The organism is Streptomyces sp. NPDC053432 (assembly GCF_055585365.1).
The window spans coordinates 1-113,742 of record NZ_JBVJKF010000013.1 but is presented as its reverse complement, the minus strand read 5'-3'; the positions used below and the strand labels follow the sequence as shown (position 1 = coordinate 113,742).

Sequence of the window (113,742 nt, the reverse complement as noted above, 5' to 3'; positions counted from 1 at the left end):
GACGAGCGGCTGGCACGGGCGCGCGAGCGGGCCCGCAGCGGCGGCGGGGAGCGCGTGAAGAACGCCGCCATGGCCACCTTCGAGGCCTCCCGGCCGGCCGTCGGCGCGATGGCGGTCGGCACGGCGCGCGCGGCGTACGAGGTGGCCCTCGACTACGCGAAGACCCGCACCCAGTTCGGCCGCCCGATCATCGACAACCAGGGCGTGGCCTTCCAGCTCGCCGACATGCGGACGCAGATCGACGCCGCCCGGCTGCTGGTGTGGCGGGCCTCGTGGATGGCGGTCGCGGGCCGGCCGTTCACCTCGGCGGAGGGCTCGATGTCGAAGCTCTTCGCGAGCGAGGTGGCCAAGAAGGTCACCGCCCAGGCGGTCCAGATCCTCGGCGGCAACGGGTTCACCCGGGAGTACCCGGTGGAGCGCATGCACCGGGACAGCGCGATCTACACGATCTTCGAGGGGACGAGCGAGATCCAGCGGCTGGTCATCGCCCGCACCCTCTCCGGCATGCCGATCCGCTAGCGCCCGCCCGCCGTGGCGTCCCGGACACCCCGCGGTGTCCGGGCGTCGGCGCCGAGCCAGCGGCTGCGGTCCGGTGCGCGCGGGGCCGTACGGGCGGCCCGGCCGCGCCATGGAGGGCCTGGGGGCGTGAGTAAGTCCTGCACGGCGCCCACGGCGCCCGGCACGGGACTTTCGCAACACTCCCTAGGCGCGCAGCAGCCGGGAGAGGGCCCGCCCGAAGAGGAGCCGGCCCGCCGTGGCCACCAGGGGGTCCAGCGTGCGGGGGAGGCCGCGCAGGCGCAGGTCCTCGCGCCAGTGGATCTCGCTGCCCCCGGCGGGGGAGCGGCGGATCTCGATCTCCGCCCAGCCCGTCACGGCGCGGCCGAGCTTCTCCAGGCGGACGAGGCCGGGCTCCGTGCCCTCCGGAGGGTTCCAGACGACGACTTCCATCGGGTCGTCGAATGTGACCCTGCCCACTCCCGTTCGAGCCGTGAAGATCGTCCCGACGCGCGTGGGCCCGGGCGTCTCGATGATCGTCCGCGTCAGAGGGACCTGTGCGCCGTGCCCTGCCCAGTCCGTCAGCCTCTTCCATGATTCGGAAGGGGGCAGTGGGCTCTGGTGAACGATCCGGATAACGGGCATGAGCGCATCGTAATCGGGCATACACACCTTGAACTGGACCCCGAATATGGGTTCCGCCGGGGGGTGGCGATCAGTAATACTCACCGCCACCGTGGATCGCGGATTCGACCGGGTGACCACCGGCCCTCCCGCCCCACACTTGCGAGGAGGTGCGCCATGTGCTCCCACCAGCCCCCCTGCCCGTCCGCCGACAGCGCCGATCACGACGCCGCCCGCACCGTGGCTTCCCATCCCGAACAGGGTTGGAGTCTGCTCTGCAACGGCGTGGTCGTCTTCGACGACACCGGTGAACTGCTCCCCGCAGGCCAGACGGTGGAGCCCCGCCGCCCGGCCCTGGTCTGAGCCAGGAGGCAGCATGCGCCAGCAGCTGATCCGCAAGCCCGTCCCCAAGCCCGCTCCCCGAGACCTGGATCTGCGCACACCGTCGGGCAGACCCCTCCCGTACTGACGGGAGCCCACGCCGGCGGCAATCCGGTACGACACCGCCCCCCGGCTGCCGGTCAGCCGGTGGGTGCGGCAGTGCCGCCCAGGAAGGCCGTCTCGTACGCGGCGTCGCCGATCGCCGCCCGGGCCTGCCGCTCGCCCTGGTCCCGCAGGGCCGTCAGCGAGGGGGAGCCCATCTGCGGCCGTCCCACGGTGCGCCACCAGGCGTGACCCGTGCCCAGCAGCCGGGCCGCCAGTTCGCCGTCGCCCAGCGCCGCCACCGCCGCGGCCAGCAGGTCGAGGCCCAGCGCGATCCCGAAGCGGTCGCCGAGCAGCCGCTTCCCCGACAGCATCGCCCGTACGTGCCGGGCGGCCTCACCGTGTTCGCCCAGGCCCAGCGCCGCCACCGCCAGGATGTAGTCCGCGTAGGCGCGCAGCCAGCGCTCACCCAGCTCCGCGCAGGACTCCCGCAAGGACCGTGCCTCCTCGGCGGCCTCCTCGAACCGCCGCAGGTCGCACAGGGCGTAGCCGGTGGCCAGCTTGCACAGCAGCCAGCCCGCGCCGTCGGTGCGTCCGCCGTGGCCCGCCCGCGCCCGCGGGCCGGCCAGCGCCAGCGCCCGTACGGGATCGCCCGGCATCATGACCGCCACCGCGAGCAGATAGGCCGCGCGCAGCTCCCGCTCCGGGTCCGACAGGAGGGCGGCCTCCCGTGCGCACTCCTCCCCGGCGGTGACGGCCGTGTCCATGTCGCCCTGGAGCAGTGCGGTGAGCCCGAGCGCCCACAGGGCCTGGTTGTGCGCCGGGCCCGGGTGCGGGGCTGCCCGCAGGGCCCGTTCCAGGAAGCCCCGGCCCTCGTGCACGTGCCCGCAGGAGAACCAGTAGAACCACAGGGCCCCACCCATCCCCAGGGCGGCCTCCGGGTCGGTGCCCAGCAGGTGTTCCAGGGCGGTACGCAGCTGTGCGTGCTCGGCGGTCATCCTGCGGTACCAGTCGACCTGGCCCGGGCCCAGCCAACCGTGGCCGGCGGCCTCGGAGAGCGCCGCGTACCAGTGGGCGTGCCGGTCGGAGACGATCTGGACCTCCCCGAGTTCGACCAGCCAGTCGTGCCCGTACTCGCGGATCGTGTCCAGCATCCGGTAGCGGGCGCCCGCACCCCGCTCCTCGCTGCGCAACACCACCGACTTGGCGACCAGGCCCGCCAGTACGCGCTCCACGCGCGAGGCGGCCAGCGGACCGCCCGCGCACACGGCGCGGGCTGCGCCGATCTCGAAGTCCCCCGAGAACACGGACAACCGGGCCCAGAGCAGCCGCTCCAGCGGCTCGCACAGCTCGTGGCTCCAGCCGATCGTGGTCCGCATCGTCTGGTGTCGGGGCGGGCGGGGCGCACGGCCGTCGGACGAGGGGTACGTCGACAGCAGGCCGAAGCGCTCCCCGAGCAGCTCGGCCATCTGCTCCAGCGTCCACAACCGCATCCGGGCGCCCGCGAGTTCGAGGGCGAGCGGGATGCCGTCGAGGCGCTTGCACACCTCGGCTGCGACCGCCGTGCGGGCGGGGTCGGCGAAGACAGCGGCCGCCTGCGGGGTCGCCGCGAGGGCGCGTGCGCGGAACAGCGTGAGGGCGTCGCTGTCGGGCCCCTCGCAGGGCAGCGGGCGGACCTCGACGACCTCCTCGCCGGGGGAGCCGAGCGGCTCGCGGGAGGTGACCACCACCGTCAACCCAGGCGCGGACTGCAGGAGTTCACCCACCAGATGGCGGCAGTCGGTCACCAGGTGCTCGCAGGTGTCCAGGACGAGCAGGAGCCGCTTGTCCGCCATCCAGGCGCACAACTCCTCGTCCAGGGAACGCGAGGAGTGGTCGGCGAGGCCGACGGCGTGGGAGATGGTCGTGGCGAGGAGGCCGGGGTCGCGCAACGGCGACAGCTCCACCCACCACACGCCGTCGGGCCGCGGCCCGGCGGCTTCGCGGACGGCCCGCAGGGCGAGCCGGGACTTCCCCACACCGCCCACGCCGGTGAGGGTGATCAGCCTCCGGTCCTCCAACAGGCTGCGTAGGAGCGCCAGTTCCCGCTCCCGGCCGACGAAGCCGGAAGGCTGCGGGGGCAGGTTCCCCGTCACGGCCGCAGGGGTGTGCCCGGGATCGCCGCCGGCGGATCCTGCCTGATTGTCGTTGACCGAGTACTCACCGAACACGGTTGTATTGTGCGTGATCTTCTCATCCGACAGAGTCGGTTCCGGCCAGATCGTTGCCGAAACTCACCTCGTGAGAGTGACGCTCCGCTCAGCGGAGAAGGCGCCCCAGTTCCCGTCCGGCAGTCTGGCCCGAAGCTTGACCGTCCATACCGTTCCGGCCGGCTCGGTCACCGTCAGCCGGTACTCCGCCCGGCCGTCGGGAACGGCGCCCGCGCCGAACTGGATCACGGTGGTGGGCCGCCCGTTGACGTACAGCTCGTACTCGCCGGTCGCGCGGCCGGTGTCCGGCGCGGTCCAGCCGAGCATGACCGTGCCGGGGGACGCGGTCGCGGTGAACCCGGCGGGCGCGGTGTCCGGGCCGGTGCCCGCGGCGGGCGGGGTCGTCACGTCCGCGGCCGGGCCGTCGGGCGAGGAGTTGTCGGCGCCATCCCGGGCGCGGACCGTGAAGGTGTAGGCGGTGTCGGGCTGGAGGCCGGTCAGCGCGGTCTCGCTCGCGGCCGGGCCCGCCGTGTGGATGCGCACGCCGCCCTGGTAGACGTCGTACGCGGTCACGCCCGTGTCGTCGCTCGCCGGGGTCCAGGACACCAGGGCCGCCCGGGGGCCCGTCGCCCGGGCCGAGACCGCCGCCGGGGCGGTGGGGGGCCGCCGGTCCTCGGCCTTGGCCGCCGGGGTGGTCACGCGTACGGGCGGACCCGGCTCGGAGTGGTTGCCGGCGGCGTCCCGGGCCCGGACGGTGAAGGTGTAGCCGGTCCCCGGGCTGAGGCCGGTGACGTCCACCATCGTCCTGTCGGCCGGGAGTTCCCGCACCAGGCGGCCGTCCTCGAAGACCTGGTAGCCGCTCACCCCCTCGCGCCCGGCCGCTGCCTCCCACATGACGTGCACGCTGGTGGCGCTGCCGGCCTGGGCCGTGAGCCCGGCGGGGGCGGAGGGGGGTGTGGTGTCGGTCGCGGTGCAGGCCGGCGCGCCCGCGAGGGCCGCGCACAGGGCGAGGGTGGGGGCGGTGCGTCGCACGGGTGCCGTCCTCCGCTTCCTTCGGCCGGAAAGGTCTAGACATATATGGCACGCGGATCGAGGGCCGGGCAAGATGCCGGAGCGGCCCTTCTCCGGCTCCGTGCCGGCTCGGCGTCAAGGACCGTCCGACGTCACGGACGGTCAACACCCGTTCGGCCGACACCTCGTTCGCCCGGAGAGACCCCTCGCTGCGCCAGCATGGCGCCGAGCAAGGAGGTTTCGATGGTGATTTCCCTCTCGGTGGTCGTCCTGCTGATCGTCCTCGCGTGGATCTTCCTGCGCAGCGGCGGCCTCAAGTTCTCGCACGCACTCGTCTGCGTGCTCCTCGGCTTCTATCTGGCCGGCAGCAGCATGGCCGCGACCATCCACGACGGCCTGTCCGCCACCGCGAACGTGGTCGGCAGCCTCAAGCCGTAGCCCGGTGAGGCCGATCGACTGTTGCGTGTTCGTGAATCACGCGGCACGTCCATGGACTCCTCGGGCACGGCGATCTAGCGTCTGGCGGCGGCGCGATGTCAGACACGTTGTCAACAACTGAGCAGAAGGGGAGGAAGACCGAATGTTCCGAAGAGCGCTGAACTGCGCGGTGATACCGGTGGTCGCCGTATTCGCGACGGTCAACGGCATCACCTCGGCCGGCGCGGACGAGATACCCAGGACCCCCGGCCACCGCCTGGTCGGCAACTACGAGGGCGCCCCGGCCACCGCGGCCCCGCTGCCCGGGGACGCGCCCCCGCAGCACCCCTTCCTCGCGCCCAACGGCCGGTCCGGCATGCACTCCGACGCCGGCGGCAGCGCCACCTCGCCCTGGTCGGGCCCGCTCGGCAAGAACCTCCAGGTCAAGAGCGAGGCCATCGCTGCCCTCGGCGGCGAATGCGCCACCGCCACCTTCGACTCCGCGGGCCGGCTCGTCACCGTGTGCGGGACCTTCTCGGGCTTCAAGGTCAAGCTCCTGGAGCCGCGTACGCTGGCCACGCTCGCGGAGTACCGCCTCCCGCAGCGTTCCTCGACGGTCGAGGCGATCACCCAGCTCGACTTCTCGAAGATCTTCAAGGACACCTCCGGCGGGGCGTACTTCTACCTGGACGATCAGGACCGGGCCGTGCTGGCCGACTCCCGTCAGCACATCCTGCGCCTGTCCCACTCCCAGAACCCGGACGGGAGCTGGAAGTTCGCGGTCGACGACGACTGGGACCTCACCGCCCAGGTACCGCACGACTGCGTCAGCTGGACCAACCTGTGGCCCAGCGGCACCTGCGACCCCGTCACCTCCGTGATGCCCGACTGGGACGGGCGCATCTGGTGGGTCACCCGCCAGGGCCGCGTCGGCACCGTGGACCCGGCGACCTCGCGGATCCGCTCCGTCCGGCTGGCGGGTGAGGAGATCCAGAACTCCTTCTCCGTGGCCGAGGACGGCGTCTCCATCGTCTCCGATCACGCGCTCTACAGCTTCCGCGCCGCCGCCGACGGCACCCCGGAGGTGCAGTGGCGCCAGACGTACGACCGCGGCACAGGCACCAAGCCCGGTTCCGTGAACCAGGGTTCGGGCACCACCCCGGACCTCTTCGGCAACGGCTACGTCGCCATCACCGACAACGCCGACGACCGGATGAACGTCCTCGTGTACAAGCGGGGCGTGGACGTCCCCGCGGACCGCAGGCTGGTCTGCAAGGTGCCGGTCTTCGGCTCCGGCGCCTCGACCACCGACAACTCCCTGATCACCTGGGGCAACAGCATCGTCGTCGAGAACAACTACGGCTACGAGAACGTGACGACGCTGCTCATGGGCAAGTCCGTCGTCGGCGGCGTCAGCCGCATCGACGTCCGCCCCGACGGCAGCGGCTGCGACACGGTCTGGGAGAGCGCGATCCGCGCTCCCTCCGTCGTCCCCAAGCTCTCCACCGCCAACGGACTGCTCTACTTCTACGAGAAGCAGCCCAACTTCTGGGGTGTCGACGCCTGGTACCTCACCGCGGTCGACTTCCGCACCGGCGAGCGCCGCTGGAGCCGGCTGACCGGGACCGGCCCGCTGTACGACAACAACTGGGCCCCGATCACCCTCGGGCCCGACGGCACCGCCTACGTCGGCGTCTTCAACGGCATCGTCGCCGTCCGCGACGGCGGCTGACCCCGTCCCGCACGGCGGAGCCGGCCGGCCGCGCGACCCGCGCCGGCCGGTCCGCTCCGCTTCCGGGCGGGGCGGGGCGGAGCGTCAGCGGCGCGCCCACTCCTCGGCCAGCAGCCGGTACGAGCGGACCCGGTCCGCGTGGTCGTGCGTGATGGTGGTGATCAGCAGCTCGTCGGCACCGGTGGCCTCCTGGAGCCGCTCCAGGTGATCGGCCACCGTCCGCGCGGAACCCACGAACTGCGTCTCCACCCGGTCGGCCACCAGCGCCCGGTCCGCGTCGGTCCACGGCAGGGCGCGCGCCTGCGCCGGGGTGGGGAACGGGATGGCGCCCTCGCCGCTGCGGATGCTGCGCACCCAGGGCGCGTACCCGGTGGCCAGCTCCCGGGCGGTCGCGTCGTCCTCGGCGACGACCACGTCGGCGGAGACCGTCAGGTACGGCCGGTCCAGCCCGGCCGACGGCTTGAACGCCGCCCGGTAGCCGTCGGCGGCCTCCAGCACCGAGGCGGGACTGACGTGGTAGTTCGCCGCGAACCGCAAGCCGTTGCTCCCCGCCGTCTCCGCACTCACCCCGCCGCTGCTGCCCAGGATCCAGACCTGCACGTCGGCGCCCTCGCCGGGGACGGCGTGCGCCTCCACGCCCTCCGGCGAGCGGTACTCGCCGCGCAGCAGTGCCAGCACGTCGCCGACCTGCTCGGCGTACTCCTGCGGCTGGGCGCCGGGCAGGTTCAGCAGCTTCTGCTGGAGCAGGAAGCGCGGATGGCCGAGCAGGTGCGCGAAGGAGAACCGGTCCGGGATGCGCAGCCCGTTGTCCGTGTACCCGTCCACGACCCGGGTGGCGGGCACCGGTGAGGGCCCGCCGGCGGCCGCCCGGGCCCTGCCCGCCGACCGGCCCAGCCCCAGGTCGAGCCGGCCCGGGTGCAGCGCGTCGATCAGGCCGAACTCCTCGACCGTCGACAGCGCGGTGCGGTGCCCCAGCTGCACGGCTCCGGAGCCGATCCGGATGGTGCTCGTCGCCGAGGCGGTCAGCGCGAGGACCACCGCCGGAGAGGTCCCCGCGACTCCCGGGTTGAGGTGGTGCTCGGCGAACCAGTAGCGGGCGTAGCCGAGGCGCTCCGCCTGCCGCGCCAGGTCGATGCTGCGGTGGAGGGCCTCGGCCGCGGTGGAACCGGACGCGACCGGGATGAGGTCGAGGACCCCGAGGGGGATGCCGGACATGGCGGATCCTTAAAGGTCGGAGAAGGGCGGGTCGGGGATCTCGCGGCGGAGCACCGGCGCGATCCGCGACTGGAAGAGCTCGAGCGAGGCACGGTGCTCCGCGTGGCCGAGGCCACCGGGCTCGGCCTGCAGGTGCAGAACGGTGTGCCCGAACTCCTCGTGGTAGCGGTGGACCTTCTCGATCACCTGCTGCGGGCTGCCGATCAGCGCGGAGCTGCGCTCGACGAAGTCCTCCAGGGTCGGGAACACGGGCGCCGCGCCCAGCCGTTCGTGGAAGGCCAGGTACCGGGCGAAGGCCGGCCGGTAGGCCGCCACCGCCCGCTGCGAGGTGGGCGCCGCGTGGTAGCCGGCCGTGCCCGCGCCCACGACCGCGCGCGCCGGATCGTGGCCGTAGTGCTCCCAGCGCTCCCGGTAGTGCCGGATCAGCTCGGCGTACGGGCCGATCGGGTGGGTGACGTTCGCCGAGAACAGCGGATCGCCGTAGCGCGCCGCCAGGTCGACGGACTCCCGGCTCGTCGCGCTGCCGTGCCAGACGCGCAACTCCCGCTGGAACGGCCGCGGCAGCACCTCCGCCGCCGTCAGCTCCGGACGGAAGCGCGGCCGGGCCGTCACCTCGTCCTCGCGCCACAGCCGCCGGAACAGCTCGTAGCTCTCGGAGTTGCGCTCCCACTGGTCCTCGGGGGTCACCTGGAACAGCTCGCGCTGGGCCGTTCCGTTGCCCTTGCCGATCATCAGCTCCAGGCGCCCGTCGCTGAGGTGGTCGAGCGTCGCGTAGTCCTCGTACGCCCGGACCGGATCGAGCAGACTCAGTGTGGTGACGGCGGTGAACAGCCGGATCCGGCGGGTCAGCGCCGCGATGTGCGCCAGGACCACGGGCGGCGAGGACGACAGGAACGGCCGCTCGTGACGCTCGCCCACACCGAACCCGTCGAACCCGAGCTGCTCCGCGAACACGGCGGCGTCGACGACCTCGCGGAACCGTTCGCGGGTCGGGGTGGGGGAGCCGGTCACCGGATCGGCGGAATCCGTGATCAGGGTGATGGCGAGGAACTTCACGAGTCGGTGGCCCGGCCCGCGGCCCGGCCGGCGACCGGCTCCGGCACGGCGAGGCCGAGGTGGTCGCGCAACGTGGTCCCCTCGTAGTCGGTGCGGAAGACACCGCGCTCCTGGAGCAGCGGGACCACGGTGTCGGCGAACACGTCCAGTCCGCCCGGGGTGATGTGCGGGACCAGGATGAAGCCGTCGGCCGCGTCCGCCTGCACCAGGGTGTCGATCCGGTCGGCGACCGTGGCGGCCGAGCCGACGAAGGTCTGCCGGGAGGTGGTCGCGATGACGAGCTCACGGATGGACAGGTTCTTGGCCGCGGCGAGCTCGCGCCACTGCCGCGCCGTCGCGAGCGGGTCGGAGAACTGGCGTACGCTCGCCCGCCCCAGGGCCACGGTGTTCTCCCCGGGCTCTGGATCGACCTCGGGCAGCGGGCCGTCGGGGTCGTAGGCCGACAGGTCCCGGTTCCAGACGTGTTCCAGGTACTTGATCGCGGTCTGTCCGCTGACCTGGAGCCGGCGCACTTCGTGGGCGAGTTCCTGCGCCTCGGCGTCGGTGTCGCCCAGGACGAAGGTGGCCGCGGGCAGGATCTTCAACTGGTCGTGCGTGCGTCCGTACTTGGCCAGGCGTCCCTTGACGTCCGCGTAGAACGCCCGGCCCTCGTCGAGGGTCCCGTACCGGCCGAAGATCGCGTCGGCACCGGAGGCGGCGAACTCACGGCCCTCGTCGGAATCGCCCGCCTGGAAGATCACAGGACGCCCCTGCGGGCTGCGCGGGACGTTGAACCGGCCCTCGATGTCGAAGTGCCGCCCCTGGTGGCGGAAGGCCCCGGCCCGGGCGTCGCGCAGGAAGGTGCCCGACCCGGCATCGGCGACGATCTCGGTGCCGTCCCAGGAATCGAAGAGCTCGGTGGCCGTGGCCAGGAACTCCCGGGCGCGCGAGTAGCGGTCCTCGCGGGGCAGGAAGCCGCCGCGGCGGAAGTTCTCCCCGGTGAAGGCGTCCCAGGAGGTGACGACGTTCCAGGCGGACCGGCCCTCGGAGAGGTGGTCGAGCGAGGCGAACTGGCGGGCCACCTCGTACGGTTCGTTGAAGGTGGAGTTGATGGTGCCGGTCAGGCCGAGCCGCTCGGTGACCGCCGCCAGCGCGGCGAGCACCGTGAAGGTGTCGGGCCGGCCGACGACGTCCAGGTCGTAGATCTCGCCGCCCTGTTCGCGCAGGCGCAGCCCTTCGGCGAGGAAGAGGAAGTCGAACTTGGCGCGCTCGGCGGTCCGCGCGAAATGGACGAACGAGTCGAAGTCGATGTGGCTGCCGGCCGCCGGGTCGCTCCACACGGTGGTGTTGTTGACGCCCGGGAAGTGGGCGGCGAGATGGATCCGCTTGAGCGGCTTGGTGCTCATGGATCGTCCTTTCCGGTCGGTCGGTCGGTCGCGGAGGTCAGGCGGCGGGCGGGCGGGCGTAGCGGCTGGCGGGGCGCTCCAGCCCCAGCAGGCCCCGCAGGGTGTCCGCCTCGTACGCACGGCGGAAGACCCCCCGCCGCTGGAGCTCGGGCACCAGGGACCGGGTGATGGCGGGCAGGTCGTGGGCGATCACGCCGGGCCGCAGCCGGAACCCGGTCAGGCCCGCCGACCGCCACTCCTGGAGCAGGTCCGCGAGCTGCGCAGGGGTGCCGGTGAAGGCCGCCGTGCCGTCGGCGTACGGGGTGGGGTCGAGCGCGTCCAGGCGGGCCCGGCGGCCCGCGGCGGCCGGGCCGTCCGCGTCCAGGAACACCGTGAGGTCGCCGAAGACGTGCGGCGGGGCGCCAGCGATCCGGGACACGCCGGTGCGGGCCCCGTCGGCGTCGCCCGCACTGACGTACACGAGGTCGGCCGAGCCGTCGAGGACCCCGGACGCCGCGGCGACCACGGGCTGTCCCTGCGGCGGGCGCGGGGTGATCGAGGGGCCCCGCACGGTGAAGTGCGGGCCCTCGAAGTCGATGTAGTGCAGCTTGCGGCGGTCCACGAAGCGGCCCGTGGCCACGTCACGGATCTCCGCGTCGTCCTCCCAGCTGTCCCACAGCCGCCGGACCACCTCGACGTGGTCCGCGGCTTCCCCGTACAGCTCGGCCTCGGCCACCGGGAAGGCCCGGCGCCCGAAGTGGTGTCCCTCGTGCGCCAGTCCGCTCACCTGGACGCCGAGACCGGCGCGGCCGCGGCTGACGTGGTCGAGCGTCGCGACGGCCTTGGAGATGTGGAACGGCTCGGTGTGGGTGGCCGTCACTCCCGGGACCAGGCCGATGTGCCGGGTCAGGGGGGCGATCCGGGCGGCGGTGAGCACCGCGTCGAGACGCCCCCGCACCTGGTCGGTACGCCCGTCGGGCTCCGACGGGGACGCGGACTGGAGGGCGAGGCCGTCGTCGAAGGTGACGAAGTCCAGCAGTCCGGCCTCGGCCTCGGCGGTGACGTCGGCCCAGTACCGGGCGGTGAACAGCTCCCCGGGCCGGGCGCCCGGTTCCCGCCAGGCGGCGGGGTGCCGGCCCGCGCCGTCGAGGGCGACGGCGAGATGCAGTGTGGACACGTCGGATCGAGCCTTTCTGATCGGCATGGGGAACGGAAACGGACCGGCCGTGAAAGGAGGCCTCGGGAGATCCTTTCGAAAACGCTAGAGCGCGTTCCCCGGCCCGTTCAATGGCCCCGGTATGAAAAGAATTTGACGGCGTTAAGAGGATGTGGCGGCGGTGTTTCCCGGCGCCCGGACCGCCATGAAGAAGGGCCGGTGGCGCAGGGTGAACCCGATCGACTCGTAGAGCCGGACGGCGTCGGTGTTACTCGCTGCGGTGTGCAGGAAGGGGACCTCTCCGCGCTCGCGGATGCCGGCCGCCACCGCGCGCACCAGCCGTGTCGCCAGCCCCCGGCCCCGGTGGTCGGGATGGGTGCACACCGCGCTGATCTCGGTCCACCCGGGCGGCCGCAGCCGCTCCCCGGCCATCGCGACGAGCCTGCCCCGGTCGCGGATGCCGAGGTACGTGCCCAGCTCGACGGTACGGGCTCGGAACGGACCGGGCTGCGTCAGCTCGATCAGCGCGAGGGCCTCCGGTACGTCGGCGGGGCCCAGCCGGACCGCCTCGGGGGCGGGTTCGGCGCGCAGCGAGGTGTCGACCAGCTGGACGCCCGGGACCGCGGCGACCGTCTCCCAGCCTTCGGGCGGTGTCAGGACCCCGGACAGCCCGGCGGTCCCGCCGTCGCCGACCAGGGCGTGCAGGGCGGCCCAGGAACGCGGGTCGTCCGGGTCCGCGAGGGCGGCGAAGGGCGCCACGTCGGCGGGGTACCGGGCGGCACGGCCGCCGCCCGGCGGGTGCTCGGCGAGGGCGGCGTGCGCACCGGAGAGCGATGCCCAGGCCGGGTTGTCGAGCACGTGCGGGGAGACCGGCGTCCGCGTGCCCGTGCTCATGAGTTGGTCAGCGGCAGGCCGGGCGGGTTGACCTCGGCGGCCGTGACGGCCTCGTCGGAGAGGTTCCAGGCGGCCAGCAGCTTGCTGTACTGGCCGTTTTCGATCAGGTGGTTGACCGCCGCCGCGACCGGTTCGGCCAGCCCGCTGTCCTTCTTGGCGGTCGCCGCGATCAGGCCCTGGAGCGACTCGCCGGCGCCGGAGTAGGAGCCGGCGTTGCGCGTGGGAGTGCTGGTGCCCGCCGCCTGGGTGATGTGGTAGGCGATGGCCGGGTTCGGGGCGAAGTTGATGTCGATCTTCTTGCCGCTGAGGGCCAGGAAGGTGCTGTTGACGTCCGGGAAGTACTTGACGTTGAAGTCCTTGCCCTCGGCCTGGAGCTTCGTCTGCCACTCCAGCAGGATCTTCTCCTGGTTGGTGCCCTTGGCGACCGCGACGTTCCGGCCGGCCAGGTTGCGGAAGTCCCCGCCGAAGTTCCAGGTGCTGTCCTTCAGCGCCTCGAAGCCCAGGTTGTCCTTGCGGTACGAGGCGAACTCGTACTTCTTCTTGCGTTCCTCGGTCACCGTGACGTTGCTGAAGGCGACGTCGACCTTGTTGCTGTCGATGCCGACGAAGAGGTTCTCCCAAGTGGAGTTCTTCAGCACCGGCTTGAGCCCGAGCGTGGCCGCCACCAGCCGGCCGAGGTCGGGCTCCGCCCCGGTCAGTGTCTGCTGGTCGGTGCCGACGTACGCCAGCGGCGGGAAGCCCGCGGGCAGCGCGCCGACCCCGATCACCAGCTCGCCGCGTTCGCGGACGGAGGCCGGAAGCCGGGCGCGCAGCGACTCGACGACCGGGACGGACAGTTCGGCCTGCTGGGCGGCGCCGTTGGAAACCCCGCCGACGGTGACCACGTCGGAGGCCGGTCCGCGGGCCTCGGCCTCGCCGCCGCAGGCGGTGAGCCCGGAGGCGAGGGCGACGGTGGCGGTCGCGGCGCCGAGACCGCGTACGAGTCGGGTGGGCAGGGAGGACTGGCGGTGCATCGCGTTCCTTCAGGGGAGTGGGCGGGGCGGAAATGCGGAATCAGAGGACCTTGCCGAGGAACTCGCGGGTACGGGGATGGGCCGGGCGTCCGAGCACCTGCTCGGCCGGACCCTGTTCGACGATGCGGCCCTCGTCGAGGAAGACCACCTCGTCGGCGACCTCGCGGGCGAAGCCGATCTCGTGCGTGACGATCAGCAGCGTGGTGCCGCCGGTGGCCAGGTCCCTGATGACGGAGAGCACCTCGCCGACGAGCTCGGGGTCGAGCGCCGAGGTGGGTTCGTCGAAGAGGATGACCCCGGGCCGCAGGGCGAGGGCGCGGGCGATGGCCACCCGCTGCTGCTGGCCGCCGGAGAGCTGCCGGGGGTAGGCGCCGGTCCGGTCCCCGAGCCCGACCCGCTCCAACAGCTCGCGCCCCAGCGACTCGGCCTCGGCCCGGGGGAGTCTGCCGGTGGCCACAGGGGCCGCGGCGACGTTGTCCAGGACGGTCAGGTGCGGAAAGAGGTTGAAGTTCTGGAAGACGAAGCCGATCCGGCCGCGCTGGGCGAGGATCTCCCGCTCGGCGAGCTCCTTCAGCCGCTCACCGTGGCGCTGTACGCCGATGAGCTCGCCGCCCACGCTGACGTACCCGGCCTCGGGCTTCTCCAGGTGGTTGACGACCCGCAGGAGCGTGGACTTGCCGGACCCGGAGCGCCCCAGGACCGCGGTGACCGTGCCCGGCCGGACGGTCAGGTTCACCCCGTTCAGGACGCGGCGGCCGCCGAACCACTTGTGCACGTCGTGCACCTCGATCGCGGCGGGCCGCGCGGCGGTGACCTCGGTCATCGTGCCGTCTCCTTCCGGAACCGGACCCGCAGACCGCGCAGGGCCGCCCGGGCCCGCTGCACGGGGGTGGGCGGCAGGGCGCGCAGGGCGCCGCGCGCGTAGTACCGCTCCACGTAGAACTGGACGACTGAGATGAGGCTGGTGAGGAGCACGTACCAGGCGGTGGCCACCAGCAGGAGCGGCACCACGTCGCCGGAGTAGGTGCTGCCCAGGCTCTGCACGGTGCCGAAGAGGTCGAGCAGGGACACGTAGAAGACCAGCGAGGTGGCCTTGACCAGGCCCAGCAGCAGGTTCACGTACGCGGGGACGATCGCGCGCAGTGCCTGCGGGAAGACGATCCGCGCGAACTGGTACCGCTTGGGCAGACCCAGCGCGGCCGCCGCCTCGTGCTGGCCGTGGTCGACGGAGAGCAGGCCGGCCCGTACCACCTCGGCCGCGTAGGCCGCTTCGGCCAGGCTCAGCCCCACCACTGCCAGGACCATGTCGGTGGCGAGACGGGACTCGTCGAAGGTGAGGAAGGCGGGGCCGAAGGGCACCCCGATGCTCAGCTTCGGGTAGAGCGCACTGAAGTTGTAGAGGAAGAGCAGCACCACGATCAGCGGCACGGACCGGAACAGCCAGACGTACGTCCAGCTCACGGAACGCAGCACCGGATTGGGCGAGAGCCTGGCCAGGGCGAGGAGTATCCCGCCGATCAGTCCCAGGACCGCGCTGTACGCGGTCACCTGGAGGGTGATGAGCAGCCCGTCGAGGACGACGGGCCGCGCGAACCAGTAGGCGAACCGGTCCCACTGGTAGAAGGGGTTGGTGAGCAGCCCGTGTACGGCCTGGGCGACGAGCACCAGTACCACGGCGGTGGCGATCCACCGCCCGGGGCGGCGGATCGGGAGGACCCGCTCGGCCGGCCCGGGGGGATCCCCGGACCGGCCGGTGGGTGCTGCGAGGGCGAGCGATTCGGTCACGGACGCTCCAGCGTTTTCGGCTTCTGCAAGGCGAATTCTCGAAAAGCAGCCGTCGTGCCGGACTGAAACGGGCCGCTGATGTCCTTGTCTGCGGCGTAAGCTAGGCAGCCCGCTGAAAGGCTGTCAACGTCCTCGATATCGATGCCCTGTTGAACGCACGGCCATTTCATCCGCCGTACACAGAACGCCCTTCGGTGAAATAAAACAGGGCTTCCGTTCACAGCCAGGGAAGCTGCTCCGCGCTGTACCGGTAGGCGCGGAAGACGGAGTTCTGGGCGCCCGCCGAGGACTCCAGGCCCACGCCGTCGCCGAAGGACCGGAACTGCGGGACCACGAACTCCCAGACCACCTCCCGGTCCGGGGTCACCTCGAAGAGCCGGCCGAAGGAGCCCTCGGCGATGAAGGTGTTGCCGTTCGGCAGGCGCTGCGCGCTGGACATGTACGGGCTGTAGAAGTTCTGCGGCGGGTTGTCCTCGTACGACCACACCTCCTTGCCCGTGCGCGGGTCGAGCTCCAGCACCCGCGAGTACGGCACGGAGGTGGTGTCGCGGTAGCTGCCGTTGTCGAAGACCAGGATGTTGCCGCCGGGCAGCTCGTGCGGGTGGTGCTGCTGGGCGAGCACGTCGGGGCCGAACCGCCACTGGACGGACCCGTCGGCACGGTCGATCGACACGGCGGTGGAGGCGCTGCGGAAGCCCACCACGATGGAACCGTCCGCGCTCTCGTTGACGGTGTTGGCCATCGGCCAGTGGTTGCGGTCGAAGTGCCGGTCGAGCGGCACCTCCGCGGGGTCGAGGTGTTCGATGGCGGCCCAGCGCCACACGATCTCGCCGTCCCAGGTCAGTTCGTACACCACGTCCCCGTAGATCACCCCGCCCGGCGCCTCGGAGCCCGGGATGCCGCCCCGGATCCGGGCCGCGTCGGCGGGGTCGAGGGGTTCCACGGCGCCGATGAGGAGGTTGCCGTTGCGCAGGACCGAGGCGTCGTGGTGGTGGAAGGGGTGGCGGACCTCGCGCACGACGGTGGAGTCCGGGGCCAGTTCCTGGAAGATGCCGCCGTGGTAGACCTCCCAGATGGGGAAGAGGACCGGGCCGCTGGTGTCCTTGGCCGCGTAGAAGAGGTTCCCGTTGGGGAGGAGCTGTGCCTGGCGGCCGGGCGGGTGCGGGGAGTTCCAGGTGTGGGCGGTGCGGCCCTCGATGTCGACGAGGTGGATCTCGCCGGCGCTGGTGATCGGGGTGTAGAGGGTGTAGCCGCCGTAGCTGCGCTCGGGGTCGTGGGCGATGAGGCCGACGCCGCGGCGGCGCAGGGTGTTCTGGTCGACGGTCATGGAGAACTCCTCGAAGGGTTTGGGGACGGGGATCGGGACAGGGATGCCGGGACGGGTTCGCCGGGACGGGGATGCCGGCCCGGAGACGCCGGCCCGGGGGACGTCAGTGGACGGTGACGGCCGACGCGTCGGCGGCCGTCAGGGCGGCGGGGTCCAGGTACCGCTGCAGTGACGCGCGGTCTGCGGCGCCCGGCAGGCCCTGGGCGGCCTTCGCCCAGCCGGCCTCCTCCTCCAGCTGCGCGAGCAGCTCGGGCGAGAGGGCGGCGCCGTAGGTGTAGCGGGGCTGGAAGGCATCGACGTATCCGGCCTGGAGGGTGCCCTTGGACTGGGTGACCACGGCCTTGCGGGCGCCCGCGGGGTCCGCGGCGATGTCACGCTGCGCGGCCAGCACCACCCGAAGCACCGCGGCGGTGGCCTCCTTGTCGGCCTTGGGTCCGGCGACCAGGAGGGTCCGGGCGGTGTACCCGGTGAAGGGGAGTTCGGCGTAGCCGGCACCCAGGGCGGTGCGGGTGGCGTCGTAGAAGCCGGGGAAGGTGACCCCGGCGTCGATGTCACCGCGGGCCAGCGCGGAAGGGACCTGGTTCGGGGCGAGGTTGACCACCGTCACGTCGGCGGCCGTCAGCTGCGCCGAGCCCAGCATCCGCGACAGCGCGTACTCGACGTTCGTGCCCTGCGGGACGCCGACCTTGCGGCCCTTCAGGGCGGCGAAACCGGTGATCCCCCGGTCGGCCCGGGTCAGCAGCCGCCAGTCGGAGAACCGGGACAGGTCGGCGACGATCCGCAGTTCGCGCCCGCCCAGCGCGGCGGTCACGGCGGGCAGGTCGCCGACGACGCCGAGCTGCGCCTGGCCGCCGAGCACGGCGTTGAGCGCGTCGCGGCCGGTCGGGTGGGTGCTGACGGTGGCGTCGACGCCCTCGGCGGACCAGAGCGCACGCTCCTGGGCCACGTAGACGGGGGCGCCGCCGAGGTGGTCGCTCGCCGCGATGGAGACGGCCGGGCGGCCGCCGTCGCCCGCCTCGGCGGACGGGGAGCCGGAGCAGGCGGTGGCGAAGGTGCTGAGCAGGGCCGTCAGGAGTACTGCGGCCACCGCGCGGGGTCTGAGCACGAGGGGTGTCCTTCCGTGGACGAGAGGGTCATTCGGAGCCGAGATGGCGGGCGATCAGGGAGCGCAGGTCGGGGTCGGGCGGCCCGGCAGGCACGGGGTGGTCGGCGAGCACGCGGCCGGGGGAGCCGCCGAGGACGATCACCCGCTGCGCGAGGGCGAGCGCCTCGTCGATGTCGTGGGTGACGAAGAGGACGGTGGTGCCGGTCCGCTGCCACAGCTCCCGCAGCAGCTCCTGCATCCGCGTCCGGGTCAGGGCGTCGAGCGCCCCGAACGGCTCGTCCATCAGCAGGACTTCCGGCTCGGCCGCCAGCGCGCGGGCCAGCGCCACGCGCTGGCGCATCCCGCCCGACAGCTCGGCCGGGTACTTCTCCGCGCCGTCCGCGAGCCCCACCCCGGCCAGCGCCTCCAGCGCCCGCCGCCGGCGCTCCGCGCGGGGCAGGCCGAGCCGCTTGAGGGCGAACTCGACGTTGCCGCGGGCCGTGCGCCAGGGGAAGAGCGCGTAGTGCTGGAAGACCACGCCCCGCTCCGGGCCCGGCCCGAGCACCGGCGCCGAGCCGGCCGTCACCCGCCCGGCGGCGGGCCGTACGAACCCGGCCACCGTGTTCAGCACGGTGGACTTGCCGCAGCCGCTGGGGCCCAGCAGGGCCGTGAACGAGCCCGCGGGGAACTCCAGGTCGGTCCGCTCCAGGACCGGGGCCGCGCCGTAGCCGACCGACAGCCCCTCGAGGCGTACACCGAGGCTCATGACTCGCTCCAGTGCGCGAACCGGCGGCCCGCCGCCGCCAGGACGAGGTCGACGGCCACCCCGAGCAGTCCGAGGACGAGCAGGCCCGCGAACATCCGGTCCACCCGCAGGAACTGGCCGTCCACCTGGAGCCGGTACGCCAGTCCGCTGTCCGCGCCGCCCAGTTCGGCGGCCACCAGCGCGAGGAGCGCCACCGACGCCCCGTAGCGCAGCGCCGCGAGCAGGGCCGGGGCCGCGGCGGGCAGCAGGACCTCGGTGATCCGCCGGTGCAGCGGCGCCCCGAGCGACCGGGCCGCCCGCAGGTGGGAGACGGGCACCCGGGACACCCCGTCGTGCACGTACAGCCACACCGCCAGCAGGACGGCGTACGCGATGAGCAGGCGCTTGGCGCTCTCGCCGATGCCGAACCAGGCGGTGGCCAGCGGTACCAGCGCGATCGCCGGGATCGGGCGGAGGAAGGAGACCACCGGGGACACGGCGGCGGACAGCCAGGGCAGGCTGCCGGTGGCGAAACCGAGCGCGCTGCCGACGGCCGCGCCCAGGGCGAAGCCCTGTCCCGCCCGGGTCAGGCTGGCACCGAGATCCGTGGCCAGGGTGCCGCTGGACGCGCTGTCCGCCAGTGCGGCGAGGGTCTGCCCGGGCGTGGGCAGCAGCCCGGGAGCCACCGCCCCGGATCCGGCGAGCAGGTACCAGAGGGCGAGTACGGCACCGGCCGCGCCCAGGGCCGGGCCGAGCCGGCCGAGGGCCCGGCCGGGCGGTGAGGTGGTGGCGGACACGGGGCGGCTCCTGGGTCGTTCGGTCGCCCGAGGCGGGGGTGCTCGAAGCGGGGATAAGTGAGGTCAATAATTGACGAGAGTTATGAAGGGCGTGTTGCGGCAGTGCGAAACCTTCCGGGGCCGCCCGGCCCGGGATCCGCCATGAGGTACGTTCACCAGCGTGTCTCGCCCCGAACCCACGCCCGAAGCCATCGAGGTCGGACAGGTGATCCGCGGCTGTCGCAAGCAACGCGGCGTCTCCATGGCCGTGCTCGCCACCCGGTCGGGTCTCTCGCAGCCCTTCCTCAGCCAGCTGGAACGCGGGCTCGCCACGCCCAGCCTCAGCTCCATCTACCGGATCGCCGAGGCCCTCGACGTCACCCCCGGCACCTTCCTGCGGCCCCCCGGCCGCCCCGGCGCGGTCAGCCACGAGGCGGACCCGCAGGTGATCCGGGTCAACGAGGCCGCGGGACAGATCGCCCAGGTGCTCATCCCCGGCGGGCGCAGCGCCCTGATGGAGGCGTACGAGCACCACTTCGAGCCCGGCCAGGGCGAGCGCGGCTGGTTCGAGCACCCCGGCGAGGACTTCCTCTACGTCCTGGCGGGGGAGATCGTCCTGGAGGTCGAGGGCGAGGAGCCGCTCACCCTGCGCGCCGGCCAGAGCGCCCACCACCGCGGCGAAGTCCCGCACCGCTGCCGCCTGTCGGGCCCGGAGGCCGCCCGCACCCTGCTGGTCATCGCCAACGCGTAGGCCCGGCACGCCCCTTCACCGCCGGCCCGGTCCGCCCCGTACGGCCGCCGCGCTCAGTCCCCGGCACGGAGGATCCGGGCGACGGCCGCCAGCCGCGCCCCGACGTCCGGGTCCCACAGCCGGACCGTGCCGTCGGTACTGCTGGAGGCCACCGTCCGCCCGTCCGGGGAGAACACCACGCCCCAGACCGCGTTCGTGTGCCCCGACAGCGCGGCCACCGGCCGGCGCCCGGCCACGTCCCACAACCGCACCGTACGGTCGTTGCCGCTGCTGGCGAGGGTGCGGCCGTCGGGGGAGAACGCGATCCCGCGGGCCGAGCCGGTGTGGCCGGTCAGCGCGGCCTCGAAGCGGTGGCGCCGGGCGTCCCAGAGCCGGACGGTCCCGTCGTTGCCGCTGCTGGCCAGAGTGGCCCCGTCAGGGCTGAAGGCCACCCCGCGCACCGCACCCGTATGACCGGCGAGCGTGGCGAGCGCACGGTGCCCGGCCACGTCCCACAGGCGCACCGTCAGATCGTCGCCGGCGCTCGCCAGAACGCGTCCGTCGGGGCTGAACGCCAGGTCGTTGGCGAAGTCCGTATGACCGGTGAGGACGGCCGACTCGGTGCGCCCCACGACGTCCCACAGTCGGACGGCACCGTCGGAGCCGGCGGAGGCCAGGGTGCGTCCGTCGGGGGAGAAGGCCACCGAGAACACCGTCCCCGCCCGGCCCGGGAGCACGGCCGAGGAGCGGCGCGCGGCCACGTCCCACAGCCGGATCGTGCCGTCGGACCCGGCCGAGGCGAGCGTGCGGCCGTCGGGGGAGAAGGCCACAGAGAACACCGTCTCGCCGTGCCCCTCGAAGGCCGCCAGCACGGTGCGGCCCGGTACGTCCCAGAGCCGGACCGCGTGGTCCCCCTCCGCCGTGGCCAGCAGCTTCCCGTCGGGGCTGTAGGCCGCGTGCCAGACCTCCGAGAAGGGGCGCGACGCCAGCACCGCGCCGCGCAGGTCCCACAGCACCACCGACTGGTCGAACCCGGCGGTGGCCAGCACCGCACCGGCCCGGTCCACGGCCACCCCGAGGACGTAGTCGGTGTGCCCGGAGAAGGTCGCCGCCAGCCGGCCGCTGTCCACGTCCCAGAGCCGGGTCGCCCCGTCGCCGCCCGCGCTGACCACCGTCGTCCCGTCCGGGGTGTACGCGACCCCGTTGACGTCGTCGCTGTTGCCGGTCAGCGTCGCGGTGGTGCGGCGGCCCGCCACGTCCCACAGCCGTACGGTCCGGTCGACGCCCCCGCTGGCGACCGTACGTCCGTCCGGGGCGAAGGCCACTCCCAGCACCTCGTCGGTGTGCCCGGCGAGGACGGCGAGCGGGCGGGCCTCCACCGGATCCCACAGCCGTACGGTCCGGTCCGCGCCGGCCGAGACGAGCGTCCGGCCGTCCGGGGCGAAGGCGAGGGCGTTGACCCGGCCGGTGTGCCCCTCCAGCGAGGCGACGGCGCGGCGTTCCCCGGCCGGGCCCGCGGCCGTGCCGCCCGCCGCACCGCGGTCGGCGCCCTCCGCCGAGTCGTACGTCGCGTCCCACAGCCGGATCGTCCCGTCCTGGCCCGCGACCGCCAGGCTCCGGCCGTCCGGGGCGAAGGCGACGGTCCGGGCGCCTGAGGTGTCCGCCGGGAACACCGCCGCGGTACGGCGCCCGGCGATGTCCCACAACCGGGCCGGGCCGTCCGTGGAAGTGGCCGCGAGGGTGCGGCCGTCGGGGCTGAACGCCACCGCGCGGACCCGCCCCGCAAGGGCGAAGGAGGCCAGGGTCCGGTGCCCGGCCGTCTCCCGCAGCCGTACCGTGCCGTCGGCCCCGGCCGAGGCCAGGGTCTTGCCGTCCGGCGCGAACGCCACCGCGTTGACCGGCCCGGCGTGCCCGCCGAGCCGGGCGATGAACGGCTGCGACTGGGTGCTCAGCAGGGCGCCCCGGGCCTCGCTGGTCGGCGCTGCGCGGTAGGCCTCCCCGGCGAGCCGCATCGAGGCCTCGGGCTGCCCGGCCGCGAGCGCCGCGGACTGCAGGGCCAGCGCCCGCGACCGGGCCACGCGCTCCTGGCCGAGGGCGCCCGCCCGTTGCTGGTAGGCCAGCCCGCCCGCGCCCACGGCGAGGACCAGCAGGACCACCAGCGTCGCCAGCATCCGCTGCCGCAGCCGCACCTGACGTCCGGCCTGCCGCTGCCGGGCCTCCTCGGCGTCCTGACTGGCCCGCAGGAAGGCCTCCTCCAGCGGGCCGAGGCGGCCGCTGCCGTCGAGCTCGTCTGCCCAGGCGCGGGCGTTCTCCAGCCGGGCACCGCGGTGCAGGGCCGACGGATCGCGACCCTCCCGTTCCCACTCGGTGGCGGCGAGGGCCAGCTGCTGGTGGATCAGCAGCCCCGCCCGGTCGGCCCGGATCCAGCCCCGCAGCCGGGGCCAGGCCTCCAGCAGGGCCTCGTGCGTGATCTCCACGGTGTCGCTGTCCATGGTGATCAGGCGGGCGCGCACGAAACTGTCCAGCGCGGCCGCCGCGCGGTCGGGACCGGCCGGCTGCGCCGCCATGAGCTCGCTCCGGCTCACCCGGCGCCGCGTCACCCCCGCCCCGTCGGCGCCGTCGACCACGTGCACGAGCCGCACCAGCATCCGCCGTACGGTCCGCTGCTCGGCCGGGTAGAGCCGGGCGAAGACGTCCTCGGCGGTCCGCGCGACCGCGCCGCGGATCCCGCCGGTCCGCTCGTACCCGGCGACGGTCAGCGTGTCCCCCTCCCGCTGGCGCCAGGTGGCCATCAGCGCGTGGGAGACCAGCGGCAGCGCACCCGAGGGGATCCGGTCCGGCGGATCGCCCCGCAGCCCGGCGTCGCGCAGCAGCAGCGGGACGAGACCCGGTTCGAGGGAGAGCCCGGCACGCTCGGCCGGGCGCGCGACCGACTCCCGCAGCTCCGCCACGGACATGGGCGGCAGCACGAACAGGCCCTCCGCGAAGACCGGTGCCAGCTCCGGGAGGTCCAGGCACTTCCCCGAGAAGTCGGCCCGTACGCCGAGCACCACGACGGCCGGGTCGGGCCCGCCCTCCGCCGGACGGGCCGCGGCCAGGGCCCGCAGCACCCGGACGAACGCGCGCCGCTCCGCTTCCTCGGAGCAGAGGGTGAACAGCTCCTCGAACTGATCGACGATCAGCACCGGCCGCGGCGGCGGAACCGGCCGGTCCCGCCGGTCCGCGGGGGAGCCGCCGTGCAGCCGGCTGACGGCTTCGAGCAGGGCCGCCGGCTCGGCCGCCAGCCGCTCCGCGGTGAGGCCCGGATCGCTGCCGAGCACCTTGGCGGTACGGTCCAGCAGCTCGTCCAGGGGGTGCGCCGTGGGGGTGAGCCGCACCACCGGCCATGAGTCGGCGCCCGCCATCGGGAAGCCGCCCGGGCGCCGCAGGGCCGGCACGAGACCGGCGTTCAGCAGGGACGACTTGCCGGCGCCGGACGGGGCGACCAGCAGCAGGGGACCGCTGCCGGTCCGTTCGAAGAGCCGCTCGACCAGCTCGGCGGTGGCCCGCTCCCGGCCGAAGAACCAGCCCGCCTCCCGTGCGGTGAACGCCGGCAGGCCGCGGTAGGGGCACTCGCCGGTCTCGGCGGGATGGTCCGCCGCCGTCGGTGGTTCGCCGTCCCGCACCATCCGCAGGAGTTCCCCCTCCGCTCGCAGTACCTCGTCGCAGCGGCGCGCGACGTCGGGGGTCGGGCGCTTCGCGCCGGTCTCGATCTTGCTCAGGTAGCCCTTGCTGTAGTGCGTCTGCCGGGCCAGATCGGCCAGCGACAGCCCGCGTTGCACCCGCAGACGCCGCAATCGGACAGGAAAGGGCGGACCGGTCTCTTCGGCGGGCTCGGAATCGAGCTGGTGACCGGTCTTCCGGCGGTGGTCCGGATCCCCCACAACATCCCCCATGGCGGTGCGTACCGAGGCGGCGAGACGGCACTGCCCAGGCTACAGCGGGGGTCTGACGGTGAGCCGGGTCTTCGCACGTGCGTGACCGGATCAGGAGCGTCCGGAGCCGCTTCGGGTACGGCTCCGGACGCTCCCGCGGCGGTGCGGTGCTACGGGTTGAGGCGGATCGAGTTGATGGGTGTCAGGTCGGCGTACACACCCGTCTTGGCCGCGATGGGGTTGCCGCAGCCCGCGCCGTTGTAGCCCGTGCACAGGTTTGCGGTCGCACCGCCGTACTGGTTGTTGAGGACCCAGTGGTTCCCGTACTGGCCGTTCAGGTTGTGGGCTCCGTAGCTGTAGAAGACGTGCGTGGGCTTGACGGCCGGGTTCTGGTTCTGCGGATAGATGCAGACCGCTCCGTCGGGGCACCCGGCCCACGCGTCGGCGGGCTTGGCCTGAACCGTGCCGCTGAGCGCGATGACGGCGACGGTGGCGGTCGCGAGCGCGGCGGCGCCGCGGAACAGCTTGTACATGTTTTCCCCTCGGGTCGTGCTGCGTGTCGGTGCGGTCCTGCTACGGGTCCCGCCTCGTGCGGACCCCTTCAGCGTGTGCCCGCCGCCGGCCCGGGGTCGACGGGTTTCCCGTTGCCCGTCCCCGGCGGGAGCGGGGAAACCCCCGCCGACCTGCCCGGTTCCCGAGGCGTGGTCAACAGGGGAAGGCCGCCACGCCGGTGGACCCCGAAATGAAGCCGTTTGCCGACGGGATGTATCCATCCGCTCACCCGGTGTGGCGGGCCGCCGTGATCGCCCCTAGCTTCGGCAACGTGACGAACCGACAACTCACATGCCTCGCATGCATCACAGTCGTCGTGGCCGCAGGTCTGGGCGTCGCCGCGCCACCCGCCGCCGCGGCCGGACACATGGTGCATCCGGGAGAATCGATCCAGGCGGCCGTGGACGCCGCGAAGCCGGGGGACAGCATCACCGTGCTGCCCGGCACCTACCGGGAGAACGTACTGATCACCAAGCGGCTCACCCTGCGCGGGTGGGGGCGCCAGACCGTGATCAAGCCACCGGCGGCCACCGCCGCGGCGCCGCCCGCCCGCGCGGCCGGCGCCGCCTGCTCACAGGCCGACACCGGCATCTGCGTCATGGGAACGGCGGAGAAGGACGTCGACCGGGTGAACATCCGCTCCCTGACCGTCTCCGGCTTCAAGCGGAACGGCATCTGGGCCTCCCGCACCGACCGGCTCGCCGTCGAGCAGGTGATCTCCGAGAAGAACGGCACCTGGGGCATCGCCCAGGAGCGTTCCACACGCGGGCTGTTCCGCGGCAACACCGCCCGGGACAACGCGGAGTCCGGCATCTTCATCGCCAACACCGTCGACCGGGAGGGCGGGGCCACCGACACGCTCGGAGCCGTCGTCCGGGACAACACCCTGACCGGCAACCGGATCGGAGTGACGGTCAGGCGGGTACGCAACCTCACCGTCAACGACAACAACGCCACCGGGAACTGCGGCGGCGTGTTCGTCGTCGGCGACGAGGGCATCCCCGGCGCGGGGGACATGACCATCCGCGGCAACCGCATCCACGCGAACAACAAGTTCTGCAAGGGCAACACCCGCCTCCCCGACATCCAGGGCGTCGGCATCGTCCTCACCGGCGCCGAGGACACCGTCATCCGCTCGAACTCCGTCCGCGACAACGTCGGCTCCTCGCCGCTGTCGGGCGGGATCCTGCTCTTCAAGAGCTTCGTGGGCGCCAAGAACAACGACAACGTCATCAAGGACAACGTGGTACGCGGCAACATGCCCGCCGACCTCGCCAACCAGGGCACCGGAACCGGCAACAAGTTCACCGGCAACCGCTGCCGGACGTCCCAGCCCGCCGGGATGTGCTGACCGTGCCGACCGCCACCACGAGAGACGAGGCCCCATGACCACGGTGAGCCCGAAGCCGACCCCTCTCTCGCCCCCCGCCCAGCCCCACACCCCCCAGCCCGGCATGCGGCTGCGCGAGCTCGTCTTCGGCGCGGCCTGCGCCGCGGCCGTCCGGGCGGCGGCCCGTCTCGGAGTCGCCGACGCCCTCGGCGACGCGCCCGCCACCGCCGAGGAACTCGCGACGGCCGTCGGGTGCGAGCCCCGCCCGCTGCGCAGGCTGCTGCGGGCCCTGTCCTGCTACGGGATCTTCGCGGAGACCGAGCAGGGCACCTACGTCCACACCGACATGTCCCGGCTGCTGCGCGAGGACGATCCCCACAGCCTGCGCTCCATCTCCCTGTGGTGCACCGAGCCCTGGACCTGGCAGGCCTGGCCGCGCCTCGACGACGCCGTGCGCACCGGCGGCAGCGTCTTCCAGGACCTTTTCGGCAAGGGGTTCTTCGACTACCTCCACGAGGACGCCCACGAGTCGGCCCACGTCTTCAACCGGGCCATGACCACCTCCAGCAGGCAGTCGGCGCTGGACGTCGCGGAACTCCTCGACCTCACCGGGGTCCGGACGGTCGCCGACATCGGCGGCGGTCAGGGCCACGTGCTGGCGAGCCTGCTGGAGAAGCACCCGGACGTACGGGGAGCCCTGCTCGACCTGCCCGGCGTGGCGGCCAAGGCCGATCCCCGGCTCCGGGACGGCGGCCCGCTGGCGGCGCGCGCCGAGATCGTCGCCGGGGACTGCCGCGAGGCCGTCCCGGTCGAGGCCGACCTCTACATCATCAAGAACATCCTGGAGTGGGACGACGAGAGCACCCGCAGGACCCTGCGGAACGTGATCGCGGCGGCCCGCCCGGGAGCCCGGGTCGTCGTCATCGAGAACCTCGTCGACGACACCCCGTCGATGAAGTTCACCACGGCCATGGACCTGCTCCTGCTGCTCAACGTCGGCGGGGCGAAGCACACCGAGGAGAGCATGCGCACCCGGATGGCGGACGCCGGCCTGGTGGTCACCTCGGTCCGCCCGGTCAACGCCTACCTGCACGCGTTCGAGTCCACCGTGCCCGGATGACCCCGGCCGTACGGCGGCACCGCACGGCACGCGTGCGGAACGCCCCCGGGACCGGCCCTGCGCCGGTCCCGGGGGCGTTCCGCAGGCACGTCCTGCCCGCAACCCGCTCAGGTGCCCGTCATCAGGGCACCGTTGACGAGGTCCAGGAACTCCTGCGGCGACTTGCACCGTTCCGCCTCGGGCGGCAGCGGCTGGCCGTGCCGGTTCTCCAGTTCGCCGACGATGCCCAGCAGGCCCAGGGAGTCCAGGCCCCACTCGTCGAACCCCGAGTCGGGGCGGCTCGCCATCTCGCGGGCGTCGACCGTGACGCCGGCACCCTTCTTCATCAGGGCGGCCAGTTCTTCGATGGTCAGTCGATCGGTCATGACGGACAACTCCTCAGGCTCGCGCCGGCGAACGCCGGTCGGTGATCAGGCGCATTTCGGAGCGCGCGAGGAAGCGCGAGATCTCCTGGTCGGTGATGGGAACCCCGTCCTTGGCACTGTCGAGCAGCCGGGCGAGGACGGCCGCCTTGTGGTCGCCCTCCACGCCGAGCGCCAGGGCGGGCCGGGCGTCGAGCGGCCCGCGCACGTCCACGAGCCGGACGACGACGTCGTCCCGCTGGAAGACGGTGCTGGCCTCGACGGGGCTCGTCGGATCGTCCACGGCCAGCTCGTCCTGGCGGGCGAGCAGCCGGGCGAGGGCGGTGCCGCACCCGTCCTTAGCGGGATAGAAGAGCGCGTGCCGCCCGAGGCCCTCGCTCTCGGGCCGCGCCGCCGCCACGTGGTGCACGGCCGGCAGGGCCGCCCGGGTGAAGAACGTCCGGGCCGATCCCGGGTCGGCGAGGTCGCGGTCCAGCTCCAGGTGGGGATTGATGGCCTCCTCCAGTGCCCGCACCTCGGGCTGCCGGGCCACATGGCTCAGCGCCGCCTGGAGGTCGCCCTCCACCTCGATCGCCCGCACGACCCGGTTGCCGTGCATGAAGAGGGAGGTGCGGCGCAGCCGGGTGCTCTCGTCGACCCGGGCCTGCGGGGAGACGTACGAGGACAGGAGCTCGGCGACCACGGCCTCGCTGCCCGGTTTCACGGTGAAGGTGAGCGCGTGGCGCACCACCCCGTCCCCGCGCCGAGGCGCGGGGGAGACCAGCGGCGCGGACTCCTCGCCGGCCCCGTGCATGACGCTGAACCGCAGCGAGCGGGTGTCCCGTACGCAGGCGTGGAGCGGCTGCACGGACGCGACGTGGTCCTCGCTGTTGACCCAGGCGAGGAAGCGCGGTGCGCTCTCCCATTCGCTGGTGATCAGCCACTGCGAAGGGTTCTCGATCGACTGGCACAGTTCGTCGCTGATGTGGCCGGGCACGGAGGACACCTGCTTGCGCAGATGCTCGTACACCTCCAGGAAGCGGTTCTGAGCGCCGTCGTACAGATCCAGCAGCAGCACGACCCGAAGTCTCGAGCCGTCGAAGGCGGACTGGGATATCCGTTCCGACAAGGTTGTCATCTTTCACACTCCTTCGGGACGTCGCGGTCGCCACGGGCGGCGGCGCCACCCGCAACCGATCGTTGTCCCGTGGACCCCCCGGCGCGAGAGGGGAGAACCAAGCGGGTGAACGGGCGAGGGAACGCCCCTCGCACAGGGCATGGAAGAGCCATGAAGGAAAACGTCGACCACCGCGTCCCGGTCCTCATCGTGGGCGGCTCCCTCGTGGGCCTGTGCACCTCGCTGTTCCTCGGGCGGCACGGCATCGGGCACATGCTCGTCGAGAAGCACGCGGGCACCTCGCTGCACCCGCGCGGACGCGGGATCAACGTGCGGACCATGGAGCTGTTCCGGGTCGCGGGGGTCGAGGACCGGATCCGCGCGGCCGCGAGCGTCCTGGCGGACAACCACGGCATCCTCCAGGGCGGCTCGCTCACCGGCGACGACCAGGAGTGGCTGTTCGAGGAGATCGACCCCGGCGGCGGCCTGGCCCGCTTCAGTCCGGCGTCGTGGTGCCTGTGCAGCCAGAACGACATCGAGCCGGTGCTGATGTCGGTGACCCCCGGGCTCGGCGCCGACCTGCGGTTCTCCACCGAGCTGCTCTCCTTCGACCAGGACGCCACGGGGGTGACCGCCGTCCTGAAGAGCCTGGAGACCGGGGAGCACACCAAGGTGCGCGCGGACTACCTCGTCGCCGCCGACGGGCCGCGCAGCCCCGTACGGGAAGAGCTCCGCATCGGGCAGACCGGCCCCGGCGACCTCTTCCACAACGTCAGCATCACCTTCCGCTCCCGCGGCCTCGCGGACGTGGTCGGCGAGCGACGCTTCATCGTCTGCTACCTGACCAGACCTGACGCGGACGGCGCCCTGCTGCCCGTCGACAACGCCGAGCGGTGGGTCTTCCACGCGCCCTGGCACCCCGACCGGGGCGAGACCATGGAGGACTTCACCGACGAGCGCTGCGCCGAGCACATCCGGCGGGCCGTCGGCGCGCCCCACCTGGACGTGGAGATCACCGGCAAGGCCCCGTGGCACGCCGCCGAGCGGGTCGCCGAGCGGTACGGCGCCGGGCGGGTCTTCCTCGCCGGCGACTCCGCCCACGAGATGTCCCCCACCGGCGCGTTCGGCTCCAACACCGGCATCCAGGACGCCCACAACCTGGCCTGGAAGCTCGCCGCGGTCCTCAAGGGCTGGGCGGGCCCGCGACTGCTGGAGAGCTACGAGGCCGAACGGCTCCCGGTGGCACGGGCGACGAGCGCGCGCGCCTCGGCCCGCTCGGCCGAGCACAGCCACCCGGGATACGAACCCGACCCCGGCACCGCCGCACCCGGCGGCGGACGGCAGGGCGGCGTCCTGTCCGTGGCCATGGGCTACCGCTACCACCAGGGCGCCGTCCTGGGCGCCGACCACGAGCAGCCCGTCGTACCGGAGCGGATGCGGCCGGCCGGCGACCCGGGCACGCGGGCCCCGCACCTGTGGCTGCACACCCGAACCGAACCGGGCCCCGGGGAGCGGGTGTCGACGGTGGACCTGTACGAGCGGTCCTTCGTGCTGCTCAGCTCCGAGGGCACGCCGTGGCGGGAGGCGGCCCGGTCCGTCGCCGGCGAGCTGGGCGTGGATCTGGCCGCCTACGCGATCGGCACCGGGCCCGACGCCGACCTCATTCCGGAGGAGGGCGCCGACTGGGCGCAGGCGCACGGCACGACCCCGGCCGGAGCGGTGCTCGTACGGCCCGACGGATTCGTGGCCTGGCGCTGGCCGCAGGACGCGGAGGACCCGGAGGCCGTCCTCCACGAGGTGCTGACCACCCTGCTCCAGCGGGCCTGAGCCGGGCGGCCCGGGCGGGTGGTCAGCCGTCGTGGGTGACGAGGGTGGCCACGTGCTCGGTCATCGTGTCGAGGATCTCCGCCGCGGCCTTGTCGTCGCCGAGCACGAGCAGGTTCAGGGTCAGCCCGTCGGTCATGGCCACCAGATAGCGGGCCAGCGCGGGCAGCGGGATGCGCAGTTCGAACTCCACGCTGCCCCGGAGCTCTTCGAGGAGCTCGGTGTAGGTCTCGGAGTACACCTCGTACTGCCGGCGTGCCAGGTGCTCGAAGCCGGGCTGGCGCATCGCGTACTGGGTGAGCTCGTAGGTGAGCAGGTGCGTGCCGGGGTGCGCGGCCACGTGGTCCCAGTACGCGCGGAAGCCCGCCCGTACGGTCTCCCGGAGGGTGGCCCTCGGCCGGATCGCCTCCCGCACCACGGTGATGTACTCGTCGGTGATCGCCGAGATGACCGACTCCAGCAGGGCCTGCTTGGAGTCGAAGCAGTAGTGGAAGACGCTCAGCGACACGCCCGCCTCGGCGGCGATGGACCGCGTCGTCGTCCTGGCGACCCCGTCGCGGGTCATGGCGCGGATCGCGGCCTCGGTCAGCTGCCGGCGGCGCTCTGCGGACGGCATCCGTGCCATCGGGTCCCTCCCGTTCTCGTGCGGGGGCCGGCCGGACCAGGAGAGGTCCTGGTCCGGCCGGCCCGGGGTGTTCCGTGCTCCCGTGCGGGGTCAGCTGCTGTACACGCCGACCTCGTAGAGGGAGTAGCCCCACTGGGTGCCGCGCTGCACCCCGTGGACGCGTACGTAGCGCGCCGAGACGCCGTCGAACAGCGCCGTGTCCAGGCCGCCGTCACCGGTCGTCGTGGACCATACGGACTGCCAGTCCGTCCCGTCGGACGAGACCTCGATGCGGTAGCCCCTACCGTACGCGCGCTCCCAGTTGAGCGTGACGCGCTTGACGAGGTTCGTGCTGCCGAGATCGATCCGGAGCCACTGGTCGTCGCTCCAGTCGCTCGCCCAGCGGGAGCCCGTGTCGCCGTCCACGGCCCGGCCGGACGCGTAGCTGACGAACGGGTTCCACTCCGTCGAACTGGCCGAGGTGGGAGCGCCCGCGGCGAGGTTCACGCCGGCCTTGTGCCGCTCGGAGGCGCCCCAGGTGCCGAGGTAGGACTCGGCGCCCTTGAAGAGGTCGTCCACCACGTCCTGGCCGCCGACGAGCCGGATGTCCTCGATCCAGTCCGGGACCAGGCCGTAGTGCGAGGCGCCGTCGGTGTTCAGGTCCCACGTGCGCTGCCCGGTCGTCTGCCGGTCGATGACGGAGCCGCCGTCGGTGCTGCGGAAGGGGTACTTCACCAGGTTGGGGGTGTTCGCTCCCCGGGGGCCCGGCCAGCCGCCGACGCCGTTCATGTCGGTGCCGTACCCGAGGCCGACGTTGTACTTGTCGCGCAGGGCGTCCTTGCTCCTGGCCTCCCCGCTGAAGCCCTCGGAGCCGCTCATGTACTGGGCGATGAAGCCCCCGAGCTTGTAGACCCGCTCGCTCCACTCCGAGTCCATCCAGCTGTGCGAGGAGATCACGCCGGGGTAGGACTCGGTCTCCAGGATGTCGAAGGCCCGGCCGGCGGCCTTGACGCTCATGTGGTCGACCTCGAGCATCATCTTGCGCTTCATCATCCCGCGCACCGCGTACTCACCCAGATCGGTCAGGCCGCGGCTGTTGCACTGCGCGTTGGAGGCGTACGAGGGCACGGCCACGCCCGCCGGGAGCTGCTTCTGCGCCTCGGGGGCCGCCGCGAGCCCGATGGGGTTGTCGTGCTGCGGGCCGGCGCACTGCTCCGTCTTCCAGAAGGTGCCGGTCGACAGGAACTGGCCCACGTTGATCGCGGTGCCCAGGGCGCCCTCGTCGAAGCGGACCCCGCAGAGGGCGTTGTCGAACTTGTGGCAGAGGAACATGCTGCGCACGCCGAGCTTGTGCAGCTCGTCGAGGCCGCGGTCGATGTCCTCCCTGGAGCACTGGGCGATGTCCAGGATCTGCTTGCAGCCGAAGGGTTCGGAGGTCTCGACCCCCAGGACGACGGCGAGCTTGCCCTGCTTGATCACCTCGCGGGCCTGCGCGGAGTCGGTGACGATGCGGAACCAGCCCTTGCCCGGGCCGCCGTACATCTTGTCGATGTACGCCTGCATGTCGTACGTCTTCTGCGCCTCCAGGCGGATGGCGGTCATCTCGTCGCAGCCGCGGTCCTTGAAGAAGTAGACCGAGCAGATGACCCCGTTGGTGACGAGGTCGTTGACGAGCACCCGCTGGCCGCCGCGCCAGGCACGTTCCACCCAGGCGTAGTAGTTCTGCTGGTGGGTGAGCGAGTCGTGCGCGGGCCAGTCCTTGAAGGTGGGCCAGCCGTTCGGGTCGTGCTTCCCGTCACCGCCCTTGGTGATGAAGTCGAAGATCGCGAGCGTGCCGTCGGGGTAGTGCTCGGGGCAGTCCTTGAGCGCGTCGGCGACGCCCTGCTCGGAGAAGGGCTTGCCGCAGATGAGACGGCCGCCGAAGCCCTCGTTGGACATGAGGTGGTCGTGGGCGTCGACGAAGCCGCGGACCCGGCCCTGGGCGTCGGTGCCCTTGAAGGGCTCGCCGGTGACGTTGATCTCGGAGTCCGGCGCAGGCCGGGCGACCGGGTTCCACCAGCCGGGGTCGGCGGCGGAGGACGTGGACGCGGGGCCGATCACCATGGCGACCACGGTGAGGAGTATCGAGAGGACCGCGAGTGGTCTGCGCCTGAAGCGCGGGATGGAGGTCATGTACATGTCATCATCACGTTTTCGCTCGGCAGATGGCACGGTGGGGGATCCGACCGAGAATCTCGGCTGCTGACAGCAGAGTCAATAGTCCGGGACAGATGACCTGATGATTTGTCAGAACGGTGGGAACGGCGGGCCGTCACGGGACGGCACGCCGGGCGGCACCGCCGGCATCAAGGCGGCCGCGGAGGTGCGCGACACGGGAAGGGCCGGCCGGCGCGGCTCAGCGCTGCGCGCGCTCCCGCCAGTACGCGAACTGCTGCATCGGGTCGCCGCTGAGCCGCCACGGCCACTCGGTCACCGTGCCGTCGATCAGCGCGAAGACCTCACCGGCGTCCCGGAGGCGATTGGCCTGCACCAGGGCGAAGGCCAGCAGGTTCAGATCGGCCTTGGCCGTCGCGTGGTTCAGGAAGCCGGGGCTCCGCCAGTTGGCGTACGCCCGGTCCAGGACGGGTGCGGCGGGGGCGCTCGCCCAGTGCCGGCGCGCCATGAGCGTGCTCAGGTCGTCCTCGGCGGCGGCGCCGGTGTGGTGGCGCCGGACGGTCGCCGTGAGCTCGATGCCGGCGGTGGGCGCGTTCGCCGGCATCCGGGAGCGCGAGGCGTCGATGAACTCGAGCACCTGCATGTGCGAGCCGCACTCGTCCGGCGAGAGGTAACCGAGCATCTGCAGGTGCGCCTCGCGGTTCCAGGTGTCGCGGGAGAGCACCTCCTGCCATATCCGGAACACCTCCTGCGAGGGGCGTCGCAGCAGGCGCAGGATCCCCAGCAGCACCACCCACGGGGCGGGATCGGCGGGCTGCAGGTCCGCCGCGTCGTAGCAGGCGTCCACCGTCTGCTGGGCGTCGTCCATGTCGCCCTTGCGGATGCCGCGTACGAGGTCCGCCCAGGCCTGCAGCAGCAGCGCGTCGCCGCTGCCGGGGCGCCGGGCGGGCCAGGTCCGCACGAAGTTGGAGTCGGCCGCGGCGTGGGCCAGGACGCCGAGCCGGTGCGAACGCCGGTCCCAGTCCGTGGCGGCCTCCGCGAGCAGCTGCTCCACCTGCGCGATCTGAAGGTCCGCCAGGCCCGGGGAGGGGGTGCCCTCCAATGCCTTCAGGACCCGGCCCAGTTGGACGTCGTCGAGCTCGGGGGCGAGGCGCGGCTTGCGGCGGCGGGTTCCGAAGATCGGCATGCCGGGAGGATAAGAGATCGTCCGGAGTTCAAACCTCATTCACAGGAAATTGTTATCTGTGAAGGGAATTCGAAATCCTACTGTCTCGTACCGCGAGACGGCGGGGTCAGGAAGGTCCTCACGGCGGTCGTGAACCGCTCGGCGTCGTCGGTCCACGGATGGTGCCCCGCCCCCGGCTGCACCGTGAACGCGGCGTCCGGGAACAGCCCGGCGTACTCGCGGACCATCGGGGGCGGGCTGTTCAGGTCGAACTCCCCGGTGAGCAGCAGTACGGGCTGGGCGAAGGCGGCGAGCGCCGCGCGCGTGCCCTCCGGGTCGAAGGCCCCCTCGGCCCCGAAGCGGGCCACGGCCTCCTCGTTGTCCGGCCGGGAGGCCTCGTGGTGCGCCCGCGCGGCGGCGTCCCAGCGGCCGTGGAAGAAGGGGGCGACGGCCTCCGCGTCACCGCCCCGGCCCTCGGTGAGTGCCACCAGGGCGGCGTACGCCGCCGGGAACCACGGCTCGCCCTCGCGCAGCCGCGCGTGCGCCCGGCGGGTCTCCCCGGTGACCTCCAGGCCGACGCCCCGGCTGCTGGGGCCGATCAGGGCGAGCCTGTGGACGCGCTCCGGGTGCCGGGCCGCGTACCGGACGGCGATGTTCGTGCCGGCGGAGTGGGCCAGCAGGTCCATCCGGGCCAGGCCCAGGTGGGCGCGCAGGGCTTCGAGGTCCCCGGCGAGCCGGTCGCAGCGGTAGGAGGACGGGTCCTCGGGGACCGCGGACCGGCCGGTGCCGCGCAGGTCGGGGACGATCAGCCGACGGTGTGCGGACAGGCCGCCGAGGTCGCCGAGGTAGGCCGAGTCGGCGGGGCCTCCGGGGACGCAGACGAGGGGGGCGCCGTCGCCGGTGACGCGGTAGGCGAGGAGGGTGCCGTCGGGAGCGGAGAAGGTGGGCATGGCAGGATGCTCGCACGCCATAACCAGGTTATACAACCCGGTTATGGCGGAGGGCGGGCCCGGTGTATAAGAGAGCCATGACGGGCGGAGAAGACAGGGGCCGGGACCTCGGGGCGCTGACCGAGGAGCAGGCGGGGCGGATGTTCGCCGAGTTGAACGAGGTCATCCGCGCGGGCGAGGAGGCGCGGACGCTGCGCGCCGAGATGATCAAGGTGTTGGCCGGCCGGGGCTGGACCCAGGACAGGATCGCCCGGCTCACCGGCATGAGCCAGCCCGCGGTGTCGAAGCAGGTGACGAAGTACAGGGCCGACGGCCCGCCGCCCCCCATGGGGCTCGCCCTCGACCAGGGCGACGCGCCGTGGCTCGAAGGGCGCCTGTGGGGCCTCGCCGAGCAGATCGCCGAGACCTTCGGGGACGCCGCCCGTTGCGCGGGCCACGTCCGTGCCGTGGCCCGGGGGAAGAAGCGCTTCACGCCCGGTGAGGTCGACGAGCTGCGGCGACTGGTCGAAGAGGACCTGCGGGCGCACCGGGGGGAGCTGCCCGGCGGGTACCGGGCCGCGTACGACGCGATCGGCCGCGGCCTCGACGTCCCGTCCAAGGCGGCGGCCGCCACGCCGGGCGCGACGCCCGGCGTGCGCCGAGCCCTCGCCCGCCGCATCCAGCGCGACCGTCTCGGGGCCGACACCTGAGCGACGGGCCGAGCATCCGCCCACGGCAGCGGCGGCCCCGCGCCCGCGAGCCTCTGGCACCCCGCCCGCCTGTCGGCACGGCCCCCGCTTCGCTTGCCGGGTAAGGCGCCCGCGCCGCCCCTCGGGCACGGCGCCCCGCCTGCCGGGCACGGCGCCCGCGCGGTCCGTCGGGCACGGCGTCCCGTGCGGTCCGTCGGGCACGGCGTCCCGCGCCGTCCCTCGGGCACGGCGCCCGGCGCGGTCCCTCGGGTACGACACCCGCTTCGCCTGCCGGGCGCGGCGGCTGCCTTGCCCGCCGGGTACGGCGTCCGCGTCGCCCCGAGGTGTGGCCCGCGCCGTCTGGCAGGCATGAGGCCCGCGTCGCCCCGAGGCGTGGCGAACCGCCTCGGGTGTCGGGTGCGGCGGGCGTCCGGGTCTCAGGCGTCGGCGGGTTCCAGTCCTTCCAGGCTGTCCATGAACGAGCTCACCGAGAACACCGCGCGCCCCGGACCGGCCGGACCGTAGCCGGGCGGGGAGCTCAGGCCGAACTCCTCCAGCGTCGCCCGGTAGGCCTCCAGCAGCCGGATGTGGTACTCCAGCGGCGCGCCGAGCGGGTTCGCCTTGCCCAGCGGGGTCGTCGGCTCCGGGCACCAGGTGGTGAAGCGCGGCACGACGCCGTTCGACATGAAGAACCGCAGGCCCTCGGTGGTCGACTCGATGGCCTCGCTCACCTTGGTGAAACCGAAGGGCTCGGCCATCTCGATGCCCGCCACGAAGTTCGGGATCACGTTGCGCGGGCCGAAGATCTCGGCGGAGTCCAAAATCCGGCGGTGCCACTCGTCGCGGCCGACGTAGCGCTCCTTGCCCGGGCAGTGCAGCTCGAACAGCCGGCGGTCCCACACCTCGAAGTTCGGGTGGTAGATCTTGACGCCGTAGTCGTGGAAGCGCTGCACGGCGTCGCGGGGGAGGGCCTGGGCGACGACCTTGCCGGTCCAGCGGCCGGGGAAGCGCTCCTCGATGGCCTTCGCGTAGTGGCCGTAGAAGTCGGCCTCGTCACGGCCGCCGACCTGCGAGGTGATCGAACCACCGGTCAGCGTGTACGCCCGCGAGGTGCCCGCCGTGTCGTACCGGTCGATGATCTCCAGGGCCTCCAGCACCTCCTCGACCGGCTTCACGCCGGTGTAGGGGCGGCCGGCCGCCTTGTGCTGGCGCCAGTTGTGGTTGATGTCGCAGAACTGGCACTCCTCCTTGGCGCCGAAGTACTGGCACACCCGGAAGACCGTCAGGTAGATGAGGTAGCCCCACTGGATGGTCGGCGCGACCTCCATGACCGACTTCCCGTTCGACAGCTTGTGCCGGTAGTACTCCGGCATCGGAGGGAGGCCGACGTCCGAGATCCGCACCCCGTCCAGGTACAGGCCCAGCGTGCCGTCCTCGCCGCCGCGCACCACGTACGGGGAGTCCGGGTTGACCCGCACCGACACCACCGTGCGGCGCAGCCCGTAGGGGCCGCCGGTGAGGACGATCTCCTCCGGCGGCCGGTTCAGGGCGGCGGCACCGAGCTCGGGCAGGGTCCGGTGGTCGAAGGAGAAGATGAAGTACGACTTCGGCTTGACGTCCCCCGAAGCCCCGTCGGCCGTGCCGCTCAGCGCGGACTCGTCGAAGGCCATGCCTCCACGGAGCAGGTCCTCCTTGATCACGGCCTCCCTGGGCACGTGCGGGAAGCGCTCCATCAGGCCTTCCACCAGCGCGGTGCGGCTCTGCGTCTCCATGTGCTGCTCCATCCCTGACTCCTAGAGGATCACGCGCAGCGTAGCCCGAGGGGGGCGGGTGAAAGGGCAGGGGATAAGGTGGTTAGCATATGAGCACCGCCTAGCTCGAAAGATAAACCTGTGACTGTCATTGAGGACTCGTTCAGCAGCTGGAAAAACCGCGAAGAGATCGCGGAGTCGATGATTCCGATCATCGGGAAGCTGCACCGGGAGCGGGACGTCACGGTCCTGCTTCACAGCCGCTCGCTGGTGAACAAGTCGGTGGTCAGCATCCTCAAGACCCACCGATTCGCCCGGCAGATCGACGGTGAGGAGCTCTCGGTCACCGAGACCCTGCCGTTCCTGCAGGTGCTCACCACGCTCGATCTCGGCCCTTCGCAGATCGACATCGGCATGCTCGCCGCCGACTACAAGAGCGACAGCCGCGGTCTCTCCGTGGCGGAGTTCACCGCCGAGGCCGTCGCCGGTGCCACCGGCGAGAACAAGCTGGAGCGCTCCACCGGCCGTGACGTCGTCCTCTACGGCTTCGGCCGTATCGGCCGCCTCGTCGCCCGCCTGCTCATCGAGAAGGCCGGCTCCGGCAACGGTCTGCGCCTGCGTGCCATCGTCGTCCGCGGTGGCGGTGACCAGGACCTCGTCAAGCGCGCCTCGCTGCTGCGCCGCGACTCGATCCACGGCCAGTTCAACGGCACGATCACGGTCGACGAGGCGAACAGCACGATCATCGCCAACGGCAACGCGATCAAGGTGATCTACGCCAACGACCCGTCCGAGGTCGACTACACGGCGTACGGCATCAAGGACGCCATCCTCATCGACAACACGGGCAAGTGGCGCGACCGCGAGGGTCTGTCGAAGCACCTGCGCCCCGGCATCGACAAGGTCGTCCTGACGGCCCCGGGCAAGGGCGACGTCCCGAACATCGTCCACGGCGTCAACCACGACACGATCAAGCCGGACGAGCAGATCCTGTCCTGCGCCTCGTGCACCACCAACGCCATCGTCCCGCCGCTCAAGGCCATGGACGACGAGTACGGCGTGCTGCGCGGTCACGTGGAGACCGTCCACTCGTTCACGAACGACCAGAACCTCCTGGACAACTACCACAAGGCCGACCGCCGCGGCCGCTCCGCGCCGCTCAACATGGTGATCACCGAGACCGGTGCCGCCTCGGCCGTCGCCAAGGCGCTGCCCGACCTCAAGGCCCCGATCACCGGCAGCTCGATCCGCGTCCCCGTCCCGGACGTCTCGATCGCCATCCTGAGCCTGCGCCTGGGCCGTGAGACCACGCGCGAGGAGGTCCTGGACTACCTCCGCGACGTCTCGCTGCACTCGCCGCTGAAGCGCCAGATCGACTTCACCACGGCCCCCGACGCCGTCTCCATGGACTTCGTCGGCTCCCGCCACTCCTCGATCGTCGACGCGGGCGCCACCAAGGTCGACGGCGACAACGCGATCCTCTACCTCTGGTACGACAACGAGTTCGGCTACTCGTGCCAGGTCATCCGGGTCGTCCAGTACGTCTCCGGGGTCGAGTACCCCACCTACCCGGTCCCGGGCGTCTGATCCGGACCTCCTGAGCGGCAGCACGACGGCCCCGGCCGGGGAAACCCGGCCGGGGCCGTCGTCGTACCCCCGCGGTCCCGGCGTCCCTTCCAGGGCCCCACGGGGCGACGCGAGGCCCCCGGCCGGGTTTCCCCGGCCGGGGGCCTCGCGTCCTGCTTCACACCTCGCGCCGAGGACGGCGTCGGCGCGCTGTCACCACAGCACGGACAGGCGCTCCGGGATGCGCTTCATGAAGCGGGTGCGCCACACGAGCTGGTCCACGGGCACGGCCAGCGCCAGGTTGGGCATCTTCTCCAGGAGGACCTCGATGGCGATCTCGGTGTGCCGCTTGCCGAGGGCCGTGGCGGGGCAGTAGTGGCCGCCGCCGCCGAAGGAGAGGTGCTGGTGGGCGTTCTCCCGGTCGATGTCGAACGTGTGCGGGTCCGGGAACACCGACGGGTCGGTGTTCGCGCCCTCGACCAGGACGAGGCACAGCTCGCCCTTCTTCACCAGGACGTCACCGAGCTGGATGTCCTCGGTGGCCAGGCGGGGCAGGCCGTCGGCGATGGAGAGGTTGACGCGCAGCAGCTCGTCGACCGCCGCCGGGATCTTCTCAGGGTTCTCGCGCAGCTGCTCCCACACGTCGGGGTTCTGCAGGAGCGAGAAGATCGCCATGGTCAGGAAGCCCATGGTGGAGATGACGCCGGCGCCGAAGAACGTGACGCCGACCGTGGCCAGCATCTCGTCCGTCAGGTGCGCGTAGTCCGGGTCGTCGCGCAGGGCGGCGAGCTCGGCCATCAGACCGGTCGTGGCCGGGTCGTCCAGCCGCTCGACCATGTACGCCATGTCGCGGTCCCAGTTGAGCTTGGCACCGGTGACGGGGCAGGCCGAGTTCATGAACGCGATGTCGAGGCTGTTCGCCAGCTTCGGCGCGTCCGCCTGCGGGATGCCGAGGATGCGGCAGTGCAGGTTCTCGGAGTACGGGTTGGTGAACTGGCCGCGCAGGTCGACCGGCGCACCGTAGGCCAGCATGGCGTCGACGAGCGCGTTGGCCTCGGCCCGCATCCAGTCGTTCAGACCGGGGGCCTTGGGGTTGATCGCCTTCAGCACGGCCTTGCGCAGGCCGGCGCCGGTGATGTTGCCCATGTTGTTGACGACCTCGGGCGGGATCGTCAGCGCGTACTGGCGGGGCACGCCCGGGGCCGAGGTGTCCTTGAGGCTGAACCGCGGGTCTTCGAGGACCTGCTTGCACAGCTGATAGGAGGACACGAGCCAGGCCTCGTCCCCGGCTATCGTCCGGACCTTCTTGACCGGCTCGGAGCGCAGCTGCTCGACCTCGGCGGGGATCTGGTCGCCGCGGGCGGAGAACGGGAAGTCGAGAATGGTGTCAGTGCTCATCGAACGTTCCTTCGGCGGGGGTGATGACGGCGTGGCCCTGGTTGCGGGAGGCGCGCAGGCCGGAGCCGCGCGAGTAGAGCAATTCCGCCATCGGCAGGAGCTGGTGGTAGCAGTTGAGCGAGGACGGCACGCCCATGATCGCGGGCGTGTCGAGGAAGAGCGGCGCCTCGGCGCAGACGTACTGGAGGCAGACCTCGCGCTGCCGGGTGGTGGCGCTCTCCCCGTTCAGGACCTTCGAGGAGAGGAACGAGTCCACGAGCTCACCGCACGTGGCCCGGAACTCGGGGTCGTTGTCCAGGCGGCTGGTCAGGTCCGCGTGGAGCGCCTTGTAGGCGGGGATGTCGGTCAGCGCCGACATGGGGCGGGCGCGCAGGCGCTCGCCGGAGGGGTCGGCCTCGGCGGCGGCGTTGTTGACCTTGGCGCGGACTCCGCGCAGGTTCTTCACCGCCTTGCGCCGGGCCTCGATCTCGTCGTAGCCGAGGGCTTCGTACATCTCGGCGACGTACAGGTCGGTGTAGATGATGTCGACCTGATCGAAGTTGCGCATGCCCCACTGCGCGAGATCGAGAACGCGCTGGGCCGAGAAATAACTATTACCGGGAGAGATGCCGATGACCGCATGATCGCCCTCGTTGTTAATGACTTCGCAATGAGGGGTGTACGGCCGGACAGTGAAGACTTCGGTCGCTGTCGTCAACGGGTGTCTGGTCCTTCGCGCCGCGAGTCCCAGTAGGGCCTTGTGCCCGAGGTGTAGCGGCGACGTGACAGAAGGTACCCGAATTTGAGTGCGACGTTCCACGGCTTCTGGTCGGTAACTCCGTTGCCGGTCCGCGTGGTTGCATCTTCCTATTTCTATCGGTCGCCCGATCGTCAAAGATTGGAATTCAGGGAATTCGGAGACGTGACCGTTCTTTTTTCGTCACTCCTGGTGATTTATCGGACGCGTCATGCGCCTGTCGTGAGCCATCGCCGCCAGGAGGTGCTACAACTGGGCGTGTGACCATTCCTCGCCACCCGTGCCGGGTACGTCGGTGCGGTCACCTCTAGGCAACCGGTTCAGGAGCGTCGCCGGCCAGGTATTCGTCCTCCAGGTGACGATCGTGGTGTTGCTCGCTGCCGGAGCCCTGCTGGCCCTCCTGCTCCAGTCGCGCCACGACATCGACCGCGAGGCACGCAACCGGTCGGTCTCCGTCGCCGAGACGTTCTCGCACTCCCTCGGCCTCCAGGACGCCCTGAAGACGAGCAATCCCTCCGCGATCCTGCAGCCCCTCGCCGAGGACACCCGCAAGGCCGCCAAGGTGGACTTCATCGTCGTGATGGACACCAACGGCATCCGCTACAGCCATCCCAAGCCCGACCGCATCGGAAAGCGGTTCGTCGGCACGATCGAGCCCTCCCTCGCGGGCAAGGTCCACACCGAGAGCGTGAAGGGCCCGCTCGGCAAGGAGATCCAGGCGGTGGTGCCCGTCACCGACGCCGACGGCAAGGTCGTCGCCCTGGTCTCGGCCGGCATGACCGTGAAGAACGTCAGCGGCGTCGTCGACCGCCAGCTGCCGGTGATCCTCCTGGCCATCGCCGGCGGCCTGGCCCTGGCCACCGTCGGCACGGCGCTGATCAGCCGCAGGCTGCGCCGCCAGACCCACGGGCTGGGCACGCAGGAGATGACCCGCATGTACGAGCACCACGACGCGGTGCTCCACGCCGTCCGCGAAGGGGTGGTGATCACGGACGGCGAAGGGCGGCTCCTGCTGGCCAACGACGAGGCCAAGCGCCTGTTGGGCCTGCCCGACGACGCCGAGGGCAGCCGGATCGCGGACGTGGCGGGACTCGACCGCCGGATGGCGGACCTGCTGCTCTCCGGCCGGGTCGCCACCGACGAGGTGCTGGAGAGCGGCGAGCGGCTGCTCGTCGTCAACCAGCGGCGCACCCACCCCGGCGGCAAGCCGGAGGGCGCCGTGGCCACCATCCGCGACTCCACCGAGATGCGCGTGCTGACCGGCCGCGCGGAGACGGCCCGCAGGCGGCTGAAACTCCTCTACGACGCCGGCGGCGACGTCGGCACCTCCCTCGACGTCGTGCGGACCTCCGAGGAACTCGCCTTCGTCGCCGTCCCCCGCTTCGCCGACTACGTCACCGTCGACCTGGCCGCCGCCGTGCTCGACGGGGACGAGCCCGGCCCCAACGCCGACATGCGGCGCACCGCAGTCCACGGCATCCGCACGGACCACCCCCTGTACCCCAAGGGCCGTCTGATCGACTTCCTGCCCTCCACCCCGCAGGCCATCGGCTACGGCACCGGCGAAGCCGAGCTGGTGCCCGACCTGAGCGACGCGCCGGGCTGGCAGGCCCAGGATCCGCCGCGGGCCCGGGCCATCGTCGACTACGGGATCCACTCGCTGATCGCGGCCCCGCTCAAGGCCCGGGGCGTCGTACTGGGCGTGGTCAACTTCTGGAGGTCGAGCAAGCCCGAACCCTTCGACGAGGACGACCTGTCCCTGGCCGAGGAACTCGTGGCCCGGGCGGCGGTCAGCATGGACAACGCCCGCCGCTACACCCGCGAGCACGCCCTCGCCGTGACGCTCCAGCGCAGCCTGTTGCCCCGGGCCCTGCCCGAGCAGAGCGCCGTCGACGTGGCCCACTTCTACCTGCCCGCGCAGTCCGGGGTGGGAGGCGACTGGTTCGACGTGATCCCGCTGCCGGGCAGCCGGGTCGCCCTGGTCGTCGGCGACGTCGTCGGGCACGGCCTGCACGCCGCCGCCACCATGGGACGGCTGCGCACGGCCGTGCACAACTTCGCCTCCCTGGACCTGCCGCCCGACGAGATCCTCGCCCGCCTGGACGACCTCGTACAGCGCATCGACCACGACGGGGAGGCCGGTGACGGGGACGGCGGAGTCATCGGCGCCACCTGCCTCTACGCCGTCTACGACCCCGTCTCGCGCAGCTGCACGGCGGCGCGGGCCGGGCACCTGCCGCCCATGCTCGTCGCCCCCGACGGGACGACGACCGTCGTCGACCTGCCGGCCGGGCCCCCGCTGGGCCTGGGCGGCATGCCCTTCGAGACCGCCGAACTGGAACTGGAGGAGGGCAGCCAGCTCGTCCTGTACACGGACGGTCTCGTCGAGGAACGCAACCGGGACATCGGCGAAGGCCTGGAACTGCTCCGGGCCGCCCTCAGCCGGGCCGGCCGGACCCCCGACGAGAGCTGCCGCGCCGTGCTCGACATGCTGCTGCCGGCCCGGCCCACCGACGACGTGGCGCTGCTCATCGCCCGCACCCGGACCCTGGGCCCGGACCGGGTCGCGCAGTGGGACGTGGCCTACCAGGCCAGCGCCGTCAGCGCCGTACGCAACGCCGCGGCGAGGAAACTCGACGACTGGGGCCTGCCGGAGCTCGCCTTCGCCACGGAGCTGATCCTCAGCGAGCTGATCACCAACGCGGTACGCCACGGCCGGGCGCCGGTACGCGTACGTCTGCTGTACGACCACACGCTGACCTGCGAGGTCTGGGACGGCAGCAGCACCGCCCCGCACCTGCGGTACGCCGCCACCACGGACGAGGGCGGCCGGGGCCTGTTCCTCGTCGCGCAGCTCAGCGAGCACTGGGGCACCCGTTACACCGCCGAGGGGAAGGTCATCTGGGCGCAGCAGGCCCTGCCGGGCGCCGCCCCGGGCCGCGCGGAGCGGGCCGACCTGTGGGACTTCATGGACATCGAGCCCCTCTGACGGCCCGCGGGCCCGCCACCGTCAACCGCCGGTGGGTCCTCGGCCTCGCGGGGCCGCCGCCGGACGGCGGCCCCGCACGCGGCCGGGTCAGGACAGGGAGACCTTGTACTTGGCGAGGGCCTCGGGGACCGGCTGGTAGAAGGTCGTGCCGCCGACGGAGCAGTTGCCGCTCCCGCCGGAGGTGATGCCGAGGGCCTTCGTGCCGTCGTAGAGCGCGCCGCCCGAGTCGCCGGGCTCCGCGCACACGTTGGTCTGGATCATGCCGCGGACCGTTCCGCCGCCGCTGTAGTGGACGGTCGCGTCGAGGGCGGTGACCGTACCGCTCTTGGTGCCCGTGGTCGAGCCACTGCGCTTGACCGGCTCTCCCACGTAGGCGTCGGCGGCGGTGAAGCCGCCGGGGGAGCTGATCGAGGCGTTGTCGTAGCGGACGAGCGCGTAGTCGTTGCCGGGGAAGCTGGAGCCCACGGTGGGGCCGATCAGCGTGCTCTGCGCGGAGTTGGTGTACCAGGTCTTGACGACGTTGCCGCAGTGCCCGGCGGTCAGGAAGTAGCGGGTGGATCCGCTGACGGCGTTGAAGGCGACCGAGCAGCGGTAGCCGCCGCCGTAGATGGCGTCACCCGGGCCGAGCAGGCGGGTGAACGTTCCGGGGGTGCGCTCGATCCGCAGCGCGGCGGCGTTCGCGCCCGCCGCCATCCTGATCCTCGCGAGGCCGACCTCGGAGACGGTGCTGTCGGCCGTGACCACGACCCGCCCGCTCGCCGGGTCCTTGTACCACGCGGTACCGCCGACGTCCGCGCCGAGCACCGCCTGGTCGACCGCGGCGAGTTCGGCCGCTCCGAAGGACCTGGGGGCGGCCGCCTGCGCGGTCGGCACGGTGAGCACGGTGGCTGCCAGCAGGCCGGCCGCGGCGGCCGCGAGCGCGGTGCGCCGGCCGGTGCGGGCGATGGGGGGCGAGGTGCGCGTGTTCCTCACTGGTCTCCTCCTCGGAGCGTGGGGGCCCGGTGGGTGGTGGGCCCTGTGAGGCCCGTCAGGAATGGCGTGTTCCTGACAAGCGCTTCGGGGAGTATGCGGAAGCCGTTCGTGCCCGCACAAGACCGCGGACACCGCGCCCCACGAGCACGTCGGGGCCGGCCCGTGCGGGCCGGCCCCGACGCGGGCGATCAGACCAGGTCGAAGCGGTCGAGCTCCATGACCTTGACCCACGCCGCGACGAAGTCCTTCACGAACTTCTCCTTCGCGTCGTCGCTCGCGTAGACCTCCGCGAGCGCGCGCAGCTCGGAGTTCGAGCCGAAGACGAGGTCGGCACGGGTACCGGTCCACTTGACCGCGCCCGAGGCGTCCCGGCCCTCGTACTCGTCCTGCGCCGAGGACGTCGACTTCCACGTCGTGCCCATGTCGAGCAGGTTGGCGAAGTAGTCGTTGGTCAGGGTGCCCGGACGGTCCGTGAAGACGCCGTGCTTCGACCCCGCGTGGTTGGCGCCCAGGACGCGCAGACCACCGACGAGGACCGTCATCTCGGGAGCGGAGAGGGTCAGCAGGTTCGCCTTGTCGACCAGCAGGTACTCGGCCGGGAGGCGGTTGCCCTTGCCGAGGTAGTTGCGGAACCCGTCGGAGGACGGCTCCAGAGCGGCGAAGGACTCGACGTCCGTCTGCTCCTGCGTCGCGTCGACACGGCCCGGCGTGAACGGGACCTCGACCGCGAAGCCACCGTCCTGGGCGGCCTTCTCGACGGCCGCGGAGCCCGCGAGCACGACGAGGTCGGCCAGCGAGACCTTCTTGGCGCCGGAGTTGAAGGACGCCTGGATGCCCTCGAGCGTGCGCAGGACCTGCGCGAGGTCGTCCGGGTTGTTGACCTCCCAGTTGCGCTGCGGCTCCAGGCGGATGCGGCCGCCGTTGGCGCCGCCGCGCTTGTCGCTGCCGCGGAAGGAGGAGGCCGCGGCCCAGGCCGCGGAGACCAGCTGGGAGACCGTGAGGTCCGAGCCGAGGATCTGCTGCTTGAGGGAGGCGATGTCCGCGGCGTCGATCAGCTCGCCCTCGCGGGCCGGCAGCGGGTCCTGCCACAGCAGGGTCTCGGCGGGGACCTCCGGGCCGAGGTAGCGGACGACCGGGCCGAGGTCGCGGTGGGTCAGCTTGTACCAGGCGCGGGCGAAGGCGTCCGCGAACTGGTCGGGGTTCTCGTAGAAGCGGCGCGAGATCTGCTCGTAGACCGGGTCGAAGCGCAGCGACAGGTCGGTGGTGAGCATCGTCGGGAGGTGCTTCTTCGACGGGTCGAAGGCGTCGGGGATGATCGCCTCGGCGTTCTTCGCCACCCACTGGTTCGCGCCGGCCGGGCTCTGCGTGAGCTCGTACTCGTACTCGAAGAGGTGCTTGAAGAAGTCGTGGCCCCACTTGGCGGGGGTGGTGGTCCAGGTGACCTCGAGACCACTGGTGATCGAGTCGGCGCCCTTGCCGCTGCCGTACGTGTTCGCCCAGCCGAAGCCCTGGGCCTCCAGCGGAGCGGCCTCGGGGTCGGCGCCGACGTTGTCCGCCGGGCCCGCTCCGTGGGCCTTGCCGAAGGTGTGGCCACCGGCGATGAGGGCGACGGTCTCCTCGTCGTTCATCGCCATCCGGCGGAAGGTCTCGCGGATGTCGCGGGCCGCGGCGATCGGGTCAGGGTTGCCGTTGGGGCCCTCGGGGTTCACGTAGATGAGGCCCATCTGGACCGCACCGAGCGGGCTCTCCAGCTCACGGTCGCCCGTGTAGCGCTCGTCGCCGAGCCAGGTGGTCTCGGGGCCCCAGTAGACGTCCTCGTCGGCTTCCCAGACGTCGGCACGGCCACCGGCGAAGCCGAAGGTCTTGAAGCCCATCGTCTCCAGGGCGACGTTGCCGGTGAGGATCATGAGGTCGGCCCAGGAGATGGACTGGCCGTACTTCTTCTTGACGGGCCACAGCAGACGGCGGGCCTTGTCCAGGTTGCCGTTGTCCGGCCAGGAGTTCAGGGGCGCGAAGCGCTGCTGGCCCGCGCCGGCGCCGCCGCGGCCGTCGCTGATGCGGTACGTGCCGGCGCTGTGCCAGGCCATACGGATCATGAGCGGGCCGTAGTTGCCGAAGTCGGCCGGCCACCAGTCCTGCGAGTTCGTGAGGACCTCGGCGATGTCCCGCTTTATCGCGGCGAGGTCCAGGGCGGCGAACGCCGCGGCGTAGTCGAAGTCCTCGCCGAGCGGGTTGGCCACGGCGGGGTTCTTCGCGAGGATCTTGAGGTTGAGCCGCTCCGGCCACCACTGGCGGTTACCGCCGCCCTGGGTGGGGTGCGAGGCCCGTCCGTGCGCGACGGGGCAGCCGCCGGCGGCCTCGTCCTTCGCGTCTACGACGATCGCGTCATGGTTCTCAGACATGGGAATCCTTCCGGACCCGGGGGGTCATGGTGCTGCGAGGAGCTACATGCGGTGGAGCGGTCCGTGCATGTCCGTCACGGCTTGGTCTCGAGCCGTACTGGAGCCTTCTAGTCACTTGGTTATCAACCGAACCGATCCTACGATGGACAGAGTCCAAGTCAAGAAGCGCGCCAAAGCCATATCCAATCGGATCCCGGATCCCTGTCGGGTGAACCTTCGGGAATGACGCCGGGCCTGAAAGGTGGAGCGATATGAGTGACCTGCTGGAACGGCTGCGTGAGCGTGGCTGGCGGCTGACCTCCCAGCGGCGTGTCGTGGCCGAGGTCCTCGACGGGGACCACGTCCACCTCACCGCCGACGAGGTGCACGCCCGCGCGGCGCAGCTGCTGCCCGAGATCTCCCGGGCGACCGTCTACAACGCGCTGGGCGAGCTGGTCTCCCTCGGCGAGGTGGTCGAGGTCTCCACGGACGGCCGCGCCAAGCGGTACGACCCGAACGCGCACCGCCCCCACCAGCACCTGGTCTGCTCCGGCTGCGGACTCATCCGCGACGTCCACCCCACCGGCGACCCGCTGGCCGTCCTCCCGGCCGAGGGGCGGTTCGGCTTCGAGGTCTCCGGAGCCGACGTCACCTACCGCGGTCTCTGCCCGGCCTGCTCCTAGTGCCGTGACCGGAAAGGTTCACCGGGTCACGGCCCCCCGGCACGCGCACCTCGCGGCGTGGTCGGTCCGCGCGAGTACGTCCAGTACGCGGCACTAGCCGATCTCGACCACGCGGGCCCAGGGCGGCGGGGTGTCCGGCACGTAGTGGGGGTTGTTCTCGTCGTACCGGCCGGGCCCCTCGCCCCGCGGGAACAGGCCGACCACCGTCCGGCACGGCGGTCGCCGGTCCGGCCAGGGGGTCTGGCCGTCGGTCAGGACCACGACGACGTCCGGCGCGGGACGCGACCGCAGGGCCGCGGCGAATCCGGTGCGCAGGTCCGTGCCCCCGCCGCCCACCAGGGGGATCCCCTCGGCGCGGCACAGCCGGTGCACGGCCTGCGCCGACGCGTCGCAGGACAGCACGGTGACCAGGTCGCGGCGGCCGCCCACCGCGCGGGAGATGGCCGCGACCTCGAGGAGCGCGCTGCCCAGCTCGGCGTCGCTCACCGAGCCCGAGGTGTCGACGACCACGCAGACCCGGGGCGGTGTGCGCCGCAGGGCCGGCAGCACGACGCCGGGCACCCCGGCCGAGCGCCGCGCCGGCCGGCCGTAGGTGTAGTCGTCCCCCGCGCCGGCCCCGGAGGCGGCCGAGCGGAGCGCCGCCCCGAGCAGTTCCCGCCACGGCTGGGCCGGATGGAAGGCCTCCTCCGCCCAGCGCTTCCACCCCTTCGGAGTGTCCCCGGGACGGCCCTTGATCCCCTCGGCCACCCGGAAACGGACCGCGTCCTGCTCCTCGGCGCTCAGGCCGTGCGCGCCGTCCGGTCCCAGCTCCCAGTCCCGCTCCAGGCCGTCCGCGCCGCTGCCGCAGTCCAGCCAGGCGAGCTCCTGCAGGTACGGCCCGAGCTGGAACTCGTACAGGTACTGCTCCATGAGCAGACCCGACGGAAGCCGCAGCCGTCCCGGGAGGACGGCCCCCTCGGGCATGGCCAGCCCTTCACCGAACACGTCGTCGTTGATCTCGAAGTCGGCCGCGATGTTCATCCGCAGCCGGTCCCCCGGACCGGTCAGCCCCCGTTCGCGCGCGACCCGGTCACCGCGCCCGTGATGGTCGCGCAGCAGGTGCGACACCTCGTGCACCCACACCCCGGCCAGCTCCTCCACCGGCGTCCGGTCCACGAAGGCGGGCGAGACGTAGCACCGCCAGTGCCGGTCGACGGCTATCGTCGGCACCCGCCGGGACTCCACCGCGTGGAGGGCGAACAGCGCCGTCGCCAGATACGGCCGGGCCCGGACGGCCTGCAGCCGGGCGGCGAACAGCTTGTCCAGGTCGAGCGCACCCGGCGCCGTGCCCGTCATCGGACCCGGTTCGCGGAGCCCGCGGGGCGGGCCGCCGCCCGGGCCGCCGCCTCGTCCGCCCGCCGGGACAGCGCGACCGCTCCGGCGAGCCGTTCGATCGAGGCCGGTACGTCCCAGTCGTCCCGGCGCAGCGCGGCGAGCGTGGTGGCCGGTACGACGACCAGGTCCGGCGCGCCCGTGTCCAGGGCCCGGACCATGACCGCCCAGGCCGCGTCCCAGCGGGACTTCTCCGGGCGCCTGTTGACCGCGGCCACCACGCCGTCGAGCGCGGCCTGGCGCAGGTCCCCCCGCTCGGGCAGCACGGCCCCGGCCGGGTCGGCGAGCAGCACCTCGGGGTCGGGCAGGTCCATCCGGTCCAGGCTCGCCAGCAGTTCCAGCCCGGGCCCGTCGCCCACCGTGCCCCTGACCAGCAGGGACAGTACGTCCCGGGAGGCGCCGGCCGCCGTCGCGAAGGCGAGCAGGGACAGGGTCATGTCCCAGCTGCGGGGCGAGGGCCAGGGACCGCCCCGGCGCGCCTCGCCCTCGGGCAGCCGGTGCACGAGCGTGGGCCGGGCGGCCAGCAGCCCGCACACCGCGCGGCGGGCGAAGTCCACCGCCTGCGCCAGCCGCGCCGGGTCGAGTCGCGGCATCGTCGCCCGGGGCCAGGTGCCGCCGAGGCCGCGCACGACCACCTCGTGGTCGTGGACCCACTGGAGGTGGACGAAGCGGTTCGCCAGGGGCGGGCTGAGCTCCCAGCCGTCGGCCGCCGAGGAGCGCGGGTTGGCGGCCGCCACGATCCGCACCCCGGCCGGCAGCCGCAGGGAGCCGATCCGCCGTTCCAGCACGAGCCGCAGCAGCGCGGCCTGCACGGCGGGCGGCGCGGTGGACAGCTCGTCCAGGAACAGCAGCCCGCGCCCGGCCCGGACCAGGCGCACGGCCCAGTCCGGCGGGGCCATCGGCACGCCGTTCACCGCGGGGTCGTCACCGATCACCGGGAGCCCCGAGAAGTCCGACGGCTCGTGCACGCTCGCGATGACGGTGGTCAGCGGGAGGTCCAGGGACTCGGCGAGCTGGTTGAGAGCCGCGGTCTTGCCGATCCCCGGCTCGCCCCACAGCAGTACGGGCAGGTCGGCGGCGACGGCCAGGGTCAGTGCCTCCAGCTGCGCGTCGGGGCGCGGTTCGGTGGTGGTGTCGCGCAGGAGGGCCAGCAGCTCTCCGGCGACGTCGAGCTGCGAGCCGGGCGGGCAGTCGGGCGTGGAGCCGGGCGCGGAGTCGAGCGGGGAGGAGGGAGCGAGCGGCGGGTCGAGCGGGGAGGAGGGAGCGAGCGGCGGGTCGAGCGGGGAGGAGGGTGCGAGCGGGGCGTGCGTGGGCATGGGTGATCACCTTCGGGGTTCGAGGAGGTCGGGAGGGCCGGCTGAGCGCGCGGCTCAGCGGGCCGTGGTGTGGCGAGGGTGCGAGCGGTGGGAGGCGGGGCGGGGCTCGCCGGGGTGGAGCCGGCCGCGCCCCGGTCCGTACAGGCCCGCCCTGAACAGGCCGTACGTGATCCGGCGCCGCGCGGCCGCCTCCAGCTCGTCCTTGAGGGCGCCGGAGCGCAGCACCGCGCCCGGGCCCAGCAGACCTTCGACGACGGCCAGCGCACCGGCGACGTCCCCGTGGAGCAGGCGTTCGCGGACCCCGGGGAGGCAGTGGGGATCGCGGTGGGCCGTGTCGATGGCCCGGAGACAGGGGAGCGGGGTGCCGGTGAGCGCGACGAGCAGTTCCTCGCGGCGGAGCTCGTCCGGGCTGTGGTCCAGCGCGGAGAGGACCCCGTCGACCAGGCCGATCCGGTGCCGGGCTCCCTGGCACTCCACCACGTGCGGTGCCCCGGCCACGTCGGCCGGCCGGGGCGCCCGGGCCGGCACGTGATCCGGTACCAGTGCCGCCGCGACCAGCGGGTGCAGCCCGTCGGCCCCGATCAGGCCGGCACGGAGCAGTTCCAGGTCGGGCGGCTCCCAGGTCGCCGCGTCGGGCAGCACCGGCAGCGCGGAGACCCACCGGTGCGGGGGAGCCTGCGAGAGCCGCGGCGCGGGCCGCCCCTCGCCCCCCGCGCCGGCGGCCGGTTCCAGGAGGAGCCGGTCACGGGCCCCGAGCCGTACGGTGACCATGCCCTCGGCCCGCCCATCGGCGCGCAGGAGCAGAGCCGCCTCGGCCGCCCACCGGTCGGCGGTGCGCCCGGGGCCGTCGCCGGGCGGCCGGTCGGCCCCGGAGCGGACGCGCAGCTCACCGGCCCGGTCCGCGTCCCACAGGTGCCGGTGCAGATCGAGTCGGAACCTGCGGTTCGGCCGGGCGTGCGGGTGCCGGAGGGCGGCCTCGTCGGACCGGGAGGAGCGGGATCCGTCCCACAGCGCGAGGCTGATCCGCTGGCCGGCGTCGGCCCAGGCGGGCGCCGTCCGGGCCACGAGGTGCACCGGCGGGCCGCCGTCCCGGCCGGGGACGTCGTACCGGGCCAGCGAGACCGTCAGCCCGGGCCGGAGCAGCCCGTGCGGAGCCACCCTCGGCATGTGCCAGCGCAGCAGATCGGGCGCCAGCCGGCGCAGGTCGGCCCGGACCCGGGCCGCGAGTTCACGGCCGTGGACGCGCGCCGCGGACCGCAGGTCGAGATCGAGGTCGAAGCCGGCGGCCGAGCACGCTCCGGCCCAGTCCCCGGCACGGCGGCGGGCCGTCGCCGTCTCGATCGTGGAGGGCGGCACGGCGAACTCGCGCACGCGCAGCCACATGGACAGGTGGGAAGCCCCACGCGCGATGTGAGTGAGCATCAGCACTCACCTTGCGCGTACGGGACCTCCGATCGGACAGTCGGGTCAGTGATCATCGTGCTGGAGGCTACGGCCTCCCGGGCCGCCGCGCCAGATGTTTTCCGTGCCGGGCGGACGTGCCGGGTCGGGGCGGGTGCCCGATGCTGGTGGCATGGCTACGAACGGTGCCGCCGCCTACGCGGGCGCGGCCCGCCGATCGGTGCGGGTCACCCTCGCGGCGGGGACCGGGTTCTTCCTGTTCCTGTACGGCTTCGGGTCCACCGTCGCGGCCACGTACGCGCTGTTCGCCGCGGTGTCGCTGGCCGGGCTATCCCGCATCCCCGGGACCGGCCGGCAGCGGGCCGGGATGGTGCTGCGGCTGGTCCCGGCGGCCTGGCTGCTCGTGGTCGTGGGCACCTTCCTGGCCGTACGCACCTGGACCGCCGTGGCCGGAATGCTGGTCATCGGCTTCGCGCTGGCCTTCGTGGCCGTGGGCGGACCGCGCCCGGCGGGCGCCGCGCCGGGGCTCCAGCTGCTGTACATCCTGCCGTCCTTCCCGCCGTACGCCCCGGACACGCTGGGGGAGCGGCTCATCGGCACCACCACCGGGCTCGTGCTGCTGGTGCTCGCCGAGGCCTTCGTACTGCCCGATCCGCCGACCCCGCCCTACCGGGAGCTCGCCGCCCGGGCCGCGATCACCGCCGAGCGCTGCGCCGGGGAGCTGGCCCGGGCGCCGTACGCGCTGTCCCCGGCGACGGGAGCCGCGGCACGGGCGGCGGGCGAGGCGCTGCGCCCCTCGAACGTCCCGGAGGCGGAACGCCCGGCCGGACCCGGGGTCCGCTCACGCGGCCTGAGCCACACCGGGCTGGCGGCCCGCACCCTGCTCAACCGGCTGGGACGGCTGCCCGCCCCGCCGCCCGGCCCCGGGCCCGACCGGGACCACGCCGCCGCACTCGCCCTGCTGGACGCCGTCGGACGGTCCGCGGCCGGCACCGCCGCACTCCTGCGCGGCGGGCCGGGGCCGGTGGAGCCGGAGCCCCCCGGCCCCGGCCCGGAACGCGCGGCGCTCGCGGCAGCTCCGACCGAAGGGGCCGGCCCGGCCGCGCTGCGCCGCAGGGCGGACCTGCTGGAGGTGGCGGACGCCGCCCTGGTGCTGGCGGCGGCCGCGAAACTGGCCGTGCGGGGGCGGGAGGCCGCGCCCGACGTGCCCTCCGGGCGGTTCTGGTACGCACGTATGTGGGCGCCACGGCTGTGGTGGGTGCGGCTGATGGGCAACGCGGGGAGCCGCTCGGTCTTCTTCCAGAACGCGGTGCGCACCAGCCTGGCGCTGGCGGCCGCCCGGGCCGTGGCCGGTCTCGACACGCTGCCGCACGGCTTCTGGGCCATGCTGGCGACGCTGACGCTGACCCGCACGACCATCGAGGCCACGCGCAGCAGCATCCGGCAGGCGCTGACCGGAACCCTGATCGGGGCGCTGGCCACGGCCGGGGTGCTCGCCCTGGTCGGGACCCACACCACGGTCTACGCCGTCGTTCTGCTCCCGCTGATGCTGTTCACCTTCACGGTGGGGCCGGTCAAGGGCATCGGCTGGTCGCAGGCGCTGTTCACGATGACCGTCGCCCTGGTCTTCGCCCAGCTGGCGCCGGCCACCTGGCGGCTCGCCGAGGTGCGGCTGCTGGACGTGCTGATCGGCAGCGCGATCGGCGCCGTGTTCGGGCTGCTCGCCTGGCCGCGCGGTGCCCGGCAGGAGGTGCGGCGCTCGGGCGCCGCGCTGCTGCGGAGCGCGGCCGAGGCCGTGGTCACCACGGCCGCGGCGCTCACCGCCGAAGGGGTACGGGACGCGAGCGTGCCGCCGGAGCACAAGTCGCTGCGGCACGCGCTCGTCCTGGCCGAATCGGCGTTCGCCCAGCTCCAGAGCGAGCCGGGCTCCGCACGGGGGCGGCTGCTCGTCGACTGGCAGGCGGTGCTGCTGGCCGGGCACCACACCCTGTGGGGTGCCGGACGGATCCTGGCGCCGCCCGGCCCGGGGCGGGGTCCGGCGGACATCCGCGCACCGCGGCCGGACCCCGCGGATGCCGCCGCACTGAGCAGGCTCGGGGACCGGGTGGCGGGGCGGATGCTGATGCTGTCCGCGGTGCTGGACCCGATCGAGGACTCCCGGCAGGCCCCCGCCGCGCCGTACGGGGACGGCGACGCGGCGGGGACGGTACGGGCAGGTGCGCCCAGCGCCTATTACGCGGCGGACGCCTGGCTGGCGTCGCTGCTGGCGGACCTGGACCGGATCGCGGACAGCACGGCCGGCCCGGACGGCGCGGAGGCCGCCGGGGTCACGGGCGTCACGGGCGTCACGGACGTCACGGGCGGGTACCCGGGGCGGGGCGGCCGCTGACGGCATCGCCCGCCGTCGCCGCGGAGACGGTCAGGAACTTGGCGATGCTGGGCACCCCCTGCGCGTCCAGGGCGAACAGCATGTAGTTCCCCGGCAGCACCACGCCCGTGTCGGACGGGACGGACACCGAGTACGAGCCCGATCCCGTGGCCGTCGACTGCAGTGGGACCCGGCGCTGGTCGTTGTCGGTGGAGTGGGTCGCCGCCGCGGCCCGCATCAGGACGAAGGACGCCACCGGGCCCTGGGTGCTCACCGTGAGCGTCGCGCCGGGCGCGAGCCGCGCGGGCACGTTGCTGGTGATGACGGGCCGCGGCTTGGGCGAACCGTCCGCGTTCAGCAGGTAGGGCGGGGTGAACACGGCCCCGTCGGCGTGGTTGGTGGCGCAGTCACCGCACAGGCCGCCGCCGCCCGAGAAGATCCGCCCGTCCGGCAGCAGGTTCGCCACGCTGTGGTAATTGCGCGGGATCGCCATGGTGGCCAGCGGGGTGAAGGCGCCCGTCGCCGGGTCCCACAGCTCGGGGGTCAGCACGGAGGTCGCGTCGCTGAAGGGCACCGGGTAGGCCTGCCCGCCGAAGACGGCCACCTTGCCGTCCGGCAGGACGACGCTGTTGCTGAAGGCCCGGGCGTGGTCCATGTCGCCCGTACGGGAAGCCTGCACCTGGCTGCCCGAGATGTTCACCGTGTACGCGCGGCGGGTGGCGGGGGAGTCCTGGTAGGCGGGTGAGCCGCCCAGGGTGAGCAGCTTGCCGATGTCGTAGGCGACGGCGTTGCCGGTCATGGCGTCCTGGCTGTCGGCGCGGGGGCCGGCGGGCGTGATGCCGCCCGTGCCGCTCGTCGAGATCCAGTTCATCTGCTTGCTCGGTCCGAGCTGGAGCACTTTTCCGCCCGACGTGGCGTGCAGCCACATGTGGTTGTCGGCGCGGTAGGGGCCGGCCGGGTCTGCCGTCAGCGCCGGGGAGGCGGGGACGCCCGGCAGTTTGCGCCAGGCGCCGGTCGCGGGCGACCAGACCTCGCCGGCCTTGTCGGTGTTGGCGGTCCCGCTCCAGGAACCGCCGAGGACGAACGCCTCGCCGGTGGAGATCAGCGTCATGGCCTGGTAGCCGCGGGCGATGTTCATGCTGGTGGTGGCGGACCAGGCGTCGGTGGCCGGGTCGTAGATGCTCGCCTTCTCCGCGTTGCTGCCCCCGGTGACGAGGACCCGGCCGTCGGCGAGCATGGCTATGCCCGGGCAGAACATGTCGTGCCCGGTGTTGTCGATCCGGCGCTGGGTGACCTTGCCGGTCTTCAGGTCGAGGATCGCCGTCTGGGTGTAGCCGTTGCTGCCGCCGAACCGGTCCGTCGCGTACGCCGACCAGGCCAGCAGCTTGTCACCCGGCAGGACGGCGGTGGCGACCGGCACCAGGGGGAAGCCGGTGATCCGGTCCCAGGAGCCGTGGACGGCGGCGCTCGCGGGTCCGCTCAGGCGGATCTCGGCCGCCGAGGTCCACGGCCCGCGGGCACCGGCCTCGCCGGTCACCGTCAGCCGTACGAAGCGGGCGTTCGCGGCGCGGGTGAAGGTGGCGGTCTTGACGGTGTCGTCGTCCCGCCAGGTGCCCGAGGCCACGGGTGCGCCGAAGGAGGTGCCGTCGGTGCTGGTGGTGACGGAGTACGCGCCCGCCCTGCCGTTGGGCCCGTCGCGGCGAGGCTGGTAGGTGAGGGCCGAGACCGTCTGTGTGCGGTGCATGTCGATGGTGAGGGTGTGCGGCAGGGGGGCCGGGGTGCCGCTCCACTTGCTGTGCCAGATGGTCGCGGCGTCGCCGTCGAGCACGTTCGCGGCGCGGCCGTTCTCGCTCGCGGTCTCCTCGTCGCTCGCGGTGGCCGTCCAGCCGGTGCGGGCCAGGTCGACGGTGGCGGCGGGGGTGCCCGGGTCGCCCAGCAGGTCGATCTCGGCGGCCGAGGTCCAGGGGCCGCGGCCGCCGGCCTCGGTGAGCGCGGTGAGCCGGACGAACCGGGCGCCTTGCGGCGCGAACCCGAGGGTCTTGGTGGTGGCGTCGTCCGCGAGGGTGCCGGTGGCGACCGGGGCGCCCCAGTTCTGGCCGTCCGCGCTGACGCTGAGGGAGTACTCGCCGACCCGCCCGTTGGGCCCGTTGCCACGCGGGCGGTAGACGAGCGCGGACACCACGGCGGTGCGGTGCATGTCGATGGTGAGGGTGTGCGGCAGGGGGGTCGGGGTGCCGCTCCACTTGCTGTGCCAGATGGTCGCGGCGTCGCCGTCGAGCACGTTCGCGGCGCGGCCGTTCTCGGCCGCGGTCTCCTCGTCGCTCGCCGTGGCCGTCCAGCCGGTCCGGTCGAGGACGGGGGCCGAGGGCTCCATGGCGTTCGCCGGCGCGATGCCGTGGTGCGGTGACTGCTTCGCCCCCTGCTGGTCGAAGGCCGTGGCCCCCGGCGGCGGCCTGTGGGCGGCCGGCGCCTGGCTCGCGACCCCGAGCCAGGGCGTCGTCCCGATCAGGAGCGACCCGAGGCCCGCGGCCACCAGCAGGTGGGAGCGGCGTATGAGAGGGGGACGGGCCGGGCGTCGTCGGAACTGCAATCTGACCTCCATGGGCGAGCGGATCGGCGCCCACGAACATAGGTCAGACACATGTGAACTTGCCCGCGAATCGGGCGAGTTGGCCGAGGCGGGACGGTACGGGTCGAACCGGAACCGAACCGTCCCGCCAGGCCCTGGGATCAGCCCGCGACGGAGTCCTCACCCGGGGACACCGTGAGGCCGATGCTCTCGGCCGCCACGGCGACCGCGTAGTCGAAGAACGCGGCCTCGTCCCGGACGCTGTCGTGCGTACGGCTGAACACCTGGAAGACCAGGAGCCCGATGAGGTTGCTCCACAGGACGATGCCGCGCTCGATGATGTCCGAGAAGGGAGCCTCGGGCACGCCGCCGAACAGCTCCACGGCCGACGGCAGGAGCAGCGGCGGACCGGGCACCGCCCGCCGGGGCGGGGCCAGTTCACCGCCTTCGAGCGCCGACCGTACGATCCCGGCCAGCACCGCGGGGGTGCGCGAGGCGGACGGGACCGTGTCCTGCGGGGCGTGGTAGTCCGGCACCGGGGAGCCGTATATCAGCGTGAACTCACCGGGGTTGGCGAAGGACCACTGCCGCAGGGCGCGCGTGACCGCGAGGAGCCGCGCACCCGCCGGGGCGCCTGCCTTCACGGCGGCGAGGTCGGCCTGCTCCATCGCGGAGCCGGAGGCGTCGTAGGCGTCGATGACCAGTGCGGTCAGCAGGTCGTCCCGGTGCGGGAAGACGGCTTCCACCTCGGCCGTGCCGAGGCCGAGCTCCTGGGCCACGCCCTCCAGCGACAGCCCCCCGGCCCCCGCCTTCACCAGCTGCCGGCGCGCGGCGGCCTTGACGGCCGCCCGCGGAGCCGGATTTTCGTCCGTCGGTATCGCTGAGGAAAGATCCATGACGGCACCGTACCGGCCGCCCCGCGCTACGCGGCCCGCCGCCGGCGCACGACGACGCGTACCAGAGCCCACAGGAACGCGGCGTTGGCCAGGGCGCCGAACAGGAGCGCGCCGTAGAACCCGAAGCCCGGCACGGTGTCGAACCCCTCGCCCGGGGCCGGATCCGGCTGCCCGTCGCCCGGGGGCGGGGTCGGAGCCATCTCGGACGGCAGCGGTTCGGGCGGCTGCGGGCCCGTGTGGACCGGCACGGGGGGCTGCTCGGCGGGTATCCCGCCGCCGGGCGGCCGGAGCATCAGGGGTACGAGGCTGAACGGGGCGGTCGCCAGCAACGGCCATATCCCGGCGAACCCCGCGTCCCCGGTCCGGCTCAGTACCTCCACCCATATCTGCAGTCCGAGCACCACGGCCAAATAGCCGCCGGGCAACCACAGTTCAAGCTTCGACCCGCGTCGTTCCACGTTCTCTCCCCGATCGTCCGGCAGCCAGTATCCGGACGGGCGGAGCCGCCACACCTGAGTACGGCTACTCAGCGCGGGCCGCGTTTTTACCCGGCTTCTCCGGGGGTGTCAAGTCCCGACTTTCCGGAACATGACCCTGATGTGCCGATCACGGCTTACTTGTGGTGCGGGCCTCACCGGAACGGAAACCGGGAAACGAAATGAGTCACCGCACCGAACAAGTAGGAGAAGTCATGAACCGCAAGATTCACACCAACAACGTTGTCCGCCCCCACCGCAAGGGATTCCGGCTCGCGACGCTGATCGCCTCGGCCACGATGGCTTCCGGAGCGATCCTCCTGCCGGCCTCCATGGCCAGCGCGGCTCCCCTGCCGACCCATACGGTCACTGCCCTGCCGAACGGCGGAGGCGCCGGAGGGGACGGCGGCGCCGGCGGCGGCGGCCTGGTCGGCGGCGGTGGCGGCTCCGGTGGCTCCGGTGGCGGCAGCGTCCTCGGGGTCGGCGGCAACGGCGGCAACGGCGGCAAGGGCGGCGACGGGCTCCTCGCCGGCGGTGGCGGCGGTGGCGGCGGTGGCGGCGGCGACGGCGTGATCGGCGGCAAGGGCGGCAACGGCGGTGACGGTGGCTCCGGCATCTTCGGCGGCAACGCCGGCAGCGGCGGTGGCGGCGGCAGCGGCCTCCTCAAGGGCGGCGACGGCGGCAACGGCGGCAAGGGTGGCTTCGGCATCCTCCAGGGCGGCAACGGCGGCAAGGGCGGCAAGGGCGGCTTCGGCGGCATCCTCGGCGGCCTCGGCGGAGCCGGTGGGGCCGGTGGCGGCAGCATCTTCTGACCCCCGTGCCTGACCTGAGCACCTGACCGACGGGGTGGAGGCCCTCGGGCCTCCACCCCCTCACCCCCCACAGAACGACATCCGTATCCACGGAACAGGAGAACCCCCATGTTCACGAGTCCCTGGCAGCGCCCGCTCATTCTGGCGGCGGCCTCCCTGGCTCTGGTCACCGGTACGGCGTGCGCCGCGCAAGCGTCGCAGTCCCACACCACCGCATCCGCCGGCTCCTCTCCCGCCCACTGCGTTCCGGGCGGCCAGGGCGGCGAGGGCGGCAAGGGCGGGGAAGGCGGCAGGGGCGGTCAGCCCGGTCAGCCGGGCGAGCCCGGCAAGCCCGGCACCGTGGGCTGCTTCCGGTTCGAGGACCTGCCCGACAAGCCGAAGGCGGAGCTGAACGCGGTCGACAAGGTACGCATCGTGATGCTGCTGGTGGCCGACGACTCGGACGAGATGAAGGAGAAGGTCGCCAAGAAGTACAAGATCTCGACCGAGGAGCTCGACAGCTGGAAGAAGGACTACCTCGCCGGTGACTGGTGCTCCCTGATGGCCGGCGGACTCCCCTTCTGCCTCTGATTCCTCCCCATTCCTCAATCGGCATTCGTCAATCGGCGCGGAAAGCGGACGAGCGGAACCGCGCCACGGAATTCAGTTCCTCGCTAAGGAGAAGGTCATGCGTGTGCGCACTTGGAAGTCCCGTCTCGGTCTCGTCGTCTCGGCGGCTTTCATCGGCGCAGGTGTGATGGTGCCGGCCGCCACGGCGGCTCCCGCCCCCACAGTCGCCGTCAAGTACCACGGCCCCTCACCCGGAACCGGTGACGGCCGGACGGGGGGGAGCCGGCTCGGCGCCGGCGCGGCGGCGCTCGGCGGCGTCAAGGTGGGCAACGGCAGCGTCCGCGTCGGCGACAAGGTGTGCGCGGGCAGCTGCAACGGCACGGTCAACGGCACCAACGGCAGCAACGGCGGGGTCTGCGCCGGTCTCTGCAACGGCAGCGGCAACGGCGGCAACGGCACCACCGGCGGGATCGGGGCCAACGGCACGAACGGCGGCAAGGGCGGGGTCTGCGTCGGACTGTGCAGCGGCAGCGTCAACGGCGGCAACGGTGGCAACGGCGGGGCCGCGCCCGCCGGAGGCGACGGCGGCAGCGGCGGCCGGGGCGGCGACGGCGGCCTGTGCGTCGGCGTCGGCTGCGAGACCAGCGGCTTCGGCGGCCGCGGCGGCGACGGGGGCGAAGGCTGACACCGCCCGCACCCGCACTCCGCGCCTCCCTCCACAGCAGATCCGCATCCACCGCTCCAGGGGTCCCGGCCTCCTCCACACACCGGGACCCCTGGAGCCTTCTCGTCAAGGCACTCCGATGCATCGCTCGATAGAATTCACGGTATGGAACTGCGGCCCGCGGCGTCCGTCGCCGGGCCGGCCCGGTGAAGGGGGCGGCCCCCGATGGGCACCGCAGCGAACCTGAGCGCGTACTCGGGCCGGGCCTCCGGCCTGATCGGCCGGCAGATCGCGGGCTACCGGATCGAGCGCATGATCGGCCGCGGCGGCATGGCCGTCGTCTACCGCGCCAAGGACCTGCGCCTGGACCGGATGGTCGCGCTCAAGCTGATCGCGCCGGAGCGCGCTCGCGACGAAACCTTCCGGCGCCGCTTCACCCACGAATCACGGGTGGCCGCGAAGATCGACCACCCGCACATCGTGCCGATCTTCGAGGCCGGTGAGACCGAAGGCGTCCTGTACATCGCCATGAGGTACGTCTCCGGGCTGGACCTGAGGGGCCTGCTGGACCGCGAGGGCCCGCTCCCCGTGACGACCGCCCTGCGCATCGCCTCCCAGGTGGCGTCGGCGCTGGACGCGGCCCACGAACACGACCTGGTCCACCGGGACGTCAAGCCCGCCAACATCCTGGTCGCCGCGGGAACCGACAGCGACCACCCCGAGCACATCTACCTCACGGACTTCGGGCTGACGAAGAAGGCGCTCTCGCTCACCGGGTTCACCACCGCCGGCGAGTTCGTCGGAACGCTCGACTACATGGCCCCGGAACAGATCACCGGCCGTCCCGTGGACGGCCGGTGCGATCTCTACAGCCTCGCCTGCGTGGTCTACGAATCCCTCGCCGGAGGGCCGCCCTTCGTGCGCGACGAGGACGTCGCCCTGCTCTGGGCGCACCAATACGACCAGCCGCCTCCCGTGACCGAGAGGCGGCCGGACATCGCGCCCGCTGCCGATGAGGTACTGGCGAAGGCCCTCGCGAAGATTCCCGAGGACCGGTACAACTCCTGCCTGGAATTCGTGGCGGCCCTGCGCGCGGCCACCGGGACCGGGAACGGCGCCGTCAAGCGCACCGTCGTGGCGAACCCGGCGCCGCCCCCGGAGCCCCCGGCCTGGGCCCGGCCGGTCTTCCCCGACCCGTACGCCCGGCGCCCGTAGGCCCGTACGTCACAGCCCCAGGGCGATGGCCAGGCGGGTCATCTCCGCCGTGGTGTTGATGCCCAGCTTGGCCCGGATGCGGCGCAGGTACGCGTCCACCGTGTGCTTGGAGAGTCCCATGAGGCGGGCCGTCTGCAGGTACGTGCACCCGGCGGCGATGTGGCGCAGGGCCTCCTGCTCACGCGGGGCCAGTACGGTGGCCGGGGCTTCGACGTGCGGCGTGGCGAGTGTGAGGCTCATGGGATTTCCTCCGACGAATCGGGTCGGTCATCACTGCTCACGCCCTTGTCAGCAGGGGACATATCCCGAATGTCGTTGTATGTCCCTGTTAAAGAGCTTGTTCGTCGGAGTTCATGGCGGTGTCCGCCGACTGTCACAGCGGTGTCACAGGGACCCGAAGTCGACGAGGGACTGCTCCGCCCAGATGGTCTTGCCGATGGGCGTGTGCCGGGTGCCCCAGCGCTGGGCGAGCTGGGCGACCAGCAGCAGACCCCGCCCTCCCTCGTCGAAGATCCGCGCCCGCCGCATGTGCGGGGCGGTGCTGCTCGTGTCGGAGACTTCGCAGATCAGCGTGGACTTGTCGTGGATCAGCCGCAGCTGGACCGGCGGCGCGCCGTACCGGATGGCATTGGTGACCAGTTCGCTCACCACGAGCTCGGTGACGAACGAGGCCTCCTCCAGCCCCCACGCCGTCAGCTGCTCGGTGGTCCTGCGGCGGGCCTCGGAGACGACGGACGGGTCGGAGGACAGGTCCCAGACGACGACCTGGTCGGCGTGGAGGGCCCGGGTCCGGGCGACGAGCAGGGCCACGTCGTCATCGGGCCGGTGCCTCAGCAGGGCCGTCAGCACCCGGTCGCAGACCGTGTCCAGGGTGGAGGCCGGCCGGACGAGAGCCGTCAGCATGGTGCTCAGGGCCTCGTCGATGTCGTGGTCGCGGGTCTGGAGCAGGCCGTCGGTGTACAGCGCCAGCATGCTGCCCTCGGCCAGCTCGACCTCGACGGTCTCGAAGGGCAGGCCGCCCAGGCCCAGCGGCGGCCCCGCCGGGACGTCGAGCAGGTACGCCGAGCCGTCCGGGTGGACCACGGCCGGTGGCGGGTGACCGGCCCGGGCGACGGTGCAGCCGCGGGTGACCGGGTCGTAGACCACGTACAGGCAGGTGGTGCCGATGCCCCCGGCGGACTCCCCGCCCCCCTCCTGGTCGGCCTCGTCGGCGGACAGGTGGATGATCAGGTCGTCGAGGTGCGTGAGCAATTCGTCGGGCGGCAGGTCGACGTCGGCCAGCGTGCGCACCGCCGTACGCACCCGGCCCATGGTGGCGGAAGCGCGGATGCCGTGGCCGACGACGTCGCCCACCACCAGGGCCACCCGCGCTCCGGACAGCGGGATCACGTCGAACCAGTCGCCGCCCACCCCCGCCTCTCCGCCGGCGGGCAGGTAACGGGAGGCGATCTCCAGCGCCGCCTGATCGGGCAGGGTGTGCGGCAGCAGGCTGCGCTGCAGGGTCATCGTGCTGGTGTGCTCGCGGGTGTACCGGCGGGCCTTGTGGATGCTGAGCGCCGCCTTCGCCGTCAGCTCCTCGGCCATCAGCAGGTCCGCCTGCTGGAAGGGCTCCGCACGCTCGTGACGGCTGAAGACGGCCAGGCCGATCGTGACGCCGTCGGCGCGCAGCGGCACCAGCATCAGCGCGCGGGCCCCGTACTCGCGGATCCAGGCGGCCGAGGCGTCCTGGGCCAGCCACCGGGCCACGGCCGGGTCCGTGCCCGCGTACACGGCGCCCCGGCCCGCGGCCAGACACTCGGCGGGCGGCGACATCGGCGGATAGGCGGCCCGCGCCCCGACCCCGACCCGGGCCTCCGGGCCCCCGGTCAGGACCGACCGCACGGCGGTGCGCGACACGGTGACCGGCCCCGCCGCACGGCCGCGCGACGCCTCGTCACCGCGCGGCGGTGGCTCCAGCAGATCGACCACGGCGAGGTCGGCGAGCCGGGGCACGGCCACGTCCGCGAGCTCCTGGGCGGTACGGGTGCTGTCCAGGGTGGTGCCGATCGGCGCGCCGGCCACGTCCGGCATGAGCAGGTGCTGCCGCGTCTGCCCCTCCAACGCGGTCTTGTCGTGGGCGGACAGGCCCACGGCACGTACCCGGCCGTCCGGGTCCCGCACCGGGGAGAGCGAGGTCGCCCAGCCGTGCTCCGGGCTCGTCCCCGGCGGGCTGACGAAGGTGTCCAGGTGTTGCGGCTCGCCCGTTTCCAGCACCAGGCGCATCCTGCGCTCGGTCTCGTCGCTCACCGGATCCGGCGCGATCTCCGGCAGCCTCCGGCCGCGCATCTCCGCCTCCGTGAGCGACAGCGTGCGCTCCATTCCGCGGTTCGCGCGCAGCAGCCTCAGATCGGCGTCGAAGATCGCGAGGAAGCAGGGCGACTGGTCGAAGGCCCATGCGTCCAGCGCGACCTGCGGCCGCTCACCGGGGGAGGTGGGAGTTTGCTCCATCGCCGCTCATCTCGCCCTCGCTAGTTCCCTTGCCGATGTCCGACGGCACCCCGTACGGCGAGGGGCTCCACTGACAAGCATGATCCAGCCACGCAGGGAGCACCAACGCAGTGCCGGCACGTGCCGCGCCGTCACGGCCGCGCGAGGACGAGGGCCAGCAGCGCGCCGCCCGGCCGCCACACCATCGCGCGGCGCCGGCCGCCCAGGACGGGCGGAGCCAGGCCGAGGAGCGCCACACCGCGCGGAGCGGAGCCGAAGACACCGCTCCGGTCGGCCTTGACCGCGGCCTCCTTCAGCGCCCAGGCGGCGGCCAGGGCCTCGGCCCGGTCCGTACCGACGAGGGAGAGCTCCCCGGGCGAGAAGACGTGCTCCGCGACCCGGCGCACGGCGGCGGCCGAGCCGGTCTCGCACAGGTCCACGCCGACCGGTTCCGGAGCGAGCGCGGCGGCCACGTGGCGCGGGGTGTGGCTGATGGAGACGTGCAGCGCCTGCACCGGGCCGCCGCCGACGACCGCGTACGGACTCCCGTCGGCCCGCGGCAGGACCTCCACCTCGCGCTCCGGCACCGCCAGGGCCTCGGCCACCAGCCGCTTGGCGAGCAGCCGGCCGGCCAGCCACTCGGCCCGCCGCCGGGCCGGGAGCGCCCCGGCCACCCGCCGTTCGGCCGGAGAGAGTCCGGGAGAGGGCGGCGGCGCCTCGCGCGGGCCGGTGCGGCGGGCCACGAGGAGGGCCGCCCCGCCCCAGCGGTGGACGCGGCCCGTGGCGATCGGCGGGAAGGCGCCGGCCGCCACGGCGGCGGGCGTCATGCGGCGGCCTCGGCCGGAGCCGGAGCCGGAGCCGGGTCCAGGCGCCGCAGCTCCTGCGCCAGCGCGCCGACCGTACGGCGGATCTGGTCGGGCGTGTGCTCGTGGGTGACGAAGAAGCGGAGCCGGGCCATCTCCTCGGGCACGGCCGGATACAGGATCGGGTTGACGCTGACGCCCTGCCGGAACAGCGCCTCCGCGAGCCGCAGGGTCTTCGCCGAGTCCCCGACGACGCACGGGACGATGGCCGTGCCCCGGCTCCGGCCGGTGTCGACGCCCTCGGCGCGCGCGAGGCGGAGGAACAGCGCGGCGTTCTCCGCGAGCCGCGCCACCCGCTCCGGCTCGGCACGCAGCACCCGCAGGGCCGTCAGCGAGGCGGCGGTGTCGGCCGGGGTCGCACCGGCGCTGAAGACGAACCCCGGAGCGGTCCAGCGCAGGTACTCGACGACCGCCCGGCTCCCTGCGACGTAGCCGCCGCAGCTCGCCAGGGCCTTCGACAGGGTGCCCGACCACAGCTCCACGGCCCGGCGGTCGATGCCGAAGTGCTCGCCGATGCCGCGCCCCGTCGCACCGGTGGTTCCGATGCTGTGCGCCTCGTCGATCATCAGCAGGGCGCCGTGCCGGCGCTTGACCTCGACGAGCGCGGGCAGGTCGGCGATGTCCCCGTCCATGCTGTACACGCCCTCGACGACGACGAGGACCCGCCGGTACTGGTCGCGGACCTGCGTGAGGAGGGCGTCGAGGGCCGCCGCGTCGTTGTGCGGGAACGGCCGCCGGGTCGCGCCCGAGAGCGCGCAGCCCCGCAGGATGCTGTCGTGGGCGAGGGAGTCGTGGACGACCAGGTCGCCCGGTCCGACGAGGTGCCCGATCACGGTGACGTTGGTGGCGTGCCCGTTGGCGAGCGAGAGCGCGTCCTCGCATCCGAGCAGGTCGGCGAGGTCCGCGTCGAGCTCCAGGTGGAGCGGACGGGTGCCGGACAGGAGCCGGCTGGCCGAGGCGGAGGTGCCGTAGCGCTCGACCGCCTCCTTGGCCGCCCCGGTCACCCGGGGGTGCGTGGCCAGGCCGAGGTAGTTGTAGCCGGCGAAGGAGAGGAGTTCGCGGCCGTCGACGACGGTGGTGTCCGTCAGCCCGCCCTCGTGGACGAGGAAGTACGGATTGGCGACCCCGAGCCCGCCGAGTGCGGCGACCCGTCGGGCGTGCGCGGTGACTTCCGGGAAGCACTCGATCCGGGTGTGCTCCTCGGGCAGCGGGGGAGGGGTCCCGGCCTCGTCCTCGTACTCGGCACGCTGTCCCGGTACGGGGACGGGTACGGCTTCGGCTTGGGCTTCGGCTTCGGCAGCCGGTGTCTCGGGGGAGCCGGTCGCGATCAGGGCGGCGATCCGGCCGGCGGTCGGCCGGTCGGCGACCCTCTCGTCGAACCTCCACCCGGGCCACTGCCGCTTGAGGGAGGTGAACAGGTCGGTCAGCATCAGCGAGTCGAAACCGAGATCGTCGATCAGCAGCTGGTCGGCCCGCAGACCGCTCACCGGGTACGCGCTGATCCGGGCCACGTGACCGAGCACGGTCTCGGTGACCTCGTGGATCCCCCCGGTCGGCGAAGGCCGCCCACCGCCCGCCACGACCCGCCCGCCCGCCCCCGATTCCCCTTCGGACCGCGCCGCAGCCGCTGCGGATGCCGGTGCCGGTGCCGGTGCCGGTGCCGGGGGCCGAGCGGGAGCCTCGGTGTGCGGCTGCGCCTGCGCCTGGGCCTGCGCCTGGGCCTGCGCCTGGGCCTGCGGCTGCGCTTGGGCCTGCGCCTGCTCCTGCGGCTGCGGCTGCGGCTGCGGCTGCGCCTGCTCCTGCGGCTGCGGCTGCGGCTGCGCCTGCTCCTGCGCCTGGGCCTGCGGCTGAGCCTGGGCCTGCGCCTGCGGCTGCGGCTGGGCATGGGCATGGGCCGGAGCCGGGGCCTGCGCCTGGGCATGGGCTTGGGCATGGGCCGGGGCCGGGGCATGGGCATGGGCATGGGCCGGGGCTTCGGCCGGGGGCCGGGGGGCCGTGGGCGGGTGGGGCCGGAGGTGGGGTGGGGCGGGGCGGCGGGCCGTTATCCAGTGGGAACGCGTGTCCAGCTTCGCCACCGGGAGGTCCAGCAGACGGCGGTCCTCCCGCGGGACCAGCGCGCGCGGGTCGACCGGGGCGCCCAGGACCGCGAGCCGGGCCAGGGCCAGCACGAACGCGCGGCCGCCGTCCGGCTCCGCCGCCGCGGCGGGGACGAGGTGGACGTCCCCGTGGCCGGCGAGGTTGCGGCGGACCGAGGTGAGCAGTGAGCTGCCGCCGGTCACCTGCACGAAGACCCGGGCCCCCTGCCCGTACGCCGTGCCCACCGCCTCGGAGAAGCGCACCGGCGTGGACGCGTGCCGCACCCACAGCTCGCGCAGCTGCCCGGCGTCGGTGCAGACGGCTGCGTTCACCGACGAGACGAAGGGAAGGAGGGGGCTGCCGACACGGCGGGCCGCCAGGTCCGCGCGCATGCTCTCCTCGGCGGACGCCAGCCGCGGCGAGTGGAAGGCGTTGGACACGTCCAGCACCGCCGTGACGACCCCGGCCTCGGAGCACGCCTTCCGCAGCGCGGCGAGCCCCTCGGGCGTGCCGCTGACGACGACCTGCCGGGGCTGGTTGAAGCAGGCGAGCCACACGTCGTCGATGCCGTCGACCAGCCGGCGGCAGGTCTCCTTGTCGCTCTGCACCGCGAGCATCCCGCCCCGCAGGCCCCTCTCGGCCAGCCGCAGGGCGGCCCCGCGGTGGACCAGCAGCCGCACGGCGTCCTCGTCGGTGAGTGCTCCGGCGGCCGCGGCGGCGGCGAACTCCCCGACGCTGTGCCCGAGGGTGACGTCGGGGGCCACCCCGCAGTCGGCGAGCAGCCGGGTGGTGGCGATCTGGACGGTGCCGAGCAGCGGCTGGCACACCTCGGTGGCGGTGATCCGCTGCCTGAGCTCCTCGGTGTCGCGGCCCCCCGCGGCCCCGCCGTACAGCAGATCGGCGACGTCGAAGCCGGTGTCCCGGCGCGCCACGGCACTCAGGACGCCGACGGTCGCCCGGAAGCCGGTGAACCGTTCGTGGAGGTCCGCCATCATGCCCGGCGCCTGACTGCCCTGGCCGGGGAACAGGAAGGCGATCCGGCGCTGCTCGGCCGACAGCGGGGCGTCGGCGGCGAAGGCGCCGTCCCCCAGGTCGCCCCGGAGGCCTTCGACGAGCTGCTCGCGGGCCTCGCGCAGCCGCTCGGTGAACTCCTCCGTGCCGGTGGCGACGATCGCGAGCCGCGCCTTCAGCGGCCGGCGGGAGCCCAGCGTGTGCGCCAGCGCCGCGAGCGGCGGCCGGTCCGCCGGGTCGAGCGCGTCCAGGTGGTCGAGCACCTCGCCGATGTGCCGGTGCAGCTGCCGGGGGCCGCCGGCCGACAGCAGTACGAGCTGCGGCGCGGGCGGGCTGTCGCTCCGTACGGGGGAAGCGGCCGTGGCCGGCGCCTCCTCCAGCACCACGTGGACGTTCGTGCCGCCGAAGCCGAAGGAGCTGACGGCGGCCCGGCGCGGGGCCTGCCCCTCCGGCCAGGTCCGCGCGGTCTCGGCGATGCGCAGGCCCGCCGCGGAGACGGCCAGGTCCGGGTGCGGCACGGTGTGCGGCTGCGGCACGATCGTGCGGTGGTGGACGACCAGGGCCGTCTTGATCAGCCCCGCGACGCCCGCCGCGGACAGGGAGTGCCCGATGAGGGCCTTGCCCGCGCCGAGGTAGCACAGCGCGGGGTCGTCGTCGGGCCACTCGGTCCGCAGCCGGCGCAGCGCCTCCGTCTCGGCGCGGTCGCCCGCGGCCGTACCGGTGCCGTGCGCCTCCAGGAAGCCCACGGAGGAGGGGGCCACACCGGCGTCCTCGTAGGCGCGGTGCATCGCGCGCAACTGGCCTTCGGCGGTGGGGACCAGGGGCCCGGGGGAGGCGCCGTCGTTGGCCGAGCCGATGCCCTTGATCACGGCGTACACGCGGTCGCCGTCGGCGAGCGCGTCGGCCAGCGGCCGGAGGACGACGACACCGGCGCCCTCGCCGAGGACGAACCCGTCGGCCTCCTCGTCGAACGGGCGGCACACGCCGGCCGCGGACAGGGCGCGGAGCCGGGAGAAGCCGATCAGGCTGTCGGGGGTGAGGTTGAGGTAGACCCCGCCGACGACGGCGGTCCGGCAGGTGCCCTGGCGCAGGTGGGCGACGGCCTGGTCGAGCGCGACCAGCGAGCCGGAGCAGGCGGCGTCGACCGCGAAGCTGGGGCCGCCCAGGTCGAAGTGGCGGCTGACGGTGCCGGCCGCCATGTTGAGGAGGCTCCCGGGGAGGGTGAAGCTCTGGATGGAACCGAGCAGGCCCGCCCGCTCCCGGACGGCGCCGATGCCGCCGGGGTCGTCCTCGGAGAGGGACTCCTCGGCCAGGGTGATGGCTCGTACCGGGGCCGTCATCAGGACCTTGTAGTCGGACACCGACAACCCGAAGAACACCCCGGTGTTCTCCCGGTCGAAGTCCCCGCGGCCCAGCCCCGCGTCGTCGAGGGCCTCGCGGGTGACGTCCAGCATCAGCCGGTGCTGTGGGTCCATGGCCCGGGCGCGCGCGGGAGGCACTCCGTAGTGTTCGGCGTCGAAGCGGTCCACGCCGTCGAGGAAGGCGACCCGGTCGGTGTAGGCCGCGTTGGGGGCCGAGGGGTTGCCGGGTTCGTGGAAGGCGGCGTGGTTCCAGCGTCCCGCCGGGACGGCGGAGAACTGCCGCTCCGCGCTCATCAGGAGCTTCCAGTAGCCGTTGACGTCGGGGGCTCCGGGGAAGCGGCAGCCGAGTCCGGTGATGGCGATGTCGTTCATGACGGTTCTTCCTTCGCTGTGCGGGAGCCTTCGGGGACGGGACGAGGGGGGCGTCGAGGGTGCGCCGGGTCGTCAGCGGCGCGCGGGGGTCCGGGTGCAGAGCGGGGTGCGGACCGGGGCCCGGTTCCGGGCCGGCGGGCACCTCCCGGAGGTGCCCGGGGGAGGCCGCGGAGCCGGCCGCACCCCGCTCCGCCGCAGCGGACGCGGCGCCCACCAGTTCCAGCGGCCGGCCAGGCGCATCAGCGCCGGTACGAGGACGCCGCGGACGAGCGTGGCGTCGAGGAGGACGCCCAGCGCCGCGCCGAGGCCGAAGAACTGGAGGAGGGAGACCCGGGAGGTGCCGAAGCCCAGCAGGGTGAAGGCGAGCAGGGCGCCTGCGGTGGTGACGATCCCGCCCGTACGGGCGATGCCCGAGACGATCGCCCGGGCGTCGTCCTGCCCGGCGTCGTGGGCCTCCTTGATGCGGGCGAGGACGAACACCTCGTAATCGACCGACAGTCCGAACACGATGCAGAACAGCAGAACCGGCATGGTCGTGCTGAGGGGGCCGGGCGTGAAGCCGAGCAGCCCGTTCAGATGCCCGGTCTGGAAGACCCACACCATGGCGCCGAGAACCGCCGTGAGGCTCAGCGCGTTCAGCGCGATGGCCTTGAGGGGCAGGAGCAGACTGCGGGTGAATCCGAGCAGCAGCACGAACGTGGTCAGCGTGATCACGGAGAGCGCCAGCGGCAGCCGGTCGCCCACCGTGGCCTTGGCGTCGACCAGTACGGCGCTCGGGCCGCCGACCAGCACCTCGGTGCCCGCCGGGGCCGGAGCCCCGCGGACCTCGCGCACGAGCCGCTGAGCGGCCTGCGACCGGGGGTCGGCCAGCGGGACCACGGAGAGGCGGGCCGGACCCTCGCCGACGGGACCCGTGACCTGCGCGACCTGCGGCAGCGCGGCCAGCCGGCGGGCGTACTCCGCCCGCGCCCGCGGGGACGCCGTCCCCGTCATGACGACGGTCAGCGCGCCCGGCCCCTTCAGGTCGAACTCCTCCCGCACCAGGTCCCCCGTACGTCGGCTCGACGCGCTCGGCGGCAGCGCCCGGTCGTCCGGGGTGGCGAAACCGGCGTGCGCGAACGGTCCGGCCAGCAGCGCCAGCAGACCGATCACCGGCAGCGCCGCGGCCATCGGGCGGCGTACGACGGTCCGCGCCAGCCCCTCCCAGAAACGGGAGTGCGAGCCCGACCGCGCCCGGCGGCGCCACGGCACGGGCCAGGCGTTCACCCGCTTGCCGAGCAGGGTGAGCAGGGCCGGCAGGACGGTCACGGCGCTCACGGCCGCGATCGCCACCACGGCGATGCCCGCGTAGGCGAAGGAGCGCAGGAAGTACGGAGGGAACACCAGCAGCGTCGCGAGCGCGGCCGACACCGTGGCGGCACTGAAGAGGATCGTGTGGCCGGCGGTGCGCACGGTGCGGACGGCGGCGTTGCGCGGCCGGTACCCGGCGGCCAGCTCCTCGCGGAACCTGGAGACGATCAGCAGCCCGTAGTCGATGCCGAGCCCCAGGCCGAGGGCGGTGGTGAGGTTCAGCGCGAACACCGACACGTCGGTGACGGCGGCGAGGACGCTCAGCACCAGCAGGGTCCCGGCGATGGCGAGGACCCCGATCAGCAGGGGCAGCGCGGCGGCCACCACACTGCCGAACACCAGCACGAGCAGGACCAGGGTGCCCGGCAGGACCACGGACTCGGCGCGCTTCAGGTCGGACTCCGCGACGTCCTGGAGCTCGGCGTCGACCAGGGCGGAACCGCCCACGTGCACGTCCAGGCCGGCCGTCGGGGCCCCCGGGGCGCGGGCCGGGCCGGCGGCCGGGGTGCTCAGCTCCTCGCGCAGGCGCCCGACCCGCTCGGCGAGCCGCTGCCCGTCGCCGTCCACATGCGCGACGATCATGGCCGAGTGGCCGTCCCGGCTGCGCAGCGCCGCCGGGTCGCCTCCCGACCAGTACGAGCTCACCGCGCTCACGTGCGGCCGGGCGGCCAGCCGCCGCACCAGGGCCTCGCCCGCGCGCCGCGCCTCCGGATCGTCCACGTAACCGCCGCGCGTCCGTGCGACGACGACCAGGTTGGGGGAAGCCCCCAGGTGCTCGGCCGCCACCCGGGCGGCCCGGCTGGACTCGGAGCGCGGATCGTCGTAACCCTGCGTCTTGAGCCGGCCCGCCGACGAGGCGCCGAACACGGCGGACAGCACCAGGAAGACGAGCGCGGCGAAGAGGACGAACCGGGGGCGGCGGGTCACGAAGACCCCTGCACGGGGGTACATGCTGCCTCCGATCCGGTCCCGGTCTCGCTGGTGTCCGGTCCTGCCGCGGTGTGCGGAAGGCCGGATTCCACCGTGCCCGGGGGAGGAACGGAGCCGTAGCCCCGGCAATTCGTCACTTGACAGGAGCCGCCCGCCGGTGTCCGCGTCGTCCACAGGCCGGGGCGGAAGGGACGGGTGTGTCGGCGTGTGCCGCTAGGCTTCTCGGATGGCCCTTCCGGACGCGTCCCCCGAGATCTCCGATGCTCTGCGTGTGCTCCACCGCGTCTTCGGATACGACTCCTTCCGCGGCGAGCAGCAGGAGATCATCGAGCAGGTGATCGGTGGCGGCGACGCCCTCGTGCTCATGCCGACCGGCGGCGGCAAGTCGCTGTGCTACCAGATCCCGGCGCTCGTCAGAGAGGGCACGGGCGTCGTGGTCTCGCCGCTCATCGCGCTGATGCAGGACCAGGTGGACGCGCTCACCGCCCTCGGCGTACGCGCCGGATTCCTCAACTCGACGCAGGACCCGTACGAGCGGCAGGCCGTCGAGCAGGCCTTCCTCGCCGACGAGCTGGACCTGCTCTACCTGGCGCCCGAGCGGCTGCGCACGGAGGGCACCCAGCGGCTGCTCGACCGGGGCAAGGTGGCGCTCTTCGCCATCGACGAGGCGCACTGCGTGGCCCAGTGGGGCCACGACTTCCGGCCCGACTACCTCGCGCTGTCCATGCTGCACGAGCGCTGGCCGAAGGTGCCGAGGATCGCGCTGACCGCGACGGCCACCGAGGCCACGCACGCCGAGATCGCGTCGCGGCTCGGCCTGGAGGACGCCCGGCACTTCGTCGCCAGCTTCGACCGGCCGAACATCCAGTACCGCATCGTCCCGAAGAACAACCCGCTGAAGCAGCTCCTGGAGCTGATCCGGACCGAGCACGACGGGGACGCCGGAGTCGTCTACTGCCTCTCGCGCTCCTCGGTGGAGAAGACGGCGGCCTTCCTGGTCGAGCAGGGCATCGACGCCGTGCCGTACCACGCCGGAATGGACGCCCGCGCCCGCGCCGCGAACCAGTCGCGCTTCCTCCGCGAGGACGGGGTCGTGGTCGTGGCCACGATCGCCTTCGGCATGGGCATCGACAAGCCGGACGTGCGCTTCGTGGCCCACCTGGACCTGCCGAAGTCGGTCGAGGGCTACTACCAGGAGACCGGCCGCGCGGGCCGCGACGGCGAGCCGGCCACGGCATGGCTGGCGTACGGCCTCCAGGACGTGGTCCAGCAGCGCAAGATGATCGACGGCTCCGAGGGCAACGAGGCGCACCGCCGGTCGCTGGCCATGCACCTGGACGCCATGCTCGCCCTGTGCGAGACGGTCGCCTGCCGCCGGGAGCGGCTGCTGGAGTACTTCGGACAACTCGGCGGGCCCTGCGGGAACTGCGACACCTGCCTCACGCCGGCCGAGTCCTGGGACGGCACGGTCGCCGCCCAGAAGCTGCTGTCCACGGTGTGGCGGCTGGCGAAGGAGCGGCGCCAGAAGTTCGGCGCGGGCCAGATCATCGACATCCTGCAGGGCAAGAAGACGGCCAAGGTCATCCAGTTCGACCACGACGCGCTGTCGGTGTTCGGGGTCGGGGCGGACCTGAGCACCGCGGAGTGGCGCGGGGTCGTGCGCCAGCTGCTGGCGCTGCGGCTGCTGGCGGTGGAGGGCGACTACGGCACGCTCGTCCTCACCGACGACAGCGGCGAGGTGCTGGGCGGGCGCCGCCAGGTCACCATGCGCAAGGAGACGGCGGCGGCCGCCACCGCCCGCAAGGAAGCCGGGTCCCGCAAGGGGAAGGGCTCCCGCGTACCGGCGGACCTGCCGGCGGCGGCGGTACCGGTCTTCGAGGCCCTGCGCGCCTGGCGGGCCGCGACGGCGAAGGAACAGGGCGTGCCGGCGTACGTCGTCTTCCACGACGCGACGCTGCGGGAGATCGCCACGCGGGTGCCGGGCACGGTGGAGGAGCTGGGCACCATCGGCGGGGTCGGCGAGGCGAAGCTCGCGAAGTACGCCGAAGGCGTGCTGGACACGCTGGCCGAGGCCCACGCCACGGTCCCGTCGCCGGGCGGTCCGCCGGCGGCGGAGTCCGTGCCGACGCATGCCTCCCCGCCCGTCGCCCCGCACGAGGAGGAGGAGGAGCCGCCGCCGTTCGACGACGAGGACCCGCCGTGGGACGACTGGGAGTGAGCCGCTGCGCGGGGCCCGGCCCCAGCCCCGGCTGCCGGCCGCCCGACTAGCCGGCCAGCAGCCGGGTGCGGAACAGGCCCAGCACCTGGTCCAGCGCCGCCCGGGTCGGTTCCCCGGGGGCGTCGATCAGGTGCTCGGTCAGCACGGAGTGCGGGGGCAGCACGGCCTCCGGGTTGGCCGCGCCGTCCTCCAGTTCCACCGCGACGAAGGCCTCGCCGAGCTCGCGCCGCAGGTACGCGAACCGGTCCCCGGGGACGAACTTGTCGCCCTTGAACCGCAGCCCCAGAACCTGCAGCCCCTCGCGCTCGCACCGCCCCCGTACGACGGCCATCTCCTCCGGGCTGATGTCGATCCCCCGCGACCGGCTCGCCGAGACGGGCACCGGCAGCGAGGGCTGCGACAGCACCGGGGCGACCAGCCGGGGGTCGGTGGCCATGGCCAGGGCGAAGCCCCCGGTCAGGCACATCCCCACGGCGCCGACGCCCGGGCCGCCGCACCGCTCGTGCTCGTGTGCCGCCAGCGCCCGCAGCCAGTCCACGACCCCGGAGCTGCGGCCCGTCGCCAGCAGCGTGAACTCCCGGCTGACGCACACCTTGAGGACCGACGAGAGCCCGTACCGGGCGGCGCTCAGCCGGCCGTGCGCCTCGGGACGGGGATCGCGGCCGGGCTCGCCGAACAGCACCGGGAGCACGGCCGTGCAGCCGATCGAGGCGACCCGGTCGGCGAACTCCAGCACCTTCGGCGTGATGCCCGGTATCTCGGCCATCACGATCACGGCGGGTCCGGTACCGCGCCGCAGGATCCGGCGTTCGGTGCCCCCGTACGTGAACGTGCTCTTCTCGTAGCCGGACAGGTCGTGGTCCGTCATGAGTCTCCTCGCCCCCTGCGCGCTCCGGATCGTGCCGGGAGATCTTCGCCGGCCCGGGGGGAGTCTGGCACGCGAGCGGGCGTGCCCGGGGGCGCGGGCGGAGACTGGGGGCATGCGGGTGGATTCGCGTGCCATCGAGCTCGGCGGCCTGACCAAGACGTACGGGCCGGTCGTCGGTGTCGAGGCGCTGAGCCTGACCGTGGACGAGGGCGAGGTGTTCGGGTTCCTCGGACCCAACGGAGCGGGCAAGACGACCACCCTGCGCTGTCTGACCGGGCTGCTGCGGCCCACGGCGGGGCGGGTCAGGGTGCTCGGCCTGGACCCCGTACGCGACCACCGCCGGCTCGCCGAGGCGCTCGGCTACCTCCCCGGCGAGCTGCGGCTCTACCCGGAACTCACGGGCGCGCAGACCCTGGACCTGCTGTGCTCCCTCCAGGGCGTGCCCGCCCCGAGCCGCGGCGCGCTGTGCGAGCGGCTGGGGCTGACCGGACCCGTCCTGCGCCGCACCGTGGGCGGGTACTCGCGCGGCATGAAGCAGAAGCTGGGGCTCGTCCAGGCGCTCCAGCACGATCCCCGGCTGGTCGTGCTCGACGAGCCGACGGAGGGGCTGGACCCCCTGGTCCAGGAGACGTTCTTCGAGCTGATGGCGGAGGCGGCCGCCGCCGGGAGGACGGTGCTGCTGTCGAGCCACGTGCTGCCCGAGGTGCAGCGGGCCTGCGGGCGCGTGGCCATCGTCCGCGAGGGGCGGCTGGTGACGGTGGAGAGCGTCGCGTCCCTCCGCGAGGCCCGGGCCCGGCGGATCCGCCTGGACTTCGGGGACGCGAAGGGCACACGGCCCCTGGGGCGGGCCGACCGGTGGGCGCCGCGGTGGGAGGGAGACCGGGTCGAGCTGCTCGTACCCCCGGCCGAGGTGGTGCGGGCCCTGCGGAGCCTGCTCGCCATGGGCGTGGCCGATGTGACGGTCGAGGAGGCGGGGCTGGACGAGGCCTTCCTCGACCTCTACCGCAACGGCAACGGCAACGGCAACGGTGCCGACGCCGGCGCCGGCACCGCGCAGGAGGGGCCGTGAGGACCCGGTGGCCGCTGCTGTGGCTGGCGCTGCACCGGCGGCGGAGGATGCTGATCGCCCTCGTGGTGGGCATGGTCGTCTTCGAGACGCTCATCGTGGTGGTGGCCGACACGATCGCCCCGGCGCAGCTGTTCGCGGCGGGCGGCAGGCAACCCCCCTCGGCGTTCCGGGCGTTCAGCGGATCCGGCGGAGACGTGTCGATCGCCAGCTACCCCGGGCTGCTCGGGGCCGGACTGGTGCACCCGTTCTGGATCGCCATGCAGCTGACCGCGATCGGATCGCTGGCCGCCGCCGCGGTGGCCGCGGACGTGGAGTCCGGGACCGTCGAACTGGTCATGGTGCGCCCGGTGAGCCGCGACCGGCTGCTGACCGAACGGGCGGCGGCGCTCGGCATCGCCGTCCTCGCCCTGAACGCGGCGGCCACGGCCGCGGTGGCGGCGGGGGTGTGGCTGTCGCCGGGCATCCACCGGGCCGTGCCCGTGAGCGGGGTCCTCGCCGCCGGGGTGATGGGATGCGGCTTCGCGTTCTGCGTGGCCGGCCCGGCGCTGGCCGTATCGGCCGCGGGCAGTCGGCGGGGTCAGGTGGTGGGGGCGACGATCGCCCTGGGGGCGGTCGGCTTCGCCCTGAACTTCATCGCCCTGGCCTGGTCCAGCGCGGCGCCGCTGAGTTTCGTCAGCCCGTTCCACTACTACACGCCGGGTGACGCGCTGGCCCGGGGCCAGGTGCTGTGGCCGCAGCTGGGCGTCCTCGTCGGAGTCGGCGTATTGGGGCTGGCGTCGGCGTACGCACTGCTGAGACGGCGGGACCTCGCGCCGTAGCCGTAGCCGTAGCCGTAGCCGCAGCCGCGGGCCCGCCCGCCGGGGGAGGCGCGCGCCGTGGGGTACGGCGCCTCCCCGGCGCCCCTGCGGTCAGGCCTCGTCACCCGGGGTGTACGAGCTGAACGGGGCCCAGCCCTTGACGGCGAAGCCGCCGCCGGCCCGGGCCACTTCGACGGCGCCGTGACCGCCGAAGTGCGCCGGGACCAGCAACCCGCCCCGGTCGGCGGCCCTGCCGAGCAGCCGGCGCCGTGCGGCCCGCGCCTGCCGGGGGTCTTCGCAGAAGCAGCTGTTCGCGTCCGGTTCCAGGATCTGCACCGGGCTGTGCAGCAGGTCCCCCACGAACACCGCCCGGTCCGTGCCGGAGGCGAGCTCGACCACGGACGAGCCGGGGGTGTGCCCGGCGGCCAGCTCCAGCCGCAGGTTCGCGTCGATCCGGTGGCTGTCGCCCTCCCACAGCAGGGTTCGGCCCGCCGCGTGGACGGGGGCGACGCTGTCCTCGAAGGCGGGGACGTTCCCGTCGCCGAGGACGGAAGCGTGACCGTTGGCGGGATTCCAGAAGTCGAAGTCGTCGCGGTGGATCAGGTAGGTGGCGTTCGGGAAGGTGGGCACCCAGTCGTCGCCGTCGAGACGGGTGTTCCAGCCCACGTGGTCCCCGTGCAGATGGGTGTTGACGACGAGGTCGACGTCCTCGGGCCGCACCCCGGCCCGGGCCAGGCCGTCCAGGAAGCGGGTCTCCTGCCGGTCCCAGGGCATGCCGGGGCGCGGCTTGTGGTTGCCGCCGCCGGTGTCGACGAGGATGGTGCGGCCCTCGCTGCGCAGCACCCAGGTCTGCAGCGCCGCCTGGGCGACGGGCGGCTCGCCGTCGGCGAACTCCGGTTCGAGCCAGGAGGATTCCTGCTTCCAGACGTCCGTGCTGCTGTCGGGGATGAAGTCGTGGGGGCTGAGGCCGAGGGGTCCGTAGTACTCGCGGACCCGGCTGACGACGACCTCGCCCAGTTCGATGGTGTCCATGGCCCCCACACTCGGCCGCCGCGCCGGGTGCAGCCACACCCTGCGCTGCCTATCCCTGGCAGGGAGCGGCTGGTGGACGGTCTCCCCCGGATACTGGGTCCATGGACGGACAGAGCTCTCTCGGCGCGTTCCTGCAGGCCCGCCGCTCCCGGCTGCGGCCCCAGGACATCGGCCTCGACACGTACGGGGAGAGGCGCCGCGTGCAGGGCCTGCGCCGTGAGGAACTGGCCCTGCTCGCCGGGGTCAGCGCCTCGTACTACGCCCGCCTGGAGCAGGGCCACGCGCACAACGCGTCACCGGAGGTGCTGGACGCGATCGCCCACGCCCTGAGGCTGGAGGAGGTCGAGCGCCGGCACCTGCACGACCTGGCGGGCGCCGCCGTACGGCGCCGTACGGCCCGCCGCCCGCCGGTGGAGCGGATCGCCCCGGCGACGCGCGCCCTGCTGGACTCCATGCCCGACGTGCCGGCCGTCGTCACGGGCCGGCGGACCGACGTACTGGCCTGGAACCCGCTGGGTCACGCCCTGTTCGCCGGCCACCTCGACCCGCTCGCACCGGACCGGCCGGCGGACCGCCCCAACAACGCCTCGCTCATGTTCCTCGACGCCCACACCCGGGACCTGTACGCCACCTGGGAGGACAAGGCACGGGCCGTCGTGGCCGGCCTGCGCTACGCGGCGGGCCGACACCCGGACGACGCGGCCCTCGTCGCCCTCGTCGGCGAACTCAGCATGCGCAGCGACGAGTTCGCGACGATGTGGGCCGACCACCGGGTGCGGCCCTGCACCATCGCCGAACACCGGCTGCGGCACCCGCTGGTGGGCACGCTCACGGTCACCCAGCAGGCGCTGACGATCTCCGAGGACCAGACGCTGGTCGTGGCGACCGCCCCGGCGGGCTCGGCCGCACACACGGCCCTGCGGCTGCTGGCGCAGGCCACGAGACCGGACCCGGCCCCGCCGACGGCACTCCGGGAGGAGGGCGCGGGAGCCTTCCCGCGGCCCGTTCCGCCGTACGCGGCCCACCCGCGGGAGAGGATGGGGGCATGAACCCCTCGCCCGAGCCCTACCGGCTCCTCGCCGGCGCCGACACCTCGCCGGTCGTCCTGCACGTGCCGCACTCCTCACGCGTCATACCGGAGCCGGTCCGCGCCGGCATCGTGCTGGACGACCGGGCGCTCGAGCGGGAGCTGGACCACATCACGGACTCCCACACCGCCGACATCGCCGCCGCGGCCGCCGCCCGTTCGGCCGTCACGCCGTGGCAGTTCGTCAACGGGCTGTCCCGGCTCGTCGTCGACCCCGAGCGGTTCCCCGACGAGCGCGAGGAGATGCTGGCCGTCGGCATGGGCGCGGTGTACACGCGCACCACGCACAAGGAGCGCCTGCGCCCGGACGGCTTCGACGGCGGGCCGCTGGTCGAACGCTGGTTCCACCCGTACGCGGAGGCCATGACGCGGGCCGTGCAGGACCGGCTGGAGGCGGTCGGGCGGGCCGTGGTCATCGACGTGCACTCCTACCCCACGGAGCCGCTCCCGTACGAGCTGCACGGCGACGGCGTCCGCCCGCCGGTCTGCCTGGGCACCGACCCCTTCCACACCCCGCCGGGCCTCCTCGCCGCGGCCGAGAAGGCCTTCGCGGGCTTCGGCGGCACCGGGCTCGACAGCCCCTTCGCCGGCACCTACGTGCCGCTGGCGCACTACGGCCGGGACGACCGGGTCAGTGCGCTGATGATCGAGATCCGCCGCGACGTCTACATGTCCGAACCGGGCGGACCCGCCGGCCCCGGCCTCGGCGCCCTGGCGGCCGCACTCGCCGAACTCGTGGACGCCGCCGCGCGGTTGCCCTGAGACATGGGCTGCCGGGTCCCGGCCGCCCCGCGCACGGGCCGGCCGGGACACCGGGCTCAGGCGAGGTCGAACCGGTCCAGGTTCATCACCTTGACCCACGCCGCCACGAAATCACGCACGAACCTCGCCCCGGCGTCCGCGGACGCGTACACCTCCGACAGCGCCCGGAGCTCGGAGTGCGAACCGAAGACGAGGTCGACCGCGGTGGCGGTCCACCGGACCTCGCCCGTGGCGCGGTCCCGCCCCTCGAAGACGTTCTCGTCCGCGGCCGACACCTTCCACTCCGTACCCATGTCCAGCAGGTTGACGAAGAAGTCGTTGGTCAGCGTCTCCGGCCGGTCGGTGAACACACCGTGCGGGGACTGCCCGAAACCGGCGTTCAGGGCCCGCATGCCGCCGATGAGGACCGTCATCTCGGGCGCGGTCAGCGTCAGCAGGCTGGCGCGGTCCAGCAGGAGGGTCTCGGGTGACAGCTTCTCGCCCGCCCGGAGGTAGTTGCGGAACCCGTCCGCCCGCGGCTCCAGCACGGCGAACGACTCCACGTCGGTCTGCTCCTGCGAGGCGTCCGTACGCCCCGGGGCGAACGGCACCGTGAGCTCGTGCCCGGCGCTCCTCGCCGCCCGCTCGACGGCCGCCGACCCGGCCAGGACGATCAGGTCGGCGAGCGAGACCTTCGCCCCGTTCTGCGTGTTGAAGTCCTGCTGGATCCCTTCGAGGGTCCGCAGCGCCTCGGTGACCTCGGGCAGGGCGTTGACCTCCCAGTCCTTCTGCGGCGCGAGCCGGATCCGCGCCCCGTTGGCCCCGCCCCGGTTGTCGGTGCCGCGGAAGCTCGCCGCAGAGGACCAGGCGGTGGCGACCAGCTGGGAGACGGACAGCCCCGACTCCAGCACCCGGTCCTTGAGCTCGGCGATCTCCTGGTCCCCGACCAGGGCGTGGTCGACCGCGGGGACGGGGTCCTGCCACAGCTGCGGCTCGGCGACCCACGGGCCGAGGTAGCGCGAGAGCGGGCCCATGTCACGGTGCAGCAGCTTGTACCAGGCCTTGGCGAACGCGTCCGCGAGCCGCTCCGGGTTCTCGTGGAAGCCCTTCGCGATCGGCCCGTAGACCGGATCCAGCTTCAGCGAGAGGTCCGTCGTCAGCATCATCGGAGCGTGCCGCTTCGACGGATCGTGCGCATCGGGCACCGTGCCCTGTGCCGAGGCGTCGGTGGGGGTCCACTGGTGCGCGCCCGCCGGGCTCGTCGTCAGCTCCCAGTCGTACCGGAAGAGGTTGTCCAGGTAGCCGTTGTCCCACTTCGTCGGCTCGGTGGTCCAGGCGCCCTCCAGCCCGCTGGTGATCGTGTGGACGCCCACGCCGCTGCCCTGGCTGTTCTTCCAGCCCAGGCCCTGCTGCTCGATGGGGCAGGCCTCGGGCTCCGGGCCGACGTACTCGGGGGAGACCGCGCCGTGGCACTTGCCGAAGGTGTGGCCCCCGACGATGAGCGCGACCGTCTCCTCGTCGTTCATCGCCATCCGCCCGAACGTCTCGCGGATGTCCCGGGCCGCGGCGATCGGGTCCGGGTTCCCGTTGGGGCCCTCCGGATTGACGTAGATCAGGCCCATCTGCACGGCGCCGAAGGGCCCGGTGAGCTCCCTGTCGCCGGTGTAGCGCTCATCGCCGAGCCAGGTGTCCTCCGGCCCCCAGAAGATCTCCTCGGCCTCCCAGATGTCCGGGCGCCCGAAGCCGAAGCCGAAGGTCTTGAACCCCATCGACTCCATGGCGCAGTTACCGGCGAAAACGAGAAGATCCGCCCATGAGATCTTCTGCCCGTACTTCTGCTTGACGGGCCACAGCAGACGGCGCGCCTTGTCGAGGCTCGCATTGTCCGGCCAGCTGTTCAGCGGTGCGAAACGCTGGGCGCCGGAGCCGCCGCCGCCGCGGCCGTCGGCGATCCGGTACGTTCCCGCGGCGTGCCAGCTCATCCGGATGAACAGCGGCCCGTAATGGCCGTAATCGGCGGGCCACCAGTCCTGTGAATCCGTCATCAGCGCGATGACGTCCCGCTTCAGGGCTTCGACGTCCAGGGTCGCGAATTCCTTGGCATAGTCGAATTCCTCGCCCAGTGGATTGGACCGGGGCGACTGCTGGTGGAGGACCTGGAGGTCCAGCTGGTTCGGCCACCAGTCCCGGTTCGACCTCGGGGGAGTCGGGGTGGGGGTCGGGGAGGGGATTGCGGGGTTCTCGCTCTCGCTGCCGGACACGTCCGTCCTTCTTCCTGTCGCGCTGTTCCATCTGCTGGCTCGGCGTCCGTATGGTCGCGCACAGCGGACCTCACCGCCACGAGAACACGCAGGGCTTCGCGTCCGGCAATCAGCCGAAGTCCATCCGAGTGATGCGGGGAAAATCGGATGGTCTTCCCAACATAATTCCGGCGGCTTTGCGTGAGCCCGAAAAGGTGAACAGGAAAGGGCACTACGGCCCGGCCGGATCAGAGTCCGGCGACCTTCGAGCTCGCAGCCAGCTCGTACACGAGAGTGACCGTGCGGCGCCCTCCGGGAGGCAGGGAGACGTCCCAGCGGACGATGCCGTCGGCGTCGACCGCTTCGGGAGCCGGGGAACAGGCGTCCTTCCGGAGGCGCACCTCCACCGCCGAGACCTCGGAGACCGGGATCCGCTCCCGGAGGACGACCACCCGCTCCCCGCGCTCCCCGGGAGCGGAGAACCGGGACAGGTGCAGCGTGACCGTACGGGTGACCACGGTCCGCTGCATGATCCCGGAGGTGTCGCGGGACTCCTCGGTGCGCCGGACCACTCCGTGGTCGTCGCAGCTGCCGAACGCCAGCTCCACGGGCGCGCCCGGCGCGGTGAAGTCCAGCGTGCCCCGGCCGCTGAACCCGCTGCCGCGGACCAGGTCCACGGGCCCGGCGAGCAGCGCGTGCCCGGACAGGTTGTCGAACCGCACCACCTGGGTGACCAGCGGCGACAGCTCGGGCGAGCAGGCGTACTCGCTGCTCGCGGGTGCGGTGGAGACCGAGAGCGGCACCCGGTGGGCGCGGCCGTCCGCGGGCACGGAGACCGGCACGGGTGAGCTCAGCACCCGCGCCTCGCCGCCGTCGTCCACGCCCGGCAGGCCGACCACGGGGGCCGGGCCGAGGTCCCCGATCTCCTCCTCGCGCAGCTCGACGTCGACCGTGCGGCGCTCCGCCGCGGAGCGGTCCTTGAGGGTCAGGACGTCCTCGCGGAGCCGCGGCGGATCGCCGGCCGGCGCCGACCGTGCGGTCGACAGCGTCAGCCGTACGTCGGACCAGTCCTCACCGGTGCGCTGCCAGACCACCGCGTCGGTCTCCAGCGTCAGCGCGTCCCCGTCCAGCACGGCCCGGTAGGAAGGCCGCCACAGCGCGCACGGGGTCAGGTGGCCCAGGCGCAGCCCGACCGGGCCGGCCGCCGCGGTCTCCACGGTCAGCTCGACATGGCCGACCAGCTCGGCCGGCTCCTCCCCGCCGAGCTGCAGGGCCCGCCGGATCTCCCCGAGCTCGGCGGCCAGCGCGGCCAGCCGGGCCTCCACGACGCGCAGCCGCTCCCCGTGGGTGTCGCGCTCCCCGTCGACCCGGTCCAGCTCGCCGGACCAGCGGGAGCGTTCGGCCTCCCCGGCGCCGGCGCCCTCGCCGATCTCGCGCAGCAGGTCCGTTGCGAGCCGGCCCAGCAGGTCCAGGCGGGTGAGCAGCCGGTCGCGCTGCCGCTCCAGGGCCGTCCGCTCCTCCTTGAGCGCGTGGACGCGCCGGCTCAGGGCGGAGTCGTCCTCGGCGGACGGCCGCGGCCCGCGCGGCGTCCACGTGCGGACGATCCGTACGTCGAGCACGGTCGCCGGGTGTTCGGCGGTCAGCTCGGCGTGCAGCGTCCGGTCGACGGCCAGCGCACTGACCGGCCCCAGACGCAGCCGCTGGACGCCCGCCTCCAGATCGAGCACGGTGCTGCGCTCGACATGGGCACGGTCCTCGAGGCACGTGACGGCGGTGACGGGAAGGGGGATCGGCTTCGGGACCGTGGACATGGCGGTGGTCAGCTCCTGCGGTTGCCGCCGACCAGGGCCTTGCCGGTCGGGATGCGGATCTCGTAGCCGCCGTCGAGGGCGGCGGTGGTGCCGGCGGGAAGGTCGAGGCGCCAGACGCGGGTGCCCGGGGCATGCTGCTCGGGCCCCTCGCCCTCCACGGGCTTCGTCCAGTCGGCCCGTTCCTCGATCCGGACGTCCGGCTCGGAGGTGACGGGCACCCGCTCGCGGACCTCGACGGTGACGGGCCCCGCGAGCCGGTTGGCCAGCTCGACGTGGACGCGGTGGTCGAGCACGGTGGTGTTGCCCCGCAGGCCCGAGGTCGACTCGGTCAGGTTCGTGCGGCGGGTGACCCGGATGCCCTCGGCCGGCCCGAGCCCGACCCGGCGCACACCGCCGGGTGCGAGCGTGGGCAGCGCGGCGGTCAGCAGGAACCCGTCGTCGACGACGACCTCCACCGGCCCGGCCAGCAGCGCCTGGTCGGTGGCGTTGGAGAGCACCAGCGTCGCGTACACCGTCTCCTCCACGGACGGCACGCAGAGGTACTCGGTGCGCAGGCCGACCGGGACCTCGCCGACGGTGACGGTGTGCCAGGTGCCGTCCGACGGGACGTCAGCGCGGGCGGCGGCGTCGAAGCGGTGGTCGAAGGAACCGGCCGACTCGCGGGGCCGCACCGCCCGCCCGGGCAGCGGCAGCGAGGCCACCGACTCGGCCCGGCGGCGGTACTCGTCGGCCACCGGGTCGGAGGCCGGGCCGGGGAACAGCCGGCCCCGGCGGGCGCCCGGCTCCTCGGGGCCCGACAGGACGAGCGCGGCGTAGTCCAGCTCGGCGCCGCTGGGCCGCGGCGGACCGGACACCGGGGCCGGGTCCGGAGCGGACGGCGGCGCGGCCATGCCGGCGGCGGCGGGGGTGGCAGGGGCGGCAGGTGCTGCGGGCGCGGGCGGCGCGGGCGGCGCCATCCGGGCCGGGGACCCGGCGAATCCCCCGCCCCCGCCACGTGGCCTGCCGGCCGGGCGAGGGGCGGGTGCAGCGGCGAATCCGGGCATCGTGCCGCCGACGGCCCCCGGGACCGGGGCGGCGACGGGCGCGGCACCGTAGGCCTGCGGGACCGGCGCCGACGCCGGGACGGGCACGGGCACGGGCACGGGCGGTGGCGGGGGAGGCGGTGGCGGAACGGCCGGAGCGGCCGCCCCGGGCCGGCGCCCGGCGGCCTCGTAGGCGGTGAACAGGTCGGCGAGCCCCGCGGGAGGTTCGCGCCAGCCGGAGGGCGCGGGGGCGGGCTGGCGGCGCCCGATCCGGATCGACCGGAGCCTCGGCAGGTCCGTGCGGCGCCGCAGGTCGGCGGTGGCCAGGGCGAGGCGGACGCCGGTCCAGTCCTCGCCGGTCCGCTGGGCGACCGAGGCCCGCAGCACCAGGCGTCCGGTGCCGTCGCCCTGACGGTGGGTGAGACGGTAGGCCGGCACCCACACGGCGCCCGGAACGCCGTACTCCACCTCGACCTCCACCTCGGAGTCGCAGGTGCCGTCGAAGGTCAGGACCGCGCAGACCGTGGTCTCCACGTGCGCGGCCGGTGCGTCGGTGGACGCGCGGGAGAGCCGGTCGGTGGCGACGGAGAGCTCGTGCCCGAGGTCGAGCAGGGCCTCCTCCAGCTCGGCGAGGCGGCCGTGCAGCGCCTCCAGCCGTTCGTCGACGAAGTCGGCGAACTCCAGCCACGTCTCCACCGGAGTGCGCCGGTGCGGGTCCTCGGGTTCGCGGGCGGGCGGGACCGGGTGGAGGTTCGTGATCTCCTCGATCCGGCTCAACTGCCGGTCCCTGCGCCCCTGCGCAGCCGCGTGTGCGTCGCGCAGCCGCTCGACCTCGCGCCGCAGCGCGTCCGGCGTGTCCGTACCGAGCGGCTCGGCCTCCACCTCCACCCGGGCCTCGGTGACGCGCACCCCGGGGGCGCCCAGGACACGGGCCCGCAGCGAGCCCGGGTCCAGCGAGCGGGGCAGTCCCGTCACCCGCACCCGGCCGCCGCGGGGTACGGTGCCCCGGGCCAGGCGGCGGCAGAGCGCGCCCTGCGCGTACACCACGACCGAATCGAGGGTCGCCCCCCACCTCTGCTCTGCATCTGCAGCCATGTGCTCCGCCCCCACCGCGTTCGTGCCGACCGAAGCCTACGCCCGAACGGGTGGGGGCAGGGCACTAACTCCCGGCGGGGGCGGCGGGGGTGAGCAGGACGAAGTCGGCGTTGGACGGGTCGAGGCTGACGGCCAGCCGGCCGACGCCCTCGGCGTCCGCGGGCCCCATCTGCACGCTGCCGCCGTTCTCCCTGACCCTGGCGAGCGCGGCGTCGCAGTCGGTGACGTGGAACACGGGGTGCCAGTACGGCCGTCCGTTCGCCAGGGAGAGGTGCTCCGCGGGCAGTTCCAGCAGGCCGCCCTGCATGCGCTCCTGGGGGAGTCCGGCCGGGGTGATGAGGGTGTACGTGCCCTCGCCGCCCGGCATCGGCATGTCGCTGAACTGCCAGCCGAGGACGCCGCCGTAGAACTCCCGCGCGCCCGCGGCATCGCTCGTGTAGAGCTCCGTCCAGGACAGTGAGCCGGGCTCGTCCACCAGCTCGACGCCGCTGTCCTTCCCGGGCTGCCACACGGCGAACTGGCCTCCCGCGGGGTCGTCGTACTGCGCCATCCGGCCCCATTCGCCGAGGTCTCGCGGCGCCACCCGCACCTTCCCGCCGGCGCGCTCGACGAGCCGGGTCGTGGCGTCCGCGTCGGTGACGCTGTAGTAGATCATCCAGGCCGGGCGGGCGCCCTCCTCGGTGAGTTTGCCGAGCCCGGCGACGAGCTTGCCGTCCTTGCGGAACATCCCGCCCTCCATGTCCCCGCCCTCCCCGTCCTCTCCCTCGCCCATGGGCTCGTACTCCCAGCCGAGGACGGCGCCGTAGAAGGCGGCGGCGGCACGGACGTCGGGAGCGCCGAGGTCGAGCCAGCATGGGGATCCGGGGACGAAGTCGGTGGTGATCATGGCTCTTGCCTTTCGGGATCGACTACGACCCCAGCCTGGCACCGGACCCCGCCGCCCGCCCGTCGGCCGACGGGGGTGACCGGCCCGCCGTCAGTCGGCCGGCTTGCCGGGCTGCTCGTGGGTGGAGCAGTGGATGCCGCCGCCGCCCGAGGCGATGGTGTCGATCCTGACCTGCACGACGTCCCGCTTCGGGAAGTGCTCCTGGAGGATCCCGCGGGCCCGGTCGTCGGCCTTCGCGTCACCGAAGCGGGGCATGAACACCGAGCCGTTGGCGACGTAGAAGTTGGCGTAGGTCGACACGAAGTCGTCGCCGTGGCCCGTGATCCTGTCCGGGTCGGGCTGCGGCAGGTCGACGATCTGCAGGCGGCGCCCGCGGGCGTCGGTCGCCTTGGACAGGACGGACCTCGCCTGGTCGGAGGAGCGGGACCAGGAATCGGGGGGCGAGCCCGGGAAGGCCTTGTCCAGGAGGACGACGCCCGGCGCCGCGAACCGTACGAGGCTGTCGACGTGCGCGTCGGTGATGTCCTCGCCGCGCACGCCGGCCAGCCAGATCACCTTCTGGACGCCGAGGGTTCGCCCCAGTTCGGCCTCGATCCGGTCCCGGCTCTTGCCGGGGTTGCGGTTGTCGTTGACGATCGAGCTCTCCGTGACCAGGAGGGTGCCCTCGCCGTCCGTCTCGAAGGAGCCGCCTTCGGCGACCAGCGGCGCCTGGACGCGCGGGATCCTGTACTTCTCCAGCAGCTTGCGGCCGACCTGTGCGTCGTTCGTGTGCTCCTGCTTGTCGCCCCAGCCGTTGAAGTTGAAGTCGACCCCGGCGAGCTTGCCGCCGTCCTCGATGAACACCGGGACGGTGTCACGGGCCCAGAGGTCGTCGACCTCCATGGGGATGACCTCGACGCCGGAGCCGCACGCCTTCCGGGCCGCGGCCTGCTGATCGGGCCGGGCCATCATCACGACGTACTCGTACTGCGCGATCGCGCGCGCCACACGGGCGATGTCCTCGCGCACGTAGGGCAGGTCCTGGTCCCATACGGAGGCCAGCGCCGGCCAGGACATGAAGGTACGCGTGTGGCTCTCCCACTCGGCGCCCATGTGCCGGGGTCCGGTCGGCGCGGGGGCCTGGCCGGACGGGGTGGCCCCGGTGCCGGGCCGTCCGGATTCACCCGGGCCGCACGCCGAGGCGCCGAGGGCGAACACTCCGAGGCCGGCGAACGTGCGGAGGGCCGCACGGCGGGAGGCTGAGAACGCGGTCACGGTTGACTCCGATCGTGAACTGGCGGGACGAAGTTAGCCGTGGATGCCGGGCATCGCGGGGACGCGTGGCGCAGGGGCGTCGATCAGGGCCTGCTCGGAGCACGGTGCGCCGGCATCCCCGTACGTGCGGTGGTCCGCCAGGGCGGGTGGGCCGCCATACCGACACTCTCTCATTGACTGAATTTTCAGTCAATTTCAGGTGAGTGCCGGGGGCGGGTCGGGTGCGTGGCGGCCGGTCAGGCGCCGCCCGGCCTGCGCAGGTGCCCCAGTTCCACCTCGACGGCGTCGAGCATGAGCTCGCGGGCGTGCGCCACCTGCAGGACGCCGCTGAGCCAGCGCATGCTGAGCCCTTCCAGCAGCGCCGTCAGCCGTTCCGCGGAGGACGTGAGGGCGGGGGCGGGCGTCAGCGGCAGCGTGCACGCGAGGAGGTAGGCGACCTCCTGGACCCAGGTCAGGGAGGCCTTGGCCAAGTCCTCCCGCAGCTCGGGGTCGAAGATCGCGCTGGCGCGCAGTTCGCCCCACGCCGTGCTGTTCTCGCGCACCGCGGCCTCGTCCTGGAACTCGAGCAGGAGCGACTGCTCCAAGGCCTCGCGGGGATCCTCCGGGAACGGGTCCGCGGCGTCCTGGCTGCCCGTGTAGCGTTCCGCGCGGTCGTTGATGAATTCCAGGGTGCGGCGCAGGATGCCGGCCCGGTCCTTGAAGTGGTAGTAGACGAGCGCCGTGGACACCCCGGCTTCGGCCGCGAGTTCCTCCACCCGCAGCCCGCGGACCCCCCGCCGGGCTATGAGCCGGGCAGCCGCTTCCAAGATCGCCGTTCTGCGGTCCGTCACTGCCTGATCCCCTCCTCGCCGTCTCGGTAACCATCCTCGCACATTGACTGAATCTTCAGTTAGCGGCACGATGCGGGGGCAGTCGGCTCCGCGCTGCTCGGTGCCGGTCGTGGCCGGGGGGCAACAGGGGCGGGCCGCGTCCTGCGCTTCGTACATATCGCCGAAAGAGCCACCGCATGTCCGCTCAGCCTCCCGGTGCGCAACACGCCCACAAGGCCCTGTCCGCCGACGACCCCCACGAGATCGGCGGCTACCGCCTCCACGCCCGGCTGGGTTCCGGCGGCATGGGGGTGGTCTACCTCGCCCACACGCCGGGGGGCCGCCCGATCGCCCTGAAGGCGGTGCGCGCGGACTTCGCCGGAGACCCCGAGTTCCGCCGGCGCTTCGCCCAGGAGGTCGCGAGCGCCCGGCGCATCCACGGGCTGTTCACCGCACAGGTCGTCGACGCGGGGGTGGACGCCCCCACGCCGTGGCTGGCCACCGCCTACGTGTCCGGCCCGACGCTGCACGAGGTGGTGCGGCGGCACGGCCCGCTGCCGGTCCGCACGGTGCTGCTGCTGGTGGCGGGGATCGCCGAGGCGCTCCAGGCGATCCACCGGGCCGGCGTGGTCCACCGGGACCTCAAGCCCGCCAACGTCCTGATCGCCGAGGACGGTCCGCGCGTGATCGACTTCGGGATCGCGCGGGCGGCCGACGCCACGGCGCTGACCGGCGTCGGCCTGCGGATCGGCACCGCCGCGTTCATGGCGCCGGAGCAGGCGATGGGCCTGCAGGTCAACCCCGCGAGCGACGTCTTCGCCCTCGGCTCGCTGGCGGCGTTCGTGGCCGGGGGAGTGCCCCCCTTCGGCGCCGGAGCGGAGTCGGCCGCGCTGTACAAGGTGGTCCACGAGCAGCCCGACCTCGACAGGGTGCCGCACGGCCTGCGCGACCTCCTGACGTGGTGCCTGGCCAAGCGGCCCGAGGAGCGGCCCACGCCGGACGAGCTGATCTCGGCCGTACGGGCCCACCCCTCCGTGGGCCACCGGCTGGAGTTCACCGACGGCTGGCTCCCGCACCAGGTCAGCAACGAAATACCGGGGCCGGTCCAGCGGCCCGGCCCACTTCCCGGCGCGGTCCCCACGCCCACCCGCGACCGGATGACGCTCACGGCCCCCGCGGCCCGTGCGGCTCCTGCGGCTCCCGCGGCCCCGGCGGGCCCCCTCGCGCACCCCCCGACCGCCGTCCGGCCGGAGGCGCCGCCCGCCTCCCGCCGGGCCCGCCGGCGCGGACGCCGGCTGCCGGTCACGGCTCTGGCCGCGGTCTCCGTACTGGTGCTGGGCGGCGCCGCCACCGCCTGGTTCCTGGACGTCCCGCAGGAGCCGGAGACCGACGCCCCCTCGGCTTCCGCCGGTCACACCTCGCCGCCCGTCTCCTTGCCGGTCACCCCGCCGCCGTCCCCCTCGGCCCCGTCGTCGGCCGGTTTTAGGGCCGGCTACGCCGACGTCGAGCTGACCTCCCCCGAGCCCGGCTACGAATTCGACCTCGGGACGGGGAAGGTGGTCCCGGCCGAGACCGCCGCCTGGTACCTGGCGCGCACCCGGACCGAGTTCGTCGCCCCCGAGGACAGTGACGCCTTCATCGCGGCCGGGAACGAGCTGAGCCCCGCCGACTGCGTGAAGGGGGTCGACACGCAGCCGGTGACCACCATCGCGTTCAGCGCCCTGAGCGGCGGGCGGCCCTTCTGCGTCCGCAGCGCCGACCAGAAGGAGATCGCCGTCGTGCGCCTGGTCTCGGCCGCGCCGGGCGGCGGACCCGTCACGGTCGAAGTGAGCCATCACCGCAGGACGGGGTGACGTGACGGACCATGAGACCCGTTCCCCGGGGCCCGGGACAGCCGGGTAAGGTTCGGCGCATGGCCCGACGCACATCCATTCTCGAAGCGGCCGCCCGGGTGATTGCCAGGAGCGGCGTCCGTGGCCTGCGCGTGGAGGAAGTCGCCGCCGAGGCGGGCGTGTCCACCTCGCTGCTCTACTACCACTTCAAGGACCGCACCGGGCTCCTGCGGTCGACGCTCGAGTTCATCAACGACCGGGCGGAGCGCTACACCGCCGAACGCGGCGAGGGCGCCGAACCGCTCGGCCCCCGCGAGGAACTCGCCGAGACCCTCCTCCTGGAACTCCAGGACACCGCGGAGGTCCGCGAGAACAGCACCGCCTGGGGCGAACTGCGGGCGAGCGCCGTCTTCGACGAGGTGCTGCGCGAGGACCTGGCCCGGGCGACCCTGGTGTGGGTCCAGGAAGTGGCGGCCCTGCTGGGCCAGGTGGAACCGATGGCCCCGGCGGCGGCGCTGGCCGCGGCCGGCGAGCGGCTCACCGCCCTCCTGGAGGGCCTCAGCATGCGCTGGCTCAGCGGCGGGCTGCAGATCACCCACGCAAGGGCGCTGATGGAAGGCGCCATCGACGTCGAACTGGCCCGGCTGCGCCAGAAGTAGTCCCCTCGGAGGCGCCCCCCTCGGCGGCGCCGGGCCGCGGCCCCGTGCCTCCGTGTGCCCGTACGCGTCATGATCCGAGTGCGTTGCCTTCCGCACACCTCGCGTATTGACTGATTTTTCAGTCAGTGACAGCATCCCACCAGATGCGCGCCGCGGCCGTGGAGCCGCCGGGCCGCAGTCAATCCGCGTAGCCCCTGCCCCGTGACGGTCCCGCGGCGGCGGCCCCTGCCCAACCTTCCGGAGGAAGGCATGAACCCATGGCACTGACCCCCACCGAGCGTGACCGGCTCCTGCTGTTCACCGCTGCCCAGCTCGCCCGGTCCCGCCGTGCCCGGGGGCTGCGTCTGAACGTCCCCGAGGCGACCGCGCTGATCGCCGACACGGTCTGCGAAGCCGCCCGTGACGGCCTGCGCCTCGCCGACGCCATCGCCCGCGGCCGGGCTGTGCTCGGTCCGGAGGACGTGCTGCCCGGGGTCGTCGACGTGGTCACCGAGATCATGGTCGAGGCCGTCTTCGACGACGGCACGCGACTGGCCGTGATCAGCGCCCCGTTCGGGGACGTGCCCCGGGACCCCGCCGCTCCCGGCGCCGTGCTGCCGGGCTCGGACACCGTGGAAGGGCCCCGGCCCACGGCGACCCTCAGGGTGCGCAACACCGCCGCGGTGCCGGTGAGCGTGACCTCCCACTTCCACTTCTTCGAGGCCAACCCGCGCCTGGACTTCGACCGCGCCGCCGCCTACGGGATGCGGCTGGCCGTACCCGCGGGGTCCTCCGCCCGCTTCGATCCCGGCCGGTCCGCCGAGGTCGAACTGCTGCCGATCGGCGGCGACCGCGTCGCGATCGGTTTCGCCGGGCTGGTGGACGGCCCGCTGGACGCGCCCGGGGCCAAGGAGCTGGCGCTGCAGCGGGCCGCGGCCTGCGGCTACCTCGGCGCCGCCGCCCCCGGAACCACCGCCGGGCAGGCCGCCGGCACCGACAGCCCGGAAGGAACCCCCGCATGAGCCGCCAGACCCGTCACAGCGACCACTGCGCACCCGGCAGCCGCCACATCGACCCGCAGGAATACGCCACCGTGCACGGCCCCCGGGCCGGTGACCGGGTCCGCCTCGGTGACTCGGGCCTCGTGGTGCGCGTCGAGTCGGACGCGCAGAAGCCCGGCGACGAGTTCCTGGCCGGTTTCGGCAAGACCGCGCGCGACGGCATGCACCTGAAGGCCGCCGCCGTCCGCGAGACCTGCGACATGGTCATCAGCAACGTCCTGGTGATCGACGCGGTCCTCGGCATCCGCAAGGTCTCCATCGGCATCCGCGAGGGCCGGATCCACGCCATCGGCCGGGCCGGCAACCCCGACACCCTCGACGGCGTCGACGTCGTCGTCGGCACGGGGACGACGATGGTCTCCGGCGAAGGCCTGATCGCGACGGCGGGCGCGGTGGACACCCACGTCCACCTCCTCTCGCCGCGGATCATGGAGGCCTCGCTCGCCTCCGGCGTGACGACGATCATCGGCCAGGAGGTCGGGCCGGCCTGGGGCGTCGGCGTCAACTCCCCGTGGGCACTGCGGCACGGGTTCAGTGCCTTCGACGCCTGGCCCGTCAACATCGGTTTCCTGGCCCGGGGCTCCTCCTCCCACGAGGCGCCGATGATCGAGGCGCTCGCCGAGGGCGGTGCCTGCGGGTTCAAGGTCCACGAGGACATGGGGGCCCACACCCGGGCCCTGGACACCGCGCTGCGGGTGGCCGAGGAGCACGACGTACAGGTCGCCCTGCACAGCGACGGCCTGAACGAATGCCTTTCCGTCGAGGACACCCTGCGCGTGCTGGAAGGCCGTACGATCCACGCCTTCCACATCGAGGGCTGCGGCGGCGGGCACGTCCCGAACGTCCTGAAGATGGCGGGCGTGCCGAACGTCATCGGCTCCTCCACCAACCCCACCCTGCCCTTCGGCCGGGACGCGGTCGCCGAGCACTACGGCATGATCGTCTCCGTCCACGACCTCAAGCCGGACCTCCCCGGTGACGCCGCCATGGCCCGCGACCGGATCCGCGCGGGCACCATGGGCGCCGAAGGCGTGCTGCACGACCTGGGCGCGATCGGCATCACCTCCTCCGATGCCCAGGGCATGGGCCGGGCCGGTGAGACCGTACGCCGGACCTTCGCCATGGCCGCCAAGATGAAGGGCGAGCTCGGCCCCCTGGAGGGCGACGGCGAGGGCGACGACAACGCCCGCGTGCTGCGCTACATGGCCAAGCTGACCATCAACCCGGCCATCGCCCACGGCCTGGCCCACGAGATCGGCTCCATCGAGGTCGGCAAACTCGCCGACATCGTGCTCTGGCGCCCCCAGTTCTTCGGCGCCAAGCCGCAGCTGGTCCTCAAGTCGGGCTTCCCGGCCTACGGCGTCACCGGCGACCCCAACGCGGCCACGGACTGCTGCGAGCCCCTCGTGCTCGGCCCGCTGTTCGGGGGCCACGGAGCGGCCCCGGCGGACCTGTCGGTGGCCTTCGTCAGCCGCGCCGCGGCCGAGGCGGGCTCCCCCCGCAGCCCGTACGACGCGATGAGGACCCGCCGCCGCCGGGTCGCCGTGAAGGGCGCGCGGGGCATCGGCCCGGCTGACCTGGTCCACAACGCCCGCCTGGGCGAGGTCCAGGTGGACCCGCGCAGCGGGCTGGTCACGCTCGACGGCACCCCCCTGCGCTCGGAACCGGCCCAGGAAGTCCCCCTGAGCCGCCTGTACTTCCTGTGACCGGACGGTCCATGTCCTGGAGAAAGACCTGACAGGAATTTCAGAATCCTGTTGGATGTGCCGTCCTGGCTCTTGACTGAATTTTCAGTCGAGAGGAAGATTCCAACCACCGCGTACCAGCCTCTGGCTCGAATTGGCCCGGCGCCACACCGACTGCCGCTGCCCGGTACTTCTGGCGAAGAAAGAAGAGAGACACGAGATGACTGCCTTCCGTATGCCCGCCGAGTGGTCCGCCCACGACGGGTGCCTGATGGCCTGGCCCACCCGCGCGGACCTCTGGGGCAGCGTGCTGGACGACGTCAAGGAGGAGTACGCGAACGTCGCGCGCGCCATCTCCGAGTTCGAGCCGGTGACGATGGTCGCCCCGCCCGGCCACGGTGGCGACGCCCGCACCGCCTGCGGTCCCGACGTCACCGTCGTCGAGATGCCGCTGGACGACTCCTGGTTCCGTGACTCCGGCCCGCTCTTCGTGCTCGACGGCGACGGCCGGCGCGCGGGAGTCGACTTCCGGTTCAACGCCTGGGGCGGCAAGCACCACCCGTTCGACTCCGACGACCGGATCAGCGGCCTGCTCCTGGAGCACCTCGGGGTCGAGCGCATCCACTCCGACATGATCCTGGAGGGCGGCGCGATCACCGTCGACGGCGAGGGCACGCTGATCACCACGGAGCAGTGCCTGCTCCACCCCAACCGCAACCCCGACATGAGCCGGGACGAGATCGAAGCCGAGCTGAAGTCCCGCCTCGGGGTCGTCAAGGTCATCTGGCTTCCGTACGGCGGTCTGCTGGACACGGAGACCAACGGCCACGTCGACGGCGTCTGCGCCTTCGCGGCACCCGGCAAGGTGGTCCTCTCCCTGCCCGACGACCCCGCGCACCCCGACTACGCCCGGATGCGCGCGAACCGCGCGGTGCTGGAAGCCGGCACCGACGCCCACGGCCGCCGCCTGGAGATCGTCGAGGTCACCCAGTCGGCCTTCGCCGACCTCGCCGGCGGCGAGATCGAGGTGTCCTACCTCAACTACTACGTCGCCAACGACGGCGTCGTGGTCCCGGTGGCGGGCCTGCCCCAGGACGAGGAGGCCATGGCCGTGATCGCGTCGGCGTACCCGGGCCGCAAGGTCGTCGGGGTGCGGGCGCTCGCGATCGCCTTCGGCGGCGGCGGGATCCACTGCATCACCCAGCAGATCCCCTCGGCGCGCACCGAGGGCTGACCACCCCGGACCGACCGCTCCTGGACGGGCCGGCCCCGCGGCCCGTCAGCCACCCGCACCACGTACGGAAAGAGAGCGCGACGATGACCACACCCCCGCCCCGCACCGCCAGACGCACCGGCCGCCCCCTCGGCCGGCTCGCCGCGGCGACCGCGGTCATGGCGTCCTTCGCCCTGGTCGCGGCCTGCTCCGGCCCGCCCAAGAGCGGAGGGGGCCCCGTCACCGAGGTCACCCTGTCGAAGACCACGCCGACGGCGAAGGGCGAGATCGACTCCTTCACCTGGGCCGTCTACGCCGAGCCCCCCACGCTCGACTACACGGTGGCGTTCGACTACCCGCAGAACACGATCCTCTCGAACGTCTGCGAGAGCCTCATGCGGTGGACGCCGGGACTGACCCTGGAACCCGGGCTGGCCCAGAAGGCCAGCAACCCCGACCCCACCACCTGGGTCTACGACCTCCGCCCGAACGTGCGCTTCCACGACGGCGGCGTGATGAGCGCGGACGACGTGGTCCACAGCCTCGGCCGGCAGACGGACCCGGACAACGCGGCGGCCTGGGCCCAGAACTTCCAGAACGTCGACACCATCACCAAGACCGGCCCGCTCCAGGTCACCGTCAAGCTGAAGAAGCCCGACTCCCAGTTCAACCAGTACATGGCGACGGCCGCCGGCGTGGTCGCGTCCAAGGCAGGGATCGAGGCGGCGGGCAAGGACTACGGAACCACCGGCAGCCTCGCCTGCACCGGCCCCTTCAAACTCGGTGCGTGGAACAAGGGCCAGTCGATCGAGCTGGACCGCTTCGACGGCTACTGGGGCACCAGGGCCAAGTCCAGGAAGGCCGTCTTCCGGGTCCTGACCGACCCCTCCGCCCGTACCAACGCCATGCTCAGCGGCGAGGCCGACGGCGGATACCTGATCCCCACCGAGAGCTACGCCCGGCTGCGCGACAGCGGCGTGGGCAAGCTCTACTTCGGTGAGGGCCTGAGCACCGTCAACGTCAACATCACCAACATGCAGGGCCCGCTCGGCGACGTCCGCGTCCGTCGTGCCCTCTCCCTCGCCCTGGACCGGGCAGGATTCGTCAAGGCGGGTCTGGGCGGCGCCGGAACCGTCACCCACTCCCTCACGACCCGCGCGGCCTGGGCCGCGGCCCCCGAGAGCACCCTGAAGAACGCCCTCGACAGCCTGCCGCGCCCCGACCGCGACATCGAGCAGGCCAAAGCGCTCGTCAAGGAGGCCGGAGCCACCGGGAAGACCCTGACCGTGGCCACCAGCTCGATCGGGCAGGACGTCTCCCTGCTGGCCACCGCCGTCCAGGCGGCCGGCACCCAGATCGGCCTGGACATCCAGCTCAAGACGATCGCACCGAACGCGTTCACCGCGCTGTTCACCGATCCCGCGGCGCGCGAGGGCATAGACATGTTCCCGCTCACCTACTACGACTCGATCACCGACCCGCTCGACCTGCTGACGAACTTCAGGACCGGCGCGTACATGAACTTCGCCGGCTACAGCGACAAGCAGTACGACGCGCTCGTCGACCAGGCCGTGGCCACCTACGAGCCGGGACAGCGCCTGGAGATCGAGGCCAAGCTCCAGAAGCAGGCCGCCGAGCAGCTCCTGTGGATCCCGGTCGCGGAGTGGCCCACCGCGCTCTTCCTGGGCAAGAGGATCACCGGCGCCCCCACGACGATCTCCTACATGTACTACCCGTGGGCCGCCGACGTGGGTGCGGCCCAGTGAACTTCCTGAGATTCGCGGCGCGACGGCTGGGGGAGATGGCCGCCACCCTGTTCGCCGCCTCGTTCGTCGTCTTCGGCGCCATGTACCTGGCTCCGGGCAGCCCTGCGAGCTTCCTGCTCGCGGGCCGCTCGGCCTCCCCGGAGGCCCTGGAGGCGATCAACGCCCAGTACCACCTGAACGACCCGTTCCTCGTACGGTACGCACGCTGGCTCGGAGACGTCGTCCAGGGCGACTTCGGGCGGTCCATCACCTACCGCACCGACGTCTCCCGGCTCCTGTCCGACCGGCTGCCCAGCACCCTGATGCTGGTCGCGATGGCGCTGGTGGTCGTCGTGGTCGCCGGCCTGCTGCTCGGCTGGATCGGCTCCGTCAAGGGCGGCGCCACCGACTCCGCCATCCTCGTCACCACCACGTTCGCCGTGGGCACGCCCTCGTTCGTCGCCGCCGTGATGCTCCAGGGGCTGTTCGCCGTGAAGCTCGGCTGGTTCCCCAGCAGCGGCGCGGGCGACGGCTTCGGCGACATGCTCTGGCACCTGACCCTCCCGGCCCTCGCGCTCGCGCTGTACCTGATCGGCATGCTCGCCCGGGTCACCCGCTCCGCCATGCTCGAAGCCCTCGACAGCGAGCACGTCACCGTGGCGCGCAGCCGGGGGGTTCCCGAGCACCAGGTCATCCGCCGCCACGTGTTCCGCAACGCGCTGGGCACCGTCCTCACCACCGGCGGCCTCATCGTCTCCACCCTGCTGGTCTGCACGATCCTCGTGGAGACCGCCTTCAGCATCGGCGGGATCGGCCAGCTCCTGGAACTGTCCACCACCACCAAGGACTTCCCGACCGTCCAGGCCATATCCCTGATCATCGTCGCCCTGTTCATGATCGTGAATCTCATCGTCGACCTGGTACTGCCACTGGTCGACCCGCGGATCACCCTCGGATCGAGGAGGTCCTCCGCATGACCGCCGTCCTCACCCGCCGGCCCGGCCTCTCCCGGATCCGGGTGAGCGGTTCACCGCTCCACCTGGTCTGTCTGGCCCTCGTCGCCCTCGTCGTGGTGGCGGCGCTGCTCGCCCCCTGGCTGGTGCCGTACGACCCCAACGTCATCGACCTGGGCAACGCGCTCGCCGCCCCCTCCGCCGCGCACCCGCTCGGGGTGGACGCCGCCGGCCGCGACACCCTCTCCCGGCTGCTGCTGGGCGCCCGCACCTCCCTGCTGGGACCGCTCGGCGTGGTCGCCTTCTCCACCGTCGCCGGGGTGGCCGTCGGCATGGCGGCGGCCTGGAAAGGCGGCTGGCTCGACTCCCTGCTGTCCCGCAGCACGGAACTGGTCTTCGCCTTCCCCGGCATGCTGCTGGCCATCCTGATCATCTCGGTCCACGGCGAGGGGCTGACCGCACCGGTCATCGCGCTCGCCGTCGCCTACCTGCCCTACGTCAGCCGCCTCACCCGCTCCCTGGTCCAGGCCGAACGCGAGCGCCCCTACGTCAGCGCCTACCAGGTGCAGGGGCACTCCTCGCTGCAGATCTGCCTGCGCCACGTCCTGCCGAACATCGCCCCTGTCGTGCTCGCACAGTCCACGATCAACTTCGGATACGCGCTCATGGACCTCGCGGCGCTGTCCTTCCTCGGACTCGGCGTGCCCGCCCTCACCCCCGACTGGGGCCGGATGGTCTTCGACGGCCAGACCGCGATCCAGCTCGGCTACCCGCTCTCGGCGATCCTGCCCTGTGCCGTCATCGTGCTGACGGTGGTCGCCTTCAACGTGGCCGGAGAACGCTGGGCCGACCGCGTCGCCAGGAGGGACCGATGAACCCGAAGAGCCCGAAGAGCCCGGTGCGGCCGGCCGACCCGGCCGGACCGCAGTACGCCCTCGACGTCCGGGGGCTCCGGCTCAGCCTGCCCGGCACCGCCCGCCCCGTCCTCGACGGGGTCGACCTCACCGTCGCCGCCGGCGAGACGGTCGCCCTCGTCGGCGAGTCCGGCTCCGGCAAGAGCCTCACCTCCCGCAGCGCACTGCGCCTGCTGCCGCCGGGCGCCACGGTCGAGGGCGCCGTCCGCGTGGCCGGCCGGGACGTGCTCACCATGGACGACGGCGGGCTGCGGGAGCTGCGCACCGGCACCGCGGCCATGATCTTCCAGGACCCCCGGGCCGCCATCAACCCGCTGCGCCGCATCGGGGACTTCCTCACCGAGAGCGTGCTGCTGACCAAGACCATGAGCCGGGCCGACGCGGACGCCCGCGCCGCCGAACTCATCCAGGCGGTCGGACTGCACCCCTCCGTCCTGAAGAAGTACCCGGGCCAGGTGTCCGGCGGCATGCTGCAACGCGTCATGATCGCGGCCGCCCTGATGGGCGATCCCGTGCTCCTGCTCGCCGACGAGCCCACCACCGCCCTCGACGTCACCACCCAGGCCGAGGTCATCGCCCTCCTGGCCACCCTGCGCGAACGCTTCGGCACCGGCCTGCTCTTCGTCACCCACGACCTGGACCTCGCCGCGGCCATCAGCGACCGGGTCTGCGTCATGTACGCGGGGCGCATCGTCGAGAGCGGCCCGGCCGAAGTGCTGTTCGCGCGGCCCCGCCACCCCTACACGGCGGCCCTGCTCGCCTCCACGCCCCGGCCCGAGGCCCCGCGCGGCAGACTCACCGCCATCGAGGGCCGGCCCCCGGACCTGCGCCAGGCACTGCACGGCTGCCCCTTCGCCGCCCGGTGCCCCCTCGCCACCGAGGTGTGCGACACCCGGGTCCCCCAGCCGCAGCCCGCCCCCGGAACCCCCGGGCACCGGGCGGCGTGCCACCACAGCGACCGGCTCGAAGGGAGCGCCGTCGATGCCTGACAACGTGCTGGAAGTCTCGGGACTGCACCGCGCCTACGGGGACGTGCAAGCCGTGGACGACGTGTCGTTCACCCTGCGGGCGGGTGGCTCCCTCGGCATCGTGGGCGAATCCGGATCCGGCAAGACCACCACCGCCCGGATCGTCGTGGGTCTGGAGCGGGCCGACGCCGGCGAGGTCCTGGTGCACGGCCGCGACCGCACCGGACGCAGCCGAGGCCGGGCACAACGCCTCGCCCGGGCCCGCCAGGTGCAGATGGTCTTCCAGGACCCGTACCTCTCCCTCGACCCGCGCACCAGCGTCGGGGCCGTGCTCCGCGAAACCCTGCGACTGCACTTCCCCGGCCGGGACCACGCGGCGCGCATCCGTGAGCTGCTGGACCAGGTCGGACTCGGCACGCGTGCCGCCGACGCGCTGCCCCGCCGGCTCTCCGGCGGTCAGCGCCAGCGCGTCGCCATCGCCCGGGCGCTGGCCGTGGAACCGTCCGTCCTGGTCCTGGACGAGGCCGTCGCGGCCCTCGACGTGTCGGTGCAGGCGCAGATCCTCAACCTGCTCGCCGACATCCGGGAACAGACCTCGATCGGCTACCTGTTCATCACGCACGACCTGGGCGTGGTCCGCTGCGTCACGGACGACGTGATCGTCATGCGGCACGGCGCGATCGTGGAGTCGGGACCCACCGCCGAGGTGCTCGCGGCGCCGGAGCACCCCTACACCCGGCTGCTCCTGGAGTCGGTCCCCCGCCCCGGCTGGGACCCGAGCGGGATCGCGGCGGCCCGCAGGGCCCTGCGATGACCGGGGGCCCGGCCCGCCTCAGGCGCCCGCGGCGAGAGTGAAGATCAGCGTACGGAAGACGGACCCGGCGTCGACCTCGGCGTCGAGGGACTGGATGGCGGCCAGCCCGTCCACGGCGGCGGCCACCGCCTCGCCGAGGGGGCGGGGGTCGATGCCGCCGCGCTCGTCCGCCAGCACCTCGAAGAGGCGGACGAAGCAGGCCCGCCACCTCCGGTACTCCGCCTCCAGGCTCACCCGTACGCGATCGTCGTTCAGCGCGTGCCAGTGCAGCGCCGAATGGAGGTGCGACAGGTCCGGGCTCTCGCCCCGGGTCAGCAGCAGGACGACCCGTTCCGCGCGCTCGGCGAAGGTGCCCGGGGCGTCCACCGCCTCCTCCATGGGGGAGATCCACTCCGGCCGGATGTCGTCGATCACCGCCAGGACGAGGTCCGTACGGTCCGCGAAGTGGTAGTGGCACATGCCGTGCGACACCCCGCACAGGGCTGCCACGTTGCGCGTCGTGAAACGCGCGCTCATCTCGCCGCCCAGGAGCGTCCGCGCGGCCGCGATCAGCCGCGCGCGCGTCTGTTCCCCCTTGACCGAGACGCGGGTCCGTCCTGCCCGGCCGGGGACGGACACGGGAGTCTGCGGTTCCTTCGGAGGGGCTGCCATGGCGCAACTCTAACGAGTGACGGAGCGCCACCTGGGCGTTTCCCCGCACCCCGCGAGACCGGCCTCGTCATCGGGGCCGACCGGATGCGGGAAGTACTGCCAAGAATATTGACCGAGCGCTCGGTCAGGAATAGCTTTCCGGCCAACCGCGGTGATATCGCGGGGAGTTGACACAGGAGGCGTAGATGAACGATCACGTGGCAAAGAGGCCGCCGGCCGGCGGAGCCCTCGGTCGGCGCGGGTTCCTGACGGCGGCGGCCCTCGCCGGGGCCGGCGTCGCGCTGGGAACCTCCGAGGCGGCGGCGCGGGCGGTGTCCCGCATCGGCCGGGCCCCGGCGGCGGGGACCTTCGTGGTCCCGGCCGAGGACGTGCGCCACACCCGGACCTGGATGGCGTGGCCGGACAGCACCGCGATCTGGCGCGGCAAGCTCGGCGGCGTCCAGGGCAACATCGCGCTGATCGCGAAGACGATCGCGAAGTACGAGCCGGTCATCATGTGCGCCAACCCCGCGAGCGCCGCCACGGCGCGCTCGATGTGCGGTCCGGCGGTCACGGTGATCACGTCCATCGCGGTCGACGACTGCTGGATGCGCGACACCGGGCCCGTCTTCCGGCGCAACGGCGCCGGGGGCCTCGACGCGGTCGCCCTGAACTTCAACGGCTGGGGCAACCGTCAGACGCACTCCCGGGACGAGCTGGTGGCCGAGAGGATCGCCGCCTACGCGGGCGTGCCGATCACCTACGCCGACCTGGTGGGGGAGGGCGGCGCCATCGAGCAGGACGGCGCCGGCACCCTCATGGCGACCCGCAGCAGCATCATCAACCGCAACCGGAACCCCGGGATGACGCAGGCGCAGATCGAGGCCGCTATGTGCTCCGCGTACGGCGCGTCCAAGGTCATCTGGTTCGACGGGGTGGTCGGCCAGGACATCACCGACGACCACGTCGACGCCACCTCCCGGTTCCTCGCCCCGGGTCGCGCGGTGGTCCAGATGCCCCTGGCGACGGACACCGACGCCTACGCGAAGGACGCGCGCCAGCAGTACCAGATCCTGTCCACGTCCAAGACGGCGTCCGGCACCCCGATCACGGTCACCAAGCTCCAGGGGCCGGACTACTACAAGATCCGCTCGGCCGACCCGAACTTCGTGGCGGCCTACGCCAACTACTACGTGTGCAACGGCGCGGTGATCTCCTCCCAGTTCGGCGACACCGCCGCCGACGCCGCGGCCAGGGCCGCACTCGTCCAGCTCTTCCCGGGCCGGACCGTCGTCCAGCTGAACACCGACTACCTGGGCGCCGGAGGCGGCGGCATCCACTGCGTCACCCAGCAGCAGCCGGCCCCGTAAAGACCGCCGCACGCCCCAGGCATCCCGGAGCGGGTTGCCTTTCTCATCTCATGAGGAGTCCCATGGACACGCCAGGCACGTCCCGACGCAGGCTGCTCCGGTTCGGCGCGGCGGCCCTGCCGCTCGCGGCCCTCGGTTCCGCACTTCCCGCAGCCGCCCGGGCGGCCACGGCCCCCGTCGGATCCGCGATGCTGCGGATGCCCGACGAGGGCGAGCGCCATGTCCGCACCTTCATGGCCTGGCCGGCGCTCTCCTCGGTCTGGTCGACCAAGCTCACGCAGGTGCGCAGGAACATCGCCACCGTGGCCGACGCCATCTCCCGGTACGAGCCGGTCGTGGTGCTGGCCCGGCCGGGACAGGCCGCCGACGCCCGCTACGAGTGCGGAGCCGGCGCCTACCACAGCATCACGGTGATCGAGATACCCAACGACGACCTGTGGATCCGGGACTTCGGCCCCACCTTCGTGGTGGCACCGGGGGCGATCGCGGGTGTGGACACCAACTTCAACGGCTGGGGGAAGGCGGGGACGAAGTACGCCCAGCCCTTCGCCAACGACGCCGCGGCGGCCACGGCGCTCCTGGCCGAGTACGGCGTCAACCGGATCCGGGCGCCGTTCGTGGGCGAGGGCGGATCGCTGGAGACGGACGGCCAGGGAACGCTGCTGGCCACCGTCAGCTCGCTGGTCAACTCCAACCGCAACCCGGGCACGAGCCAGGCCCAGGTCGAGGAGGCGATGAAGTCGTCCCTCGGGATCGACAAGGTGATCTGGGTGCCGGGACTGGCCGGCCAGGACATCACCGACTGCCACATCGACTGCCTGGCACGGTTCATCGCGCCCGGCCGGGTCATGCTGGACAAGCCGGGCCCCCGTACCGACCCCAAGTGGGTCGCGGTCTACGAGGAGACCAAGCGGGCCCTGCAGAGCGCCACCGACGCCAAGGGGCGCCCGCTGGCCATCACCGAACTCCCCGGCCCGGACCGCGACCACATCCGCGTCGACGTCCGGAACGAACCGGAGTTCCTGTCCAGCTACACCAACTACTACACCGTCAACGGTGCCGTGCTGGCGCCCCACTTCGGCGACAGCGTCGCCGACGGGGTGGCGTACGACATCCTGCGGGCGGCCTACCCCGGCCGCGACGTCGTCCAGCTGAACATCGACGGCATCGCCAGTGGCGGCGGCGGCATCCACTGCAGCACCCAGTCGCAGCCGGTCGTGCCACCGGCGGTCTGATCGGCCACCGGTAGGGGGAACGGTTCGCCGGACCGGGCGCGTGCGGGCGCGCGGTCCGGTGGAGCCGTTCCTAACGCTTGCCCTCGGTGTCGAAGGTGTAGAACTTGCGGTGGTCGAGCATGTCGGCCGGCGTCACGTCGGTCCACGGGCTCATGACGCCGTGCAGGTCGACCACGTGGTCCGTCCGGGCGGCCGGCACGTACGCGGACTTCGGGTTCCGGGCCTGCCACTCCGCCCACAGCATGTCGATGAAGGCGTGGTGCAGCCAGAACACCGGGTCGTTGGGGGAGGCCGCGCTGGTCATCTGGCCGCCCACCCACACGTGGACCCGGTTGTGGATGTTGATCCCGCGCCAGCCCTCAAGGGCGTTGCGGAAGCCGCCCGAGGCGCTGTTGAAGGGCGCCACGTCGTACTCCGGTATGGAGAGCACGGAGTTGACCTCGGCCTTGGTCGGCAGCTGGGGCGTGCCCGCGCCGAGGTTGCGCCGCAGGTACTGGCGGGAGTCCACCCCGACGGTGATGGGCCACTTGCCGCCCGAGTAGGCGAACGGCCCGTCGAGGACCTGCCCGTCCCGGGCCCGGGTGGTGCCGCCCATGAAGTCCGCGGCCCACAGGGCGGAGGTGGGGGAGCGGTCCACGGTCCAGTCCCAGTAGGGGAGGGAGACCTTCGGGTCGACCCGCTGCAGGTGCAGTTCGAAGTCCAGCAGGAACCGGCGGTGCCAGGGCAGGAAGGAAGGGCCCCGGTGGGCGATCCGGTCGCCGAAGTCGTTGTCCTCCGTGAGGAACCAGTTGTGGACGTCGACGAACTGGTCGTAGATGCCGTTGCGCTTCAGCTCCAGCACCGCGTTGGTGAAGGCGCGCTTCTCGTCGGCGGTCAGCGCGGCCGTGCTCTTGCGGACGGTCACTTGATCGGTCCTGCCTTCTTCGGGTCGAAGGCGACCAGACCGGCACCTTGGAGTTCGCGGACGGCGGCTCGCGCGGCCGAGATGGGGTCGGGGAACGTCTCGTAGTGGTTGACGAGGGTGACCCACGTGTTGTCGGCGTTGCGCATCAGGTGCAGCTCTTTGCCGTCGATCTTGATCGTCGGCAGGCCGGGGGAGTGGTGGCCGCCCCCGTCGAAGCTGATCTGGATGCGGCGGCCTTCGAAGGTCTCGTCGATGGTGCCGGTGGGCATGGCCAGGGGCTTGCCGGAGGCGTCCGGCGCGCCGGAGGCGCCGGAGGCCGGTTTCGACCCCTTGGCCGAGGAGTCGCAGGCGGTGGTCAGACCGGCAGCGGTGACTGTGCCGGCGGCGATGGCCAGGGCGTGCCGACGGGTGATCATGTTCATGTCTTGAAGAAGTATCAGAAGGCCGCGAGTGGCCGATCAGTGCCCCTTGCATTCAGCACGATCCGGTGCACAACGTTCCGCATCCCGAGCCGGGTTGGGGCTACTGGAGCTGCGACAGGTCGACCGAGTCGGACGGGGCCGGAGCCTTGGCCGGAACGGTCTCGTCGAAATCGGAGAAGGTGGCCTCAAGCCGCTCGCCGGAGTCCTCGGTGCCCTTGACCCGCAGGAGGTACGGCTCGTCCTGCGTGGAGACCTGGTACGTGCCCGTCCGGCCGCTCTGCTTGCTCGTGACCGTGATGGCCGGCTGCCCGTCCACGGAGCTCCGCGGACCCTTGGTCAGCTGTTCGTTCACCGGCTTCGAGGAGAGTTCGCTCTTGAAGAAGTCCAGATCGCAGAAGTCGGCGAAGTCGCGCAGCAGCAGGCTGCCCGTGGTGCCGTGCAGATAGCGGCCGTTGATGAGCGCGATCGCGTCGTTCGCGGCGGCGGCGGGCACCTGGGAGCGCAGGAGGGCGTCGTCGAGCTTCAGCCACACGTCCTTGCCGCGTTTGATGATCTCGGCCGAGCCCACGTCGCCGGGCGGTGTGACCGTGCCGACGCAGTTGCCGTTCTCGTCGAACCGGAGGTCCAGCGAGGTGGTGCCCGACTTCTCGGTCACCTTGGCCGCCATGCGCATGGACGTGACCCCGGACATCGCCTTGCGCGCGGCGTCCGCGATGGCCTGGGCGCTCTGGTCGGCGATGCCGTTGTCATCGGCCCGGGCGGCCCCCGCGCCCGCCGTCGTAGCGGCGAAGACCACCAGGCAGACGGTGGCGGCGGCCCTGCGGCGGGCCGCGGCGGTCCGGGGTGCCAGGGCTGCGCGAGGTGCGGACATGGGACCTCACCTCCCTCTCACCCGATCAGCCTAGTTCCGTGCGGCGGCGGCCGCAGTCCGGGCGCCCGCCGCCGCGGCGGGGCCCGGTCAGGAGGCGGCCCGGGACGCGTAGGCGCGTACGTCGGCGTCCGGGTCGGAGGTGGCCGTGGCCAGGGCGGTACGGGCCCGGGGGACGGCGCGGTGGACGAGGAGCGAGAGCACCGCGGCCTTGCGGACGTCCGCGTTCGGGTCGGCCAGGGCCTGGGCGAGGGCGGGTACCGCCTCCGGGGGCGGCGCCGACCGGAGGGCGGCCGCCGCACCCGCCCGGACCTGCCACGCCGCGTCGTGGAGCGCGCCGGCCGCCCGTACGGCGTAGGGGGGCGGGCACCCGGTGTCCGCCAGCGCGCGCAGGGCCGCGCCCCGGACCAGCGGGTCGGGGTCGTCCAGCAGCGGGTCGAGGGGTGCCGGGGCCGGGGCGCGCACGGCCGCGAGCCCGCGGGCCACCGCGACCCGGACCTCGCGGGCCGGGTCCGCGGCGGCCACCGCCAGTTCCGCCACCGCCTCGACCGACACCAGGGCACGGACGGCCGTGGTGCGGACCTCGATGTCGGCGTCGGAGAGCGCGAGGGCGTACGTCCCGGCGTCGCCCAGCCGCAGTGCGCGCAGCACGTCGAGCGAGGCCGCCCGGACGGCCGGGTCGGCCACGTCCAGCGCCGCCCGCAGCCCGGCCCCGAGCTCCGGCCCGGCCGGGAGCACCTCGACGAGCTCGCGCAGTGCGGCCGCCGCGGCGGCCCTGACCCGGGGCGCGCCGTCCCGCAGGCGCTCGGCCAGCGCGGGCCCGGCGCCGGCCGGCACGGTCTCGCCGAGGGCCGCCACGGCCGCCGCCCGCACCGCGGGATCGGCGTCCTGCAGGTAGGGGCCGAACGCGTCCAGGTCGGGCGACTCCTCGGCGAGGGCGAGGAGGCGCAGCAGGGCGGGGCTCGGAGCGGAGGACTCCGCGGACGCCTCCTCCGGGCGTGCGGCAGGGCCGTCCCCGGCGGGCCGCGCCGCCGGGGCGGCGTCCCCCGGCCCGGCCGTGGCCACCGGCACCAGGGTGACCTCGCCCAGCAGCCGCTCCGGTCCCGGCTCCGGCGTGAACCCGGGCACCGGGACGGTGTACGGCTCCACGGGCCGCGCCGTGAACTCCATCGCCCCGGTGGGCGACTTGCGCAGGTCGAGGTGGTGCAGCCAGCCGGTGTCGTCGCGCTCCGGGTGGTCGAGGCGCTCGTGGTACAGCCCCCACCGGGACTCGGTGCGGGCCAGCGAGGCCCGGGCGGCCATCTCCGCGCAGTCCCGGATGAAGCCGACCTCGGCGCACCGCATCAGCTCGTGCGCCGTACGGGCCCCCATCCCGGCGATCTCCTGCGACATCCGGTCGAACGCCTCCACGGCGAGGGACAGCTTCGCCCCCGACTTGGGCGGCGCCACGTAGTCGTTGACGAACCGCCGCAGCTTGTACTCCACCTGCGGCTGGGGCGGCCCGTCCGGATTGCGCAGCGGCCGGTAGACGAGCTCGTGGGCCGCGGCCAGCTGGTCGCCGGGCAGCTCGCCCTCGTACGCCCGGTACCGGGCCGCGTCCTCACCGGCCAGGTCTCCGTAGACGAACGCGCCGATCATGTAGTTGTGCGGTACGCAGGCCAGGTCGCCGGCCGCGTACAGTCGGGGCACCGTCGTGCGGGCGTGCGCGTCGACCCGTACGCCCGAGGCCGAGTGGCCGCCGCACAGGCCGATCTCCGAGATGTGCATCTCGATGTCGTGGGTGCGGTAGTCGTGGCCGCGGCCCTCGTGGAAGGTGCCCCGGGTGGGCCGTTCGGTGGTGTGCAGGATCGATTCGACGGCGCTGACGGTCTCTTCGGGCAGATGGCTGAGCTTGAGGTACACCGGGGCCCGGTCGGAGGCGAGTTCGGCGGCGAACTCGGCCATCATCTGCCCCGACCAGTAGTCCGACTCCACGAACCGCTCGCCGTGCCGGTTCACCTGGTAGCCGCCGAACGGGTTGGCGACGTACGCGCAGGCCGGGCCGTTGTAGTCCTTGATCAGCGGATTGATCTGGAAGCACTCGATCCCGGTGAGCGCGGCCCCCGCGTGATAGGCCATCGCGTAGCCGTCGCCCGCGTTCGTCGGGTTCTCGTACGTGCCGTACAGGTAGCCGGACGCCGGCAGCCCCAGCCGCCCGCACGGCCCGGTGGCCAGGATCACCGCGCCCGCCCGGACGATCACGAACTCCCCGGTGCGGGTGTTGAACCCCGCGGCGCCGATGGCCCGCCCGTCCTGCGGGTGCGTGAGGACCCGCACCGGCATGACCCGGTTCTCGATGCGGATCAGCTCCCGCATCTCACGCCGCCTCAGCTGCCGGTAGAGGACCTTCTTGACGTCCTTGCCCTCCGGCATCGGCAGCACGTACGAACCGGACCGGTGCACCTGGCGGACCGCGTACTCGCCGTGCTCGTCCTTCTCGAACTTCACCCCGTACGACTCCAGGCGCTGCACCATCGCGAAGCCCCGCGTCGCAGTCTGCCGGACGGTGGACTGGTCGACGACGCCGTCGTTGGCGCGGGTGATCTCGGCGACGTAGTCGTCGGGTTCGGCCCGGCCCGGGACGACCGCGTTGTTGACCCCGTCCATGCCCATCGCGAGCGCGCCGGAGTGCCGTACGTGCGCCTTCTCCAGCAGCAGCACCCGCGCACCGCGTCCGGCCGCGGTCAGCGCGGCCATGGTGCCGGCCGTCCCGCCGCCGATCACGAGGACGTCGCAGGAGAGTTCGGTCGCGTCGGCGAGCGCCGGAACGGGAAGGGGAGTGTCCACCAGGGTCTCCACGGGAGGTGCCTTTCAGAGGGATTCGAGGATGCGTCGGCGCAGTTCGGCCGTCTCCGGGGCGTGCTGCGCGGCGCGTTCACGCGGACGCGGTACGTCCAGCACCCGGCCGGAGCCCAGCAGGGCGACCCGGTCGCCGAGGTGGAGGGCCTCGTCGACGTCGTGGGTGACGAAGACGACGGTCGCGCCCGTGCCGCGCAGGATGTCCACCAGCAGGTCCTGCATCCCGGCGCGGGTGTGCGCGTCGAGCGCACCGAAGGGTTCGTCCATCAGGACGGCACGGGGCCGCCCGGCCAGTGCCCGGGCCAGCTGGACGCGCTGCCGCTGCCCGCCCGACAGCTGGTGCGGCAGCTTGCCCGCGTGCCCGGCCAGACCCACCCGCTCCAGCCACTCGGCGGCCGACCGCCGCCGCTCGGCCCGGGGGACCCGGCGGATCGCCAGGGGCAGCTCCACGTTGGCCCTTACGGTGCGCCAGGGCAGCAGGGCGTCGTCCTGGAACACCAGCGCCCGGTCGGCGGCGGGCCCGGAGACCGGCCCGCCGTCCTGGGTGACCCGCCCGTCCAGCGGGGGGAGCAGGCCGGCGAGGGTGCGCAGCAGCGTGGACTTCCCGCAGCCGGACGGCCCGACCACGGCCAGCAGCTCCCCCGGCGCGATCCTCAGCGTGACCTCGCCCGGCAGGGCGACGCCGTCCGCGTGGCCCAGTCGTACGTCCTCCAGCGCGAGTGCCGCCCCGGTCTGCGGGGGAGCGTCGGCGGGCAGGACGGGGGAACTGCTCATGGAACCGGTTCCTTCCGGGGGACGGCCGTGGCGGCCGGGGCGGGCGCGGCGGCGGGCTCGGCGCCCGTGCTTACGGGGGTGCGCTTCGCGGCCGGCCGTGCGGCCGGGCGGGGGAGCCAGGCGGTGGCCCGGCGGCCCAGCAGCTCCACCGCGGTCGAGGTGAGCCAGCCCAGGGCGCCGATGGTGGCCATGCCGACGAAGACCCCCGGGTAGTCGAGGACGGTGTACGACTGCCAGGAGCGGTAGCCCACGCCGTACTCGCCCGAGATCATCTCCGCGGAGATCACGCAGATCCACGCGACGCCGATGCCCACCGAGAGGCCGCCGAAGACCCCCGGCAGGGCGCCGGGCAGCACCACCGAGAACAGCACCCGCAGCCGGCCGCCGCCCATGGTCAGCACGGCTTCCTCCCACACCGGGGTGAGGGCCCGGACCGCGTGCCGGGTCGACACCACCACCGGGAAGAAGGCGGCGGTGAAGGTGATGAACACGATGCCCTGCTCGTTCGTCGGCAGGAGCAGGATGGCGACTGGGACCAGGGCGATGGCCGGCACCGGCCGCGCCACCTCCACCAGCGGCCCCAGCAGGTCGGCGGCCCAACGGGACCGGGCGATCGCCGTGCCGACCGCCACACCCAGCACCGCGGCCAGCGCGAAACCCACCAGGATCCGCCGCAGGCTGTGGCCCAGGTCCTGCCAGTACGGGCCGGTGCCGAGCCGGTCGGCGAAGGCGGAGGACACCTCGCCGACCGTCGGGAACTGCTCGAACCGCAGCCACAGGTTGACGTCCAGGGAGGTCAGCAGCTGCCACAGCCCGAGGGCCGCGGCCAGCGAGGCCACCCGGATCAGCCAGCGGCCCCCGCTCATGAGGCGAGGCCCACGGCGTCCGTGTAAGCGATGACCCGCGCCCCGGCGTGACCGTTGACGTACCGCTTCGCGCTGGCCGGGGTGACGAAGGCCCGCAGCTCGGCGCCGTCGGCCACCCACACCGACCTGTCGGCGTACCAGAGGGTGCCCGTCAGGGCGTCCGGGACGTACGCGGCCCGCACGTCGGCGCCCTTGGCGGCCTTCAGCAGCTCCTTGGGGCTGTCGAAGGAGACCGTGGAGTTCTGACCCTTCAGCCACAGCTCCGCCTTGGCCGCGGCGGCCTGCGGGTAGGACGGGGCCTGCGTGGCCCGCTTCAGCGGCGCCGGATCGACGAAGGCGTCCACGTCCACGTCGCCCACCAGACCGGCCGCCTTGAGCACGGGGACGTCCTCCTTCAGCGCGGCGACCAGCTCCGGGCGGAGCTCCGGGTCGAAGGTGGCGATGCCGTTCGCTCCGTTGTAGAGGTAGACCACCTCGGCCGGCAGCCCGGTCTCCTTCGCGACCGACTCGGCCGCCGCCACCGGGCTCGTCCGCAGGTAGTCGGTCGCCCGGCGCTGCGCCTTCAGGAAGTCGTCGAGCACGCCCGGCCTCTCGCCGGCGAACTTCTGCCGGACGGTGACCCCGTGGAAGGTCGGGAGGTTCAGCTCGGCCCCGTCGTACAGGGCCTTCGCCCGGCCCTCGAAGGCCAGCTGGCCGGGCCAGGCCACGAACTGCGACAGCGCGTCCGCACTGCCCGCCTGCAGGGCCGAAGCCCCCACGCTGGGCTGCTGGTTGAGCTTCTGGATGCCCTTCTCCGGGTCGATCCCGGCGCGCTGCAGGGCCCGGATGAGGGTCCCGTCGGCGGCCGAGCCGACGCTCGTGGACACCTTCTTGCCGCTCAGGTCGGCCAGCGACTCCAGCTTCGAGTCCGGCGCGGTCACCACCGTGTTCAGACCACCGCGCAGGTTGTAGCCGGTGACCGCGACCAGCGCGGTCGGCTGCTTCAGTTCCTTGCCCTTGGCGGCGTTGAGCAGCAGCGGGAAGTCACCCATCGAACCGATGTCGACCTTGCCCGCGGTCATCTGCGCGGTGATGGGAGCGCCGGTCGCATAGTCCTGCCAGTCGACCTTGTACGTCACCCCCTCCTGCTTGCCGCGCGCCGCCAGCTCCTCCTCGAAGTAGCCGAGGGAGCGCAGCAGGGTGCCGGCCGTGACGGTGTTGATGGTCTTGGACTGGTAGCCGACGGTCACCGTGACCGTCTTCGGCGAGCCGCCCGCCGTCCTTGCGGCACCGCCGCAGGCGGTGGCCAGGGGCAGGAGAAGGGCGACCGGTACGGCGGGGAAGAGGATTCTGCGACGCATGGGGGAGGGGGCCTTTCACCGGAGCAGGTAGGGCATGTTGACGGTCACGGCACCGGTGGGACAGCGGGCCGCGCACGGGCCGCAGTACCAGCACTCGTCCACGTGCATGTACGCCTTGCCGTTGTCCTCGCGGATCGCGAGCGAGTCGAGGGGACACATGTCGACGCAGAGCGTGCAGCCGTCGATGCACTTGGACTCGTCGATGGTCACGGGCACGTCGGCGCGCTGGGGAACCAGGGGCATGGCTGTCTCCAAGGGCCCGGAAGGGCGGGGAACAGGAGGATGGGGGAGTGTTCAGAGCGAGCGGCGCAGCACGCCGCTCATGGTGATGCGGTCGCCGCGGAACCGGATGAACTCCAGGTCCACCGGCCGCCCGTCGGGCAGACGGGTCAGCCGCTCCAGCATCAGGACGGCAGCACCGCGCGGCGCCTGGAGGACGGCGGCGGAGTGCGCGTCGGCGTTGACGGCCTCGAGGGTGATCTCTGCGTGGCCCAGCGGGCTGCCGGTCAGAGACTCCAGGAGCCGGAACACGTCCGTGTTCTCGAGGTCGCAGCCGAGGAGTTCACCGCCCAGGTCCATGGGCAGGTAGGACAGGTCGAGGGAGAGCGGCAGCCCGTTCAGGCGGCGGAGCCGCTCGATGCAGAGGACGTCGCTGTACTCGGGCAGTTCCAGCCGGTGCGCCACGGGGCCCGGTGCGGTCACCGGTCCCACGGTGCGCACCTCGTTGGTGACGCGGCCGTGCTCGTGCAGGGTCTCGGCCAGGCCCTGGAGGCGGTCCAGGCCGTGCGGGTACTTCTCGCAGACCACCACCGTGCCGACCCCAGGCTGGCGGTCGACGAGCTGCTCGCCGCGCAGCAGGTCCAGGGCCTGGCGGACGGTGTTGCGGCTGGCCCGGTAGTCGGCGGCGAGGGCGTCCTCCAGGGGGAGGACACCGCCGGGGAAGCCGCCCGCCAGGATCTGGTGGCGCAGCAGGTCGGCGAGCTGCCGGGCCTGGTCCGCTCGCAGCCGGCGACGGCGCGCGGCGGCCACCGGGCGGGCGGCGGGGGCGGGTTCGGCGGGCATGGAACGAACGTACCGGCCCGGTGCCACCCGTGGTGTTGCCGCAGTATTGCGCCACCTGATGACCCGTTCGCACAGCTCTGACCTGCGGATTCGTAGGTGATGGGGCAAGATCCGCCACCACTGTGACCACCAGGTGGACCACGTGACGGCCAGGATGCGAACACGGCCGCGCCACGGCGAAAACAGCACCGGCTCCGCCGGAGGCGATGCCTCCGTGGAGCCGGTACTGGTGTGGGACGAGCAGGTGTGGAAGGGGATTTCAGCCCTTGACCAGGAGGCCGCGGCTGCGCAGGACCCAGCGTTCGGCGGGGCTGAAGATGAGCAGGTCGATGGCGATGCCGACGACGAGGATGAGGATGATGGC

The 113,742-nt window shown here is 73.1% G+C and carries 91 protein-coding genes and 1 pseudogene (1 of these 92 only partly in view); 34 read left to right on the top strand and 58 right to left on the bottom strand.

Going from position 1 to position 113,742, the window contains the following annotated elements:
* Positions 1–519, top strand: the end of a protein-coding gene (locus ACZ6Y1_RS22235; RefSeq protein ID WP_469632330.1) for an acyl-CoA dehydrogenase family protein. Its footprint begins 711 nt before the window's first position; the window shows 519 of its 1,230 coding nt (coding positions 712–1,230); its start codon lies beyond the left edge, outside the window; the stop codon is at positions 517–519.
* Positions 520–702: 183 nt separating this feature from the next.
* Here the strand turns inward: ACZ6Y1_RS22235 and ACZ6Y1_RS22230 are convergent, their stop codons facing one another.
* Positions 703–948 (bottom strand): hypothetical protein, encoded by a 246-nt coding sequence (locus ACZ6Y1_RS22230; RefSeq protein ID WP_469632327.1) that lies wholly within the window; start codon positions 946–948, stop codon positions 703–705.
* A 348-nt stretch (positions 949–1,296) separates the two neighbouring features.
* On the opposite strand from ACZ6Y1_RS22230, the gene ACZ6Y1_RS22225 reads away from it, so the two are divergent.
* The gene (locus ACZ6Y1_RS22225) at positions 1,297–1,482 is read left to right on the top strand and encodes a DUF5999 family protein (RefSeq protein WP_469632324.1); all 186 of its coding nucleotides are present in this window, start codon (positions 1,297–1,299) and stop codon (positions 1,480–1,482) included.
* Positions 1,483–1,640: 158 nt separating this feature from the next.
* Here ACZ6Y1_RS22225 and ACZ6Y1_RS22220 read toward each other — a convergent pair whose 3' ends face one another.
* Together ACZ6Y1_RS22220 and ACZ6Y1_RS22215 are read right to left on the bottom strand one after the other, a co-directional pair.
* On the bottom strand, positions 1,641–3,752 hold the full coding sequence (locus ACZ6Y1_RS22220; protein WP_469632321.1) for an ATP-binding protein: 2,112 nt from the start codon (positions 3,750–3,752) through the stop codon (positions 1,641–1,643).
* A 63-nt stretch (positions 3,753–3,815) separates the two neighbouring features.
* Complete coding sequence (locus ACZ6Y1_RS22215) at positions 3,816–4,763, bottom strand: fibronectin type III domain-containing protein (protein WP_469632318.1); 948 nt, start codon at positions 4,761–4,763, stop codon at positions 3,816–3,818.
* A 222-nt stretch (positions 4,764–4,985) separates the two neighbouring features.
* On the opposite strand from ACZ6Y1_RS22215, the gene ACZ6Y1_RS22210 reads away from it, so the two are divergent.
* On the top strand, positions 4,986–5,180 hold the full coding sequence (locus ACZ6Y1_RS22210; RefSeq protein WP_469632316.1) for a hypothetical protein: 195 nt from the start codon (positions 4,986–4,988) through the stop codon (positions 5,178–5,180).
* Positions 5,181–5,322: 142 nt separating this feature from the next.
* Positions 5,323–6,891, top strand: coding sequence for a hypothetical protein (locus tag ACZ6Y1_RS22205; RefSeq protein WP_469632313.1), 1,569 nt, complete (start codon positions 5,323–5,325; stop codon positions 6,889–6,891).
* Positions 6,892–6,975: 84 nt separating this feature from the next.
* On the opposite strand, the gene ACZ6Y1_RS22200 is transcribed toward ACZ6Y1_RS22205, so the two are convergent.
* The 12 genes from ACZ6Y1_RS22200 to ACZ6Y1_RS22145 form a co-directional block, all read right to left on the bottom strand.
* A complete protein-coding gene (locus ACZ6Y1_RS22200; RefSeq protein WP_469632310.1) occupies positions 6,976–8,106 on the bottom strand; it encodes an LLM class flavin-dependent oxidoreductase in 1,131 nt (376 codons plus the stop codon).
* Positions 8,107–8,115: 9 nt separating this feature from the next.
* Positions 8,116–9,162, bottom strand: a complete 1,047-nt coding sequence (locus ACZ6Y1_RS22195) for an LLM class flavin-dependent oxidoreductase (RefSeq protein ID WP_469632307.1) — start codon at positions 9,160–9,162, stop codon at positions 8,116–8,118.
* Positions 9,159–10,547 carry an NtaA/DmoA family FMN-dependent monooxygenase gene (locus ACZ6Y1_RS22190; protein ID WP_469632304.1) on the bottom strand — a complete coding sequence of 463 codons (1,389 nt, stop codon included), beginning with the start codon at positions 10,545–10,547 and terminating at the stop codon, positions 9,159–9,161. The genes ACZ6Y1_RS22195 and ACZ6Y1_RS22190 overlap by 4 nt, the downstream gene beginning before the upstream one ends.
* A gap of 37 nt (positions 10,548–10,584) precedes the next feature.
* Positions 10,585–11,730: an LLM class flavin-dependent oxidoreductase gene (locus tag ACZ6Y1_RS22185; RefSeq protein ID WP_469632301.1), complete on the bottom strand. Its 1,146-nt coding sequence runs from the start codon at positions 11,728–11,730 to the stop codon at positions 10,585–10,587.
* Between the two features lie 114 nt (positions 11,731–11,844).
* Positions 11,845–12,576: a GNAT family N-acetyltransferase gene (locus ACZ6Y1_RS22180; RefSeq protein ID WP_469632297.1), complete on the bottom strand. Its 732-nt coding sequence runs from the start codon at positions 12,574–12,576 to the stop codon at positions 11,845–11,847.
* The gene (locus tag ACZ6Y1_RS22175; RefSeq protein WP_469632294.1) at positions 12,573–13,589 is read right to left on the bottom strand and encodes a transporter substrate-binding domain-containing protein; all 1,017 of its coding nucleotides are present in this window, start codon (positions 13,587–13,589) and stop codon (positions 12,573–12,575) included. Before ACZ6Y1_RS22175 ends, ACZ6Y1_RS22180 begins: the two co-directional genes overlap by 4 nt.
* Before the next feature lie 40 nt (positions 13,590–13,629).
* Positions 13,630–14,412 (bottom strand): amino acid ABC transporter ATP-binding protein, encoded by a 783-nt coding sequence (locus tag ACZ6Y1_RS22170; protein ID WP_469632292.1) that lies wholly within the window; start codon positions 14,410–14,412, stop codon positions 13,630–13,632.
* Positions 14,409–15,374, bottom strand: coding sequence for an amino acid ABC transporter permease (locus ACZ6Y1_RS22165; RefSeq protein ID WP_469632289.1), 966 nt, complete (start codon positions 15,372–15,374; stop codon positions 14,409–14,411). Before ACZ6Y1_RS22165 ends, ACZ6Y1_RS22170 begins: the two co-directional genes overlap by 4 nt.
* 217 nt (positions 15,375–15,591) lie before the next feature.
* Positions 15,592–16,701, bottom strand: coding sequence for an aryl-sulfate sulfotransferase (locus ACZ6Y1_RS22160; RefSeq protein ID WP_469632286.1), 1,110 nt, complete (start codon positions 16,699–16,701; stop codon positions 15,592–15,594).
* Positions 16,702–16,804: 103 nt separating this feature from the next.
* Entirely contained in the window at positions 16,805–17,806 is a 1,002-nt protein-coding gene (locus ACZ6Y1_RS22155) for an ABC transporter substrate-binding protein (RefSeq protein ID WP_469632283.1), read from the bottom strand.
* Between the two features lie 28 nt (positions 17,807–17,834).
* Complete coding sequence (locus ACZ6Y1_RS22150; protein WP_469632279.1) at positions 17,835–18,551, bottom strand: ABC transporter ATP-binding protein; 717 nt, start codon at positions 18,549–18,551, stop codon at positions 17,835–17,837.
* Positions 18,548–19,327 carry an ABC transporter permease gene (locus ACZ6Y1_RS22145; RefSeq protein ID WP_469632276.1) on the bottom strand — a complete coding sequence of 260 codons (780 nt, stop codon included), beginning with the start codon at positions 19,325–19,327 and terminating at the stop codon, positions 18,548–18,550. Before ACZ6Y1_RS22145 ends, ACZ6Y1_RS22150 begins: the two co-directional genes overlap by 4 nt.
* Positions 19,328–19,487: 160 nt before the next feature.
* Here ACZ6Y1_RS22145 and ACZ6Y1_RS22140 point away from each other — a divergent pair, with 160 nt between their 5' ends.
* Positions 19,488–20,057: a helix-turn-helix domain-containing protein gene (locus ACZ6Y1_RS22140; protein ID WP_469632273.1), complete on the top strand. Its 570-nt coding sequence runs from the start codon at positions 19,488–19,490 to the stop codon at positions 20,055–20,057.
* 53 nt (positions 20,058–20,110) lie between these two features.
* Here ACZ6Y1_RS22140 and ACZ6Y1_RS22135 read toward each other — a convergent pair whose 3' ends face one another.
* Both ACZ6Y1_RS22135 and ACZ6Y1_RS22130 read right to left on the bottom strand, forming a co-directional pair.
* Positions 20,111–23,971, bottom strand: coding sequence for an nSTAND1 domain-containing NTPase (locus tag ACZ6Y1_RS22135; protein WP_469632270.1), 3,861 nt, complete (start codon positions 23,969–23,971; stop codon positions 20,111–20,113).
* Positions 23,972–24,120: 149 nt separating this feature from the next.
* Positions 24,121–24,483, bottom strand: coding sequence for a hypothetical protein (locus ACZ6Y1_RS22130; RefSeq protein WP_469632268.1), 363 nt, complete (start codon positions 24,481–24,483; stop codon positions 24,121–24,123).
* 290 nt (positions 24,484–24,773) lie between these two features.
* Between ACZ6Y1_RS22130 and ACZ6Y1_RS22125 the strand changes: the two genes are divergently transcribed.
* Both ACZ6Y1_RS22125 and ACZ6Y1_RS22120 read left to right on the top strand, forming a co-directional pair.
* Positions 24,774–25,853 carry a right-handed parallel beta-helix repeat-containing protein gene (locus ACZ6Y1_RS22125; protein WP_469632265.1) on the top strand — a complete coding sequence of 360 codons (1,080 nt, stop codon included), beginning with the start codon at positions 24,774–24,776 and terminating at the stop codon, positions 25,851–25,853.
* 34 nt (positions 25,854–25,887) lie between these two features.
* Positions 25,888–26,952 (top strand): methyltransferase, encoded by a 1,065-nt coding sequence (locus ACZ6Y1_RS22120; RefSeq protein ID WP_469632262.1) that lies wholly within the window; start codon positions 25,888–25,890, stop codon positions 26,950–26,952.
* A gap of 107 nt (positions 26,953–27,059) precedes the next feature.
* On the opposite strand, the gene ACZ6Y1_RS22115 is transcribed toward ACZ6Y1_RS22120, so the two are convergent.
* Both ACZ6Y1_RS22115 and ACZ6Y1_RS22110 read right to left on the bottom strand, forming a co-directional pair.
* On the bottom strand, positions 27,060–27,317 hold the full coding sequence (locus ACZ6Y1_RS22115; RefSeq protein WP_469632259.1) for an acyl carrier protein: 258 nt from the start codon (positions 27,315–27,317) through the stop codon (positions 27,060–27,062).
* Positions 27,318–27,330: 13 nt separating this feature from the next.
* Positions 27,331–28,431, bottom strand: coding sequence for a SchA/CurD-like domain-containing protein (locus tag ACZ6Y1_RS22110; RefSeq protein ID WP_469632255.1), 1,101 nt, complete (start codon positions 28,429–28,431; stop codon positions 27,331–27,333).
* A 150-nt stretch (positions 28,432–28,581) separates the two neighbouring features.
* On the opposite strand from ACZ6Y1_RS22110, the gene ACZ6Y1_RS22105 reads away from it, so the two are divergent.
* Entirely contained in the window at positions 28,582–30,237 is a 1,656-nt protein-coding gene (locus tag ACZ6Y1_RS22105) for an FAD-dependent oxidoreductase (RefSeq protein ID WP_469632252.1), read from the top strand.
* Between the two features lie 22 nt (positions 30,238–30,259).
* Here the strand turns inward: ACZ6Y1_RS22105 and ACZ6Y1_RS22100 are convergent, their stop codons facing one another.
* The 4 genes from ACZ6Y1_RS22100 to ACZ6Y1_RS22085 form a co-directional block, all read right to left on the bottom strand.
* Positions 30,260–30,859 (bottom strand): TetR/AcrR family transcriptional regulator, encoded by a 600-nt coding sequence (locus ACZ6Y1_RS22100; RefSeq protein WP_469632249.1) that lies wholly within the window; start codon positions 30,857–30,859, stop codon positions 30,260–30,262.
* A gap of 90 nt (positions 30,860–30,949) precedes the next feature.
* Positions 30,950–33,010: a galactose-binding domain-containing protein gene (locus ACZ6Y1_RS22095; RefSeq protein WP_469632245.1), complete on the bottom strand. Its 2,061-nt coding sequence runs from the start codon at positions 33,008–33,010 to the stop codon at positions 30,950–30,952.
* Between the two features lie 223 nt (positions 33,011–33,233).
* The gene (locus tag ACZ6Y1_RS22090; protein ID WP_469632242.1) at positions 33,234–34,178 is read right to left on the bottom strand and encodes a hypothetical protein; all 945 of its coding nucleotides are present in this window, start codon (positions 34,176–34,178) and stop codon (positions 33,234–33,236) included.
* 77 nt (positions 34,179–34,255) lie between these two features.
* A complete protein-coding gene (locus ACZ6Y1_RS22085; protein ID WP_469632239.1) occupies positions 34,256–35,107 on the bottom strand; it encodes an alpha/beta fold hydrolase in 852 nt (283 codons plus the stop codon).
* Between the two features lie 77 nt (positions 35,108–35,184).
* On the opposite strand from ACZ6Y1_RS22085, the gene ACZ6Y1_RS22080 reads away from it, so the two are divergent.
* Positions 35,185–35,796 carry a sigma-70 family RNA polymerase sigma factor gene (locus ACZ6Y1_RS22080; RefSeq protein ID WP_469632234.1) on the top strand — a complete coding sequence of 204 codons (612 nt, stop codon included), beginning with the start codon at positions 35,185–35,187 and terminating at the stop codon, positions 35,794–35,796.
* Positions 35,797–36,212: 416 nt separating this feature from the next.
* Here ACZ6Y1_RS22080 and ACZ6Y1_RS22075 read toward each other — a convergent pair whose 3' ends face one another.
* Positions 36,213–37,547 (bottom strand): radical SAM protein, encoded by a 1,335-nt coding sequence (locus tag ACZ6Y1_RS22075; RefSeq protein WP_469632616.1) that lies wholly within the window; start codon positions 37,545–37,547, stop codon positions 36,213–36,215.
* Between the two features lie 120 nt (positions 37,548–37,667).
* Between ACZ6Y1_RS22075 and ACZ6Y1_RS22070 the strand changes: the two genes are divergently transcribed.
* The gene (locus tag ACZ6Y1_RS22070; protein ID WP_469632231.1) at positions 37,668–39,113 is read left to right on the top strand and encodes a glyceraldehyde-3-phosphate dehydrogenase; all 1,446 of its coding nucleotides are present in this window, start codon (positions 37,668–37,670) and stop codon (positions 39,111–39,113) included.
* 192 nt (positions 39,114–39,305) lie between these two features.
* Here the strand turns inward: ACZ6Y1_RS22070 and ACZ6Y1_RS22065 are convergent, their stop codons facing one another.
* Positions 39,306–40,490: a cytochrome P450 gene (locus ACZ6Y1_RS22065; protein ID WP_469632228.1), complete on the bottom strand. Its 1,185-nt coding sequence runs from the start codon at positions 40,488–40,490 to the stop codon at positions 39,306–39,308.
* Complete coding sequence (locus ACZ6Y1_RS22060; RefSeq protein ID WP_469632225.1) at positions 40,480–41,289, bottom strand: cyclodityrosine synthase; 810 nt, start codon at positions 41,287–41,289, stop codon at positions 40,480–40,482. Before ACZ6Y1_RS22060 ends, ACZ6Y1_RS22065 begins: the two co-directional genes overlap by 11 nt.
* A gap of 232 nt (positions 41,290–41,521) precedes the next feature.
* On the opposite strand from ACZ6Y1_RS22060, the gene ACZ6Y1_RS22055 reads away from it, so the two are divergent.
* Positions 41,522–44,215: a SpoIIE family protein phosphatase gene (locus ACZ6Y1_RS22055; protein WP_469632222.1), complete on the top strand. Its 2,694-nt coding sequence runs from the start codon at positions 41,522–41,524 to the stop codon at positions 44,213–44,215.
* Between the two features lie 87 nt (positions 44,216–44,302).
* Here the strand turns inward: ACZ6Y1_RS22055 and ACZ6Y1_RS22050 are convergent, their stop codons facing one another.
* Positions 44,303–45,187 carry a S1 family peptidase gene (locus ACZ6Y1_RS22050; protein ID WP_469632219.1) on the bottom strand — a complete coding sequence of 295 codons (885 nt, stop codon included), beginning with the start codon at positions 45,185–45,187 and terminating at the stop codon, positions 44,303–44,305.
* Positions 45,188–45,375: 188 nt separating this feature from the next.
* Positions 45,376–47,589, bottom strand: coding sequence for a catalase/peroxidase HPI (gene katG, locus ACZ6Y1_RS22045; RefSeq protein ID WP_469632216.1), 2,214 nt, complete (start codon positions 47,587–47,589; stop codon positions 45,376–45,378).
* A gap of 251 nt (positions 47,590–47,840) precedes the next feature.
* Between katG (ACZ6Y1_RS22045) and ACZ6Y1_RS22040 the strand changes: the two genes are divergently transcribed.
* Positions 47,841–48,251 (top strand): Fur family transcriptional regulator, encoded by a 411-nt coding sequence (locus tag ACZ6Y1_RS22040; protein WP_469632213.1) that lies wholly within the window; start codon positions 47,841–47,843, stop codon positions 48,249–48,251.
* 93 nt (positions 48,252–48,344) lie between these two features.
* Here the strand turns inward: ACZ6Y1_RS22040 and ACZ6Y1_RS22035 are convergent, their stop codons facing one another.
* The 3 genes from ACZ6Y1_RS22035 to ACZ6Y1_RS22025 are packed head-to-tail and all read right to left on the bottom strand — an operon-like array spanning position 48,345 to position 52,360.
* Positions 48,345–49,586, bottom strand: coding sequence for a vWA domain-containing protein (locus tag ACZ6Y1_RS22035; protein WP_469632210.1), 1,242 nt, complete (start codon positions 49,584–49,586; stop codon positions 48,345–48,347).
* Positions 49,583–50,938, bottom strand: coding sequence for an AAA family ATPase (locus tag ACZ6Y1_RS22030; protein ID WP_469632209.1), 1,356 nt, complete (start codon positions 50,936–50,938; stop codon positions 49,583–49,585). Before ACZ6Y1_RS22030 ends, ACZ6Y1_RS22035 begins: the two co-directional genes overlap by 4 nt.
* A 54-nt stretch (positions 50,939–50,992) precedes the next feature.
* Positions 50,993–52,360 (bottom strand): hypothetical protein, encoded by a 1,368-nt coding sequence (locus tag ACZ6Y1_RS22025; protein WP_469632205.1) that lies wholly within the window; start codon positions 52,358–52,360, stop codon positions 50,993–50,995.
* Positions 52,361–52,511: 151 nt separating this feature from the next.
* On the opposite strand from ACZ6Y1_RS22025, the gene ACZ6Y1_RS22020 reads away from it, so the two are divergent.
* A complete protein-coding gene (locus ACZ6Y1_RS22020) occupies positions 52,512–54,728 on the top strand; it encodes an FUSC family protein (protein ID WP_469632202.1) in 2,217 nt (738 codons plus the stop codon).
* Here ACZ6Y1_RS22020 and ACZ6Y1_RS22015 read toward each other — a convergent pair.
* The 3 genes from ACZ6Y1_RS22015 to ACZ6Y1_RS22005 form a co-directional block, all read right to left on the bottom strand.
* Positions 54,694–57,297 carry a discoidin domain-containing protein gene (locus tag ACZ6Y1_RS22015; RefSeq protein WP_469632199.1) on the bottom strand — a complete coding sequence of 868 codons (2,604 nt, stop codon included), beginning with the start codon at positions 57,295–57,297 and terminating at the stop codon, positions 54,694–54,696. The two genes, ACZ6Y1_RS22020 and ACZ6Y1_RS22015, sit on opposite strands and share 35 nt — an antisense overlap.
* 140 nt (positions 57,298–57,437) lie before the next feature.
* Entirely contained in the window at positions 57,438–58,172 is a 735-nt protein-coding gene (locus ACZ6Y1_RS22010) for a TetR-like C-terminal domain-containing protein (protein ID WP_469632197.1), read from the bottom strand.
* A gap of 26 nt (positions 58,173–58,198) precedes the next feature.
* Positions 58,199–58,630: an SCO4225 family membrane protein gene (locus tag ACZ6Y1_RS22005; protein ID WP_469632194.1), complete on the bottom strand. Its 432-nt coding sequence runs from the start codon at positions 58,628–58,630 to the stop codon at positions 58,199–58,201.
* A gap of 233 nt (positions 58,631–58,863) precedes the next feature.
* Here ACZ6Y1_RS22005 and ACZ6Y1_RS22000 point away from each other — a divergent pair, with 233 nt between their 5' ends.
* The 4 genes from ACZ6Y1_RS22000 to ACZ6Y1_RS21985 all read left to right on the top strand — a co-directional run bounded on the left by ACZ6Y1_RS22000 (position 58,864) and on the right by ACZ6Y1_RS21985 (position 61,888).
* Entirely contained in the window at positions 58,864–59,460 is a 597-nt protein-coding gene (locus tag ACZ6Y1_RS22000) for a hypothetical protein (RefSeq protein ID WP_469632191.1), read from the top strand.
* Positions 59,461–59,568: 108 nt separating this feature from the next.
* A complete protein-coding gene (locus tag ACZ6Y1_RS21995) occupies positions 59,569–60,030 on the top strand; it encodes a hypothetical protein (RefSeq protein ID WP_469632189.1) in 462 nt (153 codons plus the stop codon).
* Positions 60,031–60,127: 97 nt separating this feature from the next.
* Positions 60,128–60,694 (top strand): hypothetical protein, encoded by a 567-nt coding sequence (locus ACZ6Y1_RS21990; RefSeq protein WP_469632186.1) that lies wholly within the window; start codon positions 60,128–60,130, stop codon positions 60,692–60,694.
* Between the two features lie 204 nt (positions 60,695–60,898).
* Positions 60,899–61,888: a serine/threonine-protein kinase gene (locus tag ACZ6Y1_RS21985; RefSeq protein WP_469632184.1), complete on the top strand. Its 990-nt coding sequence runs from the start codon at positions 60,899–60,901 to the stop codon at positions 61,886–61,888.
* Positions 61,889–61,897: 9 nt separating this feature from the next.
* On the opposite strand, the gene ACZ6Y1_RS21980 is transcribed toward ACZ6Y1_RS21985, so the two are convergent.
* From ACZ6Y1_RS21980 to ACZ6Y1_RS21960, 5 genes are all read right to left on the bottom strand, one after another.
* Entirely contained in the window at positions 61,898–62,128 is a 231-nt protein-coding gene (locus ACZ6Y1_RS21980) for a response regulator transcription factor (RefSeq protein WP_469632181.1), read from the bottom strand.
* A gap of 144 nt (positions 62,129–62,272) precedes the next feature.
* Positions 62,273–64,375, bottom strand: a complete 2,103-nt coding sequence (locus tag ACZ6Y1_RS21975; RefSeq protein WP_469632178.1) for a SpoIIE family protein phosphatase — start codon at positions 64,373–64,375, stop codon at positions 62,273–62,275.
* A gap of 131 nt (positions 64,376–64,506) precedes the next feature.
* Positions 64,507–65,181 carry a 4'-phosphopantetheinyl transferase family protein gene (locus tag ACZ6Y1_RS21970; protein WP_469632175.1) on the bottom strand — a complete coding sequence of 225 codons (675 nt, stop codon included), beginning with the start codon at positions 65,179–65,181 and terminating at the stop codon, positions 64,507–64,509.
* Positions 65,178–70,037, bottom strand: coding sequence for an aminotransferase class I/II-fold pyridoxal phosphate-dependent enzyme (locus ACZ6Y1_RS21965; RefSeq protein WP_469632171.1), 4,860 nt, complete (start codon positions 70,035–70,037; stop codon positions 65,178–65,180). Before ACZ6Y1_RS21965 ends, ACZ6Y1_RS21970 begins: the two co-directional genes overlap by 4 nt.
* Positions 70,038–70,109: 72 nt before the next feature.
* Positions 70,110–72,338: an MMPL family transporter gene (locus ACZ6Y1_RS21960; RefSeq protein WP_469632168.1), complete on the bottom strand. Its 2,229-nt coding sequence runs from the start codon at positions 72,336–72,338 to the stop codon at positions 70,110–70,112.
* A 205-nt stretch (positions 72,339–72,543) separates the two neighbouring features.
* Here ACZ6Y1_RS21960 and recQ point away from each other — a divergent pair, with 205 nt between their 5' ends.
* Positions 72,544–74,535, top strand: coding sequence for a DNA helicase RecQ (recQ, locus tag ACZ6Y1_RS21955; RefSeq protein WP_469632165.1), 1,992 nt, complete (start codon positions 72,544–72,546; stop codon positions 74,533–74,535).
* Between the two features lie 46 nt (positions 74,536–74,581).
* Here recQ and ACZ6Y1_RS21950 read toward each other — a convergent pair whose 3' ends face one another.
* A complete protein-coding gene (locus ACZ6Y1_RS21950) occupies positions 74,582–75,403 on the bottom strand; it encodes a dienelactone hydrolase family protein (RefSeq protein ID WP_469632162.1) in 822 nt (273 codons plus the stop codon).
* 112 nt (positions 75,404–75,515) lie between these two features.
* On the opposite strand from ACZ6Y1_RS21950, the gene ACZ6Y1_RS21945 reads away from it, so the two are divergent.
* The gene (locus ACZ6Y1_RS21945; protein WP_469632160.1) at positions 75,516–76,472 is read left to right on the top strand and encodes an ABC transporter ATP-binding protein; all 957 of its coding nucleotides are present in this window, start codon (positions 75,516–75,518) and stop codon (positions 76,470–76,472) included.
* A complete protein-coding gene (locus ACZ6Y1_RS21940) occupies positions 76,469–77,290 on the top strand; it encodes a hypothetical protein (RefSeq protein ID WP_469632157.1) in 822 nt (273 codons plus the stop codon). Before ACZ6Y1_RS21945 ends, ACZ6Y1_RS21940 begins: the two co-directional genes overlap by 4 nt.
* 90 nt (positions 77,291–77,380) lie before the next feature.
* Here the strand turns inward: ACZ6Y1_RS21940 and ACZ6Y1_RS21935 are convergent, their stop codons facing one another.
* Positions 77,381–78,301 carry an MBL fold metallo-hydrolase gene (locus ACZ6Y1_RS21935; protein ID WP_469632154.1) on the bottom strand — a complete coding sequence of 307 codons (921 nt, stop codon included), beginning with the start codon at positions 78,299–78,301 and terminating at the stop codon, positions 77,381–77,383.
* A 101-nt stretch (positions 78,302–78,402) separates the two neighbouring features.
* Here ACZ6Y1_RS21935 and ACZ6Y1_RS21930 point away from each other — a divergent pair, with 101 nt between their 5' ends.
* Positions 78,403–79,350, top strand: a complete 948-nt coding sequence (locus tag ACZ6Y1_RS21930; RefSeq protein ID WP_469632152.1) for a helix-turn-helix domain-containing protein — start codon at positions 78,403–78,405, stop codon at positions 79,348–79,350.
* Positions 79,347–80,150 (top strand): N-formylglutamate amidohydrolase, encoded by an 804-nt coding sequence (locus ACZ6Y1_RS21925; RefSeq protein ID WP_469632149.1) that lies wholly within the window; start codon positions 79,347–79,349, stop codon positions 80,148–80,150. The genes ACZ6Y1_RS21930 and ACZ6Y1_RS21925 overlap by 4 nt, the downstream gene beginning before the upstream one ends.
* A gap of 56 nt (positions 80,151–80,206) precedes the next feature.
* On the opposite strand, the gene katG (ACZ6Y1_RS21920) is transcribed toward ACZ6Y1_RS21925, so the two are convergent.
* The 6 genes from katG (ACZ6Y1_RS21920) to ACZ6Y1_RS21895 form a co-directional block, all read right to left on the bottom strand.
* Positions 80,207–82,390 carry a catalase/peroxidase HPI gene (gene katG / locus ACZ6Y1_RS21920; protein ID WP_469632146.1) on the bottom strand — a complete coding sequence of 728 codons (2,184 nt, stop codon included), beginning with the start codon at positions 82,388–82,390 and terminating at the stop codon, positions 80,207–80,209.
* 227 nt (positions 82,391–82,617) lie between these two features.
* Positions 82,618–84,180, bottom strand: a complete 1,563-nt coding sequence (locus ACZ6Y1_RS21915) for a DUF4139 domain-containing protein (RefSeq protein WP_469632143.1) — start codon at positions 84,178–84,180, stop codon at positions 82,618–82,620.
* An 8-nt stretch (positions 84,181–84,188) separates the two neighbouring features.
* On the bottom strand, positions 84,189–86,297 hold the full coding sequence (locus ACZ6Y1_RS21910) for a DUF4139 domain-containing protein (protein WP_469632141.1): 2,109 nt from the start codon (positions 86,295–86,297) through the stop codon (positions 84,189–84,191).
* Between the two features lie 64 nt (positions 86,298–86,361).
* A complete protein-coding gene (locus tag ACZ6Y1_RS21905; protein WP_469632137.1) occupies positions 86,362–87,183 on the bottom strand; it encodes a VOC family protein in 822 nt (273 codons plus the stop codon).
* A 90-nt stretch (positions 87,184–87,273) separates the two neighbouring features.
* Positions 87,274–88,437: an agmatine deiminase family protein gene (locus tag ACZ6Y1_RS21900; protein ID WP_469632134.1), complete on the bottom strand. Its 1,164-nt coding sequence runs from the start codon at positions 88,435–88,437 to the stop codon at positions 87,274–87,276.
* A 236-nt stretch (positions 88,438–88,673) separates the two neighbouring features.
* A complete protein-coding gene (locus ACZ6Y1_RS21895) occupies positions 88,674–89,267 on the bottom strand; it encodes a TetR/AcrR family transcriptional regulator (RefSeq protein ID WP_469632131.1) in 594 nt (197 codons plus the stop codon).
* A 176-nt stretch (positions 89,268–89,443) separates the two neighbouring features.
* Here ACZ6Y1_RS21895 and ACZ6Y1_RS21890 point away from each other — a divergent pair, with 176 nt between their 5' ends.
* The 10 genes from ACZ6Y1_RS21890 to ACZ6Y1_RS21845 all read left to right on the top strand — a co-directional run bounded on the left by ACZ6Y1_RS21890 (position 89,444) and on the right by ACZ6Y1_RS21845 (position 101,069).
* Positions 89,444–91,099: a serine/threonine-protein kinase gene (locus ACZ6Y1_RS21890; RefSeq protein ID WP_469632128.1), complete on the top strand. Its 1,656-nt coding sequence runs from the start codon at positions 89,444–89,446 to the stop codon at positions 91,097–91,099.
* 59 nt (positions 91,100–91,158) lie between these two features.
* A complete protein-coding gene (locus tag ACZ6Y1_RS21885; protein ID WP_469632126.1) occupies positions 91,159–91,737 on the top strand; it encodes a TetR/AcrR family transcriptional regulator in 579 nt (192 codons plus the stop codon).
* 257 nt (positions 91,738–91,994) lie between these two features.
* Complete coding sequence (gene ureA, locus ACZ6Y1_RS21880; RefSeq protein ID WP_469632124.1) at positions 91,995–92,738, top strand: urease subunit gamma; 744 nt, start codon at positions 91,995–91,997, stop codon at positions 92,736–92,738.
* Positions 92,735–94,483, top strand: coding sequence for an urease subunit alpha (locus ACZ6Y1_RS21875; protein WP_469632121.1), 1,749 nt, complete (start codon positions 92,735–92,737; stop codon positions 94,481–94,483). Before ureA ends, ACZ6Y1_RS21875 begins: the two co-directional genes overlap by 4 nt.
* A 199-nt stretch (positions 94,484–94,682) precedes the next feature.
* Entirely contained in the window at positions 94,683–95,696 is a 1,014-nt protein-coding gene (locus ACZ6Y1_RS21870) for an agmatine deiminase family protein (RefSeq protein WP_469632118.1), read from the top strand.
* Between the two features lie 83 nt (positions 95,697–95,779).
* Positions 95,780–97,441, top strand: a complete 1,662-nt coding sequence (locus ACZ6Y1_RS21865; protein ID WP_469632115.1) for an ABC transporter substrate-binding protein — start codon at positions 95,780–95,782, stop codon at positions 97,439–97,441.
* Positions 97,438–98,397: an ABC transporter permease gene (locus ACZ6Y1_RS21860; RefSeq protein ID WP_469632111.1), complete on the top strand. Its 960-nt coding sequence runs from the start codon at positions 97,438–97,440 to the stop codon at positions 98,395–98,397. The genes ACZ6Y1_RS21865 and ACZ6Y1_RS21860 overlap by 4 nt, the downstream gene beginning before the upstream one ends.
* Positions 98,394–99,248 carry an ABC transporter permease gene (locus tag ACZ6Y1_RS21855; protein ID WP_469632107.1) on the top strand — a complete coding sequence of 285 codons (855 nt, stop codon included), beginning with the start codon at positions 98,394–98,396 and terminating at the stop codon, positions 99,246–99,248. The genes ACZ6Y1_RS21860 and ACZ6Y1_RS21855 overlap by 4 nt, the downstream gene beginning before the upstream one ends.
* Entirely contained in the window at positions 99,245–100,276 is a 1,032-nt protein-coding gene (locus ACZ6Y1_RS21850) for an ABC transporter ATP-binding protein (RefSeq protein WP_469632103.1), read from the top strand. Before ACZ6Y1_RS21855 ends, ACZ6Y1_RS21850 begins: the two co-directional genes overlap by 4 nt.
* Positions 100,269–101,069, top strand: coding sequence for an ABC transporter ATP-binding protein (locus tag ACZ6Y1_RS21845; RefSeq protein ID WP_469632101.1), 801 nt, complete (start codon positions 100,269–100,271; stop codon positions 101,067–101,069). The genes ACZ6Y1_RS21850 and ACZ6Y1_RS21845 overlap by 8 nt, the downstream gene beginning before the upstream one ends.
* An 18-nt stretch (positions 101,070–101,087) precedes the next feature.
* On the opposite strand, the gene ACZ6Y1_RS21840 is transcribed toward ACZ6Y1_RS21845, so the two are convergent.
* Entirely contained in the window at positions 101,088–101,720 is a 633-nt protein-coding gene (locus ACZ6Y1_RS21840) for a TetR/AcrR family transcriptional regulator (RefSeq protein ID WP_469632099.1), read from the bottom strand.
* Positions 101,721–101,905: 185 nt separating this feature from the next.
* On the opposite strand from ACZ6Y1_RS21840, the gene ACZ6Y1_RS21835 reads away from it, so the two are divergent.
* On the top strand, positions 101,906–103,069 hold the full coding sequence (locus tag ACZ6Y1_RS21835) for an agmatine deiminase family protein (protein ID WP_469632096.1): 1,164 nt from the start codon (positions 101,906–101,908) through the stop codon (positions 103,067–103,069).
* Positions 103,070–103,131: 62 nt separating this feature from the next.
* Positions 103,132–104,304 carry an agmatine deiminase family protein gene (locus tag ACZ6Y1_RS21830; protein ID WP_469632094.1) on the top strand — a complete coding sequence of 391 codons (1,173 nt, stop codon included), beginning with the start codon at positions 103,132–103,134 and terminating at the stop codon, positions 104,302–104,304.
* Positions 104,305–104,374: 70 nt separating this feature from the next.
* Here ACZ6Y1_RS21830 and melC2 read toward each other — a convergent pair whose 3' ends face one another.
* The 10 genes and pseudogenes from melC2 to ACZ6Y1_RS21780 all read right to left on the bottom strand — a co-directional run.
* Positions 104,375–105,208 carry a tyrosinase MelC2 gene (gene melC2, locus ACZ6Y1_RS21825; protein ID WP_469632091.1) on the bottom strand — a complete coding sequence of 278 codons (834 nt, stop codon included), beginning with the start codon at positions 105,206–105,208 and terminating at the stop codon, positions 104,375–104,377.
* Complete coding sequence (gene melC1, locus ACZ6Y1_RS21820; protein WP_469632089.1) at positions 105,205–105,630, bottom strand: apotyrosinase chaperone MelC1; 426 nt, start codon at positions 105,628–105,630, stop codon at positions 105,205–105,207. The genes melC2 and melC1 overlap by 4 nt, the downstream gene beginning before the upstream one ends.
* Positions 105,631–105,730: 100 nt before the next feature.
* Entirely contained in the window at positions 105,731–106,501 is a 771-nt protein-coding gene (locus tag ACZ6Y1_RS21815) for a hypothetical protein (protein WP_469632086.1), read from the bottom strand.
* An 87-nt stretch (positions 106,502–106,588) separates the two neighbouring features.
* Positions 106,589–109,324: a fumarate reductase/succinate dehydrogenase flavoprotein subunit gene (locus ACZ6Y1_RS21810; protein WP_469632083.1), complete on the bottom strand. Its 2,736-nt coding sequence runs from the start codon at positions 109,322–109,324 to the stop codon at positions 106,589–106,591.
* A 24-nt stretch (positions 109,325–109,348) separates the two neighbouring features.
* Positions 109,349–110,110, bottom strand: coding sequence for an ABC transporter ATP-binding protein (locus tag ACZ6Y1_RS21805; protein WP_469632080.1), 762 nt, complete (start codon positions 110,108–110,110; stop codon positions 109,349–109,351).
* The gene (locus ACZ6Y1_RS21800) at positions 110,107–110,976 is read right to left on the bottom strand and encodes an ABC transporter permease (RefSeq protein ID WP_469632077.1); all 870 of its coding nucleotides are present in this window, start codon (positions 110,974–110,976) and stop codon (positions 110,107–110,109) included. The genes ACZ6Y1_RS21805 and ACZ6Y1_RS21800 overlap by 4 nt, the downstream gene beginning before the upstream one ends.
* A complete protein-coding gene (locus ACZ6Y1_RS21795) occupies positions 110,973–112,316 on the bottom strand; it encodes an ABC transporter substrate-binding protein (RefSeq protein ID WP_469632074.1) in 1,344 nt (447 codons plus the stop codon). Before ACZ6Y1_RS21795 ends, ACZ6Y1_RS21800 begins: the two co-directional genes overlap by 4 nt.
* Before the next feature lie 15 nt (positions 112,317–112,331).
* Positions 112,332–112,559, bottom strand: a complete 228-nt coding sequence (locus ACZ6Y1_RS21790) for a 4Fe-4S dicluster domain-containing protein (RefSeq protein ID WP_125741086.1) — start codon at positions 112,557–112,559, stop codon at positions 112,332–112,334.
* Between the two features lie 51 nt (positions 112,560–112,610).
* On the bottom strand, positions 112,611–113,378 hold the full coding sequence (locus ACZ6Y1_RS21785; protein WP_469632072.1) for a GntR family transcriptional regulator: 768 nt from the start codon (positions 113,376–113,378) through the stop codon (positions 112,611–112,613).
* Positions 113,379–113,637: 259 nt separating this feature from the next.
* Positions 113,638–113,742: pseudogene (locus ACZ6Y1_RS21780) on the bottom strand (ABC transporter permease); the annotation flags it as partial.

What these genes read in the sequence shown, in the direction of transcription:
- ACZ6Y1_RS22230 (WP_469632327.1), bottom strand. Translation starts at nt 948, where the DNA reads ATGGAAGTCGTCGTCTGGAACCCTCCGGAGGGCACGGAGCCCGGCCTC.
- ACZ6Y1_RS22225 (WP_469632324.1), top strand. Translation starts at nt 1,297, where the DNA reads ATGTGCTCCCACCAGCCCCCCTGCCCGTCCGCCGACAGCGCCGATCAC.
- ACZ6Y1_RS22210 (WP_469632316.1), top strand. Translation starts at nt 4,986, where the DNA reads ATGGTGATTTCCCTCTCGGTGGTCGTCCTGCTGATCGTCCTCGCGTGG.
- ACZ6Y1_RS22205 (WP_469632313.1), top strand. Translation starts at nt 5,323, where the DNA reads ATGTTCCGAAGAGCGCTGAACTGCGCGGTGATACCGGTGGTCGCCGTA.
- ACZ6Y1_RS22200 (WP_469632310.1), bottom strand. Translation starts at nt 8,106, where the DNA reads ATGTCCGGCATCCCCCTCGGGGTCCTCGACCTCATCCCGGTCGCGTCC.
- ACZ6Y1_RS22190 (WP_469632304.1), bottom strand. Translation starts at nt 10,547, where the DNA reads ATGAGCACCAAGCCGCTCAAGCGGATCCATCTCGCCGCCCACTTCCCG.
- ACZ6Y1_RS22185 (WP_469632301.1), bottom strand. Translation starts at nt 11,730, where the DNA reads ATGCCGATCAGAAAGGCTCGATCCGACGTGTCCACACTGCATCTCGCC.
- ACZ6Y1_RS22180 (WP_469632297.1), bottom strand. Translation starts at nt 12,576, where the DNA reads ATGAGCACGGGCACGCGGACGCCGGTCTCCCCGCACGTGCTCGACAAC.
- ACZ6Y1_RS22175 (WP_469632294.1), bottom strand. Translation starts at nt 13,589, where the DNA reads ATGCACCGCCAGTCCTCCCTGCCCACCCGACTCGTACGCGGTCTCGGC.
- ACZ6Y1_RS22170 (WP_469632292.1), bottom strand. Translation starts at nt 14,412, where the DNA reads ATGACCGAGGTCACCGCCGCGCGGCCCGCCGCGATCGAGGTGCACGAC.
- ACZ6Y1_RS22160 (WP_469632286.1), bottom strand. Translation starts at nt 16,701, where the DNA reads ATGACCGTCGACCAGAACACCCTGCGCCGCCGCGGCGTCGGCCTCATC.
- ACZ6Y1_RS22150 (WP_469632279.1), bottom strand. Translation starts at nt 18,551, where the DNA reads ATGAGCCTCGGTGTACGCCTCGAGGGGCTGTCGGTCGGCTACGGCGCG.
- ACZ6Y1_RS22135 (WP_469632270.1), bottom strand. Translation starts at nt 23,971, where the DNA reads ATGGGGGATGTTGTGGGGGATCCGGACCACCGCCGGAAGACCGGTCAC.
- ACZ6Y1_RS22130 (WP_469632268.1), bottom strand. Translation starts at nt 24,483, where the DNA reads ATGTACAAGCTGTTCCGCGGCGCCGCCGCGCTCGCGACCGCCACCGTC.
- ACZ6Y1_RS22120 (WP_469632262.1), top strand. Translation starts at nt 25,888, where the DNA reads ATGACCACGGTGAGCCCGAAGCCGACCCCTCTCTCGCCCCCCGCCCAG.
- ACZ6Y1_RS22115 (WP_469632259.1), bottom strand. Translation starts at nt 27,317, where the DNA reads ATGACCGATCGACTGACCATCGAAGAACTGGCCGCCCTGATGAAGAAG.
- ACZ6Y1_RS22110 (WP_469632255.1), bottom strand. Translation starts at nt 28,431, where the DNA reads ATGACAACCTTGTCGGAACGGATATCCCAGTCCGCCTTCGACGGCTCG.
- ACZ6Y1_RS22105 (WP_469632252.1), top strand. Translation starts at nt 28,582, where the DNA reads ATGAAGGAAAACGTCGACCACCGCGTCCCGGTCCTCATCGTGGGCGGC.
- ACZ6Y1_RS22100 (WP_469632249.1), bottom strand. Translation starts at nt 30,859, where the DNA reads ATGGCACGGATGCCGTCCGCAGAGCGCCGCCGGCAGCTGACCGAGGCC.
- ACZ6Y1_RS22095 (WP_469632245.1), bottom strand. Translation starts at nt 33,010, where the DNA reads ATGACCTCCATCCCGCGCTTCAGGCGCAGACCACTCGCGGTCCTCTCG.
- ACZ6Y1_RS22090 (WP_469632242.1), bottom strand. Translation starts at nt 34,178, where the DNA reads ATGCCGATCTTCGGAACCCGCCGCCGCAAGCCGCGCCTCGCCCCCGAG.
- ACZ6Y1_RS22085 (WP_469632239.1), bottom strand. Translation starts at nt 35,107, where the DNA reads ATGCCCACCTTCTCCGCTCCCGACGGCACCCTCCTCGCCTACCGCGTC.
- ACZ6Y1_RS22080 (WP_469632234.1), top strand. Translation starts at nt 35,185, where the DNA reads ATGACGGGCGGAGAAGACAGGGGCCGGGACCTCGGGGCGCTGACCGAG.
- ACZ6Y1_RS22075 (WP_469632616.1), bottom strand. Translation starts at nt 37,547, where the DNA reads ATGGAGACGCAGAGCCGCACCGCGCTGGTGGAAGGCCTGATGGAGCGC.
- ACZ6Y1_RS22065 (WP_469632228.1), bottom strand. Translation starts at nt 40,490, where the DNA reads ATGAGCACTGACACCATTCTCGACTTCCCGTTCTCCGCCCGCGGCGAC.
- katG (WP_469632216.1), bottom strand. Translation starts at nt 47,589, where the DNA reads ATGTCTGAGAACCATGACGCGATCGTCGTAGACGCGAAGGACGAGGCC.
- ACZ6Y1_RS22040 (WP_469632213.1), top strand. Translation starts at nt 47,841, where the DNA reads ATGAGTGACCTGCTGGAACGGCTGCGTGAGCGTGGCTGGCGGCTGACC.
- ACZ6Y1_RS22035 (WP_469632210.1), bottom strand. Translation starts at nt 49,586, where the DNA reads ATGACGGGCACGGCGCCGGGTGCGCTCGACCTGGACAAGCTGTTCGCC.
- ACZ6Y1_RS22030 (WP_469632209.1), bottom strand. Translation starts at nt 50,938, where the DNA reads ATGCCCACGCACGCCCCGCTCGCACCCTCCTCCCCGCTCGACCCGCCG.
- ACZ6Y1_RS22025 (WP_469632205.1), bottom strand. Translation starts at nt 52,360, where the DNA reads ATGCTCACTCACATCGCGCGTGGGGCTTCCCACCTGTCCATGTGGCTG.
- ACZ6Y1_RS22020 (WP_469632202.1), top strand. Translation starts at nt 52,512, where the DNA reads ATGGCTACGAACGGTGCCGCCGCCTACGCGGGCGCGGCCCGCCGATCG.
- ACZ6Y1_RS22010 (WP_469632197.1), bottom strand. Translation starts at nt 58,172, where the DNA reads ATGGATCTTTCCTCAGCGATACCGACGGACGAAAATCCGGCTCCGCGG.
- ACZ6Y1_RS22000 (WP_469632191.1), top strand. Translation starts at nt 58,864, where the DNA reads ATGAACCGCAAGATTCACACCAACAACGTTGTCCGCCCCCACCGCAAG.
- ACZ6Y1_RS21995 (WP_469632189.1), top strand. Translation starts at nt 59,569, where the DNA reads ATGTTCACGAGTCCCTGGCAGCGCCCGCTCATTCTGGCGGCGGCCTCC.
- ACZ6Y1_RS21990 (WP_469632186.1), top strand. Translation starts at nt 60,128, where the DNA reads ATGCGTGTGCGCACTTGGAAGTCCCGTCTCGGTCTCGTCGTCTCGGCG.
- ACZ6Y1_RS21985 (WP_469632184.1), top strand. Translation starts at nt 60,899, where the DNA reads ATGGGCACCGCAGCGAACCTGAGCGCGTACTCGGGCCGGGCCTCCGGC.
- ACZ6Y1_RS21980 (WP_469632181.1), bottom strand. Translation starts at nt 62,128, where the DNA reads ATGAGCCTCACACTCGCCACGCCGCACGTCGAAGCCCCGGCCACCGTA.
- ACZ6Y1_RS21975 (WP_469632178.1), bottom strand. Translation starts at nt 64,375, where the DNA reads ATGGAGCAAACTCCCACCTCCCCCGGTGAGCGGCCGCAGGTCGCGCTG.
- ACZ6Y1_RS21970 (WP_469632175.1), bottom strand. Translation starts at nt 65,181, where the DNA reads ATGACGCCCGCCGCCGTGGCGGCCGGCGCCTTCCCGCCGATCGCCACG.
- ACZ6Y1_RS21965 (WP_469632171.1), bottom strand. Translation starts at nt 70,037, where the DNA reads ATGAACGACATCGCCATCACCGGACTCGGCTGCCGCTTCCCCGGAGCC.
- ACZ6Y1_RS21960 (WP_469632168.1), bottom strand. Translation starts at nt 72,338, where the DNA reads ATGTACCCCCGTGCAGGGGTCTTCGTGACCCGCCGCCCCCGGTTCGTC.
- recQ (WP_469632165.1), top strand. Translation starts at nt 72,544, where the DNA reads ATGGCCCTTCCGGACGCGTCCCCCGAGATCTCCGATGCTCTGCGTGTG.
- ACZ6Y1_RS21950 (WP_469632162.1), bottom strand. Translation starts at nt 75,403, where the DNA reads ATGACGGACCACGACCTGTCCGGCTACGAGAAGAGCACGTTCACGTAC.
- ACZ6Y1_RS21945 (WP_469632160.1), top strand. Translation starts at nt 75,516, where the DNA reads ATGCGGGTGGATTCGCGTGCCATCGAGCTCGGCGGCCTGACCAAGACG.
- ACZ6Y1_RS21935 (WP_469632154.1), bottom strand. Translation starts at nt 78,301, where the DNA reads ATGGACACCATCGAACTGGGCGAGGTCGTCGTCAGCCGGGTCCGCGAG.
- ACZ6Y1_RS21930 (WP_469632152.1), top strand. Translation starts at nt 78,403, where the DNA reads ATGGACGGACAGAGCTCTCTCGGCGCGTTCCTGCAGGCCCGCCGCTCC.
- ACZ6Y1_RS21925 (WP_469632149.1), top strand. Translation starts at nt 79,347, where the DNA reads ATGAACCCCTCGCCCGAGCCCTACCGGCTCCTCGCCGGCGCCGACACC.
- ACZ6Y1_RS21915 (WP_469632143.1), bottom strand. Translation starts at nt 84,180, where the DNA reads ATGTCCACGGTCCCGAAGCCGATCCCCCTTCCCGTCACCGCCGTCACG.
- ACZ6Y1_RS21910 (WP_469632141.1), bottom strand. Translation starts at nt 86,297, where the DNA reads ATGGCTGCAGATGCAGAGCAGAGGTGGGGGGCGACCCTCGATTCGGTC.
- ACZ6Y1_RS21905 (WP_469632137.1), bottom strand. Translation starts at nt 87,183, where the DNA reads ATGATCACCACCGACTTCGTCCCCGGATCCCCATGCTGGCTCGACCTC.
- ACZ6Y1_RS21890 (WP_469632128.1), top strand. Translation starts at nt 89,444, where the DNA reads ATGTCCGCTCAGCCTCCCGGTGCGCAACACGCCCACAAGGCCCTGTCC.
- ACZ6Y1_RS21885 (WP_469632126.1), top strand. Translation starts at nt 91,159, where the DNA reads ATGGCCCGACGCACATCCATTCTCGAAGCGGCCGCCCGGGTGATTGCC.
- ureA (WP_469632124.1), top strand. Translation starts at nt 91,995, where the DNA reads ATGGCACTGACCCCCACCGAGCGTGACCGGCTCCTGCTGTTCACCGCT.
- ACZ6Y1_RS21875 (WP_469632121.1), top strand. Translation starts at nt 92,735, where the DNA reads ATGAGCCGCCAGACCCGTCACAGCGACCACTGCGCACCCGGCAGCCGC.
- ACZ6Y1_RS21870 (WP_469632118.1), top strand. Translation starts at nt 94,683, where the DNA reads ATGACTGCCTTCCGTATGCCCGCCGAGTGGTCCGCCCACGACGGGTGC.
- ACZ6Y1_RS21865 (WP_469632115.1), top strand. Translation starts at nt 95,780, where the DNA reads ATGACCACACCCCCGCCCCGCACCGCCAGACGCACCGGCCGCCCCCTC.
- ACZ6Y1_RS21855 (WP_469632107.1), top strand. Translation starts at nt 98,394, where the DNA reads ATGACCGCCGTCCTCACCCGCCGGCCCGGCCTCTCCCGGATCCGGGTG.
- ACZ6Y1_RS21850 (WP_469632103.1), top strand. Translation starts at nt 99,245, where the DNA reads ATGAACCCGAAGAGCCCGAAGAGCCCGGTGCGGCCGGCCGACCCGGCC.
- ACZ6Y1_RS21845 (WP_469632101.1), top strand. Translation starts at nt 100,269, where the DNA reads ATGCCTGACAACGTGCTGGAAGTCTCGGGACTGCACCGCGCCTACGGG.
- ACZ6Y1_RS21840 (WP_469632099.1), bottom strand. Translation starts at nt 101,720, where the DNA reads ATGGCAGCCCCTCCGAAGGAACCGCAGACTCCCGTGTCCGTCCCCGGC.
- ACZ6Y1_RS21835 (WP_469632096.1), top strand. Translation starts at nt 101,906, where the DNA reads ATGAACGATCACGTGGCAAAGAGGCCGCCGGCCGGCGGAGCCCTCGGT.
- ACZ6Y1_RS21830 (WP_469632094.1), top strand. Translation starts at nt 103,132, where the DNA reads ATGGACACGCCAGGCACGTCCCGACGCAGGCTGCTCCGGTTCGGCGCG.
- melC1 (WP_469632089.1), bottom strand. Translation starts at nt 105,630, where the DNA reads ATGAACATGATCACCCGTCGGCACGCCCTGGCCATCGCCGCCGGCACA.
- ACZ6Y1_RS21815 (WP_469632086.1), bottom strand. Translation starts at nt 106,501, where the DNA reads ATGTCCGCACCTCGCGCAGCCCTGGCACCCCGGACCGCCGCGGCCCGC.
- ACZ6Y1_RS21805 (WP_469632080.1), bottom strand. Translation starts at nt 110,110, where the DNA reads ATGAGCAGTTCCCCCGTCCTGCCCGCCGACGCTCCCCCGCAGACCGGG.
- ACZ6Y1_RS21800 (WP_469632077.1), bottom strand. Translation starts at nt 110,976, where the DNA reads ATGAGCGGGGGCCGCTGGCTGATCCGGGTGGCCTCGCTGGCCGCGGCC.
- ACZ6Y1_RS21795 (WP_469632074.1), bottom strand. Translation starts at nt 112,316, where the DNA reads ATGCGTCGCAGAATCCTCTTCCCCGCCGTACCGGTCGCCCTTCTCCTG.
- ACZ6Y1_RS21790 (WP_125741086.1), bottom strand. Translation starts at nt 112,559, where the DNA reads ATGCCCCTGGTTCCCCAGCGCGCCGACGTGCCCGTGACCATCGACGAG.
- ACZ6Y1_RS21785 (WP_469632072.1), bottom strand. Translation starts at nt 113,378, where the DNA reads ATGCCCGCCGAACCCGCCCCCGCCGCCCGCCCGGTGGCCGCCGCGCGC.